Genomic DNA, 97,025 nt, shown 5'->3' on the forward strand with positions numbered 1-97,025 from the left:
AACGCGGGAGTAGCTCAGTTGGTAGAGCGCAACCTTGCCAAGGTTGAGGTCGAGAGTTCGAGACTCTTCTCCCGCTCCAATTCGAAAAGGGCAGCACTTAAAAATGCTGTCCTTTTTCATTGGTGATAGTTCACAAGCGATTCAGTAGAATCATCCTGTTGGTTCTGCTGGAAGCAGACAGATTACGGCGCGGTAACAAAGCGGTTATGTACCGGATTGCAAATCCGAGTAGGTCGGTTCGACTCCGGCCCGCGCCTCCATCCATGTTTTTTGCAGCCCCTTGCCAGGGGCTTTTTTGTTCGTCAGCATGTCCCCGGCCTGAGTGGTGAAATAGGTAGACACAGCGGACTTAAAATCCGCCGCTTCGTGAAAACGGGCGTACCGGTTCGATTCCGGTCTCAGGCACCAGCCAACGGATCAAGGTCTTACAGGTCCTGCCGGCGTGCTGGCGATGCCCATTTCAGACCGCAACTGGTTAAGATAGATTCCATGGCCCGCTACACCACCCCTCCTTTTGAAATACACGTCCACGGCGAAGTGCCGCTGCGTGAGGATGTCGGCTTTGAGCAGTTGCAGGAAGCCCTGAAACCGCTCTGGAAATACGCGGGCGCCAAGTCGCTGGCCGACGGTGCCGCCAGCACCTATGAGGAAGAGCCCGGCATACGCTTCGATGTCCACCAGCACCTGCTGCAACTGTGCTGGACGGTTCCCGGTGACGAGGATTTTCGTCAGGTGCTCGACGAGGTCTGCATGGCCCTGAACGAGTTGGCCGCCATCGGTGCTCCCATCGAAGTCACTTTCTACGATGCGGATTTTGACGAGGATGAGGAGTCCGACGGCGAAGAGGCCAGGGACGATTTCGCCATGTACTTTGTCGGCCCCACGCCGGCGGCCATCATGCAGGTCCAGCGCGATCTTCTGGTGCAGGACATGATCGGCCTGATGGAGCGTCACTTTGATGCCTCCGAACTCGGCGAGGTGGTGGCGGCTGTCGACAAGCTGTTCGAGCAGCGTTTTGATGCGCTGGTCAGCTCCATGCAGCTGGGCAGGCCTCCGCGCGGAATGGGAGGTCCCCAGGGGGGTTCGGGCCATGGCGGCGGCGGACGCAAGCCGCGGCATCTGCATTAAGCAGTTCTAGGACAGCGTCGCTCCGTCCTTGCCAGCGCCGGGAAACCCCAGCCCGCGCATGTAGACGTCCACCACCTCCTGCCCCAGGGACACGAGATCGAAATCGGCGCTTTCCAGCAACCAGTTCTGGATCAGACCATCGATGATGGCGTGCAGGCCTTGCGCCGCCGCAGCGGCCGGCACCGGCAGTTCCATCGCATGTTGCCGCGCTGCCGCCTGGAAACCACGTTCAACACGTCCCAGAAAGTCACTTCGGCTCTTGAGGTGACGCAGCCGCACCGCCTGCAGCTCGCCGACGTACTCCACCTTGTGGGTGGCAACTTCAAAGACACGGCGCGTCTGCGGGTCGCTGGCAATGCGCAGCAACGCTTCTCCCACGCCGCTGCGGATGCGTGCCAGCGGGTCGCTGTGCCCCTCCTGGCCCTCCCGACCCTCATGCCCGAGCTGGTCCTGGAAGGACTGCTCCAGCGGCAGGGTGACCCGTTCCATCATCGCGTTGAAGAGATCGGCTTTGTCCTTGAAGTGCCAGTAGACCGCGCCGCGGGTCGCCCCGGCCCGCCGGGCGATGTCCTGCAGGCTGGTGCGCGAGACGCCCTGCGCCTGGAACAGGTGCTCGGCTGCATCCAGCAGCTTGTGGCGGGTGGCCAGGGCTTCTTCTTTCGTTCGTCGGACCATGCTTCTCCTGAAAACACTGTTTTAAAGGGGCGGTGTTTATACATTCATAAATGTATGTAAACTATACCACTCGCAAAAACCCTTATTCTTTCGCCTTTCGTCCGATGGGGGCCGCGTGCCGATTTCCGTCAGGCCTGCCATCCAGGACCCACCTTTTGCGCTTCACACCAGAAAATTCGAGGATCAGCATGCCCATGTCCCGCGTCACTCATCCGCCCTTCGAGGCACGCCCCGCCAGCAACCCTCAGCGGCTGCTGGTCGTTGCGATCTTGTCGCTGTTTCTCGCCGGCTGCGGCAAGGGCGCCAGCCAGGCGCCAGCCGCCCCTCCGCCTGCGCAGGTGGGGGTGGTGACAGTGACCCAGGGCGACGTGGGTCTGGTGACCGAACTGCCTGGTCGGCTGGAGGCCTCCCGCGTGGCGCAGGTGCGGGCGCGCGCCGCCGGCATTTTGCAGAAACGGCTGTTCCGTGAGGGCAGCGACGTGAAAGCCGGGCAGCCGCTGTTCAGCATTGACGCTGCGCCCTATGCCGCCGCGGCGGCCAGCGCCAAAGCGGGCCAGGCCCGGGCCGAAGCCAATCTGGCTCAGGCCACGGCACTGGCGCAGCGCTACAAACCCCTGGTGGAGGCCAATGCCATCAGCAAGCAGGAGTACGCGAACGCCGTAGCGGCGCAGAAGCAGGCCGAGGCCGATGTGGCCGTGGGCAAGGCCAATGTGCAGACCGCCAGCATCAACCTCGGTTATGCCTCGGTGACCGCCCCGATCTCGGGCCGCATCGGACGCGCCCTGGTGACCGAAGGTGCGCTGGTCGGACAGGGTGACGCGACCCAGCTCGCGGTGATCCAGCAGATCAACCCGATGTACGTCAACTTCACCCAATCGGCTTCGGACGTGATGAAGCTGCGCGCTGCCATGGAGAGCGGCCAGTTCAAACGTGCCAGCGGCGGCGATGCAGCCAGCGTGCGCATCGTGCTTGAGGACGGCACGGAGTATGCACGTCCCGGCCGTTTGCTGTTTTCGGACCTGACGGTCGACGCCACCACGGGCCAGATCACCCTGCGCGCCGAGGTGCCCAACCCGAGCGGCCAGTTGCTGCCCGGGCTGTTTGTGCGGGTGCGCCTGGAGCAGGCGCAGGCCACCAATGCCATGACCCTGCCGCAGCAGGCCGTCACGCGTTCGGGCCAGGGCGACACGGTCATGGTGGTCGATGCCGAAGGCAAGGTCTCGACGCGGCCGGTGAAAATCGGTTCGGCCAAAGGCAACCAGTGGGTGATTCTCGAGGGGCTGAAAACCGGTGAGCAGGTCATGGTCGACGGGTTCCAGAAACTGCGCCCCGGCGCCAGCGTCAAGCCCGTGCCCTGGCAGCCTGCAGGCGCAGCGCCCGCAGGTGCGGCTTCAGCGCCGGCCTCCGCACCGGCGGCACCCACTGCACCAGCTGCAGCGTCCGCGGCGCCTGCTGCCTCCGCAGCCGCCAAATAAGGAGCGCTCTGCATGGCCAAGTTTTTCATTGATCGGCCTATCTTTGCCTGGGTGATCGCGCTTTTCATCATCGTGATGGGCAGCGTGGCCATCACGCAGTTGCCGATCTCCCAGTACCCGCCGGTCGCGCCTCCGTCCATTGTCATCAATGCCTCCTACCCCGGCGCCTCGGCGCAGACGCTGGAGGACAGCGTGCTGTCGGTGATCGAGCGCGAGATGAACGGATCGCCCGGCCTGATCTACATGGAGTCGGTGGCCCAGGCCAACGGCACCGGCAGCATCACCATCAGCTTCCAGCCCGGCACCAATGCCGACCTGGCCCAGGTGGACGTGCAGAACCGCCTGTCGCGTGCATCGCCGCGACTGCCGCAGGCGGTGACGCAGCAGGGCGTGCGTGTCGACAAGTCGCGCTCGAACTTCCTGATGTTCACCATGCTTTCGTCCACCAACCCGGCCTTCGATCCGATCGCGCTGGGCGACTACGCGTCGCGCAACGTGGTGCCGGAGCTGCAGCGCCTTCCCGGCATCGGCCAGGCCCAGTTGTTCGGCTCCGAACGCGCCATGCGCATCTGGATCGATCCGGCCAAGCTGTCGGGCTTCAACCTGTCGTCCGCCGAGGTCACCGCCGCCATCCGGGCGCAGAACGCGCAGGTGTCTTCAGGCACGATCGGTGACCTGCCCAACGTCGCGGGCCAGGGCATCGCCGCCACCGTGGTGGTCAACGGCCAGCTGTCCGATGTCGGGCAGTTCGGCAACATCATCCTGCGCGCCAACACCGACGGTTCGGCGGTGCGGCTCAAGGACGTGGCGCGTATCGAACTCGGCGGCCAGGCCTATGCGACCTCCGCGCGGCTCAATGGCAAGCCGGCGGTCGGTATCGGTCTGCAGCTGTCGCCCAGCGGCAATGCGCTGGCGTCGGCCAAGGCCGTGCGCGAGAAGATGGCCGACCTGGAACGGTATTTTCCGCAGGGCGTGAGCTGGACCATTCCTTACGACAGCTCGCGGTTTGTGCAGATCTCGATCTCCCAGGTCGCCGTGACCCTGCTCGAAGCGGTGGCGTTGGTGTTTCTCGTGATGTTCCTGTTCCTGCAGAACTGGCGTTACACCGTGATTCCGACCATCGTGGTGCCGATTGCGCTGCTGGGGACCTTTGGCACGTTGCTGGCCCTGGGTTTTTCGATCAACGTGCTGACCATGTTCGGCATGGTGCTGGTGATCGGCATCGTGGTCGATGACGCGATCGTGGTGGTCGAGAACGTCGAACGCATCATGAGCGAGGAGGGGTTGCCCCCGCTGGAAGCCACGCGCAAGGCGATGCGGCAGATCTCGGGCGCCATCATCGGCGTGACCGTGGTGCTGATCTCGGTGTTTGTGCCTCTCGCCTTTTTTGCCGGCTCGACCGGCAACATCTACCGCCAGTTCTCGGCGGTGATGGTGGCGTCCATTGGTTTTTCCGCCTTCATGGCGCTGTCCCTGACCCCCGCCCTGTGCGCGACGCTGCTCAAGCCGGTGGAAGCGGGTCACCACCACGAAAAGCGTGGCTTTTTCGGCTGGTTCAACCGCAGCTTTTCACGCACCGCCAAGGGCTATGAAAGCATCGTCGCCCGTGTGCTCAAGCGGGCCGCGCGTTACCTGGTCATCTACGTGGCCATCATCGCGGCGGTGGCGGTGGTCTACACCCGGCTGCCAACCTCCTTCCTGCCGGGTGAAGACCAGGGCACCATGCTGGTCAACGTGCAGTTGCCGCCCGGGGCGACCCAGGACCGGACGCTGGCGGTCATGCAGCAGGTCGAGGCCTACATCCTCAAGCAGCCCGAAGTGCAGAGCATGGTCGGGGTGCTGGGTTTCAGCTTCTCGGGCCAGGGCCAGAATGCGGCGCTGGCTTTTGTCACGCTCAAGGACTGGTCCGAGCGCGAAGGCCCTGGCCAGTCGGCCGAGGCGCTGGCGGGCCGGGCCTTCGGTGCCTTGTCCGGCATACGCGACGCGTTCATCTTTCCGCTGAGCCCGCCGCCCATTCCCGAGCTGGGAACGGCCAGCGGCTTCACCTTCCGCCTGCAGGACCGGGCCGGCGCCGGTCACGAGGCGCTGGTCAACGCCCGCAACCAGATGCTGGGCATGGCTGGCAAGAGCCCGGTGCTGGCGCAGGTGCGCCCGGACGGCCTGGAAGACGGTCCGCAATTGCAGATCGACATTGACCGCGACAAGGCCAATGCGCTGGGAGTTTCCTTTGATTCCATCAACACCACGCTGTCCACCGCGCTGGGCTCCAGTTATGTGAATGACTTTCCCAACCAGGGTCGCCTGCAGCGTGTGGTGGTGCAGGCCGATGCACCGGCCCGCATGCAGCCGGACGACCTGCTGCGCATCAATGCGAGCAACAGCCAGGGCCGGCCGGTGCCGCTGTCGGCCTTTGCCAGCACGCGCTGGGTGACCGGTGCGCAGCAGACGATTCGCTACAACGGTTATCCGGCGATGCGGATCTCGGGTTCTGCGGCGCCGGGCTACAGCTCGGGTGCGGCCATGGCCGAGATGGAAAAGCTGGCGGGCCAGCTGCCCGCCGGTTTTGGTTTCGAGTGGACCGGCCAGTCGCGCGAGGAAAAACTCGCCGGCTCGCAGGCGCTGATTCTTTACGGCTTTGCCATCCTTGCGGTGTTCCTGTGCCTGGCCGCACTTTATGAGAGCTGGACCATTCCGCTGGCGGTGATCATGGTGGTGCCGCTGGGGGTGCTCGGCGTGTTGCTGGCCACACTGCTGCGCGCCTACGCCAACGACGTGTATTTCCAGGTCGGGCTGATCACCATCATCGGCCTGTCCGCGAAAAACGCGATCCTGATCATCGAATTTGCAAAAGACCTTGAAGCGCAGGGCAAGAGTGCCATCGAGTCGGCGTTGGCCGCCGCCCACCTGCGGTTCCGTCCCATCGTGATGACCTCGCTGGCCTTCATGATGGGGGTGTTGCCGCTGGCGCTGGCCACCGGCGCCGGCTCGGCCAGCCAGCGCGCCATCGGCACCGGTGTGATCGGCGGCATGATCACGGGGACCGCGCTGGCGGTGATTTTTGTACCGGTCTTTTTTGTCGTGGTGCGTGGCCTGTTCAAGGGCAGTGACCGGCAGAGAAAAATGTATTCCGACCACGCCAGGGCGGCTGGTTTTGACGGAGATGGAAATGAAGGCAAAGCCCATGACTAAGATCCGGCTGACACAGGCGCTGGTGTTGAGCGCCGTCGCGCTGGCGGCGGGCTGCTCGATGGCGCCCAAATATGAACGCCCCGAGGCCCCGGTCGCGACCGACTGGCCGGGCCTGCGTCTCGCACGTTCACTGGCCGTCGTTCCGACCGGGGCCTCGACGGCCGTGCAGACCACCGCAGCGGCCGACATCGAGTGGCAGAGTTTTTTCAGCGACCCCAAACTGCGGCTGATGATCGAGGCGGCGCTGCGCAACAACCGCGACCTGCGCATCGCGGTGCTCAACATCGAGCAAGCGCGGGCGCAGTTCCAGATCCGGCGCGCCGACCAGTTCCCGACCGTGGGGGCAGCAGCCACCGGCTCGCGCCAGCCCGCGGCCGGAGGAAATATTTCCAGCGTCTACACCGCCGGTCTGGCCATGACCTCGTACGAGATTGATTTCTTCGGCCGCGTCGCCAGCCTGAAGGACGCCGCGCTGGCGCAATACCTGGCGACCGAGGAGGGCCGCAAGACCACCCAGATCAGCCTGATTGCGACGGTGGCCAACACCTGGCTGAGCCTGCTGGCCGACGAGGAGCTGCTGGCGATCACGCAGCAGACACTGGCCACGCGTGAAGAGTCCTTCAAGCTCAGCCAGCTTCGTTTTGACAACGGCGCCACCTCCGAGCTGGACCTGCGCCAGGCCGAGTCGCTGACCGAGGCTGCCCGCATCAACCTGGCGCAACTGCAACGCCAGCGCGCGCTCGATGAAAACCTGCTGACGCTGCTGCTGGGTCAGCCGCTGACCGGCGAACTGGCGGCGGCGCTGCCGGCCGGCCAGGCACTGGCCGATGCGCCGCTGATGGTGGACGTGCCCGCGGGCCTGCCCTCGGACCTGCTCACCAAACGCCCCGACATCCGCCAGGCCGAGCAACAACTGCTGGCGGCGAACGCCAATATCGGCGCGGCGCGTGCCGCGTTTTTCCCGCGCATCTCGCTGACGGCGTCCGCCGGCAGTGTCAGCAACCACCTGTCGGGGCTGTTCGAAAGCGGGACTTACGGCTGGACGCTGGCGCCGCAGCTGTTTCTGCCGCTGTTCGACGCCGGCCGCAACCGCGCCGGGCTGGATTCGGCCAACGTGAATCGCGACATTGCCGTGGCGCAGTATGAGAAGGCGATTCAGACCGCGTTCCGCGAGGTGGCCGACGCGCTGGCCGGCCGCGCCACGCTGGGGGAGCAACTGCGCGCGCAGCAGGCCCAGGCCAGCGCCGAAGCCACCCGGTTCAAGCTGTCGGACCTGCGGTACCAGAACGGCATATCCAGCCAGCTCGACCTGCTCGATGCCCAGCGCTCCCTGTTCGCCGCACGGCAGGCGGTGGTGCAGACCCGGCTGCTGCAGTTGCAGAACCAGGTCACGCTGTACAAGACGCTCGGTGGGGGCTGGAAAGAGCCGGTGACGGCTGCGGTAGCGACGGGCACCACCAGGCCTTGACCGTCTTATTGATTTTTTCCAACTACACGCAGTGACTTGGACTGCTCTCACCCTCTCCCCCTGGGAGAGGGCGGGGGTGAGGGCTGGCGGTCTGTCAGAGAGCTATCGCAAGTTGGGGCTTGCTGGCCCTCACCCCAACCCTCTCCCACAGGGCGAGGGGGCAAGAAAGGCACGCTGCATGCAGTGTCCTGAGTAGTTACAGGTTCTCGAGTGTTTCAGGGCTCCAGCCCTTGATACACCTGCGCTGGCTGCTCTTAAAAGTGTAGCGTTCCGACGGGACCATCCAGCTGCAGCCAGCGCTGCGCAGCCGCTCGCAGGTGAGTTGCCTGCCCGGTGCTGAACAGGCTGATCCGACCCGGCGCGCTGTCCGCTTCGCCTGTCGAAACGGCACTCGCCAGCCGCAGCCGGGTCTGCCGGGCCACCGCCTCGCCGGTGTCCACCAGTTGCACATCGGGCCCGATCAGATCACGCAGCACGGCAGCGGCAAACGGGTAATGCGTGCAGCCCAGCACCAGCGTGTCGATCTCCCCGTCTTTCAAGCCAAATTGGCCCAGGGCCCTTGTGTGACGTGCGCAGGCAGCTATTATTTCAGTAGCGGTTGGAGGGTTGGCCGTGTTGGCCACGCCGCGCTCGATCGCGTCGGCCAGGCCGTCGCAGGGCTGCAGCACAAACTCGGCTTGCGTCGCCAGGCTACCCAGCAAAGCCCGGAAGCGGCTGCTGCCCAGCGTGCTGCGTGTGGCCATGACGCCGATGCGCCGGGTCTTGCTGGTGGCTGCCGCGGGTTTGAGCGCCGGCTCCACCCCGATGATGGGCAACTGGGGGTGCTCTGAGCGCAACACATCGATGGCCGCCGCTGTAGCCGTGTTGCAGGCGATCACCAGCGCCTGCACGCCCTGGCCCAGCAAATGGGCGGTGAGGGCGCGCGAGCGGGCGATCACGTGGGCCTGGTCCCGCTCGCCATAAGGCGCGTGGCCGCTGTCGGCGATGTAGATGAAGTTGTCGTTCGGCAGTTCGGCGCGCAGCGCCCGCAGCACGCTCAGGCCACCGACGCCACTGTCAAAAACGCCGATCAAGACAGGCCCCCACGGTCGCGCACTGCGTGTCGCTCCCTGCCCCCCGAGGGGGCCGCTGCGCCTGCGGACTGGCAAAGCCAGCTCCGCGGCCCCGGCTTGATTGAAGAGCGTTCAGGCAGCAGCAACCGCAATGCCCTTGAACTCACCGGTGGCAATCTTCTTCTGCCACTCGGCCGGGCCGGTGATGTGGGCGCTGGTGCCGCCCGAATCCACCGCCACGGTCACCGGCATGTCGACCACGTCGAACTCGTAAATCGCTTCCATGCCGAGGTCGGCAAAACCGACGACGGTGGCGCTCTTGATCGCCTTGCTGACCAGGTAGGCGGCGCCGCCGACGGCCATCAGGTAGGCGCTTTTGTGTTTCTTGATGGCCTCGATCGCCACCGGGCCGCGTTCGGCCTTGCCGATCATGGAGATCAGGCCAGTCTGCGCCAGCATCATTTCGGTGAAACCGTCCATGCGGGTTGAGGTCGTCGGGCCGGCGGGGCCGACCGCCTCGCCGGCGACCGGGTCCACCGGGCCCACGTAATAAATCACGCGGTTGGTGAAGTCCACCGGCAGCTTCTCGCCCCTGGCCAGCATGTCGGCAATGCGCTTGTGCGCGGCGTCGCGGCCGGTCAGCATCTTGCCGGACAGCAGCAGTGTCTGGCCGGGCTTCCAGCTCGCGACCTCGGCCTGGGTCAGTGTGTCGAGGTTGACCTTCTGGCTCTTCACGTAGTCAGGCGTCCAGTTGACGTTGGGCCACAGGTCCAGACTCGGCGGGTCCAGATACACCGGGCCGCTACCATCCATCACGAAGTGCGCATGGCGCGTGGCGGCGCAGTTCGGGATCATGGCCACCGGCTTGCTGGCCGCGTGCGTCGGGTACATCTGGATCTTCACGTCGAGCACCGTGGTCAGGCCGCCCAGGCCCTGCGCGCCTATGCCCAGCGCGTTGACCTTGTCGAACAGCTCCAGGCGCAACGCCTCGACCTTGGTCAGGGCCGCACCCGAGGCCGCCTTGGCCTGCAGCTCGTACATGTCCAGGTCGTCCATCAGGCTTTCCTTGGCCATCAGCACGGCTTTTTCGGCGGTGCCGCCTATGCCTATGCCCAGCATGCCGGGCGGGCACCAGCCGGCGCCCATGGTCGGCACGGTCTTGAGTACCCAGTCGACGATGGAGTCGCCGGGGTTGAGCATGGCCAGCTTGCTTTTGTTTTCGCTGCCGCCGCCCTTGGCCGCCACGGTGACTTCCAGCGTGTTGCCGGGAACGATCTCGGTGAAGATCACTGCGGGCGTGTTGTCCTTGGTGTTCTTGCGGTCGAACTGCGGGTCGGCCACCACCGAGGCGCGCAGCGTGTTGTCGGGGTGGTTGTAGCCGCGCCGCACACCTTCGTTGATGGCGTCGTCAAGGCTGCCGGTGAAGCCGCCCCAGCGCACGTCCATGCCGACCTTGAGGAAGACGTTGACGATGCCGGTGTCCTGGCAGATCGGGCGGTGGCCGGTGGCGCTCATCTTGCTGTTGGTCAGGATCTGCGCAATGGCGTCCTTGGCCGCCGGACTCTGCTCGCGCTCATAGGCGCGCGCCAGGTGGGCAATGTAGTCGGCCGGGTGGTAGTAGCTGATGTACTGCAGGGCGGCGGCAACGGATTCGATCAGGTCGGCTTGTTGGATGGTGGTCATGGTCAGGGTGTTCGTGGGAGGAGGTCTGTTCACGTGGCTGCCCGTGTGATACGGTAAGCGCAACCCCCTATTTTGACAGGGTGCGAAAAGCCGCCTTTTCACATCAAGGAATGAGCATGACAACCCGCACTGAACACGACACCTTTGGCCCGATTGACGTACCGGCCGACCGGCTCTGGGGCGCGCAGACCCAGCGCTCGCTGCAGAACTTCGACATCTCCGGCGAGTTGCAGCCGCGCGAGATCATCCGCGCGCTGGCGCAGGTCAAGCGCGCTTCGGCCAGCGTCAACCTGGCCCTGGGCCTGCTCGACGGCAAAAAGGCGCTGGCCATCATGGCGGCAGCCGACGAGGTGATTGCCGGGCAGCACGCCGGTGAGTTTCCGCTGGTGGTGTGGCAGACCGGCTCGGGCACGCAGAGCAACATGAATGTCAACGAGGTGTTGGCCAATCGCGCCAGCGTGCTGCTGGGCGGCGAGCGCGGCGAAAACCGTCTCGTGCATCCGAACGACGAGGTCAACCGCAGCCAGTCGTCCAACGACGTGTTTCCGACCGCCATGCATGTGGCGGCGGTGGACGCCATCACGCACCGGCTGCTGCCGGCCATCGACAGGCTGCGCGTCACACTGGCACAGAAGGCGCACGATTTCGACGACATCGTCAAGATAGGCCGCACCCATCTGCAGGACGCCACGCCCTTGACACTCGGCCAGGAGTTCTCGGGCTACGTCGCCCAGCTCGCGCACGGGGAAAAACATGTGCGTGCCGCCTTGCCGCACCTGTGCGAGCTGGCGCTGGGCGGCACGGCCGTCGGCACCGGCCTGAACGCGCCCAAGGGGTATGCGGAGCAGGCGGCGGCCGAACTGGCGCGATTGACCGGCCTGCCTTTCGTGACGGCGCCGAACAAGTTCGAGGCCCTGGCCTCCTGCGACGCCCTGGTTCATGCGCATGGCGCCCTCAAGACGCTGGCCACCAGCATGATGAAAATAGCCAACGATGTGCGCTGGCTGGCCAGCGGGCCGCGCAGCGGCATCGGTGAGCTGTCGATTCCCGAGAATGAACCGGGCTCGTCCATCATGCCGGGCAAGGTCAACCCGACGCAGAGCGAAGCCGTGACCATGCTGTGCTGCCAGGTGTTCGGCAACGATGTGGCCATCAACCTGGGCGGCGCCTCGGGCAATTTCGAGCTCAATGTGTTCCGGCCCATGATCGCCCACAACTTCCTGCAGAGCGTTCGCCTGCTCGCCGACGGCATGGCCAGCTTCAACGACCACTGCGCCGCGGGCATTGAGCCGAACCGCGCGCGTATTGCCGAGCTGGTGGACCGCTCGCTGATGCTGGTTACGGCGCTCAACCCGCACATCGGTTACGACAAGGCCGCTTTCATCGCCAAGAAAGCGCACAAGGAAGGCAGCAGCCTGCGTGACGCGGCCATGGCTTCCGGCCATGTGACCGCTGCGCAGTTTGACGAATGGGTGATACCGGCCAACATGACCGGGCGTTGAGCCCCGTCCCGGCCTTTGAGACGCTATTCAATTAATAGCTGTTCGCGCAGGTGGGACAAGGGCTGAAGGCCATTTTGACATGAAAATCACAGACGCTGTGCGTTGTTCTGTCCGTGCGGCCTCAGGACCGGCGGCGCTCAGGCACCGCATCATCGGGCGGCGCGGCCTGGCCGGGCAGGCGCAGGTGCAAGGCGGCCTGCGCCATCAGGTTGGCCGAGACCGGTGCAGTGACAAAGACAAACAGCGTGATCAGCAGCTCGGCGAAACCGGCCCGGCCCTGGGCCGCCGCCAGGATCATGCTGGCCAGCAGCACGCCACCCACACCCAGCGTGGAGGCTTTGGTCGGCGCATGCAGGCGCATGAAAAAGTCAGGCAGGCGCACCAGGCCGATTGCGCCGACCAGCGAGAAGAAGGCCGCCATCAGCAAGAAGGCGGCGGCCAGCCATTCGGCAACAGGATGAAGTCCCATGGTCATGCCCTCCGTTTCATTCGATCACCTCGCCGCGCGTCAGGTAACGCGCCAGCGCCACGGTGGATACAAATCCGAGCATGGCCATGATCAGGGCTGCTTCAAACAGCACGTGCGTCTGCAGGCGGATGCCCAGCAGGACCACCAGCGCCACCGCATTGAGGTACAGCGTGTCGATGGCCAGCACGCGGTCTGTGATGTGAGGCCCGCGCATCAGACGCCACGCGCACAGCGCCATGGACAGGGAGACGGCACCGACGGCGATGTTGAGCGCCAGGATCAGGAGGGTCATGGGTTTGCTCCAGGGGCGTCTGGCTGGGGTTCAAAAATGGCCAGCAACAGGTTTTCGTAACGTGTCTTGATGTCGGCGGCCATCTGCGCCGGGTCGCTGCAATCGAGTGCGTGAACCAGGATGTGTTTGCGTTGCTCGTCGATCAGGCAGGACACTGTGCCCGGCGTGGTTGTGATGATGCTGGCCAGCAGGGCAATGGCGGTCGGGTGACTCAGTGCCAGCGGCACCGTCACCCAGGCGGGCTGGGGGCGCGACATGGGTCCCAGCACCAGCCGCGCCACCGTGATGTTGGACACCACGATGTCCCACAGCACGACCAGCAGCAGTCGCAGCACCGGCGCCAGACGCATGTTTTGTGTGGCTGGCAGGAAGTTGTGCAGCAGGCGGGGTACCAGCAGGCCAATCAGCAGGGCCGAAATCAGATGAAACGGTGCCAGTGTGTGTTGCAGCAGCAGCCAGCTGGTGGCCAGCAGCACCGACAGCCAGGGGTGGGCGAGCCAGCGGGGTTTTTCCATCATTGGCCTTTCGCCGCGGGTAGCCGCACTTCGCCCTCGCCGCCGCGATAGGGTCGCGTGGTGCTGGCCTCTGCCCCGCCGACCGGTCCCAGCACGGCCCTGGCGTAGGCGACGCGATCGGCCAGTTGCAAGGCCGCCGCATCGGTGTAGCGCTTGAGCGGAGACGCCGCCACCGCCAGCAGCAGGCTGAGCGCCAGCAGGCTCAGCGTCGCCAGCGTGAGGCGAGAGCTGGTGCCTGGCCGGACCGACAGGCCATCGGCCGGCAACACGCTCCAGAACAGGATGGAGCCGGCGCGCGCCAGACCGATCAGCGTCAGGAAGCTGACCACCAGCACCACCGTCCAGACCCACACATGGGCCGGCCCTGCGGCCGAGCTTTCAAGAATCATCAGTTTTCCCAGAAAACCGGGCAGGGGCGGCAGGCCGGCCACCGAGGCCGCACCCAGCAGCGTCATCAAGCCCAGCAGCACGGGTTGTTCCACCGGGGTGGCGGGCCGCAGCCGGTCACCGGCTTCGCCGCGCTGGGTGGCCACTAGTTCGACCAGCAGGAAAAGCGCCGCGATCACCAGTGTGCTGTGCACCATGTAATAAAGTGCGGCCGACATGGCTTGCGGGGTGAAGAGGCCAATACCGGCCAGGATGGTGCCGACAGACGCCACGGTGAGGTAGGACACCAGCCGCGTCAGGCTGTGTGCCGCCAGCGCCCCCAGCACGCCGAGTGCCATGGTGATCAACGCGACCGGCAGCAGCCAGGGCTCGGCAGCCAGCGCGGCGTGACCCGCACCTTCGCCCAGAATCACCGCATGAACGCGGATGATGCCGTAGACGCCGACCTTGGTCATGATGGCAAACATCGCAGCGACGGGGGCGCTGGCTGCGGCATAAGTGCCGGGCAGCCACAGGTAGAGCGGCACAATCGCCGCCTTGAGGCCGAACACGACCAGCAACACCATGGCGCCGGCCTTGAGCAAGGTGGCTTCCTGGGGCCCGAGTTGCGCCACACGCAGCGCCAGGTCGGCCATGTTGAGGGTGCCGGTCACGCCGTAGACGATGGCCAGACCCACCAGAAACAGCGCGGAGGCCACCAGGTTGAGTACAACGTAATGCACGCCCGCCCTGAAGCGCTCACGCCCCTGGCCATGCACCAGCAGCACATAGGAGGCGATCAGCAGGACTTCAAAAAAGACGAACAGGTTGAACAGGTCGCCCGTCACGAAGGCGCCCGACACCCCCATGAGCAGGAAGTGGATCATGGTGTGAAAGTGGCGCCCATGGGTGTCCCACCCGCCTGCGGCATACCAGAGCACCGGCACCGCGATGGTCCAGGTCAGGGCCAGCATCATGGCACTCAGGCGGTCAATGACCAGCACGATGCCGAAAGGCGCAGGCCAGCCACCCAGCGGGTACACGGTGAGGGCGCCTGTGGCCGCTTCAGTCATGAGGCGCCAGGACAGGATGGCACCCAACACGACCGAGACCATGCTGAGCAGGCGTCTGCGTTGCAGCAGCGGCCCGCCGTGGCTGGCTTCGCCGCCATGGTCGCCCATGAGCAGCAGTGCCACGGCCGTGAACAGGGGCAACAGCACCGGCAGCACCGGCAGGTGAGCAGAAAAAACGGCGTGCAGCAAGTCGCTCATGGCGCCTCGTCCCTGGCTTTGCCGGGGCCATGGCCGGGCTCATGTCCGTCCACATGGTCGCTCCCGGACTCGTGGCGGCTGCGCAGTGCCAGTTCAATCACAAAACCCGTCGTGGCAAAGCCGATCACGATGGCCGTCAGCACCAGTGCCTGGGGCAGCGGGTCGGCGACGCGCCCCGTGGCCGACAGAATGGGCGCGGCATCCTGCCAGAGGCGGCCCATGGCGAAGATGAACAGGTTGACGGCATAACCCAGCAGGCTCAGGCCCAGCACCACCGGCCAGGTGCGTCCGCGCAGGATCAGGTAAATACCCGTGGCCGTGACCATGCCGATGCCGCTGGCCACCAGAAACTCAAGACTCATGGTTGTACTCCCGTGCGCGGGGTGGGGCCCGGGCTGTGCCCGATTCGCGGCTCACCGAACCCAGTGTGGACAGCGCCAGCAGGGTGGATCCCACCACAGTGATGTACACGCCCAGGTCAAACAGCGCGGCGGTGGCCAGCGGCAGGTCGCCCAGCAACGGCACATGGGGATGGCCATGGGCACTGGTCAGGAAAGGTTGGCCGAAGAAAAAAGCACCCACCCCCGTGAGCCCCGCAATGCCCAGACCCAGGCCAATCCAGCGCACGAAACGGCTCCCGCCATCTGCCCGCAGCAAAGCCTCTGCGCGCGACTGGCCCATGGCCATGTATTGCAGTACCAGCGCCACGGCGCTGATGAGCCCGGCAATGAATCCTCCGCCAGGCTGGTTGTGGCCGCGCATGAAGATGTAGAGGGTGACCACCAGCGCCAGTGGGAGCAGCACACGTGCGGCCACACGCAGCAGCAAGGGCTGGGCGGCAAATGTCCAGGTCAGGCCCTGCTCGTCAGCGGCGGGGCGGCGGGTCCGCATTCCGTCCATCAGCGCCAGCACACCGATGGCCGCGATACCGAGCACGGTGATCTCGCCGAAGGTGTCGTAACCGCGGAAGTCCACAAGAATCACATTGACGACGTTGGTGCCGCCGCCGGCAATCGCCGACTGGTTCAGGAAATACCACGCAATCGAATCATGATCGCGCGTCAGCATGACCCAGGCCAGCCAGGCGATGCCCGCGCCGCCGCACAGCGCGAGTGCGGCGTCGCGCGTGCGGCGCCCGGTTGAAGACTCGTGCGGGGAGTGCCGCGGCAGCAGCGCCAGTCCCATGAGCAGCAGCACGGTGGAAACCACTTCCACGGTCAGTTGCGTGAGCGCCAGGTCGGGCGCCGAGAAGCTGACGAAGGCCAGCGCGGTCACCAGGCCCACCACGCCCACCACCACGACCGACTGGAAACGCTGGTGGTGGTGCAGGACCAGCCAGGCGCAGGCCAGCAGCAGCAGGCCCCAGACCACCAGCGCCGCAGGCGACACAGGCAATAAAACGCGTGAGCCGGTGCCGGGTGCATCCCCTGAAAGCAGCGCCGCAGCCGCCATTGCCACGGTGGCGATCAGCATCCAGGCGATGTAGCGCTGCAGCGAGGCTGTTTCCAGACTGCCGGTGAGGCGGCCGGCCAGGTTGAAGAGCCGGTCCGAGCCGCGGGTAAAGAGGTTCAGGCCGGTCAGCAGGCCGAACCAGCTCTCGGAACTCAGGCGATGCAGGCGGCAGCCTCGCGCCAGCAGGAAGTACAGGCCGACGCCACCGGCCAGCGCCAGCATGCTCAGCAACAGCGGCAGGTTCAGGCCGTGCCAGATGGCCAGCTGATAGTCCGGCGGCGCTGTACCCAGCATGGCGGTGGCGGCCACCAGCACCATGGGCCCGAGGAGCAGCGAAGGCAGGATACCGACTGCCACGCAGACCACGGCCAGCAGGATCACCGGGGCCTTCATGCCCGGGGGGGGCTCGTGCGGATGCGGATGGGGCAAATCGCCCGCGGGTCCGTTGAAAAAGACATCGTGCACCAGACGTACCGAGTAGGCCACGCTCAGCAGCGCGGCCAGCGTGGCCGCCGCGGGCACCGCCCAGCGCCAGCCGCCGGCCTGTGCAAAGGTCACGGCCTCGGTCAGGAACATTTCCTTGGACAGAAAACCGTTGAAAAGCGGCACCCCCGCCATGGCGGCGGCCGCCACCATGGCGAGCGTCGCGGTCCAGGGCATGAGGTGGCGCAGGCCGCCCAGCATTCGCATGTCTCGCGTCCCTGTCTCATGGTCCACGATGCCGGCAATCATGAACAATGCCGCCTTGAAGCTGGCATGGTTGAGGATGTGAAACATCGCGGCCACGGCCGCCAGCGGCGAGCCCAGCCCGATCAGGAAGGTGATCAGCCCCAGATGGCTGATGGTGGAGTACGCCAGCAAGGCCTTGAGATCGTGTTTGAAAATGGCGACGAAGGCCGCAAAGGCCATGGTCACCAGTCCGGTGGTGGAGACAATGCCGAAGAAAAGTTCGGTGCCGCCTATCACGGGGGTCAGTCGCGCCATCAGGAAGATCCCGGCCTTGACCATGGTGGCTGAGTGCAGGTAGGCCGACACCGGTGTGGGTGCTGCCATGGCCTGCGGTAGCCAGAAATGGAAAGGGAACTGCGCGCTTTTGGTGAAGCAGCCCAGCAAAATCAGGAGCAGCGCCGCGGGATAACGGCTGTCAGCCTGAATACGTGCGCCCTGGTCCAGCATCAGGCTGAGCTCGTAGGTGCCGGCCATCTGGCCCAGCAGCACAAAGCCGCCCAGCATGGCCAGACCGCCTCCTCCGGTGAGCGCCAGCGCCATGCGCGCACCTTCGCGGGATTCGGCGCGGTGGTTCCAGTAACCGATCAGCAGGAAAGAAGAAATGCTGGTGAGTTCCCAGAACACGATCAGCAGCAGCAGGTTGTCCGACAGCGCAATGCCCAGCATGGCCGCCATGAACAGCATCAGGGTGCTGAAAAACTTTCCGACCGGATCGGCCTTGCCCAGGTAGAAATGCGCGTAGAGGATGATCAGCAGGCCGATGCCGGTGATCAGCAGCGCAAACATCAGGGACAGGCCGTCCAGCCGCAGGCCGAGGTTCAGTCCGATCTCGGGAACCCAGGCAGTGAAGCTGGTTTGCGCCTGACCGCCCATGATCCCGGGCGCCTGCAGCAGCAGCAGGATGAAGCCGGCGGCAGTGACCGCGGCGGCCAGCCAGGCGGTGCGGCTGCGCTGGCTGGAAGTCGGCTGTGCGGCTGAGCCGGACCACGCGGTGAGCACGGCGCCAACAATCAGCGGAAGGAAAATGATCAGTAGCAGCAAGGTCTGGAAGTCCCGGGTGTTCATTCCATTCTAGGGGCGGCCTTCGCGCCGACTTCAGCGAAGTGGGAATGTCCCGGCCCCAGGCCCGTTTTTCGATGGATCCGGAGCGGGCGAGCGCGCCTGCTGCCTCGCGCGGTGCGAGCCCTTCAGAAGACGGGGCTCCTGGATGCCTCAGGGCGGGTTGTGTGCCTGCGGTACACGCCGGATCAGCACCACGATCAGCGTGATCACGGTGATGGGAATCACAAAACCCATGAGGGCCATGGAGTACAGGCCCAGCGCAGCGTGCTGCTGGCTGGCCAGCACCAGATAAACGACATAGGCGACGTAGTACAGGACGAACACGCCACCTTCCCAGCGCGCAATTTCGCGGCCGGTCAGAAACACGGGCAGACAGGCGAGGGCGACGGCCATCATGACCCAGAGGTCAAAGTTGAGCAGGGCGGTGGGGACGGCCAGCCCCAGGTCGCCCGAGAGCATGGCGGCCAGACCGATGCAGCCCAGGATGTTGAAGGTGCAGCTGCCCACCACGTTGCCAACGGCGATGTCGCGCTCCCCCTTGAGTGCGGCCATCAGCGATGTTGCCACCTCGGGCATGGACGTGCCCGCCGCGACGATGGTCAGGCCGATGACCAGGTCACTGATGCCCAGAGCCTTGGCAAAAATCACCGACGCGCTCACCAGCCATTCAGACCCCAGCACCAGCAACCCCAGCCCGACGACGATCAGCAGAAGCTGGACGGGAAGGCGGGCATCCCAGCCGCCGGGCCGCGCGGGCGGCAGCTCGGCCGCGTATTCGTCCTGCGCAGCCCGTGTCTCCTTGCGCGACTGGATGACCAGGAAGACGGTGTAGGCGATCAACAGCGCGAACAGGATGACGCCATCCATGAAGCCCAGCCTGTTGTCCTGGGCAAAGACCAGCAAGAGCAGACTGGCGCCTATCATGATGGGCACCTCCTGACGAATCAGCTGGATGTTGACCACCAGCGGGATGATCAGCGCCGACAGGCCCAGAATGAACAGCACGTTGAAGATGTTGCTGCCCACCACGTTGCCCAGGGCCAGGTTGGTCTGGCCGTTGAGGACCGCGCCCGCGGACACCGCCATCTCCGGTGCGCTGGTTCCGAAAGCCACAATGGTCAGTCCCACGACCAACGGTGAAATGCCAAAGGACAGCGCAAGTTTCGATGCGCCGCGTACCAGCAACTCGGCGCCAGCCACCAGACCAATCAGGCCGCCTATGAACAACAGGATGGTCATTTATGGCTTTCGTGGGGCGGCTTCAGTGGGCGGAAGGTCCGGCGGACCGGGTCAGTGTTTCTGCGAGCCGGAGCCCGACATCAGTTTGTCGGTGTAGGCAATCGCCAGGGCCGACAGCAGGAAGGTGATGTGGATGGCGGTTTGCGCAATCAACACCCGGTCGGTGTAGTTGTCCGCATTGATGAAGGTCTTGAGCAGGTGGATCGAGCTGATGCCGATGATGGCGGTGGCGAGCTTGACCTTGAGCACTGACGCATTGACGTGGCTCAGCCACTCGGGCTGGTCGCGGTGGCCTTCAAGGTTCATTCGGCTGACGAAGGTTTCGTAGCCGCCGACAATCACCATGATCAGCAGGTTCGAGATCATGACCACGTCAATCAGCGCCAGCACCACCAGCATGATGACCGTTTCGTTGAGCGTCACGATGGGTGCCGAGGTCTTGTAGCCTATGCTCGTGATCAGCGCCTGCAAGGCGGTCTGGCTGCCGAAGGCCGCCTCGATCAGATGCAGCAGCTCGACCAGAAAATGAAAGACATAGACGCCCTGCGCAGCGATCAGGCCCACATACAGCGGCAGCTGCAGCCAGCGGCTGGCGAAAATGAAGTTGGGAATCGGGCGCAGCGGTGAAACTTTGGCCGGGGTGTTCTTGGGTTCTGACATGGGGGGCGTGAGGGTTTGTACGGAATGGCCGGATTGTAGGCGCGCTGCCCCATCTGCCCGGATTCGGGTTAAATTTGCCAGCTCAATGCCAGTCAGTGGACTGTAAGTGCCGAATGTGACATTTGCACGCATTCGACTAAAACCCAGGAGACCATCACCATGAGCGCGCCTTCATCCTCTGCCATCGAGTCCACACTGGTTGAAAACCGGGTCTTTTTCCCCAACCCGGAGCTGGCCAAATCCGCCCGCATTTCCGGCATGGATGCCTACCAGGCGCTGTGCGCCGAAGCAGAAAAGGACTTCGAGGGATTCTGGGCCCGGCTGGCGCGCGAGAACCTGAGCTGGAAGAAGCCCTTCACCCAGACCCTGGACGAGTCGAACGCGCCGTTCTACCAATGGTTTGCCGACGGCGAGCTCAACGCCTCCTATAACTGCCTGGACCGCCACCTCGGCACCGCCACCGAGAACAAGAAGGCCATCATCTTCGAGAGCGACGACGGCAAGGTCACCAACGTCACCTACAAGGAACTGCACGGCAAGGTCTGCCAGTTCGCCAACGCGCTCAAGGCCATGGGCATCAAAAAGGGCGACCGCGTCATTATCTACATGCCGATGACGGTGGAGGGCGTTGTCGCCATGCAGGCCTGCGCGCGTATAGGCGCGACCCACTCGGTGGTGTTCGGCGGCTTTTCCGCCAAGAGTCTGCAGGAGCGCATCCAGGACGCCGGGGCGGTCGCCGTCATCACCGCCAACTACCAGCTGCGCGGCGGCAAGGAGTTGCCGCTCAAGGCGATTGTCGACGAGGGCATCGCCATGGGCGGCTGCGAGTCCATCAAGAACGTCATCGTCTACCAGCGCACCGCCACGGCCTGCACCATGGTCGCCGGGCGCGACAGCCTGATGCACGAGGTGACGGCCAAGCACTCGGCCACCTGCGAGCCGGAGTTCGTCGGCGCAGAACATCCGCTGTTCATCCTCTACACCTCCGGCTCGACCGGCAAACCCAAGGGCGTGCAGCACAGCACCGGCGGCTACCTGCTGTGGGCCAAGCTGACCATGGACTGGACCTTCGACATCCAGCCCACGGATGTGTTCTGGTGCACGGCCGACATCGGCTGGATCACCGGCCACACCTATGTGGCCTACGGCCCGCTGGCCGCCGGCGCGACGCAGGTGATTTTCGAAGGCATTCCCACCTACCCGAACGCCGGCCGCTTCTGGCAGATGATCGAAAAACACAAGGTCAGCATTTTCTACACCGCGCCGACCGCCATCCGCTCGCTGATCAAGGCGGCCGAAGCCGACGAAAAAATCCATCCGGCGCGCTCTGACCTGAGCAGCCTGCGCATTCTCGGCACCGTGGGCGAGCCCATCAACCCCGAAGCCTGGATGTGGTACTACAAAAACGTCGGTGGCGAGCGCTGCCCGGTGGTCGACACCTTCTGGCAGACCGAAACCGGCGGCCACATGATCACGCCGCTGCCTGGCGCGACGCCCCTCGTCCCCGGCAGCTGCACCCTGCCGCTGCCCGGCATCATGGCGGCCATCGTCGATGAACTCGGCAAGGACGTGCCCAACGGTTCCGGCGGCATGCTGGTGGTCAAGCGCCCCTGGCCGTCGATGATCCGCACCATCTGGAACGATCCCGAGCGTTTCAAGAAAAGTTATTTCCCCGAGGAAATGGGCGGTACCCTGTACCTGGCCGGCGATGGCGCGGTGCGCAGCATCGACCGCGGCTACTTCCGCATCACCGGCCGCATCGACGACGTGCTCAATGTTTCCGGTCACCGCATGGGCACGATGGAAATCGAGTCGGCGCTGGTCTCGCATTCTGCACTGGTGGCCGAGGCGGCCGTGGTGGGGCGACCCGACGACCTGACCGGCGAGGCAATCGTGGCCTTCGTGGTGCTCAAGCGCTCGCGGCCCACCGGTGACGAAGCCAAGGCGATTGCGAAAGAGCTGCGCGACTGGGTCGGCAAGGAGATCGGGCCGATTGCCAAGCCCAAGGACATCCGTTTCGGCGACAACCTGCCGAAAACCCGCAGCGGAAAAATCATGCGCCGCCTGTTGCGCGGCATTGCCAAGGGCGAAGCCATCACCCAGGACACCTCGACCCTTGAAAACCCGGCGATCCTTGATCAACTCTCCGAGAATCTTTGATCAAGGGCGGCCGAAAGGCCGCGCCAGCGAGCTGTGGCCGGGTGCGGGTGACACTCATATCGCGAAGCGATGTGGGGTGGCCACAAAACCCGGCGATCCTGGATCAACTTTCTGAAAATCTTTGAGCCGGGTTTCAGCGCAGGCTGACAATTGCCCGCAGGGCTTGTCACGCCGTAGCTAAACTCCCGCCATCCTCGATCAGCTTTCGGAAAATCTCTGATCGAGGGCGGCGCAAGCCGCGCCGCGCCATGAAAAAAGCCCGTTGATTCAACGGGCTTTTTTTGTACCGGAGGACCGGGCTTATTTTTGCGTCAGTACCCAAGCTGCCAGTTTTTTGGCTTCGTCGGCATTGACCTGGGCATTGGCTGGCATGGGCACAGGGCCCCAAACGCCTGCACCGCCCTTGACGATTTTCGCAGCGAGCTTGTCAACGGCGTCCTTTTGACCCGCGTATTTGGCCGCCACGTCCTTGTAGGAAGGGCCGACCAGCTTGGTCGCCACGGCATGGCAGGCCATGCAGTTTTTGGCGGTGGCCAGTTGCAGGTCCGCCAGGGCGGGGGTGGACACGGCAAAACCGGCGGCCAGGGAAGCAATCGCTAAGCAGAGACGTTTCATCGTTAACCTCGTGGGGGGAGTTATGGATTCGGATTCGGTTACAGTCGTTCAACGTCATTGTAGTGGGCCGGGTTGACCTCGCTTTCAAAGGGTTACCCCCGGTTTTTCAGGAGTCAGCCATGTTATTTCTGTTCTTGGGCATCGTCGGCATTGCCTTGAAGTACCTCGAGGTTGCGCCGGTGGCCGGCTGGCCCTGGTGGGTGGTGCTGGCGCCGTTCGGCCTGGCGGTGATCTGGTGGTGGTGGGCCGACAAGTCCGGACTCACCGAAAAAAATGCCATGGAGAAAATGGAAAAACGCAAGAAAGAGCGGATTGACCGGCAACGCGATGCCATGGGGATGCTCAAAAAAAGAAAGTAGAGCCCCCACGCTTGTCACTTCGTGTACTGCGCTGCCCCCCGAGGGGGCGCTGCGCCTGCGGGCCGGCGGAGCCGGACCCGCGGCCCCTGCTGGAAGGGGAACCTGCTTGCTTCGCTCGCTCCTCTTGCGGGTGATTCGATAAAAAAAAGCCCCTGCAGACCTGCAGGGGCTTTTTTAATGGACAGTGCGCTGTTGCGATTTCAATAATCGTCGAGCACGGCGCCCTTGCTGGCGCTGGAGGCGTTGAAGGCGAACTTGGCCTGCACGCCGCGGATATAACGCGGCAGGGGCGCTTTCCAGCCCTCCTTGCGTTTGGCCAGTTCGGCGTCGCTGATGTTCAGTTGCAGCAGCAGTTGTCTGGCGTCGATGGTGATCGAGTCGCCTTCGTTGATAAAGGCAATGTTGCCGCCGGCCGCCGCTTCCGGCGCGACGTGACCCACCACCATGCCCCAGGTGCCGCCCGAAAAGCGGCCGTCGGTGATCAGGCCCACGCTTTCGCCCAGGCCGGCGCCAATCAGCGCGCCGGTCGGTGCCAGCATTTCCGGCATGCCCGGGCCGCCTTTGGGGCCGAGGTAACGCAGCACCATCACGTCGCCCGCGACGATCTTGCCAGCCAGAATGGCTTCGAGCGCGGACTGCTCATCGTTGAAAACACGGGCCGGGCCGGTCATCACCGGGTTTTTCAGTCCGGTGATCTTGGCAACGCAGCCTTCGGGGGAGAGGTTGCCCTTGAGAATGGCCAGGTGACCCTGGGCGTACATGGGCTTGTCGATCGGGCGGATCACCTTCTGGTCGGCACGCGGGGTGTCGGGCACGTCTTTCAGCACTTCGGCAATCGTCTGGCCGGTGATGGTCAGGCAGTCGCCGTGCAGCAGACCGGCCTTGAGCAGCATCTTCATGACCTGCGGAATGCCGCCGGCCTGGTGCAAATCCACCGCGAGGTACTGGCCGCTGGGCTTGAGGTCGCAGAGCACAGGGGTTTTCTGGCGCACGCGTTCGAAGTCGTCGATGGTCCAGTCCACGTCGGCGGCGTGGGCGATGGCGAGGAAGTGCAGCACGGCGTTGGTCGAGCCGCCGGTCGCCATGATCACGGCGACGGCGTTTTCGATGGATTTGCGGGTCACGATGTCGCGCGGCTTGATGTTCTTGCGTATCGCTTCGACCAGCACCTTGGCCGATTCCTTCGCGGAATTGGCTTTCTCATCGTGGGGATTGGCCATGGTCGACGAGTAGGGCAGGGAGATACCCAGCGCCTCGAAGGCGGACGACATGGTGTTGGCGGTGTACATGCCGCCGCAGCTGCCGGTGCCGGGAATGGCACGGCGCTCGATCTGCAGCAGGTCCTCGTCGCTCATGCGGCCGGCCGCGTGTTCACCGACGGCCTCGAAGACGCTGACGATGTTCAGGTCCTTGCCCTTGTAGTGGCCCGGAAGAATGGTGCCGCCGTAGACGTAGATGGAGGGCACGTTGGCGCGCAGCATGCCCATCAGGCCGCCCGGCATGTTCTTGTCGCAGCCGCCGACCACCAGCACGCCGTCCATCCACTGGCCCTGCACGCAGGTCTCGATGCAGTCGGAGATCACCTCGCGGCTGACCAGCGAATACTTCATGCCCTCGGTGCCCATGGCCATGCCGTCGGAAATGGTCGGTGTGCCGAAGACCTGCGCATTGCCGCCGGCTTCCTCGATGCCGGCAATCGCCGCATCGGCGAGTTTTTGCAGGCCGCTGTTGCAGGGCGTGATGGTGCTGTGCCCGTTGGCCACGCCGACCATGGGCTTCTTGAAGTCCCCCGCCTCATAACCCATGGCGTAGTACATCGACCGGTTCGGTGCGCGCGAGGTGCCTTCGGTGATGTTTCTGCTGCGGCGGTTGATGGCGTCGCCGATGCTGTCTTTGTCCTGTTGTGTCATGGAGTGTCTCGGGGGTGGGGAAGATGGGAGCGGTGAGGCAAAAGCCAGAGTATGCGCCGCGCCATCAAGCGGTTCCAATATATTTTTACGGGTGTATTAATATGTACGGCGTATGACTACCCCGACCATAGAACTCCGGCTCTGGCGCCAGTTTGTGGCCGTGGCCGAAGAGCTGCATTTCGGTCGCGCCGCGGTACGCCTGCACATGACGCAGCCGCCGCTGACCCAGGCGATTGCCCATCTGGAAAAGCTGCTGGCGGTGCGGCTGTTCGATCGCACCAAACGCAGCGTCCACATGACCGCAGCGGGCGTGGCGCTGCTGCCGCAGGTGCTCGACCTGCTGGCGCGGGCGCAGGCCCTGCCCGGGCAGGCCAGGGCGGCGGCGGCTGGTGAAATCGGTCGTTTGCGCCTGGCGTTCATATCGACCGCGGGTTTTTCACTGCTGCCCGCCTGGGTGCGGGCGTTTCGTGAACATGAGCCGCAGGTGCAGCTGGAACTGCTCGAGGCCACCGGCGACATGCAGTTGCAGGCTTTTGAACGCCATGACATTGACGCGGGAATCATGCTGCATTCCCCGGGTTTTGCGCCGCCGGGCCTGACGCACCGGCTTATCGCCCGGGAAGCGCTGGTGCTGGCGCTGGCCGAGCAGCATCCGCTGGCTGCGAAGGCGTCCCTGGGGCTTGACGAGGTGCTGACGCAGCCGCTGGTGATTTTTCCGCGGCGCATCCTGCCTTCGCTGCACGACGCGATCTTCGGCATGTACCACGCCGCCGCGCAGCCGCCGCAGGTGGCGCAGGAAGCCATCCAGATGCAGACCATCGTGAACCTCGTGTCGGCCGGCCTGGGCGTCGCCTGGGTGCCCGACAGCGTGCGGCAGTTTCAGCGGCCCGGCGTGGTGTACCGCACCGTGGCGGGCAAAAAAGGTCGGCCCGTGCCGGTCTGCGAAACCAGCCTGTTCTGGCCCGTGGATGCTGTCAATCCCTGTCTTGAGCGCCTGGTGGCGTTTGCGCCGACGGCTCCGGCGTTGCCGGCCTGACGGCCCCGCACCTCGTCCGGCGCCGTTGCACGCTGGCACAATAAGCCGCATGCTGATTCACCCCACCATCGATCCTGTCGCCCTGCAGCTGGGGCCGCTGGCCATCCACTGGTATGGCCTGACCTACCTGGCTGCTTTCGGCCTGTTCCTGGTTCTCGGCCTGCGCCGCCTGCGCCATGAACCCTATGCGTCGATGACGGGCGTGGCCGCCTGGGGCCGCAAGGACATCGAGGACATCCTGTTTCTGGGTGTGATGGGGGTGGTGCTGGGCGGGCGCATCGGCTACTGCCTGTTCTACAAGCCCGGTTATTACCTGGCGCATCCGCTGGAAATTTTTTACGTCTGGCAGGGCGGCATGAGTTTTCACGGCGGCCTGATCGGCGTGTTGCTTTCGCAGGTGTGGTTCGCGCGCACGCGGAAAAAACCCTGGCTGCAGGTGATGGACCTGGTCGCGCCCTGCGTGCCCACCGGGCTGGCGGCGGGGCGGGTTGGCAACTTCATCAACGGCGAGTTGTGGGGCCGTTTCAGCAGCCCCGATCTGCCCTGGGGCATGGTGTTCAAACACAGCGGCTCCATGCTGCCGCGTCATCCCTCGCAGGTGTACCAGTTCCTGCTGGAAGGGCTGCTGCTTTTCGTGCTGCTGTGGCTTTATGCCCGCAAGCCGCGCAAGACCGGCCAGGTCTCGGCGGCGTTCCTTGTCGGTTACGGCGTGTTCCGTTTCATTGCCGAGTTTTTCCGCGAGCCGGATGACTTCCTGGGCGTGCTGGCGCTCGGCATGAGCATGGGCCAGTGGCTCTGCCTGCCTATGATCGCCGCCGGGGTCTGGCTCTGGCTGTGGGCTGAAAAAAGAGGCTGAAAAAAGCTGGAGCCCCTTGCGGGGCGGGCGGCAGCAGCTCTGATTTTTGTAGCGTTTCGCGTTCACCCTCGCTCGCACAGGCAGGCACTTTTCCTTTTCAGGACGACCGCAATCGCGGGTTTCCACCCGTTGTTCTGGCGCTCCAGCGTCTTGCGGATCACCGTCTTGCTGATCATAATTATGCGTAATTACAGGAAATTACGGTAAAAAAAACGAACAGGCAGGGCAGAGGACTGAGGACCGGGGGGAAAAGCCGGGCCCACGTCCAGCACTCACTGCCCCGCGCCAGGCCAGCCTGCACTTTGCCCGAGCCCAACGACCCACGGACACCCTCATGCGCCTCGTCCAGAATTCATTGCACCAGGAAGTGGCTGCCACCCTGCGTGAGCAGATTTTCGCCGGCACCTACGCGCCCGGCAGTTTTCTGGACGAGCTGGTCCTGTGCGAGCGGCTGCAGATTTCCCGCACGCCGCTGCGCGAGGCGCTCAAGGTGCTGACGGCAGAGGGGCTGCTGCGCCACGAGCCGCGGCGCGGCTGCTTCATCAGCGAAGTCACCGAGAAGGACCTGGACGACATCTTTCCGGTGATTGCCCTGCTGGAAGGCCGCTGCGCCTACGAGGCCGCACGCAATGCGAGCGACGCCGACCTGGCGGCGCTGACCACGCTGCATGAGCGGCTGGCCGCTCATGCCAGGGCTGGCCGCATCAACGAGTATTACGACACCAATTTCGCGATCCACGAAGCCATCATCACGCTGGCCGACAACCGCTGGCTGGCCACGGCGATTGCCGACCTGCGCAAGATCCTCAAGCTGGCGCGCGCGCAGCAGCTGCATGCGCCCGGCCGGCTGGCGCAGAGCCTGTCGGAGCACCAGGCGGTGTTTGCGGCGCTCAAGGCCCGCGACAGCGAAGGCGCCGATGCGGCCATGCGCACCCACCTGACGCGCCAGCGCGAAGCCCTGCGTGAGCTGGCCCGTCATCAGCGCACAAGGGTGGCCTCATGACCGCTGCCGACTGGATCAACCGCAGCGTGTCGCGTTTCTCCGGCGACAAAAAAACAGTATCGAAAACGGTTGAAGCCGCCGTGGCGGCGGCGCCGGACGCTTCCAAAAGAGTAGCGCCCGGCGCTCCATCGGAGACACCGTCGCCGGCCCGCTCCACCCGCGAACGCCTGAAGGCTACCTTGCGGCAAAAGGAAGAGGCGCTGTCGCCGCGTGTGTTGCGCCGCACGCTGGAGGAGCTCAAGGCCATCGTGGACCCGCAGGTCAGCGAAGTTGAAGGCGGCCGCCGCGCCAAGGGTGTGGCCGGCTGGTATGCCGGCGCTGCACTGAACGAGCGGCGCGACATGTGGCTGCTGATGAGTGAGCAATTTGTGGCCGATGCGCAGAAGGTCAAGCTCGCGCAGGCCCAGTTTGCCGCCGCCGTGGGCACACCCGACGAGGCGGTCGCCGAGGTGCGTTACCGCCGCGCCACCGTGTCGCCGCGCAGGCGGTTGTTGCAGCGCTTCAGCGCTTTTCCGGAAGGCATACGCTTTCTGGTCGACCTGCGCGCCGACATGCTGCCTTATCTCAAGGCGGACAGGCGGTTGCAGGCGCTCGATGTCGAGATGGAGTACATGTTCTCGACCTGGTTTGACGTGGGTTTTCTGGACCTGCGCCGCATCAGCTGGGACTCGCCGGCCTCGCTGATCGAAAAGCTGATCAAGTACGAGGCGGTGCACGACATCAAGAGCTGGGCCGATGTGAAAAACCGGCTCGACAGCGACCGCCGCTGTTACGGCTTTTTCCATCCCCGCATGCCCGATGAGCCGCTGATTTTTGTCGAGGTGGCGCTGATGGACGAGATGGCCGCCGGCATCACGCCGCTGCTCGACGAGTCGGCCGCACCGGCGGATCTGGCCAGGGCGACCACGGCAATTTTCTACTCCATCAGCAACACGCAGGCGGGCCTGCGCGGCGTGAGTTTCGGCGACTCGTTGATCAAGCGGGTGGTGGAAACGCTGCGTGCCGAATTTCCGCGGCTCAAACACTTTGCGACCCTTTCGCCGATTCCCGGATTTCGTCACTGGCTGGGGAAACACGCTGCTGCGATGCTGGCGCAGATCGACGACAAGGAGCGCGCCGCGCTGGGCAGGGCGATCGGGTTTGAACCCCCCACCGCGCAGCATTTCCTCAGCGCCACCGACCATGCGCCCCAGCTGGACGAGAAGTCGCCAGTGCGCCGCATGTTGCTGCGCTGCGCGGCGCATTACCTGGGGCGCGAACTCGACGATGGCAAACCTCTTGACGCCGTGGCGCGTTTCCACCTGGGCAACGGTGCGCGCATCGAGCGGCTCAACTGGATGGGCGATCCGTCAGCCAAGGGGCTCAGGCAGTCCGGCGGCCTGATGGTCAATTACCTCTACGACCTCAAACGCCTGGACAAGCACAGGGCACTGCTTTCGCAGGGGAAAATCCCCGTATCGGGTGACATCGAAGATTTGTATATTTCGTAAGCGCACTAACCAAACCGTATTTCAACAACGACAGGAGACAGACATGACATCGAGCTTTGACATCAACGCGTCCAGACGCAATGTGCTGCGTGCGGCGGCTGCCGGCGTTGCCGCGTTTTCACTGGGCAGCCATGCGCAATCGGGCTGGCCTGCCAAGCCGGTGACCATGATTGTTCCCTTTCCTGCAGGCGGTGGTACGGACGCCTTTGCGCGTCCCATGTCGGCGCAGTTTGCGCGCCTGACCGGCAAGCAACTGATCATCGACAACCGCGGTGGCGCCGGCGGTACCCTGGGCGCCAGCATCGCCGCCAAGGCCGCGCCGGATGGCTACACCCTGTTCATGGGCGCGGTGCACCACACCATTGCGCCCAGCATGTACCCCAAGCTCGACTACGACATCGAGAAAGACCTTGTGCCGTTGATCCTGGTGGCCAGCGTGCCGCAGGTCGTCGTGGTCAACCCGCAGAAACTCCCGGTGGCCAATTTCAAGGAATTCCTCGAATACACCCGCAAAAATCCTGCCAAGCTCAACTACGGTTCGGCCGGTGCCGGTACCTCCCACCATCTGGCCGGCGAACTGTTCAAGCAGCAGACCAAAACATTCATCACCCACATCCCCTACCGCGGTGCCGGCCCGGCCTTGCAGGGCCTGATTGCCGGCGATGTCGAGATGATGTTCGACGGCCTGGGCTCCTCGGCAAGCCATATTGCGGGCGGCCGCATCAAGGCCCTGATGGTGGCGGGCAACAAACGCAACCCCGCCATTCCGGACGTGCCGAGCGCCGCCGAGGTGGGCCTGCCCGACTACAACGTGACGACCTGGTACGGCGTCTGGGGCCCCAAGGGCATGCCGGCCGATGCGCAGGCCCGCGCGATCGAGGAAATCCGCAAGGCCTGCACCACCGACGAAGCCAAGGCCGTCTGGGCACGCCAGGGCGCGGAGTTTGCCGGCCTGAGCGGCCCGCAGTTCGGCAGCTTCGTCAGCGCCGAAGTCAAGAAGTGGACGCAGGTGGTGAAGGCGTCTGGCGCGAAGCTGGACTGAACTCAGGACTTGCATGACAGGAGAGGTTCTGCTGGCCACGGACGGCCCCATCGCCAGGGTCACCCTGTCCCACCCGGGCAAGCTCAACGCCATGTCGCGCGCCATGTGGCAGCAGCTGCGCGAGGTGTTCACCGGCCTGCAGCAGCGCGGCGACGTGCGCTGCGTGCTGCTGCGCGGGGAGGGCGCCAGTTTCTGCGCGGGCGGTGACATCGCCGAGTACCCGGACTTCCGTTTTGACGAAGCCGTCCTGCGCGGCTTCCATGAAAACGAGGTCTGGGGCGGCCTGCAGGCCATGCTCGACTGCGACGTTCCCATCGTGGCGCAGATCGAAGGCGCCTGCATGGGCGCAGGCATGGAGATCGCCAGCTGCTGCGACATGCGGCTGGCCGGCGTGTCGGCCACCTTTGGCGCACCGATTGGCAAGCTCGGTTTTCCGATGGCGCCGCGTGAGGCTGCGCTGGTGATGCGCGCCGCGGGCGAGTTGACGGCGCGCGAGATGCTGCTGGCAGCGGCGGTGCTCGATGCCGCCACCCTGCTGCAGCGCGGCTTTCTGAACCACGTGCTGCCGGACAGCGAGGTGGGGGCGCAGGCCCTGGCGACGGCCGGCCGTGTGACCCGGCTGGCACCCGCGGCGGCACGCCTGAACAAACAGGCTTTTCGGGCTCTGGCCCAGGAAGGGCGGGCGCAGCCCGCTACTGATCTGATAGCAACGGCGTATGCCTATGCCGACTCCGCCGAACACCGGGAAGGTGTGTCGGCCTTTGTTGAAAAGCGCCCCCCGCATTTCCGGGTGGGCAGCGAGCTCTGACTTTTTTCGATTTCCAGGTAACCACGCGATGAAAAACAACAACCTGTTTGCCGCCCTGCGCGCAGCCTTTCCCAAAGACCTCGATGCGGTGGCGGTGGAAACCGACACCGGCCTGAACTACTCCTGGCGCGACCTCGATCGATCCACCGCCATGATCGCCAACCTGCTGCAGTCGCTGGACCTGCCGCCAGGCGCGCGCATCGCCGTGCAGGTTGAAAAATCGGTCGAGGCCATGATGCTCTATCTGGCCACACTGCGGGCCGGTTATGTGTTCCTGCCGCTCAACACCGCCTACCAGAGCGCCGAGATCGAGTATTTCATAAGCAACGCCGAGCCCTCGGTGGTGGTGTGCAGCAAAAAGAACTTCGGCTGGGTCAGCAAGATCGCCTTCAAGGCCGGCACACAGAACGTCTTCACCCTGGACGACGACCGCAGCGGTTCGCTGTTGGAACGCGCCGCCCATTGCAGCGACCGGCATGAGGTGGCCCGGCGCGGCGCGGACGACCTGGCGGCCATTCTCTATACCAGCGGCACCACCGGACGCAGCAAGGGCGCCATGCTCTCGCACGGCAACATGTTGAGCAATGCGCTGGTGCTCAAGGACTACTGGGCCTGGACGCCGGGCGACGTGTTGATCCATGCGTTGCCGATCTTCCACGTGCATGGCCTGTTTGTGGCCATCCACGGCGCGCTGATCAATGGCAGCAAGATGATCTGGCTGGCCAGGTTCGACCCGAAACTGGTGGTGCAGAAGCTGCCCGAGGCCACCGTGTTCATGGGTGTGCCCACGCTGTATGTGCGCCTGCTGGCCGAGCCCGGCCTGAACCGCGAGGCCTGCCGCCACATGCGCCTTTTCATCGCGGGTTCGGCGCCGCTCCTGATTGAAACTTTCACCGAATGGCAGGAGCGCACCGGCCACACGATTCTCGAGCGTTACGGCATGAGCGAGACCGCCATGCTGACGTCGAACCCCTACGAGGGCGAGCGGCGCGGCGGCACCGTCGGCTTTGCCTTGCCCGGCGTGAGCCTGCGTGTACAGGATGATGCCGGCCAGCCGCTGCCCACGGGCGAGATCGGCGGCATCCAGGTGAAGGGGCCGAATGTCTTCAAGGGTTACTGGCGCATGCCCGAGAAGACGAAGGAAGAGTTCACCGCCGACGGCTATTTCAAGACCGGCGATGTCGGCAAGATCGACGAACGCGGCTACATCACCATCGTCGGGCGCAGCAAGGACCTGATCATCAGCGGCGGCTACAACGTCTACCCGGCCGAGATCGAGGGCTACATCAACGACATGCCGGGCGTGGCCGAAAGCGCGGTGATCGGCGTGCCGCACCCGGACTTCGGCGAGGTTGGCGTGGCCATCGTGATCGCCAAGCCCGGCGCGACGCTGGACGCCGAACAGATCATTGCGCAGCTCAAGGCGCAGCTGGCCAACTTCAAGATTCCCAAGCGCTGCTTCATCGTCGGCGAGTTGCCGCGCAACACCATGGGCAAGGTCCAGAAAAACGTTTTGCGCGAGCAGCACAAGGCCCTGTTTGCCTGAAGCCTGACGGCCCGGCGATTGGCCGTCCTGATTTCAGGGGCGTGTTTTTTCCGGCAGCGTGGCCAGCGCCACACCTGCCAGCGCGAGTGCAAAAGCGCCCAGCTGCGCCGCACCCACGGATTCCCCGAGCACGCCCACGCCGACCAGCGCCGCGCTGACCGGCAGCATCACGGTGAAGACCCCGGCCTGGCTGGCGGGCACGCCTTTGAGGCCCGTCATCCACAGCCACACGGTCCAGACGCTGGCGGCCAGCGCATAAAACAGCAGCAGCAGCCAGCTGCCGGGCGCCACCGCGGCAAAGTCGAAACCCCAGGCCATCCACAGGCCCAGTGGCGTGACCAGTGCAAAGCCCCACAGGTTGATCAGTGCGGTGATGCGTTTGGGGCCGAGCGCACCGGTGAGTTTTTTGCCGATCACCGCATAAGCGGCTTCGCAGAGCACGGCGCCGACCAGCAGCAGGTGGCCCAGCCACGCCCGGCTGGATGCCAAATTGGCCTCCAGCCCTTTCTGGTCCTGCGCAGGCAGCTCTGTTTTTGATAGCGAAACAAGCATGATGCCGAAGACCGCGCAGGCGATGGCCAGCGCGACCCGGGGACGGATGCGCTCGCCGAGAAAGACCCGGCTCAGCACCGCCACCGCGGCCGGGATGGCCGCCATGATGACGCCGGCCGCCACCGCGCTGCTCAGGCTCACACCGAACAGCATGCAGATCGAAAACAGGAAATTGCCGAGGAAGGATTCGAGGAACACCAGCTGCCGGGTCTGCCGCGTCATCGGGGCTTCCCCGGCCGGTTTTTTGAGCCAGTGCAGCATGGCTGCCCCGCCGATGCCAAAACGCAGCCAGGCCAGCAGAAAAACCGGGAAAACCGCGACCAGCGGTTTGGACAGCGCGACATAACTGCCGACCAGGGACATGCTGAGCGCCAGGCAGGCGTAGGCCACAATGCGGTTCATTCCACCGGGTTTTCCGTAAAGGGTGAGCGGCCGCTGCGGCTGCCGTCAGCGCGTCGGCTGCCGGGGCGGCGCAGAGTCCAGGATGCTTGTTCTTTCAGCTTGCTTGTTCTTCTTGCCCGAAATCATGCCTTACTTTCATGCCTGAACCGACACCACCCCCCGCCAGCCGCCATGTTTTTGTCTACGGTACGCTGCGCCGCGGCGATGTACGCGACATCACGCGGCTGCGTCCGGCGCCACAGTTTGTCGGCATGGCCGGCGTGGCCGGTGTGCTTTACGACCTGGGGCCTTACCCGGGCGTGGTGCTGGGCGGTTCGGCACGCGTGACCGGCGAGGTTTACGCCATCAGCGCCGAGCTCGAGCGCCAGCTCGATGTCATCGAGGAAGTCTGGCCGCAGCAGACCGGCGAGTACCGCAAGCAGACGGTGGGGGTGCAGCTGGACCGGCCGCTGGCCTCGTCCGGGGCGGTAGCGCTGGACTGCCTGGTTTATGAAATCAACCCGGCTCGTACAGCAGGCAAGCCGCTCATCATGGGCGGCGACTGGCTCGAACACCTTGGGCAGCGTTCCTGAAACAGTCGATGGCGGGAGAGGGGGGGACGGACCCGGACCAGCCCCGTTTTCCGCTGGCCTGGCCGTCCTTTGTCCACAGCGATGAATGGGATGAACGCCCAGTCCTTGATTTCATGATCCGGTAAAAGATTTCCGTATTATGAAATTTAAAAATGCTGCAGCGCAGTAATATTTCTCAATACAAGAAAATACTTTTCATATATTGAAATATTGTGAAAAGACCGATGATTTCATTAAGAATAAATTTTATCTTATATAAGACATAAGAGCTTCACAAAGTCTTGTAGAAGACTTAAAGTTGATTCCAGAGCAAACAGCAAGGGCATGGATAGTGCATGGCTGCTTGCCCCGCCATTTTTTCAACTTCCGGAGTGACCTCATGCCACAGACCCTCACTGAACAACTGAGCCGCGAACAGCAAATCGCCGCCCTCGAAAAAGACTGGGCGACCAATCCCCGCTGGAAAGGCATCAAGCGCGGTTACAGCGCTGCCGACGTGATCCGCCTGCGCGGTTCCTTCCCGATCGAGTACACGCTGGCGCGCCGCGGTGCCGAAAAGCTCTGGGACCTGGTCAACACCGAGCCCTACGTCAACTGCCTGGGCGCGCTGACGGGCGGCCAGGCCATGCAGCAGGTAAAAGCCGGCGTGAAAGCCATCTATCTGTCGGGCTGGCAAGTCGCTGCTGACAACAACAGCTACTCGTCCATGTACCCCGACCAGTCGCTGTACCCGGTCGACTCCGTGCCACAGGTGGTTGAGCGCATCAACAACACCTTCCGCCGTGCCGACGAAATCCAGCACTCCAAGGGCATCGATGCCGGCGACAAGGGCTACATCGACAACTTCGCGCCCATCGTGGCCGATGCAGAAGCCGGCTTCGGCGGCGTGCTCAACGCGTTCGAACTGATGAAGGCCATGATCAAGTCCGGCGCTGCCGGCGTGCACTGGGAAGACCAGCTGGCCTCCGTGAAGAAATGCGGCCACATGGGCGGCAAGGTGCTGGTGCCGACGGTGGAAGCCAACCAGAAACTGATCGCCGCGCGCATGGCTGCCGACGTCTGCGGCGTGCCCACCCTGGTGATTGCCCGCACCGATGCGGAAGCCGCCGACCTGCTGACCAGCGACTACGACGAGAACGACAAGCCTTTCCTGACCGGCGAGCGCACCTCCGAAGGCTTCTACAAGACCAAAAAGGGCATCGACCAGGCGATCAGCCGCGCGATTGCCTACGCCCACTACGCCGACCTGGTGTGGTGCGAAACCGGCACGCCTGACCTGGCGTTTGCCAAGAAGTTTGCCGATGCCGTGCACAAGGTGCACCCCGGCAAGATGCTGGCCTACAACTGCTCGCCCTCGTTCAACTGGAAGAAAAACCTGGACGATGCAACCATCGCCAAGTTCCAGAAAGAGCTGGGCGCCATGGGTTACAAGTACCAGTTCATCACGCTCGCCGGCATCCATTCCATGTGGTACAACATGTTCGATCTGGCCCAGGACTACGTCAAGCGCGGCATGTCGGCCTATGTCGAGAAGGTGCAGGAGCCCGAGTTCGCAGCACGCGAGCGCGGCTACACCTTTGTGTCGCACCAGCAGGAAGTGGGCACCGGCTACTTCGACGAAGTGACCACCGTGATCCAGGGCGGCAAGTCCAGCGTGACCGCGCTGACCGGCTCGACCGAAGAAGAGCAGTTCCACTGAACTGACCATTCCTGAACACCGCCGCTTCCAGGCGGCTGCGGCCCGGCCGGCGCCCTGTGCGCCAGCCGGGTTTTTTTATGGGCTCGGGCCTGGCGTGGTCTGTCCCGGTCCTGCCGGCCGAAGCTGCCGTAAAATAACCCCATGCAATCAATCAAACTGGAAACAGGAAGGATAGTCCGGGTTATGACACCGCGAACTACGATCACGCCTCCAGTTTGGAGTCAACCCGGGCGCTAGCCGCATCCCCTGGTGATTTTTAGCTACTCAATAGATAGCAACCCTCCATCCCCATCCATTTCCAAGCGCGGCAGTTTCCGCGCTTTTTTGTTTTTCAGAGCCTGCCCACCATGATCAAAATTACGCTGCCAGACGCTTCGATCCGCGAATTTCCCGAACCCGTGACGGTGGCCGAGGTCGCTGCCTCCATCGGCGCCGGCCTGGCCAAGGCCGCGCTGGGCGGCAAGGTCAACGGCAAGGTGGTGGACACCAGCTACCTGATTTCTGCAGACAGCCCGCTGGCCATCATCACCGCCAAGGACCCGGAAGGCCTGGAGGTGATCCGCCACTCGACCGCCCACCTGCTGGCCTACGCCGTCAAGGAGCTGTTTCCGGATGCCCAGGTCACCATCGGTCCGGTGATCGAAAACGGCTTTTTCTATGACTTTTCGTACAAGCGCCCCTTCACGCCTGAAGACCTGACGGCCATCGAAAAGAAGATGACCGAGCTGGCGGCCAGGGACGAGCCAGTGACACGCCGCGTGCTGCCGCGCGACGAGGCCGTGGCTTATTTCAAGGAGCAGGGCGAGCACTACAAGGCAGAGATCGTTGCCAGCATCCCGGCCAACGAAGACGTGTCGCTGTACCGCGAGGGCAAGTTCGAAGACCTGTGCCGCGGCCCGCACGTGCCGAGCACCGGCAAGCTGAAGTTTTTCAAGCTCATGAAGCTGGCCGGTGCCTACTGGCGCGGCGACCACCACAACGAGATGCTGCAGCGCATCTACGGCACGGCTTGGGCGACCAAGGACGAGTTGCAGCAATATCTGCTGATGCTGGAAGAAGCGGAAAAACGCGACCACCGCAAGCTGGGCCGTGAGCTCGACCTGTTTCACATCGACGACCATGCGCCCGGCCTGGTGTTCTGGCACCCCAAGGGCTGGACGGTGTGGCAGGGCGTCGAGCAGTACATGCGCAAGGTCTACCAGGACAACGGCTACCTGGAAGTCAAGGGCCCGCAGGTCATCGACAAGACGCTGTGGGAAAAGACCGGACACTGGGACAAGTACCGCGACAACATGTTCACGACGGAGAGCGAAAAACGCGAATACGCGCTCAAGCCGATGAACTGTCCCGGCCACATCCTGATTTTCAAGCAGGGCATCAAGAGCTACCGCGACCTGCCGCTGCGTTACGGCGAGTTCGGCCAGTGCCACCGCAATGAGCCTTCGGGCGGCCTGCACGGCATCATGCGCGTGCGCGGCTTCACGCAGGATGACGGTCACATTTTCTGCACCGAAGAGCAGATCCTCAAGGAATGCGTCGACTACACGACCTTGCTGCAGAAGGTCTACACCGACTTCGGCTTCAAGAACATCATCTACAAGGTGGCTACGCGGCCCGAGGCGCGCATTGGTTCCGACGAAAGCTGGGACAAGGCCGAACACGCGCTGATGGAAAGCCTGCGCGCCTCCGGGTGCGAGTTCGAGATCGCGCCCGGCGACGGCGCTTTTTACGGCCCGAAGATCGAATACACGCTGAAAGACGCGATTGGCCGCCAGTGGCAGTGCGGCACCATGCAGGTTGATTTTTCGATGCCGGAGCGGCTCGATGCCGAATACGTGGGCGAGGACGGCGCCCGGCACCGGCCGGTGATGCTGCACCGGGCCATCGTTGGCAGCCTGGAGCGTTTTATCGGGATTTTGATCGAGGAACATGCCGGTGCATTGCCCACCTGGCTCGCGCCGGTGCAGGTTTCGGTGCTCAATATCACCGATGCGCAGGCCGATTACTGTCGTGAAATAGCTAAAAGGCTTCAAAATCAAGGGCTTAGGGTCAATCTTGATCTGCGCAACGAGAAAATTACGTATAAAATACGCGAGCACTCGATGCAAAAGCTGCCTTACATCCTTGTCGTAGGCGACAAGGAGAAGGAAGCCGGCGCAGTTGCCGTGCGCGCCCGGGGTAACAAAGACCTTGGCGTCATGTCACTCGAAGCCTTTGCCCAAACAATTGCTTCTGACATTACCCAAAAAGCCTGATTTCTGCCACATTTGTGAATGATTTTGGCCTGCCGTCCTTGCTGGGTGGGCGCAAGCCGCTATAGCTTTTATAGCAAACGTTAAAGGATTAGAACCATCGCTACTGAATTTCGTGACCGCCGCCACCGCGAAGAACGCAAGCATCGCTTGAACCGTGAAATCATGGCCCCCGAAGTACGTCTGACCGGGCCGGACAACGAGCCTCTGGGTGTTGTCAGCATTACGGAAGCCTTGCGTCTCGCCGGTGAATATGACGTGGATCTGGTTGAGATCTCTCCCACGGCGGTACCGCCGGTGTGCAGATTGATGGACTACGGCAAATTCAAGTACGCCGAGCAGAAAAAGGCCGCGGACGCGAAATCCAAGCAGAAGGTGATCGAGGTCAAGGAAATCAAGTTCCGGCCCGGCACCGACGATGGTGACTACAACATCAAATTGCGCAACATCAAGCGCTTTTTGGAAGAAGGCGACAAGTGCAAGATCACCTTGCGCTTTCGCGGTCGCGAAATAACGCACCAGGAACTGGGTCTGGCCCTGCTGGCGCGGATCCGCGACGAGTTGGCGGATTTGATTCTGGTGGAGCAGTTTCCCAAGCTCGAAGGCCGGCAGATGGTCATGATGATCGCGCCGGGCAAGAAGAAGGTGGCTGCCAAGCCCGCAGCGGCGCCCGCGGAAGCGGCGCCGGCTGCATCGACAGGCGCCTGAGGGCGGCTGTCGCCGACAAGGAGTTCAACCTGCGGGTGGTTTCACCGGCGGGTTTTTCGGGGGTGTGAAAGCATCTCCGGTGAAGGCAGGGAAATCCTGCCTTTGCAAAGGTGGCAGGCGTCAAACCCCGCCACCAACAAGCGGCGAATTAAACACTCGCCACTACAAGTGGCTCGGGGCCATCAAGTCTGCGGAAGGTTCGCAGCGCCTCACGAGCACAAATGAAAAGGAGCATTTACATGCCCAAAATGAAGACCAAGAGCAGCGCGAAGAAACGTTTTCGCGTTCGTCCAGGTGGTACCGTCAAGCGCGGCCAAGCCTTCAAACGTCACATCCTGACCAAGAAGACCACCAAGAACAAACGCCACCTGCGTGGTGCAGTTGCTGTCCATGAGACCAATATGGGTCACATGGCACAGATGCTGCCCGGCATGGGCATTTAATTAACGACGAACAAGGAGTACTCACATGCCTCGCGTCAAACGTGGTGTAACGGCTCGCGCCCGCCACAAAAAAGTTCTCGCCCTTGCAAAAGGTTTCCGCGGCCGCCGCGGCAATGTCTATCGGATCGCCAAAGAAGCGGTGATGAAGGCCGGGCAATATGCCTACCGTGACCGCCGTAACAAAAAGCGCGTGTTCCGCCAGTTGTGGATTGCGCGTATCAACGCTGCCAGCCGCTCATTCGGCATGACCTACAGCCAGTTTGCCAACGGTCTGAAAAAAGCCGGTATCGAGATCGACCGCAAGGTTCTCTCCGATATGGCGATTCACGACAGCGCTGCTTTTGGCGCCATCGTGGAGCAGGTCAAGGCCAAGCTTGCTGCTTGATTTTTGAGGGGCATTCAGCTATTGAATTGATAGCTGGTTGCGCACAAAAGACGGGGGCCAGAGCTTGAAAAGGCTCTGGCCCTTTTTCTTTGTCCGGGCGGCTGGCGAAGGCAGCGTCCGGACTGGTTTGTCAATCACAAGAAATATATGAACGAACTCGATGTCCTGGTGGATTCGGCCAAAACCAGCTTTGCGCAGGCCGTCACGCCCGCCGATCTGGAAAATGCCAAGGCGCAGTTCCTCGGCAAATCCGGCCGCATCACGGAGCTGATGAAGGGCCTGGCAGCGCTGCCCGTGGAAGAGAAAAAATCACGCGGCGCCGCCATCAACCTGGCCAAGCAGGCTATCGAAGCCGCGCTGACCGCGCGCCGGCAGGCACTGGCAGACGCCGAACTGCAGGTGCAGCTCAAGGCCGAGGCGCTGGACGTCTCGCTGCCGGGCCGCCAGCGGCCCAGCGGCGGCCTGCATCCGGTGTCGCTCACGCTCGAGCGCATCGAGGCGATCTTTGGCTCCATGGGTTTCGATGTGGCCGAGGGCCCGGAAATTGAAACCGACTGGTTCAACTTCACCGCTCTGAACACGCCCGAAGACCATCCGGCGCGTTCCATGCACGACACGTTTTATGTGGAAGGCGGCACCGAAGCCGCGCCCAACCTGCTGCGCACACACACCAGCCCGATGCAGATCCGTTACGCGGTGCAGCATGTCAAGAAACACCGCGCGCTGATTGACGCCGGCGGCGTGATGCCCGAGATCCGCGTGATCGCGCCGGGCCGCACTTACCGGGTGGACAGCGACGCCACGCACTCGCCGATGTTTCACCAGTGCGAGGGCCTGTGGATAGGCCAGAACGTCAGCTTCAAGGACCTGAAGGTGGTTTTCACCGACTTCTGTCGCACCTACTTTGAGTCCAACGATCTGGTGCTGCGCTTTCGCCCCAGCTTTTTCCCCTTCACCGAGCCCAGCGCCGAGATCGACATCCAGTTCCAGACCGGTCCGCTGGCGGGTCGCTGGCTGGAAGTCGCCGGTTCCGGCCAGGTGCACCCGACGGTGGTGCGCAACATGGGGCTGGACCCCGAACACTACATCGGTTTTGCTTTCGGCATGGGGCCAGACCGGCTGACCATGCTGCGTTACGGCGTCAACGACTTGCGGCTGTTCTTCGACGGTGATCTGCGTTTCCTGTCGCAATTCCAGTAACCCATCAGGCTTTATAAAAATGCAATTCCCCGAATCCTGGTTGCGCGAATTCTGCAATCCGCCCTTGAGTACCGAGCAGCTGGCCGAGACCCTGACCATGGCTGGTCTGGAAGTGGAAGACCTCAAGCCGGTCGCACCTCCCTTCAGCAAGATCGTCGTCGGCGAAATCAGGGAAGCGGTGCAGCATCCCGATGCCGACCGCCTGCGTGTCTGCCAGGTCGATGTGGGGCAGGACTCCCTGCTCAACATCGTCTGCGGCGCACCCAATGCCCGTGTCGGCATCAAGGTGCCCTGCGCGCTGGTCGGTGCCGAGCTGCCGCCCGGCGACGATGGCAAACCTTTCCTGATCAAGGTCGGCAAGTTGCGCGGCGTGGAAAGCCAGGGCATGCTTTGCTCGGCCCGGGAACTCAAGCTGTCCGACGACCATGGCGGACTGCTGGAGCTGGCGTCGGACGCGGCCGTGGGGCAGGACATTCGCGAGCACCTGAAACTCGATGACACGCTGTTCACCCTCAAGCTCACGCCCAATCTGGCGCATTGCCTGAGCGTCTATGGGATTGCCCGTGAAGTGGCTGCGCTGACCGGCGCGCCGTTGGTGAGCCCGTCCTTTCCGACGGTCGCGGTGGCCGGTGCGGACAAGCTGCCGGTCCGGATCAGTGCCCCTGATCTGTGCGGCCGTTTTTCCGGTCGCATCGTGCGCAAGGTCAATACGAAAGCGGTCACCCCGCCGTGGATGGTGGACCGGCTCGCGCGATGCGGCCAGCGCAGCGTCACCGCGCTGGTGGATATTTCGAACTACGTGATGTTCGAGCTGGGTCGGCCTTCGCATATTTTCGACCTGGACAGGATCCATGGCGGACTCGACGTGCGTTGGGGCCACGCCGGCGAGACGCTCAAACTGCTCAACGGCAGCACCGTGACGGTGGACGACAAAGTCGGCGTGATTGCCGACGACAGCCAGGTCGAGTCGCTGGCCGGCATCATGGGCGGCGATGCCACTGCGGTGTCGGACGAGACAGAAAACATTTATGTCGAGGCTGCCTTCTGGTGGCCCAAGGCGATTGCCGGGCGGTCGCGCCGCTACAACTTCTCCACCGATGCCGGCCACCGTTTCGAGCGTGGTGTCGATCCCGGCCAGACGGTCGAGCATATTGAACGTATCACCCAGCTGATTCTCGAAATTTGCGGCACGGCGGACACCGTGTGCGGCCCGATCGACGATGTTCGGGTCAATATGCCGGAGGCGGCTCCCGTCACCTTGCGGGTCGCTCGGGCCATCAAGGTCATCGGCATGCCCCTGACGCAGACCCAGTGCGCTGACGCGCTGCGCCGCCTGGGCTTGCCTGTGGCTGAAGGGGAGGGCACGCTGACGGTCACGCCGCCCAGCTACCGCTTCGACCTGCAGATCGAGGAAGACCTGATCGAGGAAGTGGTGCGCATGGTGGGTTACCAGCAACTGCCGGCCACGCCTCCGCTGGCGCCCATCACCGCACGTATCCGTCCAGAGGCGCGGCGCAGTGCATTTGCCGTGCGCCGCGCGCTGGCGGCCCTGGGCTACCAGGAAACCATCAACTTCAGTTTTGTCGAAGAACGCTGGGAGCATGAGCTTGCCGGCAACCCCCATCCCATCAAGCTGCTCAACCCGATTGCCAGCCAGATGAGCGTGATGCGTTCGTCGCTGATCGGCTCTTTGTTGCAGGTTCTCAAGTTCAATCTCGACCGCAAAGCCGGTCGCGTCAACGTGTTTGAGCTGGGGCGTGTCTTTCTGCGCGACGCGCGCAGCCAGAACACCGACACCACCGTTGCCGGTTTTGACCAGCCCATGCGGGTCGCCGGTTTAGCCTACGGGCCGCGCGACACCCTGCAATGGGGCCGGTCGGACAAGGGCGTGGATTTCTTCGACGTCAAGGGCGACCTACAGGCCCTGCTGGCGCCGTTACAGGCGGTGTTTGCCCCTGCGGCCCACCCCGCCATGCACCCGGGCCGCTGCGCCAGTGTTGTCATAGACGGCGTGGCGGCGGGCTTTGTCGGCGAGCTGCATCCGCAGTGGCGCCAGGGCTACGAGCTGGCGCAGGCGCCGATTGTTTTTGAACTGGCGCTCGATGTCGTGCTGCAGCGTCCCGTGCCCGCCTTCCAGCCGGTGAGCAAACTCCAGCCGGTCGAGCGTGACATTGCGGTGATTGTTGCCGAAGCAGTGACCCATTCGGCGCTGCTGGCGGCGATCCACGGTGCGGACACGCGAGGTCTGCTCAAGTCGGCGACGCTGTTTGACATCTACCGGCCGCAACAGGCCAATGCCGCGATGCAGCTCGGCGAAAAAAGCCTGGCGGTGCGCTTGGTGCTTGGCAGCGACGACGCTACACTGACCGAGGAGCAGATTGACGCGGCGATCAAGGCCGTGCTCGACAATCTGGGCAGTAGCCTGCAGGCACGTTTGCGTGCATAGGGCAGGGAACACAACAACAGTGAACAGCGAGGAGCGCGTCGTGGAATTTTCCGTTGAAAGTCTTGAGAGCCCGGCGCTGACCAAAGCTCATCTCGCGGAGTTGCTGTTTGAACAGATCGGCCTGAACAAGCGCGAATCCAAGGACATGATCGACGCGTTTTTCGACCTGATCTCCGACAGCCTGGTCGACGGCAACGATGTGAAGATTTCCGGTTTCGGCAATTTCCAGATCCGCACCAAGGCACCGCGCCCGGGGCGCAACCCGCGTACCGGCGAATCCATTCCCATTCAGGCACGTCGGGTGGTGACTTTTCACGCCAGTCACAAACTCAAAGAGCAGATCCAGAGCCAGACTGGACCCGGTTGAAAGGCACCCGCCCCGCCAGCCAAGGTCAGTTCTGTCCCCGTCAGGCCGCGCCATCGCCTTGCAGGAAGCTTTTGTGTGTGGAAACATCACTTTTTGGCTGGAGCAATTGCAGTACCGCTTGTTGCTTAAACAACACATCAAATTTTGTTGTTTGTAACTATTTGCACTAAGGTTCCTGTTAGAGTAAATTTGTAGCTTCATCTCATAGCGTATTGATTTAATTGGAGAAAACTCTCCCCCCCATTCCCGCCAAACGTTACTTCACCATCGGTGAAGTCAGCGATCTCTGCGGAGTCAAACCTCATGTGCTCCGTTATTGGGAGCAAGAGTTCACGCAGTTGCGCCCGATGAAGAGGCGAGGCAACCGCCGCTACTACCAGCACCACGAGGTGTTGATGATCCGGCGCATTCGCGACCTGCTCTACGACCAGGGTTTCACCATCAGCGGTGCGCGCAACAAGCTGCAGGAGATCGTGCAGACCGAACGTGACAAGCGCCGCAACGGTGAAGTCATGCTCGACGGCGTGGATGTCGTTGAAGCGGGCGATTCGATTCTTGACGACTTTGGCGACTCGGTGGATTTTGAAGACAGTGCGTCCGATATGGCGCCCTTGCCTGATGGCAGTGCGGCCCAGCAAAGGCTGCAGCTGCTACGCCGGGAATTGTTCGAAATTCGCGATTTGCTCAGTGCCACTTACTGAAACAGCCCGAACAAGCACGCTATAATTTGAAGCTTGACGGTGTGTGGCGCAGCCTGGTAGCGCACTTGCATGGGGTGCAAGGGGTCGAAGGTTCGAATCCTTTCACACCGACCATAAGTAATGTCAAAAGCCTCCTAACAGTGATGTTAGGAGGCTTTTTTCATGGGCGAATCCATCGCTTGCGCTGGACAGGAACATCCAGTCTCAACGCGGCAGTCAGGGCCGGGCACAAAAATCGGGACAAGGCTCTCTAAAACGTTGGGCATTGGTGCGTCACGCGCTAAACTGACCGAAAGCACCGCGGGATACCCGGGTGCCCGACCTTGTTGGCGCGGTGTCCGGCGTGCATGAAGGTGCTCTCCGCAATTCAGAAGGCGACCCATGAAAGAGCTGACATATGACGGTGGTCCATCGGAATATTTCCCGGGCGCAATCCGGGGCCACCACGGATGACGGCCTGGGCAGGTCGTTTGCTGTGGGACATCGCCGGCCAAGTGTCCGGATGAGTTTCAGCACGTGAGCGAAACACAATTTCGCCTGTTGACCGACGCGATGTCCCAGATTGTCTGGGTGATGCGGGCCGATGGCGCCTACACCTGGTTCAATCAACGCTGGCTGGATTACACCGGTTTGTCCCTGGAAGAGAGCCTTGATCACGGCTTTTCCGGCCAGATTCATCCCGATGACGAACTGCGTGCCTCCGGGCTTCTGGAGCAGGCGCTCGCGAGCGGCGATCCCTGTGAGATCGAATACCGGCTGCGCCGCGCAGACGGTGTTTATCGCTGGATGTTGTGCCGCGCACTCCCGCAGAGCGACGCCGCGGGGCAGACGACTCAATGGCTCGGCACCCTGACTGACATCGATGCGCTGAAACAGGCATCGGAACTCCTGGAGAAGGATATCTTCATGACCCGTATTGCCGGTCGGGTCGCGCGCCTGGGCGGATGGACGATCGACCTGCCGGAGCGCGTGTTGACCTGGTCGGTCGAAAACTGCCTGATCCACGACGTACCACCGGGTTACACGCCGACACTGGAAGAGGGGATTGGCTACTTTCTGCCGGAGCACCGGCACATCGTCATCCAGCATGTGGAGGCTTGCGCGCAGCACGGTACGCCCTATGAATTTGTACTTCCCAAGATGACTGCCAAAGGCAGGCGCATCTGGGTGCGCTCACTTGGCGAGGCGGTGAGGGATGCTTCCGGAAAAATTGTCCGCATTCAAGGGGCGTTCCAGGACATCTCGGAGCAGAAGGCTGCGGAGGCCCATACACGCGACCTTGAGACACAGCTTGCCACCACGCTGGAAAGCATCACGGACGGTTTTTGCCTGATCAACACCGACTGGAAGTTCACCTTTCTCAATAGTCAGGCCGAGCGAATGCTCCAGCGCCACCGGGACGATTTGCTGGGCAAACTCCTCTGGGAGGAGTTCCCCAAGGCCATGGGCGGGGTGATAGAGCGTGAAGCCCGGCAGGCCGTTGAACACCAGCGCACGACCCGCTTTGAAACCTTTTACGAACCGCTGGAAACCTGGTTTGATATCCATGTCTATCCCACGAAAGCGGGCATCGCTGTGTACTTTCAGGACATCACGCAGAGACGCCAGGAACATGCGCAATTGCGGCTGCTTGAAACGGCGGTGGCCCGCCTGAACGACATGGTGGTCATCACGGAGGCAGAGGCTTTCGACGATGCGGGGCCGCGCATTGTTTTTGTCAACGACGCCTTTGAGCGCCACACCGGTTACAGCCGCCACGAGGTGATCGGAAATACCTCCAGGCTCCTGTGGGGACCCAAGACCCAGCATGCCGAGCTGGACCGTATTCGCACCGCCATGCAAAAGTGGGAGCGCGTGCGTTCGGAGATCGTCGTCTACACCAAGGCAGGCAGGGAGCTCTGGCTGGAAATCGATATCACGCCCATCACCGACAAGGCCGGCAAGCACACCCATTGGGTGGCCGTGGAGCGCGACGTCTCCGAGCGCAGGCGGCAGCAGCAGGAAATTCTCAGTCTCAACAGCGACCTGGAGGACCGCGTCCTGCTGCGCACGGCCCAGCTGGCAACGGCGAACAAGGAGCTGGAGTCCTTTGCCTACTCTGTGTCCCATGACCTGCGCTCGCCACTCAATACCATCCACGGGTTCAGCCAGTTGCTGGCAAAAATAGATGCGGAACACATCAGCGAAAAAGGCAAACACTACCTGAACCGGATAGGCGTCGGCGTCATGCAGATGGGCGAGTTGATCGAGGGCCTGCTGACGCTTGCCCATCTGTCCCGCGAGCAGCTGAAGTCGGAACGTGTCGACCTGTCGGCCCTGGCGCGGCGGATCGAAAACGACTGCCGGGAGAGAGAGCCCGAACGCCAGGTTCAGGTGAACATCCACGATGGACTGATCGCGCATGGCGACCCCCGATTGCTGTCATCCGTGCTGCAGAATCTGCTGGCCAATGCCTGGAAATTCAGCGCCAAGGAGCCGCTGGCGTGCATTGAGGTTGGCAGCGAGCGCGGAGCCGAAGGCGGCACCGTCTTTTTTGTGAAGGACAACGGTGCGGGGTTTGACATGGCTTTCACTCACAAGCTGTTCGGCACCTTCGAACGCCTTCATTCGCCCGGGGACTTTCCCGGCACCGGCATCGGGCTGGCCACGGTGAAGCGGGTGATTGAGCGTCACGGTGGCCGCGTATGGGCAGAAGGCAAACCGAATGGCGGCGCCACCTTCTTTTTCACGCTGGGGCGTTCAAACTGATCTTCTCCCGCCTGCAGCAAGGCCTGGTTTGGTAGCGCCTGTCCGGTGGGCGGTTTTCCTTCAGGCGATGGCGGGATCGGGTACCGTCTGCGGCGCCTGCGCAGCGCCCGGGGGCGTGGCGGCCGCATCGTGCGCCAGCTCGCCGCCCAGTGCTTCCAGCAGGTCCGGAATCAGGGCTGACAGTTCACCCGTCACGATGGCGGCATCGGCATCGAAGCCGTCATCGTCCTTGCCCCTGTCCTGGACTCCGTCCAGCACCACGTCAAGCAGCTTGAGTTTTCTGATCTGGGCCAAGTCAGTCAGCACGAAGGACACGCGGTCGTTCCAGGTCATGGCCAGCTGTGTCGGCACCTTGCCCGCGGCGATGTGTTCTGCAACTTCGTCGATCTCCAGCGTGTGGCGCGAATAACGGACCGTTGATTTCTGGTCGTCGGGCATCTTGAGTTCGCAGTCCCGGTCTATGGTGAAGCCGACGGGAGCCTCCCGGCTGGCAAGCCAGTGCGCCATGGCGATCGCGGCCGACATGGTGGTCTGCACAGGTCGTGCCATGAGGCCTGTGCCCGATCCCGGTACCCCGCTGAGCGCTTCCAGCAACTGGCTCACCACCTTGTCAGCACCGGTGAGGCTGCCCGAGTCCACGACCAGCAACTTGTGGACCGGATCCACCCACAAGGTGGTGGTCGAGCGTTTGGTGAAGGCGCGCGGCAGCAGGTCGAGAATGACTTCTTCCTTGAACTCTTTCTTGATCCTGGCGCCCACGCGCTCATGGCCGGTTTCCTGTTTGTATTTTTCAATCCGTTGATCGACAGCGTCCTTGATGGCCGAGGCGGGCAGAGGCCGGCGTTCCGTGCACAGGCGCAGGATAAGCTGCGGACCGACACTTTCAGCCAGCACCGTGCTCTTGTTGCCGCGCGGGGGCACCCATCCGCTGGACTCCGCCTGCGTCGCGCCGCAGGGTACGAATCGGGTCGCCTGAAGCACTTCTTCCAGTGCTTCAAGGGGCGGCAGAGTGAAGTCGTCGGCAATGCGGAAAAAGGAAGCGGCTTTGAACATGAAATTCCGGTGTGGGGTGTCAGGGGGGGGCGGCCAGCAGGCCGGTCAGAAAGCGCGGCGGAGTGCGCGTGGCTGCCGAAATTCTAAGTGACACTCAGGACGAATGAGGCACTTGCTTACCTTGAGGGTGCGAAACGCAGCATCGCGAACGCGAACTCATGCGACATCGATCACGTGGATGCCGTACGCGCCCTGGCGCCGGTCTGAAAAATAGCAGGCCAGCGTTTCTTTCACGGTCCTGAAAGCCAGGTCGTCCCAGGGGATTTCTGCTTCGGTGAACAGCCTGGCCTCGATCGTTTCGTGGCCAGGATGGAACTGCTCACTGAGCAGCCGCGCGCGGTAGTAGAGATGGACCTGGCCCACACGTTCCACATTCATCACACTGAACAGGTCTTCCATTTCAAACTGTGCGCCGGCCTCCTCATCGGTTTCGCGTGCCGCGCCCTGCGCCGTGGTTTCGTTGAGTTCCATGAAGCCCGCAGGCAGGGTCCACTTGCCCCAGCGCGGTTCGATGTTGCGTTTGCAAAGCAGCACCTTGTCGCCCCAATGCGGCACAGTGCCGACAACATTGAGCGGGTTTTCGTAATGGATGGTGCCGCAGGCCGGGCAGACAGCCCGCTCCCGCGTGTCTCCGTCATCTGGTACGCGGTAAGTCACCGCGGCGCCGCAGTTTCTGCAATGTTTGATGGGACTACGGTACATGGAAGCCAGTTTAGTTTGAAACCAAAAAGGGCTCCCGAGGGAGCCCTTTGTGCCAGGCGTCTGCGCTCAGGCTTTGGTGGTTTTGGTGTGTTTCTCGATCAGGCTGCGGGCCGTGCCCAGCAATTTCTTGCCGTCGAACCCGCGCTTGTTCATGTCCTCGACCCACTCGACCTCCACCGTGCGTGACTTGCGGCGGAACTCCTGGGCTTCTGCCGGGCTGACGGTGTAGATCGTGTTGCCGCGGTCGCTGGCGGTCTTGCGGCCCGGAACGTCATTGCCCTGCTGCACCTTGCCCAGCCATGCCGAGGTGGCCATGCCGGAGTTGTTGTCGATGACCTTTTTCAGGTCAGGGGCCAGCGAGTTGTACTTGGCTTTGTTCATGGCCATCACGAAAGTGGTGGTGTACAGGCTACCGCCGGCTGGATCGAACTCGGCATGGAACTTGGTGAGCTCGTTGACCTTGACCGACGGCACCACTTCCCAGGGAATCACGCAGCCATTGATGGTGCCCTTGCTCAGTGCATCGGTGATGGCCGGCAGGGGCATGCCGACCGGAATGGCGCCCAGCATACCCATCAGCTTGGTGACCTGGCGGGTGGGTGCGCGCATTTTGAGTCCACGCATGTCGGCGATGGACCGGACGGGTTTGTCGACGGTATGGATCACGCCGGGACCATGCACCTGAAGCGCGATGACCTGCGTGTCCTTGAATTCGTCCGGTGCCATGGTCTGCACGTATTCCCAGTAGGCCTTGGAAGTTGCTTCAGCGTTGGACATCATGAAGGGCAGCTCAAACACCTCGACGCGCGGGAAGCGTCCAGCCGTATTCCCAGGCAAGGTCCAGACCACATCCACGACACCGTCCTTGGCCTGGTCATACAGCTGCACCGGAGTACCGCCCAGTTGCATGGCAGGGTAAGCCTCGAACTTGATGCGGCCGCCCGACTCCTTCTCGACCTTGTCCATCCAGGGCTTGTGCATGCCCAGCCAGACGTTGGACGCTGGCGACATGAAGGTGTGAAATTTCAGGGTGACCGCCTGCTGGGCCAGGCCCGACAGGGCGGGCGCTCCCAGCGCAGCCGCTGCGCCGGTTTTGAGAAGAGTACGTCGCTGAATCATGTGTTGTCTCCGGTAAGGGTGGTTGTAAATTAATGCAGGAAAAACAGTTTGTGAACCCGTGATTGCCCTGATGGGGCCGCTAGTTGATGAACTTTACAAGCCACAGCGAGATGCCGGGGAAGAACAGCAGCAGGGTGGTGCGCAGGGTGTCGCTGATCAGGAAGGGCAGCACGCCGCGATAGCTCTCGCTGATGGGCACATCCTTGGCCATGCTGTTGACGACGTAGACGTTCAGGCCCACCGGGGGCGCCAGCAGGCCAAAACCCACGGTCATCAGCACCATGATTCCAAACCAGATGGCCACAGACTCGCGGGGCATGCCGAAATCGAGCGCCATGACCATGGGGAAAAAGATGGGGATGGTCAGCAGCAGCATGGACAGCTCGTCCATGACCGCACCGAGCACCACATAAAACAGCAGGATGGCCGTCACCACCATCAGCGGAGACAGCCCCCATCCGCCAACGACTGCTGCGAGCTGGTTGGGCACCTGCGTCAGAGCCAGCGCCGAGTTCATCAGGTCTGCACCGATAAAAATCAGGAAGATCATGGCCGAACTTTCTGCCGTTGCATAAAAGCAGCGGATAAATTTCGCCCAGGTCAGTTCCCGTTTGAACAATGCGGCGACAAAGGTCGCCGCAGCTCCGACGGCCGCTCCCTCTGTTGGCGTGAAGTAGCCGCCATAAATGCCGCCGAAGACCAGCAGGAAGATGAGCACGATGGGCATGACCGCGAACACCGAGCGCAGGGTGACGCCCTCGCTATCGGTATCCACTTCGGGTGCGTGGCCCGGGACGAGGCGCACATAGATGGCGATCGCCACCATGTAGCCCAGCATCGCAATCAGGCCGGGGACCATGGCCGCTGCAAACAGCTTGGCAATATTCTGCTCCGTCAGAATGGCGTAGATCACCAGTGGAACCGACGGTGGAATGAGGATGCCCAGCGTTCCTCCGGCAGCCAGTGTCGCCGTGGACAGTCGTCCCGAATACCCGTGCCGTTTCATTTCAGGCAATGCCACACTGGTGATCGTGGCCGCTGTCGCGACCGATGATCCGCATATGGCGCCAAAGGCCGCGCTGGCCAGCACGGCTGCCATCGCCAGACCGCCCTTGAAGTGACGCATGATGCTGGCGGCAAACTGGAAGAGCGCCCTGCTGATGCCCCCCTGGGTCGCGAAATGGCCCATCAGGATGAACAGCGGAATCACGGACAGGTCATAGCTGGCAAAGCGGGCAAAGGCCTGGGTATTGAGGAAGCTGGAAAAAGGTGACCAGCCTGTCTGGGACACGTAGCCGATGGCGCCGGCAGTGAACATGGCCACCGCGATGGGCACCCGGACGGCCATCAGGCCCAGCATGATGCCGAAGATCAGCAGGGTTTCGGTGATGGAGCTCATGCGTGCGCCTCTGTGCCTTCGCCGAAGCCGAACAGGCTCTGGTGGATGCCGATCATCGCCGTCAGCACAAAGGGTGGCACCATGGCCGCGTAAGTTGTCCATTCGGGAAAGCCGAGGATTTGCGTTTCGGAATGGGTAGACCAGGAATTGAGTCCTCCCAGCGACGTGCGCCAGGCAAGGATCGCAAAGAGAACCGCCAGCAACAGGGCGCCCAGGCGGTCCAGGCCGCCATTGACCTGCGGGCTGAATCTTGAGGAGAAGAAATCCACAATGATGTTGCCGCGCTGAATCTGGCAGTAGGGCATGAACAGCGCGATCGCCGCGCCGGTGGCAATACCGGTGAGTTCAAAATCGCCGACCAGGGTTGTGCCGGTGGTGTTGCGGCCTATCAGGCTGATGCAGGTCATCAGGGTGATGCCGGTCAGCAGCAGGCCCGCCAGGATGGCGCAAAGCTTTGCCAGGTTTTGCAGGATTTTCAACGGGGTCTCCAGGGATGGGACAGGGGGACGGAGGGTGCGCCGGAAGGCCCGGCTCCTCAATGGTGAGGATTATCCGGGGCCGCGGTCGGACGGGTCAGGCGGGATACCCGCAAGGCGCCGGGTATTTGCGCGATGATCGGAGCACTTGCGCGAAAGGCGCGCAAGCGTCCGGAAGGGCATCAGGCCACCTTGACAGTCAAGGTGCCCAGTCCCCTGACTTCGCCGACCATGGTGTCGCCCGACACCACCGCCGCCACACCCTCGGGGGTTCCCGTGTAGATGAGGTCGCCGGGTTGAAGCTCCCAGGCAGCGGACAGGTGTTCAATGGTTTCGGCAACGTTCCAGATGAGCTTGGACACATTGCTGCGCTGACGGTCCTTGCCGCCGACCTGCACGTACAGCTCGGCATTGGCGACGTCGCCAGCCTGGGCGGCCGGCGTGATCGGGCCGATCGGTGCGGAATGGTCATAGGCCTTGCCGATACACCAGGGGCGCCCCTGTTTCTTCATTTCGCCCTGCAGGTCGCGGCGTGTCATGTCCAGGCCCACGGCATAGCCGAAGATGTGTTTGTGCGCATCGGCCGCCTTGATGTTCTTGCCGCCCGTGCCAATGGCCACCACGAGTTCGATTTCATGGTGCAGGTTGTTGGTGAGGCTGGGGTAGGGGATGGTGCCGGTCTGGCCGGCTTCCACCACCACCACCGCGTCGGCAGGCTTCATGAAGAAAAACGGCGGCTCGCGGCCGGTAAAGCCCATCTCCTTGGCATGTTCTTCGTAGTTGCGGCCCACGCAATAGATGCGGTGCACAGGAAAACGCTCGGTGGTGCCGACGACGGGGACGGACACGACTGGTGGCGGGGTAAAAACAAAGCTCATGACAACCTTTCTTCTCTGTGTATGCCCAGTGCCTGATGCACCGGGCGGTCTGAAAAACTGAACAACACACAGCCCTGCGCCGAGCGCAGCCGGGCGGTGTGCCACGACGGGATCACAAAATGGTCGCGGGGACCGAACTCGAAGGCCTGTTCCTGGCCGGCCGGGCCGATCAGCACCGAGCCGTGGCCTTCGACGACGCTGAACACCGCGCCGTCGGTTTGCCGCCAGGGCAGGCCGGAAAAACCGGCCGGCAGGCGCTGCATGAAGGTGCCCATGGTCGGCATCGGCGAGCCGCCGGTCGCCGGATTCACGTAACGCAGCTTCACCCCGTCCCAGGCGTCGACCGGTGCCTGTTGTTCCAGGGTGTGCAGGGCCTCACGCGTACGTTCATAAGGATAGCTGAAGATCGGCGAAGTCTGGCCGAACGGGGCGTCGTAATGCACCGGCAGCATGTTGGCGCCGTAACGCTGGTAACTGGTGCCTTCGGCCCGGGTCACGGTCTGCGCACGCTCGGTGTGGTTCTCGGCAAAACCGGCGTCGAAAAAACGCAGCATGGGAATGTCCAGCCCGTCGAGCCAGACCACCGGCTCGCCGCCTTCCAGCGCTGCCTGGTTGCCGTGGTCGTGCCAGGTCCAGCTGGGTGTGATGATGAAGTCACCGGGCGCCATGGTGGTGCGTTCTCCGTCCACCGCGGTGTAGGCGCCGCGGCCTTCGACGACAAAACGCAGCGCACTCTGGGTATGGCGGTGGCTGGGCGCGATTTCGCCGGGCAGGATCAGCTGCAGGCCGGCATACAGCGATTGCGTGATGCACGACTGGCCCGGCAGCGCGGGGTTTTCCAGGATCAGCACGCGGCGCACGGCTTCTTCGGCGGTGATCAGTTCGCCGGACTGCATCAGGTAAGGGCGGACCTTGTTCCAGGCCCAGAAGGCCGGCACGCAGGGGGTGGTCGGCTGCTGGGGCACCAGTGCATGCAGCACCTCCCACAAGGGTGTCATGTGCTGTGCGCGGATTGCTTCATAAAAGGCCTGGCGTGTCGTGCCGGCGGGGAGCGTCATGTCCATGGTCTGTTCCCGTTTCGCAGTTTCTGCATTTTCAGAGGTCGAAATAGACGCCGTCGTCCCGCAACACCTGCTGCAGGCGGGCGACATCGGTGGCGGCAAAGGCCGCGCCATCGTCGAGCCGTGCGGCGGCGGTGCCGGCCGCCTGGCCCATCACAAAGCAGCCACCGCTGGCGCGCGCGGCCGACTGGCCTTCGTGGGCCATGGAGGCGCAGCGGCCGGCGACCAGCAGGTTGTCCACCTCGCGCGTGACCAGCATGCGCCAGGGCAGGTCGTTGTAGGCCCGGTTTTCATCTCGCGGAAAGCGCCAGCTGATGGCGCCGTCCACATGCATCTCCATGGGCCATGCGTTGATGCCGATCACGTCGGCAAAACGGGCCGAGGACAGGATGTCCTCGCCGGTGAGCATGTAGGCCCCGCAGATGCGGCGCGACTCGCGGATGCCGACCTGGGGCGCGATGTCGATGATGGCCGAGTCTGCAAATCCGGGCACCTCGTTCTTGAGAAAACGGAAATATTCGGTGATCTGGCGTCGCCCCTCGAGTTCACCCTCGCTGAGCTGGCGCGCGTCGGTGGCATCCATCGCGTTGCCGGCCGCGTTGCGGATCTGCGTGACATTGGCGCGCCACTCGGCGGGATTTTTCTGCGGACGCAGGATGGCGCCCTTGCGCGGGAATTTGTAGCGCCCCGGCTGGCGGGTTTCACTTTCCTCCATCAGCTCGTTGATGGCCTTGAACTCACCCACGGCCGCCAGCGCCGGCCCGGCATCCACATGGCCGACACGAAACATGGTGGAGGGAAACAGGGCGCTGCCGTGGCCGTCACCAAGCTCAAAAGGCACGCCGGCGAAATGCGCCACGTCGGCGTCGCCGGAGCAGTCGATGAAGCGGCGCGCCCGGATCGCCCGGCGCCCGGATTTGGTCTCGACCACGAGGGCCGTGATGGTCTGGTCGTCCATCAGGACCGCAGCCGCCCACGCATGAAACAGCAGATGCACACCACCGGCCACCAGCATCTGGTCGGCGGCGCACTTGTAGGCCGAGACATCGTAGGAGCGCACACGGATGCGGCCGCCCATGCCGTCCTGCGGCTGGTTCAGGCCGCCCAGCGCATCCATGCGTGCCAGCAGATCGTCCACCACACCATGCACGAGCTGCTGCATCTCGCCGTTTTTGCGGCCATAGAGCCCCGCAAAATTGGTGACCCCTCCGGCCGTGCCCATGCCGCCCAGAAAGCCATAACGCTCGACCAGCAGGGTGCGCGCGCCATGTCTGGCGGCACTCACGCTGGCCGCCAGGCCGGCCGGCCCGCCGCCGATGACGACCACATCGAACTCGCCATACACCGGCAGGGTGCGAGCTGGTTCGGTGACAAAGGAGGGGGAGGGCATGGCCACGTTATCCCGCCCCGCCGCTGGCGGTGCCGCCGACCCGGTCGCAGGATTGAAGGTGTTTTGGGGCGATGGTCGGCATGGGCAGTGCGGTGTCAGCTATTAAAAAGAGAGCAACTGGAGGGGTTTGCACAGTGTCGCGCAGGTTCTGACAGGTTCTATTGGAACAGTTTTGAAGGCTCGATGCCGTCATACATCCACTTCAGTCCTGCAAATCCCGCGCTTTCCTGGCCGCCCTGGAACAGCTGGTTGCGCAGCTCGCGTTGCACGCCGGCGGCATGGTAAATGTCGCCGTAGAAACGCGCGGTCAGCTGCACCCTGCCGGTACGCAGGTAACGGGCCTGCTGGTATTTCTGGAAGGCCAGCGGCACATCGCCACGCGCAAAGCGCAGGGCTTCGCGCAGCACCACCGCGTCTTCGATCGCCTGCCCCGCGCCCTGGGCCAGGTACTGCAGCATCGGGTGGGCCGCGTCGCCGAGCAGCGTCACCCGCCGGTCAGTCCAGTTCTTCACCGGCTCCCGGTCGCACAGCACCCACATTTTCCAGGTCTCGATCTTGCCCAGCAGCTCCCGGACCTGCGGACAGGCATCGCGGAAACGCTCCGTCAGCTCGGCCGGGTCGCCGAAAGTGTTCCAGCCTTCGTCGTACTTGCTGCTGTGGAACACCGCGACCAGGTTGAACAGTTCGCCCCGGCGCAGCGGGTAGTGCACCAGATGCGTTTTTTCACCGCCCCAGAGCAACACGTCATCGCTCCAAAGATGGGGGGGGACGTCCTCGCGCTTGAGCACCGCGCGGTAGGCGATGTGACCGGACACCCGGGGCTTGCCGTCGCCGACCACCGCTTCGCGCACCTTGCTCCACAGGCCGTCTGCCCCGATCAGCGCCACGCCCGGCAGGGTTTCGCCATTGGCGAGGCGAACGCGCACGCTGTCCGCGGTCTGCTCAAAGGACTCGAGTTTGGCGTCGGTGCGCAGCGTGATGTTGGGCAGTTCCCGACAGGCGTCGAGAAACACCTGGTGCAGGTCGGCGCGGTAGATCACGCCATAGGGAAAACCGTAGGTGGCGCGGGACACGTCGCCCAGCGGCACACGCACCACTTTTTCTCCGGTGCGCACATCGTTCATGCCCAGGCCGGGCGGAAAAAACGACACCTTGCTGACCACATCGCTCAGGCCGAGCCAGGCAAACATCTTGAAAATATTGGGACCGAGCTGGATGCCGGCACCGATTTCGCCGAAGCTGGCGGCCTGTTCCAGAACCGTCACGGCGTGGCCGTCACGCGCCAGGACGAGGGCCGTCGCCAGGCCGCCTATGCCGCCGCCGGCGATGAGGATGGGGTGGGGAGATGTCACGGTCAATCCAGTGTCTTGAGGGGAGGCTGTCGCAAAGGGGTGGATAGATGATAAGTATGCTTATTATAAATCCGTACGGTGCTTACCCTGAGCCTGGGGACCTGTTCAGCGCTCCCTTAAACTCGCGTCATGTCAAAAAGCTTTAACTTCGGCGAAGCCCCGGGGCACCAGATCCGGCGCGCCCACCAGCTGTCGATCGCCCTTTTCATGGACGAAACAGCCGGTTTTGACGTGACGCCGGTGCAGTTCGCGATTCTCAATGCCCTGATGGACGACCCCGGCGAAGACCAGGTCACGCTGGCGGGGCGGGTGGCTTTTGATGCCGCCACCTCGGGGTCGGTGATAGGCCGGCTCGAGGCCAAGGGATGGGTGCGGCGCGAGGCCGATCCGGCCGACAGGCGGCGCAAGCTGCTCTGGGTCACACCGGAAGGCGAAAAAGTCGCGTTGCAGATGAAGCGGGCCGTCAGCCGGGTTCAGACGCGCCTGCTGGGGCCCCTGAGTGCTGCCGAGCGCAAGCAGTTCGGCGCGCTGCTTGGCAAGCTGATTGCCGGCCACGAAGACATGGCCTGAAGCTGACCCGGGCCCTTCAGTCCCCTGATTTGGCCAGCAGCGTGAAATGTTCGACCACCGGCGGGCCGGCAAAAAACGGCCCGACGATGGCGCGCCACTCGGCGAAAGCCGGGGATTCGCGGAAGCCGACGGTGTGGTCTTCCAGCGTGTCCCAGAAAATCTGCAGCACGTAACGCTCGGGGCTTTCAATGCCCTTGTTGACCTTGAAGCCCTGGAAACCTTTGGCGCCGGCGATGACGGTTCGCAGGCCGCGCTGGATGGCTTCGTCAAAAGCGGCCTGCTGGCCGGGCTGGATGCGGATGTCGGCGAGTTCGAGAATCATGAGGGCGTCCTGTGCAGGGCTGGGTGGGGTTGTAGAGGGCTATGCGGGGTTAGTACTGGCTGGCAGGCAACTCTACCGTCAAACCGTCGAGTGCGGGGCTCAGGCGGATCTGGCAACTGAGCCGGCTGGCGGGCGTGGCCGGTACCGCTGTGAAAGCCAGCATGGCCCGTTCCTCGCCGTCGGCCGGTGGCAACTGGCTGGCAAACGGTTCGTGCACCATCACATGGCAGGTCGCGCAGGTCAGGGTGCCGCCACAGTCGGCCGCGATGCCGGTGATGCCGCCAGCCACGGCTGCCTCCATCAGGCTTTGGCTGATTTTGGCTCGGACCGTTGTGGATATCGCGTCAGCAGCTATGAAATGAATAGTAATCATGGGTGATTTGAATATCAGATGCGGCTGAAATATTCACGCCGCTGCCAGTCGTCCTTGTCCTCGGCCTGTTCGTGGCGCGCGATTTCCGACTGCTTGATGCGCGTGAAGTAGTGGATGAAGCTCTCGCCAAAGGCCTGCACCAGCAGCGGGTCGGCCTGCAGGGCCTCCAGCGCCTCACCCAGGCTGGTCGGGATGCGGGTGCCGGCGTCGCCATAGGGTGCATTGGTGGCCACCGGCGCCCTGAGCCCGCGGCGGATGCCGTCCAGCCCGGCGTGAATCTGCGACGCCAGGTACAGATACGGGTTGGCGGCCGGTTCGCCAATGCGGTTTTCGATGCGTGTGGCCTTGTCCTGGCACTGGCCCACCACACGCAGCATGGCGCCGCGGTTGTCGCGGCCCCACAGCACCGACTGCGGCGCCAGCGCGTTGGGCCTGAAGCGGCCAAAACCGTTGATGGTCGGTGTGCAGAACACCGTCATGCCGCGCGCGTGCTCCAGCAGGCCGGCCAGGTAGTGCTCCCCGAGTTGTGAGAGCGTGTACTGCGCGTCGGTGGCCTGTGTGCCCTCGGCCGGCGCCTCGCGCTGGAACAGGTTGGCACCGGTCTGCAGGTTCACCAGCGACTGGTGCAAATGCCAGCCGCTGGACATGATGTTCGGAAAGGGTGGGCGGCACATGAAGGTGGCGTGGTAACCGGCGCGGCGCAGCGCCTGCTTCACGGCGCTGCGGAACAGCACCATGTTGTCGGCAGCGGTCAAGGCGTCGGTGGCCTCGAACACCGCTTCGACCTGGCTGGGGCCGAGTTCGATTTCGAGCGAATGCAGGGGCAGGCCCAGCGCCTGCGCCGTGTGCTGCACGATGCGCAGCGGCTCGTCGGCCATGTCCACGCAGTTCTCGGCCAGCAGGTTGTAGCCGGGGTGGATCATCGCGACCCGGGGCGGCAGGCCGGGCCAGGCCGCCTGTTCGGGGTCGAGCTGGTCGCTGGCCCCGTCGTCGGTGATGCGGTAGATGTGAAACTCGATTTCCAGCCCGCATTTCATGCCGTAACCGGCTTTGGCCAGTTGCGCCAGCGCGCGCTGCAAGATGCGCCGCGTGTCCAGCTCGACGGCCGTGCCGTCCTGCATCCAGGGCTGGGCCTGGACCCAGCCGGAGGCCGGTGCCCAGGGCAGTGGCCGAAAGCTCGCGGGGTCGGCCAGCAGCAGCAGGTTGCTGGCGAACTCGAAGCCCGGCAGCCCGGCCGTGCCGCCGGCCTCGAAGACCTTGAAGGCGGTGCGGTCCGAGCTGTCCTTGAGCAGCAGGGTACTGACCATGCCCACGCCGTCCCGCATGGCTGCGGCGGCGGCGCCGGCTACCAGGGTCTTGCCGCGCAGCATGCCGTGCAGGTCGCACCAGGCAAAACGCACGAGTTCGATACCGCTGGCGTCAATCAGCTGCGCGGTGTGCGCCAGCGCGCGCTGCCGGGCGGCATCGTGGATGCCGCATTGTTCGGCAAAGCTGCTCATGCGTTGACAGCCTGCTGAGTGTCTTTTTCCTTCCAGGGCGCGTTGGCCTGCTTGGCCCGGGCCTGCTCCTGCCACCAGCTCGGCCAGGCGCCGGCCGGTGCAATGCCGTCCACCGTGTCCGGCCCGCGCATCAGTTCGGCCTGGCTGGCATCGGCGATGCCCGGCGCGACGCCGCCTTCCTGCACCGTCGCAATCGCCTTGATCAGCACGCGGCGGTTGGCCATGATGACTTTGTCGGAGGTGCCTAGGTGTTCGCGGGTGCGGTCCTGGATGGGGCCCATGCTTTCGACCGCCCACTGGTCGTGCACATTGATGTCTTCCTCCCCCATGCCCAGGTAGGTCTGCGTGCGCTGTTCCTCGGGGTTGAAACCCCAGTTGTTGTGGCGCCCGGCGTTCGGGATGTAGTCGGGCAGCGCGATGAACTGCTGGCGCTGCGCGCGCATGCTCTCCTTGTCCAGCGGGCCGGCAAAACTCGTGAAGAAGGAGTACCAGTAGGTGTGGGTGTCGTCCACCGGCACATGCATCTGCGTGATGGTCATGGTCTCCGACAGCGGGATCACAAAGGTGGCCGGGAAAACCGCGTTGGTCACGCGCACATGCGTGAGCTTGTCGTTCATGGGCCGCAGCGCTGTCAGTTGCATGCCCCAGGGCTTGTTCTCCACGCTGATCTCGGGCTGGGCAAACTCGCGCATGATGCGCGTCATCGGCCACTGCTCGCCGTCGATCACGCCCGCGCTGGCGCTGCGAAACTGCTTGCCCGCCGCATTCTGGCCGATGTCCGCCAGCGCCTCGTCCTGCAGGAAGCGGTGCAGAAACGAAGGGTGGGCCGGGTCGATGCCGACCTCGAAGGCCTGCAGCCAGTTGGCGTTCCACAGGCCCTTGAAGGCAAAGCTGTGGGTCGCCGGGGCGGTGAAGCAGTCGAACGCGGGCAGGGGTGGCGGGGTCGAGCCTTCCGGTCCCATCCAGGCAAACAGCACACCGCTTTGTTCACGCACCGGGTAGCTGCGTTGTTTCACGCGTTCGCACAGCTTGCTCCCGGCGGGTTCAGCCGGGGTGTCCAGGCACTGGCCCGACACGTCGAACTTCCAGCCGTGGAAGGGGCAACGCAGGCCATCGCCCTCGGCACGGCCGAAGGACAGGTCGGCGCCCCGATGCGGGCAGTCGCGGTCCAGCAGGCCGTAGTCACCCTTGTCGTCGCGGAACAGCACCAGGTCCTGGCCCATCAGGCGCACCGCCTTGACCGGGCGTTTGTCCATGCGCGGGTCCAGCGCCGGGTTGAATTCATCGACCAGCGCCGCCGGCTGCCAGTAGCTGCGCAACAGGGCGCCGCAAGGCGTGCCGGGGCCGACACGGGTGATCAAGTCGTTCTGTTCTGCGTTCATGGTTAGCCTTTGCCTGAAACGGTATACCGAAATTTGATTTCAGTGTACATTCCGGTTCATGAACTTGCAAGAGACGGTGTTGATCCAGCTGCGCGACCTGATCCTGCGCGGCGAATTCGGGCCCGGCCAGCGTCTGGCCGAGCAGCAACTTGCCGAACGCCTCGGCGCTTCGCGCACGCCCGTGCGCGCCGCGCTGGTGACGCTGGAGCAGGAGGGCCTGGTCGAGGCCAATGAGACCGGCAAGTTCCTGGTGCGCCAGTTCACGCCGCGCGAGGTGGCCGACGCGATTGCCGTGCGCGGGCATCTGGAGGGCATGGCGGCGCGCCTGGTGGCCGAACACGGCGTGCCGCGCCAGCTGCAGCTGGACCTGCAGGCCTGCCTGGACGAGGGGGACAGCGTCCTGACGGCGAACCCGCTGAGCTACGAAAGTTATGCCGATTACGCCGCCATGAACGACCGCTTCCATGCGCTGGTGCTGGAGGCCTGCGGCAACCGTGCCTTGCAGCGCGCGGTGGCGCTCAACGACAAGTTGCCGTTTGCACCGGCCTCGGCCATGCTGCCCATGCAGGGCACGGTCACGCTGGACCGCGACTGGATGCTGTACGCGCATCGCCAGCACCACATGCTGTTCGCCGCGCTCAAGGCCGGCGAGGGCGCACGTGCGCAGGCGCTGGCCATTGAACACACCGAAGTCGCGCAGATGAACATGCGCATGGCGCTGGAGCGCCGGGCCGAGACCGAGCAGGTGTTGCCGGCCATCCGCCTGGTGGTGGGGCGTTGACGAAGGACGCGGTCAGTTTCACCGCCGCCGGCGTACGCCGCGGCTTCTTCGCCGCCCAGGTGCTGGCGCCCGGCGTCACGCTGTACGCCATGGTTTTCGGCGTGCTCGCCAGCGAGCGTGGCATGAGCTGGCTGCAGGCCATGCTGATGAGCGCCGCCGTCTATTCAGGCAGCGCGCAACTGGCCGCCCTGCAGGGCTGGACGGCGACGGCCGCGGTCACGCCGGTCATCGTCACCATCCTGGTCATGAACGCGCGGTATGTGCTGTACGGTGCGGCCATCCAGCCCTGGCTGGCCGGGCTGCCGCACCACCAGAGCTGGGGCGCGCTGTTTTTTCTCGGCGACGGCAGCTGGGCCATGGCCATGCGCGAGTACGACACCGGCTACCGCGATGCGGGGTATGTGTTCGGATCCGGTGTGGCGATGTTTGTGCCCTGGATCGGCGGCACGCTGCTCGGCCACCTGCTGGCCGGCAATGTGCCGAACCCGGCAGCCTTCGGGCTGGACTTCATGCTGGTGGCGTTTGCCGCGGCCATCGGCATGGTGCTGTGGCGCGGCAAGTCCGACCTGTGGCCGGTGGCGGCAGCAGGGCTGGTGGCGCTGGTGCTACACCGGCTGCTGCCGGGCGCCTGGTACATCGTGGGTGCGGGCCTCGCGGGCGGGCTGATGGGAGCATGGCGCCATGGCCGTTGAGTCGACCTTTCTGCTGGCGCTGGTGGGCATGGCGGTCGCTTCCTTCGCCTGCCGCATCAGCGGCTTCCTGCTGATGGGTTATGTGCGCATCACGCCGCGCGTCGAGGCAGCGCTCAAGGCGATTCCGCTGTCGGTGATGGTCGGCATCGTGACGCCGGCCGCCACCTCGGGGAAATTGCCGGAGTTGCTCGGCTTGCTGGCCGTGGGACTGGCGATGAAGCTGGTGCGCAACGACCTGGCGGCCGCCGTGGCGGGGGCTGTCACGGTGGCCGTCGCGCGCTGGGCCATGAGTTGAACCGGATTATTCCTTCGCGACCCGCAGCACCAGCTTGCCGAAATTCTCGCCGTTGAACAGCTTGAGCAGGGTTTCCGGGAAATTCTCAATCCCGTCGACCACGTCTTCCTTGCTCTTCATTTTTCCGTCTTTGAGGTAGCCGGCCATCTCGGCAATCGCCAGCGGGTAGCGCTCGGCGTAGTCGAACACCACGATGCCTTCCATGCGTGCGCGGTTCACCAGCAGCGACAGGTAGTTGGCCGGGCCCTTGACCGGTGTGGTGTTGTTGTACTGGCTGATGGCGCCGCAGATGATGATGCGGGCGCCGCGCGTGATGCGGGTCAGCACAGCGTCGAGGATGTCGCCGCCGACGTTGTCGAAGTAGATGTCCACGCCTTTCGGGCAGTACTCCTTGAGGCCGGCCTTGACGTCGCCGGCCTTGTAGTCGATGCAGGCGTCGAAGCCCAGCTCCTGGACCACCCAGTCGCACTTGGCCTTGCCGCCGGCAATGCCGACCACGCGGCAACCCTTGAGCTTGGCGATCTGGCCGACGGTCTGCCCGACGGCACCCGCCGCACCGGACACAACCACAGTCTCGCCGGCCTTGGGCTGGCCCACGTCCATCAGGCCGAAGTAGCCGGTCATGCCGGGCATGCCCAGCACGTTGAGCCAGGAGGTCAGGCCCATGCGCGGGTCGATCTTGAACATGCCGCTGCGCTTGATCTGGGCTTCCGGGATCAGGCAGTACTCCTGCACGTCCAGCCCGGCGTTGACATGGTCGCCCACGGCAAAGGCCGGGTTGTTGGAGGCGATCACCTTGCCGACGCCGCCGGCACGCATGACCGCACCGATTTCCACCGGCGGGATGTAGCTTTTGCCCTCGTTCATCCAGCCTCGCATGGCCGGGTCCAGGGAAAGGTAAAGGGTTTTGACCAGCACGCCGCCGGGGCCCGGCTCGGCCACCGGCTCGGTGGTGAAGCTCCAGTTGTCGCGGGTCGGCAGGCCGACCGGGCGGCTGGCCAGGCGGACCTGGTGGTTGCTCAGGGTGGTGATGGTGCTCATGGGGTGACTCCGCTGCAATCAAAAAAAAAGAGGGTGCTTGCCGGATGGTAGTGGCGCCTGGCTGGCGGGGCAGTCGCGCAGGCGATTGCGAACCCCGCGCCCAACCAGCGCAGTTGGACGTAACACCCAGTGCGCGGCGGTGGGGATGTATTCAAGCAAGCCAGGGCCGCGGAACCGGCTTTGCCGGGCCGCAGGCGCAGCGGCCCCCCTCGGGGGCAGGGAGCGACACGAAGTGCGCGACCGTGGGGGCCATGGTTTATGCTTTCAGCCATGAAACTCCACAACTACTTCCGCTCTTCCGCGTCCTTTCGCGTGCGTATTGCGCTTGAACTCAAGGGTTTGCGCTACGAGTACATCCCGGTCCACATTGCCCGGGGGGACCACAAAAAAGAGGCTTACGCCGCGCTGTCGGCCGACACCCTGGTGCCGCTGCTGGAAGTGGATGGCGAAAAACTCTCGCAGTCCATGGCCATCATCGAATACCTCGATGAGAAACACCCGGCGCCCGCGCTGCTGCCGGCCGATGCGCTGGGCCGCGCCAGGGTGCGTGCGCTGGCGCAGTCGATTGCCTGCGAGATCCACCCGATCAACAACCTGCGTGTGCTCAAGTACCTGACGCGTGAACTCAAGGTCGATGAAGAGGCCAAAAACGCCTGGTACCGCCACTGGTGCCGCGAAGGACTGGAAGCCTTCGAGCGCCAGCTGGACCGCTTGCCGGCTTCGACCTATTGTTATGGCGAAACGCCCACCCTGGCCGACTGCTGCCTGGTGCCGCAGATCTTCAACGCGAAGCGTTTCAACGTGAACCTGGAAGGCCTGAACCGCACCATGGCCGCGTTTGACGCCTGCATGGCGCTGCCGGCTTTCCAGAAGGCCCAGCCTTCGGCCTGTCCGGATAACGAGCCTTGATCGCGAGCTATCTTGCACCCTGACTGGCTGACGCCCGACTGGCCCGCGCCGCCCGGCGTGCGCGCGGTATTCACCACCCGGCAGGGCGGTGTGTCCGTCGCACCCTGGGGCAGCATGAACTTCGGCGACCACGTCGGCGATGCGCCCGCGCACGTGGCCGCCAACCGCGCCCGGCTGGGTCAGACCATGGGTGCGAAGCCGGTGTTCCTGCAGCAGGTGCATGGCTCGGCGGTGCTTCGGCTGGACGGTGAAACACCACAGGGCCTGGCAGCCGACGCTGCCATGAGCTCGCAGCGCGGCCTCGCATGCACCATCATGGTGGCCGACTGCCTGCCTGTGCTGTTTGCCCATTCCGATGGTTCGGCGGTGGCCGCCGCCCATGCTGGCTGGCGCGGACTGGCCGGTCAGCAGGGAAAGGGTGTTCTTGAACAAACTTATGAGGATTTTAGGGCTCTAGCCCAATCGGAGCGGGCGCAAGCAGCTATCAATACCATAGCGTGGCTGGGCCCCTGCATTGGCCCGACCGCGTTCGAGGTGGGGGCGGAGGTGAGGGCGAGGTTTGTCGAGGGTGATCCGCTGGCCACCGCTTGCTTCAAGGCGCTGGCAACGGGCAAATACCTTGCCGATCTGGCTGGTCTGGCCCGCCTGCGTCTGCAGGCTTTGGGCGTCACGCGGGTTTACGGCAATGACAGCTCACCACCCTGGTGCACGGTGGGCAACGCCTCAAGGTTCTTTTCGCACCGGCGCGACGCCGGCGTCCCCGGCAATGGCTTCGGCACCACGGGACGCATGGCTGCCTGCATCTGGCGTGACTGATTCCGTCGCGGACGAGTCGGTCGCCATCGCGCCGGCTTCAGCCGCTTCGCGCGCCTTGATGGCCTTGCGCCTGGCCGGCGCACGCATCAGGTAAACCACCAATGCCACCGGCCCTACACCGTAGAGTACAAAGGTGACGAGTGCGCCCAGCAGCGTGCCGGTGGAATGGGTGGCTTCGGCGACGCTCATCATGAGCACCACGTAGATCCAGGCGATGACGATTAAATACATAAAACTTTGTGGTGGATCAGGAGCAGGGAAAGGTTTTCCACGATACTAGTACTGCAACCCGAAAATATCGAAACATGAAAGCGCGCCTTCGCACCCATGGCGGCGTTGCAACCCTTGCGAAGGCGCACAGTCTTCGCTGCGGCTTGCGCCTTGCCCTGGGCACGAAGTCATCACTTTCATTTTGTTTCGCTACTTCCGTGCTGCAGTACTAGAGACGACCCGCCGTGGGCCCAACAGCTCGGTAAAGAGCGCACAACAAGAACCGGTCGGCAGATCGGTGAGACAAGCATGAATTCTGACGCAAACCTCGCGCAAGCCGCCCAGCAGATGCAAGAGACCTTTGCCCAGGGACTGCAGCAGGTCATGGGCGCCATGGCCGGCGCCGGCCTGGGGGCTGCGCCCGGCTTTGTTCCCCTGGGCATGACGGACAAGCTGGCGGCGCCGCCGCCCTTGCAGTTTGATCCGGCCAAATTGCACAAACTCCAGCAGACCTACCTCAACGACATCAGCGCCCTGTGGAACAGCGGGCTCCAGACCGGCGCCACGGCGGGCGCGCAGGCCGACCGCCGCTTTTCCGCCGAGGCCTGGCGCAGCAACCCCGTGGCAGAATTTTCTGCGTCGGCCTACCTGCTCAATGCGCGCACGCTGATGGGCCTGGCCGACGCGGTGGAGGGCGACGAAAAAACCCGGGCCCGCGTGCGTTTTGCCGTTGAGCAGGCCATGGCGGCATCGGCCCCCAGCAACTTTCTGGCGCTGAACGCTGAGGCGCAGAAGAAAGCCATTGAAACCCAGGGCGAGAGCATTGCCAGGGGTCTGGCAAACATGCTTCATGACATGAAGCAGGGCCATGTGTCCATGACCGACGAAAGTGTCTTCGAAGTCGGCAAAAATGTCGCCACCACCGAGGGTGCGGTGGTATTCGAAAACGAATTTTTCCAGCTGCTGGAATACAAGCCGCTGACCGCCACGGTGCACGAGCGCCCGTTTCTGCTGGTGCCGCCCTGCATCAACAAGTTCTACATCCTCGACCTGCAACCCGAGAACTCGCTGATCCGTTATGCCGTGGCGCAGGGCCACCGCACCTTTGTCGTCAGCTGGCGCAATCCCGACGAGTCCATGGCCAGCAAAACCTGGGACGACTACATCGAACACGCGGCCATCCAGGCGATCGAGGTGGTGCAGGACATCACCGGCGCCAAAACCATCAATGCGCTGGGCTTTTGTGTGGGCGGCACCATTCTTGCCACGGCACTGGCGGTGCTTGCCGCACGCGGTGAAAAGCCGGTGGCCAGCGCCACCTTTCTCACCTCGCTGCTGGACTTCAGCGACACCGGCATCCTGGACATCTTCATTGACGAACAGTCGGTCCAGTACCGCGAGATGGAAATGGGCAAGGGCGGCTTGCTCAAGGGCCAGGATCTGGCCTCGACCTTCAGCTTCCTGCGCCCCAACGACCTGGTGTGGAATTACGTGGTCGGCAACTACCTCAAGGGCGAAACGCCGCCGCCGTTTGACCTGCTTTACTGGAACAGCGACTCGACCAATCTCCCGGGGCCGTTTTACGCCTGGTACCTGCGCAACACCTACCTCGAGAACAAGCTGGCCCAACCCGGCAAGCTCACCGTGTGCGGCCAGAAGGTGGACCTCGGCAAGCTGGACATGCCGGTCTACATCTACGGTTCGCGCGAAGACCACATCGTGCCGATCGGCGGGGCCTACGCCTCGACGCAGGTGCTACCGGGCAAGAAGCGTTTTGTCATGGGTGCTTCGGGTCATATCGCCGGCGTGATCAACCCGCCCGCCAAGAAAAAACGCAGCTACTGGACCAACAACAAGCTGCCGCAAGGCAAATTTCCGGTGGCTCAGGCCGACTGGCTCCAGGGCGCGACGGAACACCCCGGCAGCTGGTGGACCGACTGGTCGGACTGGCTCCAGGGTCACGCCGGCAAGCAGATCGCCGCTCCGAAAGCCTATGGCAGCCGCACCTACAAGGTTATCGAACCGGCGCCGGGCCGTTATGTCAAGGTCAAGGCCTGACGCGCAACACGTGTTGAACCCCATTCACTGGAGAAAGTAAATCATGGAAGACATCGTCATCGTTTCAGCGGCCCGCACCGCCGTCGGCAAGTTCGGCGGCAGCCTGGCCAAAATCCCCGCGACCGAACTCGGCGCGGCCGTCATCAAGGCGGTGGCCGAGCGCGCCGGCCTGTCGGTCGACCTCATCGGCGAAGTCATCATGGGCCAGGTGCTGGCAGCCGGCGTGGGCCAGAACCCGGCGCGGCAAAGCGTGGTGAAAGCGGGTTTTCCGCACGCCATCCCCGGCCTGACCATCAACGCGGTCTGCGGCTCCGGCCTGAAAGCCGTGATGCTGGCCGCCCAGGCTGTGGCCACCGGCGACAGCGAGATCGTGATTGCCGGGGGCCAGGAGAACATGAGCGCCGCGCCGCACGTGCTCAACGGCTCGCGCGAAGGCCAGCGCATGGGCGACTGGAAAATGATCGACTCCATGATCGTCGACGGCCTGTGGGACGTCTACAACCAGTACCACATGGGCATCACCGCAGAAAACGTGGCAAAGAAATACAGCATCAGCCGCGAGATGCAGGACGAACTCGCGCTGGCCAGCCAGACCAAGGCCATGGCGGCGCAGGACGCCGGCAAGTTCAAGGACGAAATCGTGCCGTTTTCCATCCCGCAGAAAAAAGGCGACGCCGTCGTATTTGCGGCGGACGAATTCATCAACCGCAAGAGCAGCGCCGAAGGCCTGGCCGGCTTGCGCCCTGCCTTTGACAAGGCCGGCGGCGTGACCGCCGGCAATGCCTCGGGCATCAACGACGGCGCGGCCGCTGTCATGGTGATGACGGCCAAAAAGGCAGCGGCGCTGGGCCTCAAGCCCCTGGCCCGCATCGCGAGTTACGCCACCAGCGGGCTCGATCCGGCTTTCATGGGCATGGGCCCGGTGCCGGCATCGACCAAGGCCTTGCAGCGCGCCGGCTGGAAAGCGCAGGACCTGGACCTGCTGGAGATCAACGAAGCCTTTGCTGCGCAGGCCTGCGCCGTCAACAAGGAAATGGGCTGGGACACCAGCAAGGTCAATGTCAACGGCGGTGCCATCGCCATCGGTCACCCGATTGGTGCATCCGGTTGCCGAATTCTGGTCACGCTGATTCACGAGATGATCCGGCGTGATGCCAAAAAAGGCATTGCCAGCCTGTGTATCGGCGGCGGCATGGGGGTTGCCCTCACACTGGAACGGTAAATATGAGGTAAAAGAGCTTGTGGCCCTTGCAGAATGTGCGCGACCAGCTATTTATTTGATAGCAAGTCGCAGTCGTCGGCAAGGTCACCCAAGCTTCTTTTCAACGACTTTCAGAACCAATAAATACAGGAGCAAGACATGGCAAAACGAATTGCATACGTGACAGGCGGCATGGGGGGCATCGGAACCGCCATCTGCCAGCGCCTGCACAAGGACGGCTTCACCGTGGTGGCCGGTTGCGGCCCCACGCGTGACTTCACCAAATGGATTGACGAGCAGAAAGCGCTGGGCTACACCTTCTACACCTCGGTCGGCAACGTCGGCGACTGGGACTCCACGGTTGCGGCCTTCGACAAGGTCAAGGCCGACCACGGCCCGGTCAGCGTGCTGGTCAACAACGCCGGCATCACGCGCGACGGCCAGTTCCGCAAGATGAGCAAGGCCGACTGGGACGCCGTCATTTCCACCAACCTCGACAGCATGTTCAACGTCACCAAACAGGTGATCGAAGGCATGATCGAAGGCGGCTACGGACGCATCATCAACATCTCGTCGGTCAACGGCCAGAAGGGCCAGTTCGGCCAGGTCAACTACTCCACCGCCAAGGCCGGCCTGCACGGCTTCACCATGGCGCTGGCGCAGGAAGTGGCCAGCAAGGGCGTGACCGTCAACACCGTGAGCCCCGGCTACATCGGCACCGACATGGTCAAGGCCATCCGCCCCGACGTGCTCGAGAAAATCGTCTCCGGCGTGCCCGCCAAACGGCTGGGCACCCCGGAAGAAATCGCCTCCATCATTTCGTGGATTGCTTCGGACGAAGGCGGCTACGCCACCGGCGCGGACTTCTCGCTCAATGGTGGTTTGCACATGGGTTGAGGCTCGCGGCCCTATGACCCTCCAAAGGAAAACCCGCTTCGGCGGGTTTTTTGCTTTCTGTTTTTATAATGAACTTGGCTGGGAAGCCTTCAGTCTCCATACGTTCTGCGGCAGGCGCCTGTTTTTGGCAAGTGCTCACGCAGGTTCCCTCCACCGTCTTGCCGAAGGAACCCGTCCCGCATGCCGCACAGCGTCTCCCTCATCAGCACCATTGCCGCCGGTCTGGGCCTGGCCCTGATCTTCGGTTTTATCGCTGCGCGCATGAAGCTCCCCTCGCTGGTGGGGTACCTGTTTGCGGGTGTGCTGATCGGACCCTTCACGCCCGGCTTTGTGGCCGACGCCGCGATCGCCAGCCAGCTCGCCGAGATCGGCGTGATGCTGCTGATGTTTGGTGTGGGCCTGCATTTCTCGCTGGACGACCTGCTGGCGGTGCGCAAGATCGCCGTGCCTGGTGCCGTCGTGCAGATGACGGTGGCGACCGCTCTGGGCATGGGCCTGGCGCACTGGTGGGGCTGGAACCTGGGCGGGGCGCTGGTGTTCGGCCTGTCGCTGTCGGTGGCCAGCACCGTCGTGCTGCTGCGCGCGCTGGAAACGCGCGGCGTGCTCGATTCTGCCAACGGCCGCATCGCCGTCGGCTGGCTGGTGGTCGAGGACCTGGCCATGGTACTGGTGCTGGTGTTGTTGCCGCCCTTGGGCGGCTGGCTGTCCGGCCAGGGCGAGGCTGATGCCAACACATTGTGGAAAACGCTGGGCATCACCCTGCTGCAGGTCGGCGGCTTCGTCGCGCTGATGCTGGTGGTGGGCCGGCGCTTTTTCCCCTGGGTGCTCTGGCAGGTACAGCGCACCGGCTCGCGCGAGCTGTTCACCCTGTGTGTGGTATCGGCGGCCGTCGGCATTGCCTTTGGCGCGACGGCACTGTTTGGTGTGTCGTTTGCACTCGGTGCGTTTTTTGCCGGCATGGTGATGCGCGAGTCCGAGTTCAGCCACCGCGCCGCGGAAGAATCCTTGCCGCTGCGTGATGCGTTTGCCGTGCTGTTTTTTGTCTCGGTCGGCATGTTGTTCGACCCCTGGGTTCTTGTCGAGCGGCCCTTGCAGGTGCTGGCGGTGGTCGCCATCATCGTCGTGGGCAAGTCGCTGGCTGCAGCGGTGCTGGTGATGGCCTTTCGTTACCCGCTCAACACCGCGCTGACAGTTTCCGCCAGCCTGGCGCAGATCGGCGAGTTTTCCTTCATCCTGGTGGCCTTGGGCGCCTCGCTGGGCCTGCTGCCGCCCGAAGGCCAGAGCCTGGTGCTGTCCGGCGCCCTGATCTCGATTGCACTGAACCAGCTGGTGTTCAAGTCGGTCGAGCCGCTGCAGCGCTGGATACTGGCGCGATCTGCGCTGGCCCGCAAACTCGAGGCGCGTGATGATCCCACGGCCGAGCTGCCCGCCAGCACCGAAGAAAAATACCTGTCGCGCCAGGTGGTGCTGGTTGGCTACGGCCGGGTCGGGCAGCGTATTGCGCAGGCGCTGATGGCGAACCAGCTTCCCTTTGTGGTGGTTGAACAGAACCGCGAAGTCGTCGAAAGGCTGCGCGAGCAGGGGTTGATGGCGGTGTCGGGCGACGCGGCGGAACCGGTGGTGCTGGTGCAGGCCCATATCGCCAACGCCCGCATGCTGGTGATTGCCACGCCTGACACCCTGAACGTGCGGCAAATGATCAACATCGCCCGCACACTCAACCCCGAGATCGAAATCGTGGTGCGCACCCACAACGAGGCCGAGGCGAAATTGCTGGAGAGCGAAAATGCCGGCAGGATATTCCTGGGTGAGGAAGAACTGGCGCAGTCCATGACGCGCCATGTGCTCGAGCGCTCGGCCATCGAGCAAACTCCCACGTGATCCTCCCCTGGACGATTTACGCCGACGGCAGCGCGGTGCCCAACCCTGGTCGCATGGGCCTCGGTGCCGTGCTGGTCGCGCCTGACGGTACGCGGCACCTGCTTTCGATGGCGACGGATGCGCGGGGCTGCAACAACGAGGCGGAGGCGAGGGCGCTGATGGCGGCGCTGCGCGATGCGCAGGCGCGCGGGGCGACGGCACTGCAGATTTACAGCGACAGCAGCTTGTTGGTGGCGCAACTGGGCGCCCGGGACGAGCCGCCCGTGTTGCGGCTGGCCGCGCTGTATGAGGAGGCGCAGGCCTTGCTGGCGACTTTCGCCCAAACCTCGCTGCACTGGATACCGCGCCACAAGAACGGCGAGGCCGATGCGCTGGCCCGTGCTGCGCTGGGTCTCCTGCCAAAGAGGCTGGCCATGTCAACGAAGAAGAGGCGGCGCTAGGTCCCGGCCGCCAGGCCGGGCGAGCCCCTGCGCCGGCGTCAGAGCACCTCGCTGGCGAAATCAGCCAGACGTGAACGCTCCCCACGCGCCAGCGTGATGTGCCCGCCGTGCGGCCAGCCCTTGAAGCGATCCACGGCGTAGGTCATGCCGGACGAACCTTCGGTGAGGTAGGGCGTGTCGATCTGCGCCAGGTTTCCCATGCAGATGATCTTGGTGCCGGGGCCGGCGCGGGTGATCAGCGTTTTCATCTGCTTGGGCGTCAGGTTTTGCGCCTCGTCGATGATCACGTACTTGTTCAGGAAAGTGCGGCCGCGCATGAAGTTCATGCTCTTGACCTTGATGCGCGAACGGATCAGTTCGTTGGTGGCCGCGCGGCCCCATTCGCCGGAGCCGCTGTCGTTTTTGCCCAGCACTTCCAGGTTGTCGTCGAGTGCGCCCATCCACGGGCCCATTTTTTCTTCTTCGGTGCCTGGCAGGAAACCGATGTCTTCACCGACGGAAACCGTCGCGCGGGTCATGATGATTTCGGTGTAGCGGCGGTCGTCCAGCACCTGGGTCAGGCCGCTGGCCAGGGCCATCAGCGTCTTGCCGGTGCCGGCCGTGCCGGCCAGCGTGACGAAGTCGACTTCCGGGTCCATCAGCAGGTTCATCGCAAAGTTCTGCTCGCGGTTGCGGGTGGTGATGCCCCACACCGCGTTTTTCAGGTGGGTGTAGTCCTTCAGCGTCTTGAGCACGGCCGTCTTGGCGCGGATCTCAGTCACGCGCGCGTACAGCGGTGGCTCGCCGGGTGCCTCGAAAAACACGAACTGGTTGATCAGCAGGCTGCCGACGATGGGGCCGGTGATGCGGTAGAAGGTGTGGCTGCCCTGCTGCCAGCTTTCGATGGTTTTGCTCTGGCGCGTCCAGAAGTCGGCCGGCAGGGCGAGCGAGCCGGCGTACAACATGTCGCCGTCTTCCAGGGTTTTGTCGTTCTGGTAGTCATCTGTGGCCAGGCCAAGGGCGCGAGCCTTGACGCGCATGTTGATGTCCTTGGACACCAGCACCACTTCGCGCGGCGCGTATTCCTTGCGCAGCGCTTCGACCACGCCGAGGATCTGGTTGTCGGCCTTGCCCTGCGGCAGGCTCATGGGCAGCGAGTAGTCCAGCGGCTTGGTCTGGAAAAACAGGCAGCCCCCGGCTTCCTTGTGCCCGGTGGTGTCGAGCTTGAGGCCCTTGGCGATGTCGGCGCCGCTGGTGCCGGCCAGCGCGTCCAGCGTGCGGCTGGTCTGGCGGGCATTGCGCGCGACTTCGGTCATGCCTTTTTTGTGGCCGTCGAGCTCTTCAAGCACGATCATGGGCAAAAAGATGTCGTGTTCCTCAAAGCGGAAGAGGCACATCGGGTCATGCATCAGCACATTGGTGTCGAGCACAAACAGCTTGGACGGTCCCGTGTGCCGTGTTTTTTTCGCCTTGGCCACAGGCTCCGGACGGACGGCAGCCTGCGGTTCCTTGTGGTAACTGACGGTCTCTTTCGCCTGGCGCGCGGGCTCCTTGGGCAGATAGGCGGCCGGTTGCCTGGCCTCGCCACCGCCGGAGCGGCTGTCAAACAGGTCCAGTGCCGCCGCTTTGTGGGCCGGCCCGGGATGCTCCGTCTTTCGCGTCGTCTTGGCGTGGGCGCGGACCGGCGTTTCCAGGGCGTCGGCAGAGAGCAAGGCGGCACGTTTGGTCGGGGCGGGTGGCAGGGGCATGGTGCTTGAAGCTCACAGTGTTAAGGAGACGTCTGTCAATCCGGGTCCCGGGCGCATGGCAGCGTTGCGCGTTGCGCGGAATCCTCATGCACCCAAGTGCATTCCGGTTCCTGCGCTCCGTGCGCCTCATCCTGCATCCCGACAACCGAATTTCAAGAGGCCTCCCAAGGTTCAAAAAGCGAAAAAGCCGCCTGGAGGCCAGGGCGGCTTTTTCGGTGGGCGCAGTCGCTAAGGTCAACAGCATGAAGTCATTATGCACGACTCGCGTGACAGGACGGACGGCTTCTGACGGCGCGGCGAAAAGGGCTTTTCAGGCCGCTTTTTTCAGTGCCTTGACGGCCTTGAGCACGTCGTCCACATGACCGGGCACTTTCAGCCCGCGCCATTCTTCCTTGAGCATGCCGTCGGCGCCCACGAGGAAGGTGCTGCGCTCAATGCCTTTGACCTTCTTGCCGTACATGATCTTGTTCTTGACCACGCCGAACATGTGGCACATTTTTTCTTCGGTGTCGGCAATCAGCTCAAAGGGAAGCTCGAGCTTGGCCTTGAATTCGTCGTGCGATTTCATGTTGTCGCGCGAGACGCCGAACACGGTGGCGCCGGCCTTGACGAAATCCTTGTAGCGATCGCGGAACTGCATCGCCTCGGTGGTGCAGCCTGGGGTATTGTCCTTGGGGTAAAAATACAGGACCACCACGTGACCCAGATGGGTTTGGTTGGAGACTTTGACGCCGCTTGTGGCGTTGGCTTCAAATTCCGGGAGTGGTTTGTTGACGACGACTGCCATACTGCGTAGACCCCTGAAAAGTAATTGTGATAGGTCGTTGGCTTTGACTGCAAAAATTGAGCCAAACCCCCGACGTTGCACCAAATGCAACCCTAGATTTTACCCTGAAAGCAGGCGGCTCACCCGCGGGAGCGATCCGGCGTCTCAATCAGCAGGGCGGTCAGCACGATCCGGCCTTCGCCTGCGAGGATGTTGTAAGTGCGGCAGGCCGCCAGCGTGTCCATGGTTTCGATGCCGATGCGCGCGGCCATCAGGCTGCGCAAAAAGGCGGGCGGCGCAAAGCGCAGGCGGCTGCCGCTGCCGAAAATCACCAGCTCGGGCCGGGTCTCGGCCAGGCGCTCGAAGTGCGCTGGCGTGAGGTCTTCGAAACGCGCGCAGTCCCAGGCGAACTTCTCACCGCGTGAGCCGATCACGATGCTCTGCTCGATTTTCTCGGCCACCCCCTGGTTGCCCAGGCCTATCCATCCGGGGCCGTAGCCAAGAATGGATTGAACGTCGAGGCGGTCGGGCTGTAATTTCATGCGGTGTTCAAGAGGGGTGGTGGGGGCGGCCGGCCAGGGAAATTGCGGTTTTATGTGGTCAAATTATAGATTCCGTCCCAATTTCCGCTCATCCCTGCGTCCCTTGCGCCTTTGCGGGCTTTGCGTTTTCTGAAGAACGACCACAGACCATGAAATTGATCACCAAATCGGCCAAGCTGGCCAATGTGCTTTACGACATCCGAGGCCCCATCATGGATGCCGCCAAGCAGATGGAGGAAGAAGGGCAAAAGCTCATCAAGCTCAACATCGGCAATCTCGCGGTGTTCGGTTTTGATGCGCCTGAAGAGGTCCAGCAGGACATGATCCGCAACCTGCCGGCCTCGGCGGGGTATTCGGACAGCAAGGGCATTTTTGCGGCGCGCAAGGCCGTCATGCACGAGACGCAGCGGCAGGGCATCAAGGGCGTGACGCTGGACGACATCTACCTGGGCAACGGCGCGAGCGAGCTGATTTCCATGGCGACCAACGCCTTGCTGGACTACGGCGACGAGCTGTTGCTGCCGTCCCCCGATTACCCCCTGTGGACGGCCTCCACCAGCCTGGCAGGGGGCACGCCGGTGCATTACCTGTGCGACGAGAACAACGGCTGGATGCCCAACCTCGATGACATTCGTGCCAGGATCACGCCGAAGACCAAGGCCATCGTGGTCATCAACCCGAACAACCCGACCGGTGTGCTGTATTCCGATGAACTGCTGCGCGGCATCATCGAGATCGCGCGCGAACACGGCCTGGTGATTCTGGCCGACGAGGTCTACGACAAGGTGCTGTACGACGGTGTCAAGCACACCGCGATCGCCAGCCTGTCCACCGATGTGCTGACGCTGACCTTCAACTCCCTGTCCAAGAGTTACCGCTCCTGCGGTTACCGCGCCGGCTGGCTGGTGGTGTCCGGTCCGAAAAAGCAGGCGCAGGACTACATCGAGGGCCTGAACATGCTGGCCAACATGAAGCTGTGCTCCAACGTGCCGGGCCAGTGGGCCATCCAGACCGCGCTGGGCGGCTACCAGAGCATCAACGACCTGACCGGCGAGGGCGGCCGCCTGCGCCGCCAGCGCGATCTGGCCTACGAGCTGATCACGGCGATTCCCGGCGTGAGCTGCGTCAAGCCGAGTGCGGCGCTCTACATGTTCCCCCGGCTGGATCCCAAGGTCTACCCGATCACCGACGACCGGCAGTTTTTCCTGGAGCTGCTCAAGGAAACCAAGGTGATGCTGGTGCAGGGCACCGGTTTCAACTGGGCGGCGCCGGACCACTTCCGCATCGTCTTTTTGCCGCATGAGGAAGACCTGCGCGAGGCGATTGGCCGGATTGCCAAATTCCTGGAAAGCCGCAGGAAGAACATGCAGCCGGCCAGCGTGCCGGTAGCTGAATCCCTTCTGAAATGACCCGAACGACATGACATCAACGAATCTGAAACCGATCAAGGTAGGCCTGCTGGGCATGGGCACCGTGGGCAGCGGTGTGTTCACCGTTTTGAAGCGCAACCAGGAAGAAATTTTCCGCCGCGCCGGCCGCAGCATCGAGATCGCCATGGTGGCCGACCTCGACACGGCACGCGCGCAGGCGGCCGCCGGTGCCGGCGTGACGGTGGTGGCCGATGCCCGGGCCGTGATTGCCAATCCCGAGATCGACATCATCATCGAGCTGATCGGCGGCTACGGCATCGCCCGGCAACTGGTGCTGGAAGCGATCGCCGCGGGCAAACATGTGGTCACCGCCAACAAGGCCCTGCTGGCCGTGCACGGCACCGAGATTTTTGCGGCCGCGCACCAGCACGGCGTGATGGTGGCGTTCGAAGCCGCCGTCGCCGGTGGCATTCCCATCATCAAGGCGCTGCGCGAAGGCCTGACGGCCAACCGCATCGAGTGGATTGCCGGCATCATCAACGGCACGACCAATTTCATCCTCAGCGAGATGCGCGACAAGGGTCTGGACTTCGACGTCGTGCTCAAGGAAGCGCAGCGCCTGGGTTACGCCGAAGCCGACCCGACCTTCGACATCGAGGGTGTGGACGCGGCGCACAAGGCCACGCTGATGTCGGCGATTGCCTTTGGCATCCCGGTGCAGTTCGACAAGGCCTACGTAGAGGGAATCACGAAGCTGGGCGCGCAGGACATCAAATACGCCGAGCAGCTGGGCTACCGCATCAAGTTGCTGGGCATCACCAAGCGCACGGCCAGGGGTGTCGAGCTGCGGGTGCACCCCAGCCTGGTACCGGCCAGGCGCCTGATCGCCAATGTCGAGGGCGCGATGAACGCGGTGATGGTGCAGGGCGATGCCGTCGGCACCACGCTGTATTACGGCAAGGGCGCGGGCAGCGAGCCGACCGCCAGCGCGGTGATTGCCGACCTGGTGGACATCGCGCGCCTGCACGGCGCCGAGGCCGCGCAGCGCGTGCCGCACCTGGCCTTCCAGCCGCAGTCGATGAGCGACATGCCGGTGTTGCCCATGAGCGAGGTGGTCACGAGTTATTATCTGCGCCTGAACGTGGCCGACGAAGCCGGCGTGCTGGCCAAAGTCACCGGCATCCTGGCCGAAGCAGGCATCAGCATTGACGCGATGCTGCAGCGCGAGGCCGACGAGGTCGGCGGCGAAGGCTCGACCCACACCGACCTGATCATCCTGACGCACGATTGTGTCGAGGCGAAGATGAACGGAGCCATGGCGCAAATGCAGGCGTTGCCTACGGTCCTGTCGCCCATCACGCGCATCCGCAAGGAAGAACTCGCCTGATGAGATATCTCTCGACCCGCGGCCACGCGGACCGCAAACAGTTCTGCGAAATATTGCTCGAGGGCCTGGCGCCCGACGGCGGGCTCTACCTGCCCGAAACCTATCCGCAGGTTGACGCCGCCACGCTGGAGAAGTGGCGCGCGGTTTACCGCGACTCGGGTTATGCCGACCTGGCTTTCGAGGTGCTGTCGCTTTACATCGACGACATCCCGGCCGCCGACCTCAAAACCCTCTGCCGCAAAACCTATACCGAGCAAGTGTTCGGCACCCCAGAGATTGTTCCGCTGCGCCAGCTCGAGCCCGGCCTGTATCTGGAGGCTCTGTCCAATGGCCCGACGCTGGCCTTCAAGGACATGGCGATGCAGTTGCTGGGCAACCTGTTCGAGTACGAACTGGCGCGCCGCGGCGAAGAGCTCAACATTCTGGGCGCCACCAGCGGCGACACCGGCAGCGCCGCTGAATACGCCATGCGCGGCAAGAAAGGCGTGCGCGTCTTCATGACCTCACCGCAGGGCCGCATGAGCCCCTTCCAGCAGGCCCAGATGTTCAGCCTGCAGGACGCCAACATCCACAACATCGCGATCGAAGGCGTGTTTGACGACTGCCAGGACATCGTCAAGGCCGTGTCCAACGACCTGGACTTCAAGCGCAAGTACAAGATCGGCACCGTCAACTCGATCAACTGGGCGCGGCTGCTGGCGCAAGTCGTCTACTACTTCGCCGGTTACTTTCAGGCGACCACGACAGGTGATCAGCGGGTCAGCTTCACCGTGCCCTCGGGCAACTTTGGCAACGTCTGCGCCGGCCATGTCGCGCGCATGATGGGGTTGCCGATTGAAAAGCTGGTGGTCGCCACCAACGAAAACGACGTGCTCGACGAGTTCTTCCGCACCGGCGTGTACCGCGTGCGCGCCAGCGCCGACACGCATGAAACCTCCAGCCCGTCGATGGATATTTCCAAGGCATCGAACTTCGAACGTTTTGTGTTCGACCTGCTCGGCCGCGATGCGGCACGTCTCGCCGACCTGTTCGGCGCGCAGCTGTCCACGCAGGGCCGATTCGATCTGAGCGGCGACACGACCTTCCAGGCGGCGGCCCGGCACTACGGCTTTGCCAGCGGCAAAAGCACCCACGCTGACAGGCTGCAGACGATTCGCGACACCTTTGCGCGTTTCGGCACCATGATCGACACCCACACGGCGGACGGCCTGAAGGTCGCGCGCGAACACCTCTCGGCCGGCGTGCCCATGGTCGTGCTGGAGACCGCCTTGCCGATCAAGTTTGCCGCCACCATCGAGGAGGCGCTGGGCCAGTCGCCGCCGCGGCCCGCCCGCTTTGAAGGCATCGAGGCCCTGCCCAAACGGGTGCGGCTCATGCCGGCCGATGCGGCGCTGGTGCAGGCCTACATCGCCAGCCATGTGGATTGAATTGGCCTGCAGCCCTTTCCCATTGTGCGTGAGCAGCTATAGTGTTGATAGCAAATCAGGATCGGCCGAAGACAGTTTATGAACGTTGTTGCATTTGCCGGTTATTCCGGGTCGGGAAAAACCACCCTGGTGGAAAGCCTGATTCCCGCGCTCAGGCTGCGCGGTTTGCGGGTTTCGGTCGTCAAACACGCCCACCACAGCTTCGACATCGACCAGCCGGGCAAGGACACGTACCGGCACCGGCAGGCCGGCGCCTTTGAGGTGGTCGTGGCCTCGGACAACCGGCTGGCGCTGATGCGCGAGTTCGAGCAGCCCCGGGCGCTTTCGGTGCACCACCTGATCGCCGAGCTGTACGAGGGTGTGGACTGGGTGCTGGTGGAAGGTTTCAAGAGCAGTGACCTGCTCAAGGTCGAGGTCTGGCGCGCCGACTCCGGCAAACCGGCGCGTTACCCGGACGACGATTTTGTGGTCGCGATTGCCACCGACTCGCCGGACCGCCTGCCCGAAACCACCCTCAGGCCGGTGCTGGATTTGAACGACCCCGATGCTGTCGCGGGCTGGTTGATCGAGAATCAGGAACGATTTGTCTACTGCGCCGAGTTGTATGCATGAACGCTTCCGCCGCCTCCTCCGAAAAACCTGCGACGCGCCCGCCGCTTAAGGCCCTCGACGCGGCACTGGCCGAGCTGCTCGGCCGCGCCGAACCACTGGCCGGCAGCGACACGGTGTTCACCTTCGACGCTGACGGCCGGGTGCTGGCCGAGGACGTGGTTTCGGCGCTGCAGGTACCGCCTGACGACAACAGCGCCATGGACGGTTACGCGGTGCGCAGCACCGAGATGGCCGACGAGGGGGTGGTGCTGCGTGTGTCGCAACGCATTGCAGCCGGCAGCAGCGGCAGTGCGCTGGAACCCGGCACGGTGGCCCGCATTTTTACCGGCGCGCCGATTCCTGCCGGGGCCGACGCGGTGGTGATGCAGGAAGACTGCGTGCCGCTCCCCGACCGCGAAGGTCATGTCAGCGTCCGCCAGCTTCCCCGGCCCGGCCAGTGGATACGCCGCGCCGGCGAAGACGTCACGCGCGGGGCTACCGTGCTCTCAAAAGGGGAGCGCCTCACGCCCGCTGGTCTTGGGCTGGCGGCCAGTATTGGCATGGACCGGCTGCAGGTGGCGCGGCGCCCGCGGGTGGCGCTGTTTTCCACCGGCGACGAACTCGTGATGCCCGGCGAGGTGGCGCCCGCGCAGATGCGGCCCGGCGCCATCTACAACTCCAACCGTTTCTTCCTGCGTGCCTTGCTGCTGCGGCTGGGCTGCGAGGTCAGCGACCTGGGCATCGTGCCGGATAAGCGCGATGCCACGCTGGACGCGCTGCGCAGCGCCAGCCAGGCCCATGACCTCATCCTGACCAGTGGCGGGGTGTCCGTCGGGGAAGAGGACCACATCAAGCCGGCCGTGCAGCAGCTCGGCTCGCTTGACCTCTGGCAGATTGCCATGAAGCCGGGCAAGCCTTTTGCCTATGGCCGCGTCGGTGCGGCGCATTTCATGGGACTGCCGGGCAACCCGGTTTCCAGTTTTCTGACCTTTCTGCTGCTGGTGCAGCCCTTCCTGCTCAGGCTCCAGGGGGTGATTGACGTTGCTCCAAAATCGATAGCGGCTACCGCCCATTTCACCTGGCCGCGGGCCGATAAGCGCCGTGAATTCCTGCGGGTGCGGCGCAATGCGGCCGGCGGGCTGGACCTGTTTCCCAACCAGAGTTCGGGTGTGCTGACCTCGGCCGTCTGGGGCGACGGCGTGGTGGACAACCCGTCGGGCCAGACCATCGCGCACGGCGACACCGTGCGCTTCATCGCTTTTTCGCAGTGGCTGGCATGAACCTGGATTCCTCAGTTGAACGCGCCCGAGTGGGTCCTTGGCGGCGCGTCTGGCAAGGCGTGACAACGCGGCAGGCTACTGCCTGCAAGGCGGAGCAACGCAGTCGGGCGTGGCGTCAAGCGCTCAATCGGGTGCGTAGCGCTACCGCCCAAATGGTGACGGTGTTCGTGTCTGAGGAAGTGAGTGTTTATGCGGCTTGCCCAGCGATTACAAGCGGTCAACTGAGGAATCCAGGTTGAAGATCACCATCAGGTATTTTGCGTCCGTGCGTGAAGCCGTCGGGCGGGGCAGCGAGCAGATCGACACCGCAGCCGCCAGCCTGGCCGCCCTGCGCGACGAGTTGATGACGCGCGGCCCGGCCTACGCCGAGGCGCTGGCGCGCGGCAAGTCGGTGCGCATGGCGCTCAACCAGGTCATGAGCGACGAGTCGGCGGCGCTGACGGACGGCTGCGAGGTTGCGTTTTTCCCGCCGGTGACCGGGGGCTGAGATGGCTGATCGCGTGAGCATCCAGACCGGCGACTTCCATCTCGGCGACGAGGTTGCCGCCCTGCGCGCAAACGACAAACGCGTCGGCGCCGTGTGCACCTTCACGGGCACCGTACGTGACCGCAATGACGGCCTGAATGTCAGCAGCATGGAGCTCGAGCACTACCCGGGCATGACCGAAAAAGCCATCGAGGCCATGATTGACGAGGCCATGGTGCGCTTCGATATTTTCGGCGCCCGCGTGATTCACCGGGTCGGGCTGCTGCAGCCGCTGGACCAGGTGGTGATGGTGGCGGTGACCTCAGCGCACCGCGGTGAGAGTTTCCGGGCCTGCGAGTTCCTGATGGACTACCTCAAGACCCAGGCACCGTTCTGGAAAAAAGAGCAGACGCCGGAGGGCGCGCGCTGGGTCGATGCACGGGTCAGCGACGACGCAGCGCTGGCCAGGTGGGGCATCCAGGCCTCCAACGTCTAGGCGCCTGTCGGGCCTGGGAGTAATCGGCTGCGAATCGGCTGCAAATCGGCCGCAGCGGACCCGGGGGCGATTTCGCTGTCGACGCACCGCGACTGACAGGCTCCCGGGCTCAGGCTTCGGTGCGGGCTTTCTGGTCCGGCGGCACAAAGGCGGCGCGGGCGTCGTTTTCCAGCCCCTTGGCCAGCAGTTGCAACAGCTCCACCAGTTGAGCCTGCTGGGCCTTGCTCAGTGGTGCCATCAGGCGGTCGTACGCCCGGTCGGCGGGTTCCTGTGCCTGCTTGAGCAGCGCCAGCCCTTCGGCCGACAGCGACACCGCCAGATTGCGCCGGCTCGCTGGCGCCGGTGCGCGCTCTATCAGGCCCCGCGTTTCGAGGCCGCGCAGCACCCGCAGCACCGTCACCTTGTCGAAGCCGAGCGCGCGTGCCAGCGTGGACTGGTCCAGCCCCGGGGTAGCGCGCAGCACGCTGAGCACGCCGAACTGTGCCGGCGTCAGCCCCACGCTGCGGCATTCGTCTTCGAAAACCGCGGTCGATATCTGATGCGCCCGGCGCAGCAGGAAACCGGGACGCGCGTAGAGTTGGGTCAGCTTGTGGAAGGCGGGCACGGCAGTAAAAAGTTCTCGTCAGCAGGTTGATCTAAGGGAATTCATGGATTGTGCCTTGTCGCTGCAAGCCAATAATGGTTAGCATGCAAACCTAAAAGGATGTTTGATGCAGATCAGTATTTCTCCACGCCGTCGGCTCGCCGTCAAGCTCGGTCTCCTGTTGGCGGCTGTCGGCGCAGGGGCAGGGGCCCTGGCCCAGGGCGCCCCGGTGCCGGTTTTGCCGCAGGCGCCGATTCGCCTGATCGTGCCTTTCACGCCGGGCACCGGCATTGACCTGATTGCCCGCACCGTGGGCCCGCGGCTGTCCGAGCGCCTGGGGCGGCCGGTGGTGGTGGACAACCGTGCCGGTGCGTCCGGCAACATCGGCACCGAGGCCGTGGTGCGTGCCGCGCCCAACGGCAGCACACTGCTGGTGACGGTCAACACGCTGGTGATGAACGCCAGCCTCTACCCGCAGCTGACTTTCGATCCGGTGAAGGACCTGACGCCGGTGACGCTGACCAGCTGGGGCCAGCTGCTGCTGGTGGCCAACCCCAAGACCGGTTTTAAAAGCGCCTCGGACCTGGTGGCGGCCGCCCGCAAAACCCCGGGCCGCATCAACTACGGCTCGCCCGGTGTTGGCACGCCGCACCACCTGGCGATGGAGCTGTTCAAGACCACGGCGGGTGTGTTTGTCACGCACATCCCATACCGGGGCACGGGTCCGGCTCTGACCGACTTGCTCGGCGGCCAGATCGAAACCATGTTCCTGCCCATCCACGTGGCCCTGCCGCATGTGAAGTCCGGCCGGCTGGTGGCGCTGGGGATCGGCAGCGACAAGCGCCACGCGCTGCTGCCCGACGTGCCGACGCTGGTGGAGGCCAGAGCCGGCAAGGTCAATGTGGACATGTGGTACGGCATTTTTGCGCCACCGGGCACCTCGCCCGAACTGGTTGCCCTGTACAACCGGGAGATCCGCGAGATCCTGCTGAGCGACGAGGTCAAGAAGGCATTCCAGACCCAGGGCATGGACCCGACTGGAAGCACGCCGGGCGAGTTCAAAAGCCTGGTCGAGATGGATGCGAAGCGCTGGGCCGGGCTGATCCAGGCCCAGGGCATCACCGCCAACTGAGCTGCTCCTGAATACATAGCTGGCGGCGCCCGCCGGTCAAGGGCTGGCGGCCATTTTTATCCATACATCGGGGAAACCCACAGGAACACCATGAAGATAGCCATCGTCGGCGGCGGCATAGGCGGGCTGAGCCTGGCGCTCGCGCTGCATCAACGCGGCATCCGCAGCGAGGTTTTTGAAACCGTGCCGGAGGTCAGGGAACTCGGCGTCGGCATCACGCTGCTGCCGCACGCCATGCGCGAGCTGGCGGCGCTCGGCCTGCAGGGCCAGATCGAAGGTGTCGGCATCGAAAACGAGGAAAGCGTGTTTTTCAACCGCTTCGGCCAGTTCATCTACAGGGAGCCGCGCGGCCGCCACGCCGGCTACGCCTTGCCCGAGATAGGCCTTCCGCGCGGCAAGCTGCACCGGCTGCTCTACGAAGCGGCGCTGGAGCGCCTGAGCCCCGACGCTGTCCACACCAACCGCCGCTGCGTGCAGGTGGAGCAGGACGATAGCGGCGCCACCCTGCATTTCACGCAGACCTCCAGCGGCACGCGACTGCCGCCGGTGACAGCCGACGTGGTGATCGCCTGCGACGGCGTCAACTCCACGCTGCGGCGCCAGTTCTATCCCGACGAAAAAGTCGCGTTTGCAGGTATCAACACCTGGCGCGGCGTGACGCGGCACCAACCCATTCTGACCGGCCGCAGCTACATGCGTGTGGGTTCCATCGATACCGGCAAGATGGTGATCTACCCCATCGTCGACAAGCTCGACGAGGAGGGCCACCAGCTGATCAACTGGGTGGCCGAGATCCAGCGGGACAACGCCGCCATGAACGACTGGAACCAGAAGGGCGACCTGAAGGATTTCCTCGGCATCTTCAAGGACTGGCGTTTCCCCTGGCTGGATGTGTCGGCGCTGATCGCCAACGCCGAGCAGATCCTCGAGTACCCCATGGTCGACAAGGACCCGGTGCCGCAGTGGACCTTCGGCCGCGTGACCTTGCTGGGTGATGCTGCCCACCCGATGTACCCGCGCGGCTCCAACGGCTCGGCCCAGGCCCTGATCGACGCGCGTGTGCTGGCCGAACAGCTGGCGCTGCAGGCCGGAGGCGATGCCCGCGCCGCGCTGCAGGCTTACGAGCAGTTGCGGCTGGCCCCGACCGCGAACATCGTGCTGACCAATCGCTCGGTGCCGCCCGATTTCATCAACATCAAGGTGGACGAGCTGAGCGGCGGCAAGCCTTTTGCGGACATCGACGCGCTGATCAGCCAGCAGGAGTTGCGCGCGATATCGGACCACTACAAGCAGGTGGCTGGCTTCTCACTCGAAGCGGGCAGGAAGTAGGGCGGGCCAGGGGCCGGCGCAAACGCCGGCCTCCATCCGCAAGCCCAGGCTTTCAGTTCAGGTATTTGGGCCGGGACAGTTCAACGGACAGGTCGGCAGGCTCGGTGTCGGGCACTGCGTCCTGCACCACGACGTCGTTTGGCGCGGCCGCCGCGGCTGCCGGCACGGTGAGCCACTGCGAGTGCTTCACGGCCTGGTGCAGCAGGTGCAGCAAGCCGTTGCTCAGTTGCGCATCCATCATCACCTGGAAATCGCGCACCGTGGCCTGCCCGGGAAATTTTTCAAACAGCTGCAGGCGCAGCTGGCCATTGCCCATCAGGGTGACCTTGACCTCGGTCAGCAGCAAGGGTTCGGGGCCCACCGCCACGTCGGCGGGCGGGCCGGGCTGGTCGCGGTAAGGGGTTTCAAAATCCCCGCTGCGCAGCGTCGCTTCTTTCTGGAAGGTTGTCAGCAACTGGCCGCGCTGCTCGTCCAGGCTGGTGGCCGCCTCCTGCGGGGCCGCCACCTTGCGGGTCTGGTCGGCCGCGGTTTTATCAAGCACGGGCAGCAGCGCCAGCGCCAGGCGCCGGGTGAGCCAGGCGCGCAACTCGCCGCCGTCCCGTCCGTTGATGCGGATCATCAGGCGGTCCTGCTCCTGGACGTAACTGACCGACACCTGGTGAATGTTCATGGTTTCATTTTAGTCCGCCGCCTGTTCCCCGGGGGCTTGATCTCCGTCAAGCCGCACCCGGGCCAGGCTGTGCATAAAGGGAAGCGGCGAACAAGGACTATTGAAAAGCCCCGGGTCCAGCCCCAGATCTTCAACAATCAAATTCACCAAGGGACGCCATGCGCCAGGACAAACTCACCACCAAATTCCAGGAAGCGCTCAGTGACGCACAGTCGCTTGCACTGGGCAACGACAACGCCTACATCGAGCCGGTGCACCTGCTGGCCGCCATGCTGGGCCAGGAAGACGGCCCCAAAGCGCTGCTGCAGCGTGCCGGTGTCAACGTGTCGGCCTTGCAGGCCGCCGCTGACGCCGCTGTCAAAAAGCTGCCGACGGTGTCGGGCCAGGAGCAGATCCAGGTTGGCCCCGAGCTTGGCAAGCTGCTGCAGGCCACCGAAAAGGAATCCATCAAGCGCGGTGACCAGTTCATCGCCGGCGAGCTGTTTTTGCTGGCCGTGGCCGACAGCAAGGCCGAGGTCGGCAAGCTCGCCAAAGAGGCCGGCCTGACACGCAAGGCGCTGGAGGCGGCCATCGATGCCGTGCGCGGCGGCGAGAAGATGGACAGCCCCGAAGCCGAAGGCCAGCGCGAAGCCCTCAAGAAATACACCATGGACCTGACCGAGCGCGCCCGCATGGGCAAGCTCGACCCGGTGATTGGCCGTGATGACGAGATCCGCCGCGCCATCCAAGTGCTGCAGCGCCGCACCAAGAACAACCCGGTGCTGATCGGCGAGCCCGGCGTCGGCAAGACCGCGATTGTGGAAGGCCTGGCCCAGCGCATTGTTGCGGGCGAGGTACCGGATTCGCTCAAGGGCAAACGCGTGCTGAGCCTGGACATGGCCGCACTGCTGGCCGGCGCCAAGTTCCGCGGCGAGTTCGAGGAGCGCCTGAAAACCGTGTTGAAGGAACTGGCCAAGGACGAAGGCCAGACCATTGTTTTCATCGACGAGCTGCACACCATGGTGGGCGCCGGCAAGGCCGAAGGCGCGATGGACGCCGGCAACATGCTCAAGCCCGCACTGGCGCGCGGCGAGCTGCATTGCGTGGGCGCGACCACACTCGACGAATACCGCAAGTACATCGAAAAAGACGCCGCCCTTGAGCGCCGCTTCCAGAAGATTCTGGTGGGCGAGCCGACCGTGGAAGCGACGATTGCCATCCTGCGCGGCCTTCAGGAAAAGTACGAGGTGCACCATGGCGTCCAGATCACCGACCCGGCCATCGTGGCCGCCGCCGAGCTGAGCCACCGCTACATCACCGACCGCTTCCTGCCCGACAAGGCGATCGACCTGATCGACGAGGCCGCGGCCAAGATCAAGATCGAGATGGACTCCAAGCCCGAGGTCATGGACAAACTCGACCGCCGGCTGATCCAGCTCCAGATCGAGCGCGAGGCCGTGCGCCGCGAAAAGGACGAGTCCTCGCAGAAACGTTTCGGCCTGATCGAGGAAGAAATCGCCAAGCTGCAGAAGGAAATCTCCGACCTCGACGAAATCTGGCAGGCGGAAAAAGCGCAGGCCCTGGGTTCCAAGGACGTGATGGAAGAAATCGACCGCATCCGCTTCCAGATCGAGGAGTTCACCCGCAAGGGTGACTTCAACAAGGTCGCCGAGCTGCAATACGGCAAGCTGCCCGAGCTGGAAAAGCGCCTGAAGGAAGCGCAGGACACCGAAGACAAGAAGGGCGCCACCAGCGCGCCCACCTTGCTGCGCACCCAGGTCGGCGCCGAAGAGATCGCCGAGGTCGTGGCGCGCGCCACCGGCATCCCGGTCAGCAAACTGATGCAGGGCGAACGCGACAAGCTGCTGCTGATGGAAGGCAAGCTGCACGAACGTGTGGTCGGCCAGGACGAAGCCATTGGTGCGGTCGCCAACGCGATCCGCCGCTCACGCTCGGGCCTGAGTGACCCGAACCGCCCGACCGGCTCTTTCCTGTTCCTGGGCCCCACCGGCGTTGGCAAGACCGAGTTGTGCAAGGCGCTGGCCGGCTTTCTGTTCGACAGCGAAGACCACCTGATCCGCGTCGACATGAGCGAGTTCATGGAAAAACACTCGGTGGCCCGCCTGATTGGCGCGCCTCCGGGTTATGTGGGTTACGAAGAGGGCGGCTACCTGACCGAAGCCGTGCGGCGCAAGCCCTACAGCGTGCTGCTGCTCGACGAGGTGGAAAAAGCCCACCCCGATGTGTTCAACGTGCTGCTGCAGGTGCTCGACGACGGCCGCCTGACCGACGGCCAGGGCCGCACCGTGGACTTCAAGAACACCGTGATCGTGATGACCAGCAACATCGGCTCACCCATCATCCAGTCCATGGTCGGCCAGCCGTATGAAGACGTCAAGGAAGCGGTGGAGGGCGAGCTGAAGAACTACTTCCGCCCCGAGTTTTTGAACCGCATCGACGAAACCGTGGTGTTCCACTCGCTCGACGCGAAAAACATCGAGTCCATCGCACGCATCCAGCTCAAGGTGCTCATGGAGCGCCTGCAGAAGATGGACCTCACGATGGAGGTGTCGGAAGCGGCGATTGCCGAACTCGCCAAGGTCGGCTTCGACCCGGTGTTCGGTGCCCGGCCGCTCAAGCGGGCGATCCAGCAGCGGATTGAAAACCCGCTGTCCAAGCTGCTGCTCGAAGGGCGTTTCCTGCCCAAGAGCACGATCCCGGTGGATGTGGACCCGGTGCGCGAACCCGGCGTGTTCAAGTTCGACCGCGCCACAAGCTGAGCCCTCACTGAGCCCCGGAGGTGGCGCAGATTGCTATTTAATCAGTAGCTGCCTGCGCCCGCTGTATAAGGGCTAGGAGTCTGCGCGGCAGAAGGACCGTCGGCTGCAAAGCGACCGCAGCGGTCCATTTTTCACCGGCTTATTGCCCCATAGCGACGGCTATGGGGCTGAAAATCCGGCAAAAACTGTCCTCGCTGGGGCCGCTTTTCGCTTCGACGCCTTCTGCCGCGCAGACTCCTAGCGGCCTGTTTGATACATGAAAACCTGAAAACCCGCTCTTGCGAAGGCAAAAGCGGGTTTTTTTTGAGGACGCATACTGAGGTACTAAGTGGCATAATTTGAAAATGAAGCGAGTGTTCAAAACCCGTCATTTCAGCCGCTGGATGCGTAAAACAGAATTGACCAATAGCGCCTTGTGCGCTGCAGTGACGGAAATGGCGCAGGGTTTGATTGATGCCGAATTAGGTGGCAGTGTGGTCAAGAAGCGCATCGGGATAGCGGGCCGCGGCAAGCGCGGGGGTGTCAGAACGCTTATCGCGACCAATAAAGGCGATCGATGGTTTTTCGTTTTCGGTTTTGAAAAAAATGACCGAGCGAATATTGCAGACGACGAACTTGAGGCCTTGCAGGGTATTGCCGAGCAGTTGCTAGCCAGATCAGGCCCGGAGCTCGATCAAGCCGTTATAGATGCATCGTTAGAGGAAATTTGCCATGACCCCAAAAAATCAGACCCCAGTTAAAGCCCGAAGTACCAAGGCCAAAAGCCCGATATTTGACGCTGTGCACGAAACGGCTCGCGATTTTCATCGCCTCGGGTTTATCAGCAAGCGCAACATGCATCAATTCGATGCGTTGTGCATGGAGTCCGTCCCTGACTATGACAGCGAGAAAATCCGTGCTCTGCGCGATCACCTTCAGCTTAGCCAGGCTGTGCTCGCCGCCGTTTTGAATACCAGCCTGTCAACCGTGCGCAAATGGGAGGGTGGAGAAAAGCACCCGAGTGGCCCATCTCTCAAATTGCTAAGTCTTCTTGACCGCAAAGGATTGGAAGCGGTTCTTTGACGGATTTTTTGCCGGGTGGGAAGAGGGCGGAAGGTCAGGCTGAGCGATTAGATGCTATTAAATAAGTAGCTGCTTGCGCCCGACGAATAAGGGCTTACGGCCTGTTTGATGCATGAAAACCTCAAGCCACGGCTCTTGCACAGGCAAAAGCGGGCCTGGCGTGCCGGCGCCTGTAAAGTCACATCGTGGCCCGCGGTGTCAGTCCGCACTTTGCGGGATATATCGAAGGCGTCTAAAAAATGTTCACCGATCCCTGGCTCAATCGATGGCTTTCCCTTGTGCTTGAACGGGCAGACTCCGGCCCCGTGCTGGAGATCGGATGTGGCCACGGAGACGACACGGCTGTTCTTGCCGGTGCCGGGTTGAAGGTTCACGCCTTCGATCTTTCCAGCGTATCAGCCGGCATCACGAAGCTTCGTGTACCGGCGGCAGTGGTGGAGTGCCGAGACGTGCGAGAACCCTTCCCCGAAGTGGCAAGTGAGCTGGGGGTTATCGTCGCCAGCCTGTCACTTCACTATTTTTCCTGGTCTGAGACGCAGGCTCTGGTCGGGCGCATCCGTTCAGCCTTGCGCCCCGGCGGCGTCTTTCTTTGCCGCCTCAACTCCGACCAGGACCACCACTTCGGCGCCAGCGGCCACCCTGAAATCGAGCCCAACTTTTTCATGGTCAAGGGTGAACCCAAGCGCTTTTTCAATGAAGCCGCGATCACGTCACTTTTTGCAGAAGGCTGGAACAGGCTTTCGCTTGAGCACTTTGTCACCAAAAAGTACGTCAGGTCCAAAGCCCTTTGGGAAGTGGTGCTTGAGCGCACGGAGGCCTGAGTTTTCGCAGATGACGGCCACGTCCCCTGGGAGCCGAGTAACAAATTTACCCGGAGACGCCACTGATCGTTGCATGACGCCGTTGCCCGCAAACAGTCATCGTGCCGTGTTGCGGTGGATCTGCGGCGAACATGCAGAGGCCGCGCATGAAACCGGCTTTGCCATGTCAGCGTACGAGACGAACGTAGCCCGGCGTCGCGCGCGATGTCGCCCGCGCCGCGCCCAAAGCCAGATTCAATACCCTGGCCGATGTAGGGTTCGCGGGATGTGCTTCGGAGGTCCAGTAGAAGAATGGGGTGGGTGTATTGGGAAACCACGCCGAGTCAAGCATTGGCGGCGCTGCGTTGCCGAAATTCACCAGATCATGCAGTTCGGCCATTGATGGCAAACGCCAGTCAGAATATCCGCATAGCTTCGCCGCATTCACAGCTTTGACGTAAGTCAGAGCATTGGTTGCTGCCGTTAGCTGATCCGGTGAAGGACGCGACGGCACATTGGAAACCATCACTTGCGTCTTGTCCTGATTGTCGAAGTTGGTGTACCTGTTGGCTTTATCCCTGAAACTTCCATCCGAAGGCTTGCCTTCCCACGTCAATCCTGTGACGGCGTCGAGAACGCATTCGGTGCGGGCATAGGGTTGACCGTCGGGGCCCGCTATCGTTTTAAAACTGACACCTCTGTCATTCGGAGACTTTGCGCTGTTGGTCAGCGAGGGCGCAAAACGAACCATCCGCACGTGGTTGGTTGCGGTTCGCAGGTCTGGTAATGTCGTCGCCCAGCCCAGATCGACACCCCAGGCCGTAAATTGAGGCGTAGCTGCGCGTGGCGTCGATGCCCAGAAGACCAAGCCGGTGTTTTCTGACGGGCGATTCGCCTCGGGCACTAGCCCTGTTTCGTCCGTCCTTGCGATGCTGAAGAGTTCTTTGATTGCGGGAAGGCGCCAGCCCGAAGAATTGGCTGTCGCGACCAGTGCTTCATCAAACGTGAGCTTGCTGGCAGAGCCCACACACGCTGATCCGTTCCAGCCCTGGCCCTCGGCGCACCTTTTCCAGACCAGGTTCGTTTGGCGGTCAAGCACCTGATGCCCATCTGCGGAAACTTCGAAGCGACTCTGGGCGATGCCCGTCAGCGGCAAGGCGAGAGCCACCGCTAACAAGTACGGCGATAGGTTCAAGGGCAGTCTCCTGAGCAAATTCTTCGATGGGCAAACGATTCCAGTTTGGCTGATGGCCCTGTGTATTTGTTGCAGGGGCTCTCTGTCCATTGCTTGAACTCAGGCATCCATCTCAGGCACTTCAAAAATCATCGGTACGCTAGATTTAAATGCTTTGCCCGCGGCAATTGCCTGCCTAAACTTCAATCTGGGAAGAGTCACAACGACTTCCTGGCCAAAATAATTTGCCAAAAATTCGCTGCTCGTTTTATCAAATTCTTGAAATGACACAATCGTATTGCATTGCGTTAGGATCGTTTTTGATACATTAGCCGTCCTTTGCGCAATGACCAAAAGACCGACGTTGTATTTTCGACCTTGCAAGGCAATCTGGGCAATGCTGTTCAACAATGGTTGCGACACTTTGTCAGAGACCCCGGAAAAATTCCATTCTGGAACGATTGTGTGAGCTTCTTCCAACACAAGACTAATTCGCCGACCAAAATTCTTATGCTTCTTGGCAATGTGAAACAGGATGCGAAAAAACGTCTTCGTGTAGGTCAATACACCAGAGGTATTTTCTACCTCAGGGAGTTCAAAAATCGCTAGCTTATCGTCGCTCTTCAGGAAGGCCTCTAACTCAGCAAAAATGCTCTCGGATATCTCCTTCTTTGCAACAATTGTTTTGTCAGTGTCTTTGCCATAGTTGTCTGCCATAGCGCGCTCAATGGCATCAATTTTTTTAAACAACTGAGCAGAGACTTCCTGCGATATGATGCTGCGCGCGTTCAAGTCCTCAAACTTTCCCACGTACTCGCCAGTGAAATCAATACAGATGCATTTCGTATCAGCGACATTCAAAAACTGCCGGATTAAATTGCGGGAGAAAACAGATTTTCCCGTGCCCGTTACTCCAATGACCGCCATATGGTGAGACATTGCCAACGATTTGTTTAACGTGACCGGGTAGTTCGTATTTGGTATTCGCCCGATTACATACTCGTCGTTGGCGGTAGGTGGCTCTTCAATATTTCTAGCCAGAAATACGGGCGAGTTGATTGTTGGCACCCAACCAAGCTGTTCAAACTGTAGTTTTTCCGAATTCCACGTACCCAACTGAAAGGCTTCTCCAATGATGAGTCCCGTTTGATTCTTTTGTTCCAGAGTTTCTATTCGGGTCACGCCCTCCACTATTTGATAGAGAACGTTTCGACCGTTAACAACAATCTCAACTAGTTGACCCTCTTCGATGTGTGTCTTCGAATTGTAGATAAATTTGACATTGTCAATCCGGCTGTTTTCAGTTACTACGCCAACTAGTCGTTCAACAACATCATTCATCGGAACATCGCCGACTAAGTAGATGACATCTGCCGATCTAGGGTCACTTACCTGAACGCCAAGAAAAATTTTCTCAATTTCCGAATTCGACAATACTTTGATCCATTGTTCTCGATCTAGCATATAAACATCAATGATCAAACCATGTCTGAGTTTCTCCTCTGAGGAGTAATAAAACTCCACAAAGCTAAAGAGCCGAGCCATTTGCTTTCGTCTCGACGAATCGAGAAGTTTGACCAAAAAAGTATTCTTCGACTGCACGCCAAAAATCTGGCCAAGTGCAGCGTCGCTCCTATCAGTAGTTTTATCAAACAGAAGTTCTTCAATTGTTTTCGCAACACTCGGAATATTAAGCACGGCGAATACGACCCAAAACAAGAACAGCGCATTGAATTGGTCAGAATTACTACCGAATTGCTTAAAAGCTCCCCACAGGAAAAAAGCTGAAAAAAGCGTTTCAGGCTTACCGAGTTCTCGATTCAGGCGACTCACGAATCTAATGAGCCTCAATTCACCGGCCAGCGGGCGCTCGCGGAACCAAAGCAACAGGTAGCTCGAAATCAACAAATAGACAGTTGCGGAAAAAAAGCACCAGTACAGAAAATCCCTATCCCCGCTGGTGACCAACAATAGCGACATAGCAGCCGTCGCAGCATTTACAAATATGTTTGCGTCTTTTGAAAAATGTGGCTGATCAATTAATGAAAGTAGCACCAGCAGCAGCAATCCTGATGCGAACCAAAACTGACTCGCAAAAGAAAAACTGCCTGTAGCAAAGTAGCTTACGCAGATCAGCGTGAAGATCGCCATTGCAATCAATGACAGACGGTACGCTTTACTCATTCGCGTCACCAAGTATGGTTAGCTTCATGGTCATTTGTTCTCTCCCTGGTACTAATTGAACACATATCCCGATAGGCAGCCGTGACAGGGTACAAAGAAACCATGCCGGACACATCCTTCAAATGGAGGATATATGCAGCTGTTTATGTGATTAAGGAGAACTGCAACGAACGATGCCGCATCGAGTGCCGCACTTGCAGCGCACCATTGGCAGGAGGATACTCGCGGGCGTCAAAAACGCACCAGGAGTCAAACATGGCGCTCGCGCCGACACCCAACTTCACCATCCAGCACATCGACCACATCGTGCTTCGTGTCGCAAGCCATGAACGCGCCATCTCTTTTTACTGCAATGTGCTGGGCTGCAAAGTCGCCAGAAGGCGAGATGACCTTGGCCTCATCCATCTGTCAGCCGGCAGCTCCATGATTGACCTGGTCGCGCTCGACGGCAAGCTCGGGCAGCGGGGTGGCGCTGGCCCGGCGAAGGAGGGCCGTAATGTCGATCATCTGTGCCTTCGGGTTGAACCCTTTGATGAAGCGGCTCTGACGCAGCACCTTGCCGCGTACAACATACCCACCCATGGGCCGGCTGCCGTGAACTTCGGGGCGGAGGGGGAGGGCCTGTCGCTTTACCTCTCTGACCCCGACGGCAATACGGTGGAGTTGAAGGGCCCTGCGCGCGCCTGAAGCCTCTGGGGGGTGCGCGGATTGCTATGGAATCAGTAGCTTCTCGCGCCCGAATCCATTGGGCTACAGCACGTTTTGATGCGTCATTTGCAGCCGGATTGGCTAAAAACTCACGCTTCTGGATCTGTCGCACGCCCCAGTGCAGCCACCAGGTCAGGCTGGGTGCTCAGCCGACCAGCCGCTCGCCGCTGCCAATGATTGGAATAGGGGGTGCCCGGTGCTGGAAAACAGGGGAAGCAGGAAGCCACTTACTTGTAAAACGACTCGACTTTGCCCTTGAGCTTGATCATCAGCGGCTGGCCCTTGCGGTCCAGCGCCTTGCCGGCGGGCACCTTGATCCAGCGCTCGCTGATGCAGTACTCCTCGACGTCGGTGCGCTCTTTGTCGTTGAAGCGGATACCGATGTCGTGTTCAAACACGGCGGCAACGTGGTGCGGGCTGCGCGGGTCTGCGGACAGGTGGTCGGGCAGAGGGGGGCGTTCAAGGGTGTCGGTCATGGATGTTTTTTGGGTTAGCGCGAATCGTCAGCCATTTTCCCTGATTTGGGCCGGGCACCCGCTTCAACCCCCCAGGCCCGCAAACACATTTTGCACATCGTCGTTGCCGTCGATGGCGGCCAGGAAGGCTTCCACTTCTTCCAGGTCCGCGGCGCTCAGGCTGGCCGGGTCGACAGGGTTTTTGGCCTTGTAGCCGAGCTTGGCCGACAGCACGGTAAAGCCATGGGCCGGCAGCGCGCGGCTGACGATGTCGAGGTCGGTCGCATCGGTCAGAAACATCGTGGTGCCGTCTTCATCGCCGGGCTCGAAGTCCTGGGCGCCGGCTTCAATCGCGGCCAGCTCGGGGTCGGCGCCCGCTGCCGCGGGTTCAGCCTCGATCATGCCGACATGGTCGAAATCCCAGGACACGGAGCCGGAGGTGCCCAGCTGCCCCTTGCGGAACAACACGCGCATTTCAGGGGCGGTGCGGTTCAGGTTGTCGGTCAGGCATTCGACCATGACGGGCACACGGTGCGGTGCGAAACCTTCGTAAATCACGTGTTCGTAATGAACCACATCTCCCGTGAGGCCGGCGCCTTTCTTGATGGCGCGCTCCAGGGTGTCCTTGGGCATGGAGACCTTGCGGGCCTGCTCGACCACCAGCCGCAGGCGTGCGTTCGACGCCGGGTCGGCGCCGTTGCGTGCCGCGATCATGATGTCCTTGGCCAGTCGGCCAAACAGCTTGCCCTTGGCATTGGCTGCCAGTTCCTTGCCTTTTGCTTTCCACTGCGCGCCCATGCTTGAAATTCCTTGGTGTTGCGGCGCTTGCATGCGCCTGGCTGGTTCGGGGGAGGGGGTCATGCGCGCTGTCTGAAACACCGAAGCACATCACCCAAGGGTTCCGGTTATACACCCATCCCCGGTCGATTCCGGCCGCCTGCCGAAGGTCAGGCGCGCACGCAACCCTGTCCCGGGCTGGTCGAACGCTGACTCGTCTACCATCAGGAAACGGGAGCCGTGCCGTATGGCCGCCACTCGCCCAACCCCTGATCTAAAAAAAATGGCCACACCCCCTCCAGCGTCTCCCCGGCCCCAGCCCCCCAGTGCAATGCCCGCGGCAGCCGCCCGCCAGGGCCTGAGCGCCAGCGAGGCGACACGCCGCTTCGCCGAGCAGGGCCCCAACCTGCTGCCCGGCAGCGAACCCAAGTCCACCGCTGCCATCGTGCGCGAAGTGGTCACCGAACCGATGTTCCTGATGCTGCTGGCCGCCGGTGGCATCTACCTGGCGCTGGGCGACCGGGGCGAGGCGCTGTTCCTGCTGAGTTTTGTGTTCGTGGTCATCGCCATCACGCTGGTGCAGGAGCGCAAGACGCAGCGTGCGCTGGAGTCGCTGCGTGACCTGTCGGCTCCGCGCGCCCTGGTGATTCGGGACGGCCTGGAGCAGCGCATTGCCGGACGCGAGGTGGTGCTGGGTGACCTGCTGGTGCTGCACGAGGGCGACCGTATTGCCGCCGATGCGCTGCTGGTGGACGGTCAGCTGGAGGTTGATGAATCGCTGCTCACGGGTGAGGCCGTGCCCGTGACCAAGCTGCCCCTGGCACCGGGGGCCGGCGATGCCCCCGCCCCCGTGCCGGGCGGCGACGGCACGCCGGCCTCGGCCGCCAGCGCCGGGCCGCCCCAAGCAAGGCCAGCCCCCTCGGGGGGCAGCGCAGCACACGAAGTGGCAAGCGTGGGGGCATCGGCCGCCAGCGCCGGGCCGCCCCAAGCAAGGCCAGCCCCCTCGGGGGGCAGCG

At 63.1% G+C, this 97,025-nt stretch carries 89 protein-coding genes and 4 tRNA genes; 55 read left to right on the top strand and 38 right to left on the bottom strand.

From position 1 onward, the window contains the following. Nucleotides 1-3 precede the first annotated feature (3 nt). The 4 genes from PSV26_RS07970 (at nt 4) to PSV26_RS07985 (ending at nt 1,128) form a co-directional block, all read left to right on the top strand. Nucleotides 4-79: transfer RNA gene (locus tag PSV26_RS07970), tRNA-Gly, on the top strand. A 107-nt stretch (nt 80-186) separates the two neighbouring features. After that, nucleotides 187-260, top strand: a tRNA-Cys gene (locus tag PSV26_RS07975). Between the two features lie 56 nt (nt 261-316). Then, nucleotides 317-408, top strand: a tRNA-Leu gene (locus PSV26_RS07980). Between the two features lie 81 nt (nt 409-489). After that, nucleotides 490-1,128, top strand: coding sequence for a DUF6806 family protein (locus PSV26_RS07985; protein WP_300512689.1), 639 nt, complete (start codon nt 490-492; stop codon nt 1,126-1,128). 6 nt (nt 1,129-1,134) lie between these two features. Here the strand turns inward: PSV26_RS07985 and PSV26_RS07990 are convergent, their stop codons facing one another. Then, the gene (locus PSV26_RS07990; RefSeq protein WP_300569629.1) at nt 1,135-1,803 is read right to left on the bottom strand and encodes a TetR family transcriptional regulator; all 669 of its coding nucleotides are present in this window, start codon (nt 1,801-1,803) and stop codon (nt 1,135-1,137) included. Between the two features lie 188 nt (nt 1,804-1,991). On the opposite strand from PSV26_RS07990, the gene PSV26_RS07995 reads away from it, so the two are divergent. From PSV26_RS07995 to PSV26_RS08005, 3 genes are read left to right on the top strand one after another with little or no spacing between them, the layout of a single operon-like run. Continuing rightward, nucleotides 1,992-3,278: an efflux RND transporter periplasmic adaptor subunit gene (locus PSV26_RS07995; RefSeq protein WP_300512685.1), complete on the top strand. Its 1,287-nt coding sequence runs from the start codon at nt 1,992-1,994 to the stop codon at nt 3,276-3,278. A 12-nt stretch (nt 3,279-3,290) separates the two neighbouring features. Further along, nucleotides 3,291-6,467, top strand: coding sequence for an efflux RND transporter permease subunit (locus tag PSV26_RS08000; RefSeq protein ID WP_300569631.1), 3,177 nt, complete (start codon nt 3,291-3,293; stop codon nt 6,465-6,467). Beyond that, on the top strand, nt 6,460-7,935 hold the full coding sequence (locus tag PSV26_RS08005; protein ID WP_300512681.1) for an efflux transporter outer membrane subunit: 1,476 nt from the start codon (nt 6,460-6,462) through the stop codon (nt 7,933-7,935). Before PSV26_RS08000 ends, PSV26_RS08005 begins: the two co-directional genes overlap by 8 nt. A 254-nt stretch (nt 7,936-8,189) precedes the next feature. On the opposite strand, the gene murI is transcribed toward PSV26_RS08005, so the two are convergent. Continuing rightward, nucleotides 8,190-9,008 (bottom strand): glutamate racemase, encoded by an 819-nt coding sequence (gene murI, locus PSV26_RS08010; RefSeq protein WP_300569633.1) that lies wholly within the window; start codon nt 9,006-9,008, stop codon nt 8,190-8,192. Nucleotides 9,009-9,119: 111 nt separating this feature from the next. Next, nucleotides 9,120-10,670 carry a fumarate hydratase gene (locus PSV26_RS08015; RefSeq protein ID WP_300569635.1) on the bottom strand — a complete coding sequence of 517 codons (1,551 nt, stop codon included), beginning with the start codon at nt 10,668-10,670 and terminating at the stop codon, nt 9,120-9,122. A gap of 116 nt (nt 10,671-10,786) precedes the next feature. Here PSV26_RS08015 and fumC point away from each other — a divergent pair, with 116 nt between their 5' ends. Next, nucleotides 10,787-12,172, top strand: a complete 1,386-nt coding sequence (fumC, locus tag PSV26_RS08020) for a class II fumarate hydratase (protein ID WP_300569637.1) — start codon at nt 10,787-10,789, stop codon at nt 12,170-12,172. Nucleotides 12,173-12,293: 121 nt separating this feature from the next. On the opposite strand, the gene PSV26_RS08025 is transcribed toward fumC, so the two are convergent. The 8 genes from PSV26_RS08025 to PSV26_RS08060 form a co-directional block, all read right to left on the bottom strand. Continuing rightward, nucleotides 12,294-12,647 carry a Na+/H+ antiporter subunit G gene (locus PSV26_RS08025; protein ID WP_300512673.1) on the bottom strand — a complete coding sequence of 118 codons (354 nt, stop codon included), beginning with the start codon at nt 12,645-12,647 and terminating at the stop codon, nt 12,294-12,296. A 10-nt stretch (nt 12,648-12,657) separates the two neighbouring features. Further along, entirely contained in the window at nt 12,658-12,933 is a 276-nt protein-coding gene (locus PSV26_RS08030; protein WP_300512671.1) for a K+/H+ antiporter subunit F, read from the bottom strand. Then, the gene (locus PSV26_RS08035; protein ID WP_300569639.1) at nt 12,930-13,448 is read right to left on the bottom strand and encodes a Na+/H+ antiporter subunit E; all 519 of its coding nucleotides are present in this window, start codon (nt 13,446-13,448) and stop codon (nt 12,930-12,932) included. The genes PSV26_RS08030 and PSV26_RS08035 overlap by 4 nt, the downstream gene beginning before the upstream one ends. Continuing rightward, nucleotides 13,448-15,085, bottom strand: coding sequence for a monovalent cation/H+ antiporter subunit D (locus tag PSV26_RS08040; RefSeq protein ID WP_300569641.1), 1,638 nt, complete (start codon nt 15,083-15,085; stop codon nt 13,448-13,450). Before PSV26_RS08040 ends, PSV26_RS08035 begins: the two co-directional genes overlap by 1 nt. Continuing rightward, the gene (locus tag PSV26_RS08045; RefSeq protein ID WP_300512665.1) at nt 15,082-15,447 is read right to left on the bottom strand and encodes a Na+/H+ antiporter subunit C; all 366 of its coding nucleotides are present in this window, start codon (nt 15,445-15,447) and stop codon (nt 15,082-15,084) included. Before PSV26_RS08045 ends, PSV26_RS08040 begins: the two co-directional genes overlap by 4 nt. Further along, nucleotides 15,437-18,331 carry a monovalent cation/H+ antiporter subunit A gene (locus PSV26_RS08050; protein WP_300569643.1) on the bottom strand — a complete coding sequence of 965 codons (2,895 nt, stop codon included), beginning with the start codon at nt 18,329-18,331 and terminating at the stop codon, nt 15,437-15,439. Before PSV26_RS08050 ends, PSV26_RS08045 begins: the two co-directional genes overlap by 11 nt. A 147-nt stretch (nt 18,332-18,478) precedes the next feature. After that, a complete protein-coding gene (locus PSV26_RS08055; protein WP_300512660.1) occupies nt 18,479-19,567 on the bottom strand; it encodes a calcium/sodium antiporter in 1,089 nt (362 codons plus the stop codon). Nucleotides 19,568-19,618: 51 nt separating this feature from the next. Then, on the bottom strand, nt 19,619-20,227 hold the full coding sequence (locus PSV26_RS08060; protein ID WP_300512657.1) for a YqhA family protein: 609 nt from the start codon (nt 20,225-20,227) through the stop codon (nt 19,619-19,621). A 159-nt stretch (nt 20,228-20,386) separates the two neighbouring features. On the opposite strand from PSV26_RS08060, the gene acs reads away from it, so the two are divergent. Further along, entirely contained in the window at nt 20,387-22,387 is a 2,001-nt protein-coding gene (acs, locus tag PSV26_RS08065; RefSeq protein WP_300569645.1) for an acetate--CoA ligase, read from the top strand. Between the two features lie 300 nt (nt 22,388-22,687). Here the strand turns inward: acs and PSV26_RS08070 are convergent, their stop codons facing one another. Continuing rightward, nucleotides 22,688-23,002, bottom strand: a complete 315-nt coding sequence (locus tag PSV26_RS08070; protein WP_300512653.1) for a c-type cytochrome — start codon at nt 23,000-23,002, stop codon at nt 22,688-22,690. 119 nt (nt 23,003-23,121) lie between these two features. Here PSV26_RS08070 and PSV26_RS08075 point away from each other — a divergent pair, with 119 nt between their 5' ends. Continuing rightward, nucleotides 23,122-23,361, top strand: a complete 240-nt coding sequence (locus PSV26_RS08075) for a TIGR04438 family Trp-rich protein (RefSeq protein ID WP_300512651.1) — start codon at nt 23,122-23,124, stop codon at nt 23,359-23,361. 200 nt (nt 23,362-23,561) lie between these two features. On the opposite strand, the gene ilvD is transcribed toward PSV26_RS08075, so the two are convergent. After that, nucleotides 23,562-25,271, bottom strand: coding sequence for a dihydroxy-acid dehydratase (gene ilvD, locus PSV26_RS08080; protein ID WP_300569646.1), 1,710 nt, complete (start codon nt 25,269-25,271; stop codon nt 23,562-23,564). 112 nt (nt 25,272-25,383) lie between these two features. Between ilvD and PSV26_RS08085 the strand changes: the two genes are divergently transcribed. The 7 genes from PSV26_RS08085 (at nt 25,384) to PSV26_RS08115 (ending at nt 33,052) form a co-directional block, all read left to right on the top strand. Further along, the gene (locus PSV26_RS08085) at nt 25,384-26,307 is read left to right on the top strand and encodes a LysR family transcriptional regulator (RefSeq protein WP_300569649.1); all 924 of its coding nucleotides are present in this window, start codon (nt 25,384-25,386) and stop codon (nt 26,305-26,307) included. Nucleotides 26,308-26,356: 49 nt separating this feature from the next. Beyond that, complete coding sequence (lgt, locus tag PSV26_RS08090) at nt 26,357-27,163, top strand: prolipoprotein diacylglyceryl transferase (RefSeq protein ID WP_300512645.1); 807 nt, start codon at nt 26,357-26,359, stop codon at nt 27,161-27,163. 334 nt (nt 27,164-27,497) lie between these two features. Continuing rightward, the gene (locus tag PSV26_RS08095) at nt 27,498-28,166 is read left to right on the top strand and encodes a GntR family transcriptional regulator (RefSeq protein WP_300512642.1); all 669 of its coding nucleotides are present in this window, start codon (nt 27,498-27,500) and stop codon (nt 28,164-28,166) included. After that, on the top strand, nt 28,163-29,656 hold the full coding sequence (locus PSV26_RS08100) for a malonyl-CoA decarboxylase (protein ID WP_300569653.1): 1,494 nt from the start codon (nt 28,163-28,165) through the stop codon (nt 29,654-29,656). The genes PSV26_RS08095 and PSV26_RS08100 overlap by 4 nt, the downstream gene beginning before the upstream one ends. A 43-nt stretch (nt 29,657-29,699) precedes the next feature. Beyond that, nucleotides 29,700-30,698, top strand: coding sequence for a tripartite tricarboxylate transporter substrate binding protein (locus tag PSV26_RS08105; RefSeq protein WP_300512636.1), 999 nt, complete (start codon nt 29,700-29,702; stop codon nt 30,696-30,698). Between the two features lie 13 nt (nt 30,699-30,711). Next, entirely contained in the window at nt 30,712-31,506 is a 795-nt protein-coding gene (locus tag PSV26_RS08110) for an enoyl-CoA hydratase-related protein (protein ID WP_300569656.1), read from the top strand. A gap of 28 nt (nt 31,507-31,534) precedes the next feature. Beyond that, nucleotides 31,535-33,052 carry a malonyl-CoA synthase gene (locus PSV26_RS08115; RefSeq protein ID WP_300569658.1) on the top strand — a complete coding sequence of 506 codons (1,518 nt, stop codon included), beginning with the start codon at nt 31,535-31,537 and terminating at the stop codon, nt 33,050-33,052. Nucleotides 33,053-33,085: 33 nt separating this feature from the next. Here the strand turns inward: PSV26_RS08115 and PSV26_RS08120 are convergent, their stop codons facing one another. After that, nucleotides 33,086-34,006 carry a DMT family transporter gene (locus tag PSV26_RS08120; RefSeq protein ID WP_300569660.1) on the bottom strand — a complete coding sequence of 307 codons (921 nt, stop codon included), beginning with the start codon at nt 34,004-34,006 and terminating at the stop codon, nt 33,086-33,088. Nucleotides 34,007-34,143: 137 nt separating this feature from the next. Here PSV26_RS08120 and PSV26_RS08125 point away from each other — a divergent pair, with 137 nt between their 5' ends. The 12 genes from PSV26_RS08125 (at nt 34,144) to PSV26_RS08180 (ending at nt 47,527) form a co-directional block, all read left to right on the top strand. Then, on the top strand, nt 34,144-34,578 hold the full coding sequence (locus PSV26_RS08125; protein ID WP_300569662.1) for a gamma-glutamylcyclotransferase: 435 nt from the start codon (nt 34,144-34,146) through the stop codon (nt 34,576-34,578). A 379-nt stretch (nt 34,579-34,957) separates the two neighbouring features. Further along, nucleotides 34,958-36,277: an isocitrate lyase gene (aceA, locus tag PSV26_RS08130; protein ID WP_300512622.1), complete on the top strand. Its 1,320-nt coding sequence runs from the start codon at nt 34,958-34,960 to the stop codon at nt 36,275-36,277. A 347-nt stretch (nt 36,278-36,624) separates the two neighbouring features. Then, nucleotides 36,625-38,532: a threonine--tRNA ligase gene (gene thrS, locus PSV26_RS08135; protein ID WP_300569665.1), complete on the top strand. Its 1,908-nt coding sequence runs from the start codon at nt 36,625-36,627 to the stop codon at nt 38,530-38,532. A gap of 87 nt (nt 38,533-38,619) precedes the next feature. After that, complete coding sequence (gene infC, locus PSV26_RS08140) at nt 38,620-39,237, top strand: translation initiation factor IF-3 (protein WP_300514563.1); 618 nt, start codon at nt 38,620-38,622, stop codon at nt 39,235-39,237. A 239-nt stretch (nt 39,238-39,476) separates the two neighbouring features. Then, on the top strand, nt 39,477-39,680 hold the full coding sequence (gene rpmI, locus PSV26_RS08145; protein WP_077595745.1) for a 50S ribosomal protein L35: 204 nt from the start codon (nt 39,477-39,479) through the stop codon (nt 39,678-39,680). Between the two features lie 25 nt (nt 39,681-39,705). Continuing rightward, nucleotides 39,706-40,065, top strand: a complete 360-nt coding sequence (rplT, locus tag PSV26_RS08150; RefSeq protein ID WP_096668383.1) for a 50S ribosomal protein L20 — start codon at nt 39,706-39,708, stop codon at nt 40,063-40,065. A gap of 147 nt (nt 40,066-40,212) precedes the next feature. After that, a complete protein-coding gene (gene pheS, locus PSV26_RS08155; RefSeq protein ID WP_300512616.1) occupies nt 40,213-41,265 on the top strand; it encodes a phenylalanine--tRNA ligase subunit alpha in 1,053 nt (350 codons plus the stop codon). A 19-nt stretch (nt 41,266-41,284) separates the two neighbouring features. Next, the gene (gene pheT, locus PSV26_RS08160) at nt 41,285-43,711 is read left to right on the top strand and encodes a phenylalanine--tRNA ligase subunit beta (protein ID WP_300569668.1); all 2,427 of its coding nucleotides are present in this window, start codon (nt 41,285-41,287) and stop codon (nt 43,709-43,711) included. 40 nt (nt 43,712-43,751) lie between these two features. Further along, nucleotides 43,752-44,078, top strand: a complete 327-nt coding sequence (locus tag PSV26_RS08165; RefSeq protein WP_300512613.1) for an integration host factor subunit alpha — start codon at nt 43,752-43,754, stop codon at nt 44,076-44,078. A 221-nt stretch (nt 44,079-44,299) separates the two neighbouring features. Continuing rightward, on the top strand, nt 44,300-44,779 hold the full coding sequence (locus tag PSV26_RS08170; RefSeq protein WP_300512611.1) for a MerR family transcriptional regulator: 480 nt from the start codon (nt 44,300-44,302) through the stop codon (nt 44,777-44,779). A 37-nt stretch (nt 44,780-44,816) separates the two neighbouring features. After that, nucleotides 44,817-44,893, top strand: a tRNA-Pro gene (locus tag PSV26_RS08175). Between the two features lie 402 nt (nt 44,894-45,295). Further along, entirely contained in the window at nt 45,296-47,527 is a 2,232-nt protein-coding gene (locus PSV26_RS08180) for a PAS domain S-box protein (RefSeq protein ID WP_300512608.1), read from the top strand. 60 nt (nt 47,528-47,587) lie between these two features. On the opposite strand, the gene PSV26_RS08185 is transcribed toward PSV26_RS08180, so the two are convergent. The 9 genes from PSV26_RS08185 to PSV26_RS08225 all read right to left on the bottom strand — a co-directional run bounded on the left by PSV26_RS08185 (nt 47,588) and on the right by PSV26_RS08225 (nt 56,957). Further along, the gene (locus tag PSV26_RS08185; protein WP_300569671.1) at nt 47,588-48,580 is read right to left on the bottom strand and encodes a recombination-associated protein RdgC; all 993 of its coding nucleotides are present in this window, start codon (nt 48,578-48,580) and stop codon (nt 47,588-47,590) included. A gap of 156 nt (nt 48,581-48,736) precedes the next feature. Further along, nucleotides 48,737-49,282: an NUDIX hydrolase gene (locus PSV26_RS08190; protein ID WP_300569675.1), complete on the bottom strand. Its 546-nt coding sequence runs from the start codon at nt 49,280-49,282 to the stop codon at nt 48,737-48,739. 66 nt (nt 49,283-49,348) lie between these two features. Continuing rightward, entirely contained in the window at nt 49,349-50,401 is a 1,053-nt protein-coding gene (locus tag PSV26_RS08195) for a TRAP transporter substrate-binding protein (protein WP_300569678.1), read from the bottom strand. Between the two features lie 79 nt (nt 50,402-50,480). Beyond that, a complete protein-coding gene (locus PSV26_RS08200; RefSeq protein ID WP_300569680.1) occupies nt 50,481-51,800 on the bottom strand; it encodes a TRAP transporter large permease in 1,320 nt (439 codons plus the stop codon). After that, nucleotides 51,797-52,279, bottom strand: coding sequence for a TRAP transporter small permease (locus PSV26_RS08205; protein ID WP_300569683.1), 483 nt, complete (start codon nt 52,277-52,279; stop codon nt 51,797-51,799). The genes PSV26_RS08200 and PSV26_RS08205 overlap by 4 nt, the downstream gene beginning before the upstream one ends. Nucleotides 52,280-52,458: 179 nt before the next feature. Beyond that, on the bottom strand, nt 52,459-53,154 hold the full coding sequence (locus PSV26_RS08210; RefSeq protein WP_300512597.1) for a fumarylacetoacetate hydrolase family protein: 696 nt from the start codon (nt 53,152-53,154) through the stop codon (nt 52,459-52,461). Continuing rightward, nucleotides 53,151-54,218, bottom strand: coding sequence for a gentisate 1,2-dioxygenase (gene gtdA, locus PSV26_RS08215; protein WP_300512596.1), 1,068 nt, complete (start codon nt 54,216-54,218; stop codon nt 53,151-53,153). Before gtdA ends, PSV26_RS08210 begins: the two co-directional genes overlap by 4 nt. 31 nt (nt 54,219-54,249) lie before the next feature. After that, nucleotides 54,250-55,605, bottom strand: a complete 1,356-nt coding sequence (locus PSV26_RS08220) for an FAD-dependent oxidoreductase (RefSeq protein ID WP_300569686.1) — start codon at nt 55,603-55,605, stop codon at nt 54,250-54,252. 158 nt (nt 55,606-55,763) lie between these two features. After that, nucleotides 55,764-56,957, bottom strand: coding sequence for a 3-hydroxybenzoate 6-monooxygenase (locus PSV26_RS08225; protein ID WP_300569689.1), 1,194 nt, complete (start codon nt 56,955-56,957; stop codon nt 55,764-55,766). A 129-nt stretch (nt 56,958-57,086) separates the two neighbouring features. On the opposite strand from PSV26_RS08225, the gene PSV26_RS08230 reads away from it, so the two are divergent. Further along, nucleotides 57,087-57,527: a MarR family winged helix-turn-helix transcriptional regulator gene (locus tag PSV26_RS08230; RefSeq protein ID WP_300512593.1), complete on the top strand. Its 441-nt coding sequence runs from the start codon at nt 57,087-57,089 to the stop codon at nt 57,525-57,527. 16 nt (nt 57,528-57,543) lie between these two features. On the opposite strand, the gene PSV26_RS08235 is transcribed toward PSV26_RS08230, so the two are convergent. Genes PSV26_RS08235 through PSV26_RS08250 form a run of 4 tightly spaced genes read right to left on the bottom strand, consistent with a single transcriptional unit; the run spans nt 57,544 to nt 61,103 of the window. Beyond that, nucleotides 57,544-57,849 (bottom strand): antibiotic biosynthesis monooxygenase, encoded by a 306-nt coding sequence (locus PSV26_RS08235; RefSeq protein WP_300569692.1) that lies wholly within the window; start codon nt 57,847-57,849, stop codon nt 57,544-57,546. 49 nt (nt 57,850-57,898) lie between these two features. After that, entirely contained in the window at nt 57,899-58,222 is a 324-nt protein-coding gene (locus PSV26_RS08240) for a 2Fe-2S iron-sulfur cluster-binding protein (protein ID WP_300512590.1), read from the bottom strand. A gap of 14 nt (nt 58,223-58,236) precedes the next feature. Then, a complete protein-coding gene (locus PSV26_RS08245) occupies nt 58,237-59,721 on the bottom strand; it encodes a glutamine synthetase family protein (RefSeq protein WP_300569695.1) in 1,485 nt (494 codons plus the stop codon). Further along, a complete protein-coding gene (locus tag PSV26_RS08250; protein ID WP_300569698.1) occupies nt 59,718-61,103 on the bottom strand; it encodes a Rieske 2Fe-2S domain-containing protein in 1,386 nt (461 codons plus the stop codon). Before PSV26_RS08250 ends, PSV26_RS08245 begins: the two co-directional genes overlap by 4 nt. Before the next feature lie 58 nt (nt 61,104-61,161). On the opposite strand from PSV26_RS08250, the gene PSV26_RS08255 reads away from it, so the two are divergent. Genes PSV26_RS08255 through PSV26_RS08265 form a run of 3 tightly spaced genes read left to right on the top strand, consistent with a single transcriptional unit; the run spans nt 61,162 to nt 62,871 of the window. Beyond that, on the top strand, nt 61,162-61,884 hold the full coding sequence (locus PSV26_RS08255; RefSeq protein ID WP_300569701.1) for a GntR family transcriptional regulator: 723 nt from the start codon (nt 61,162-61,164) through the stop codon (nt 61,882-61,884). Continuing rightward, nucleotides 61,881-62,576 carry an AzlC family ABC transporter permease gene (locus tag PSV26_RS08260; RefSeq protein WP_300569704.1) on the top strand — a complete coding sequence of 232 codons (696 nt, stop codon included), beginning with the start codon at nt 61,881-61,883 and terminating at the stop codon, nt 62,574-62,576. The genes PSV26_RS08255 and PSV26_RS08260 overlap by 4 nt, the downstream gene beginning before the upstream one ends. Beyond that, nucleotides 62,566-62,871, top strand: a complete 306-nt coding sequence (locus PSV26_RS08265) for an AzlD domain-containing protein (RefSeq protein WP_300569707.1) — start codon at nt 62,566-62,568, stop codon at nt 62,869-62,871. The genes PSV26_RS08260 and PSV26_RS08265 overlap by 11 nt, the downstream gene beginning before the upstream one ends. Before the next feature lie 6 nt (nt 62,872-62,877). On the opposite strand, the gene PSV26_RS08270 is transcribed toward PSV26_RS08265, so the two are convergent. Further along, nucleotides 62,878-63,912: an NADP-dependent oxidoreductase gene (locus PSV26_RS08270; protein ID WP_300569710.1), complete on the bottom strand. Its 1,035-nt coding sequence runs from the start codon at nt 63,910-63,912 to the stop codon at nt 62,878-62,880. 270 nt (nt 63,913-64,182) lie between these two features. On the opposite strand from PSV26_RS08270, the gene maiA reads away from it, so the two are divergent. Further along, on the top strand, nt 64,183-64,821 hold the full coding sequence (maiA, locus tag PSV26_RS08275) for a maleylacetoacetate isomerase (RefSeq protein ID WP_300512581.1): 639 nt from the start codon (nt 64,183-64,185) through the stop codon (nt 64,819-64,821). Between the two features lie 12 nt (nt 64,822-64,833). Next, nucleotides 64,834-65,637 carry a peptidoglycan editing factor PgeF gene (gene pgeF, locus PSV26_RS08280; RefSeq protein ID WP_300569713.1) on the top strand — a complete coding sequence of 268 codons (804 nt, stop codon included), beginning with the start codon at nt 64,834-64,836 and terminating at the stop codon, nt 65,635-65,637. Here the strand turns inward: pgeF and PSV26_RS08285 are convergent. Next, on the bottom strand, nt 65,545-65,868 hold the full coding sequence (locus PSV26_RS08285; RefSeq protein ID WP_300569716.1) for a hypothetical protein: 324 nt from the start codon (nt 65,866-65,868) through the stop codon (nt 65,545-65,547). The genes pgeF and PSV26_RS08285 overlap by 93 nt on opposite strands. Before the next feature lie 288 nt (nt 65,869-66,156). Between PSV26_RS08285 and phaC the strand changes: the two genes are divergently transcribed. The 5 genes from phaC (at nt 66,157) to PSV26_RS08310 (ending at nt 72,324) form a co-directional block, all read left to right on the top strand. Continuing rightward, the gene (phaC, locus tag PSV26_RS08290) at nt 66,157-67,905 is read left to right on the top strand and encodes a class I poly(R)-hydroxyalkanoic acid synthase (protein WP_300569719.1); all 1,749 of its coding nucleotides are present in this window, start codon (nt 66,157-66,159) and stop codon (nt 67,903-67,905) included. Between the two features lie 43 nt (nt 67,906-67,948). Further along, a complete protein-coding gene (locus tag PSV26_RS08295; protein ID WP_300512575.1) occupies nt 67,949-69,127 on the top strand; it encodes an acetyl-CoA C-acetyltransferase in 1,179 nt (392 codons plus the stop codon). A 138-nt stretch (nt 69,128-69,265) separates the two neighbouring features. Then, nucleotides 69,266-70,003, top strand: coding sequence for an acetoacetyl-CoA reductase (gene phbB, locus PSV26_RS08300; protein WP_300512573.1), 738 nt, complete (start codon nt 69,266-69,268; stop codon nt 70,001-70,003). 180 nt (nt 70,004-70,183) lie between these two features. Continuing rightward, nucleotides 70,184-71,884: a YbaL family putative K(+) efflux transporter gene (gene ybaL / locus PSV26_RS08305; RefSeq protein WP_300569722.1), complete on the top strand. Its 1,701-nt coding sequence runs from the start codon at nt 70,184-70,186 to the stop codon at nt 71,882-71,884. Further along, on the top strand, nt 71,881-72,324 hold the full coding sequence (locus tag PSV26_RS08310) for a ribonuclease HI family protein (RefSeq protein ID WP_300569724.1): 444 nt from the start codon (nt 71,881-71,883) through the stop codon (nt 72,322-72,324). The genes ybaL and PSV26_RS08310 overlap by 4 nt, the downstream gene beginning before the upstream one ends. 38 nt (nt 72,325-72,362) lie before the next feature. On the opposite strand, the gene PSV26_RS08315 is transcribed toward PSV26_RS08310, so the two are convergent. From PSV26_RS08315 to PSV26_RS08325, 3 genes are all read right to left on the bottom strand, one after another. Beyond that, nucleotides 72,363-74,051 (bottom strand): PhoH family protein, encoded by a 1,689-nt coding sequence (locus tag PSV26_RS08315; RefSeq protein ID WP_300569727.1) that lies wholly within the window; start codon nt 74,049-74,051, stop codon nt 72,363-72,365. A 310-nt stretch (nt 74,052-74,361) separates the two neighbouring features. Continuing rightward, nucleotides 74,362-74,838: a peroxiredoxin gene (locus PSV26_RS08320; RefSeq protein ID WP_096668322.1), complete on the bottom strand. Its 477-nt coding sequence runs from the start codon at nt 74,836-74,838 to the stop codon at nt 74,362-74,364. 119 nt (nt 74,839-74,957) lie between these two features. Next, on the bottom strand, nt 74,958-75,359 hold the full coding sequence (locus PSV26_RS08325; protein ID WP_300512568.1) for an Mth938-like domain-containing protein: 402 nt from the start codon (nt 75,357-75,359) through the stop codon (nt 74,958-74,960). A gap of 149 nt (nt 75,360-75,508) precedes the next feature. Here PSV26_RS08325 and PSV26_RS08330 point away from each other — a divergent pair, with 149 nt between their 5' ends. The 7 genes from PSV26_RS08330 to moaE all read left to right on the top strand — a co-directional run bounded on the left by PSV26_RS08330 (nt 75,509) and on the right by moaE (nt 82,376). Then, on the top strand, nt 75,509-76,768 hold the full coding sequence (locus PSV26_RS08330) for a pyridoxal phosphate-dependent aminotransferase (RefSeq protein WP_300512566.1): 1,260 nt from the start codon (nt 75,509-75,511) through the stop codon (nt 76,766-76,768). Between the two features lie 25 nt (nt 76,769-76,793). Next, nucleotides 76,794-78,116, top strand: a complete 1,323-nt coding sequence (locus PSV26_RS08335) for a homoserine dehydrogenase (protein ID WP_300514560.1) — start codon at nt 76,794-76,796, stop codon at nt 78,114-78,116. Then, entirely contained in the window at nt 78,116-79,543 is a 1,428-nt protein-coding gene (thrC, locus tag PSV26_RS08340; RefSeq protein ID WP_300569731.1) for a threonine synthase, read from the top strand. Before PSV26_RS08335 ends, thrC begins: the two co-directional genes overlap by 1 nt. A gap of 78 nt (nt 79,544-79,621) precedes the next feature. After that, entirely contained in the window at nt 79,622-80,155 is a 534-nt protein-coding gene (gene mobB, locus PSV26_RS08345) for a molybdopterin-guanine dinucleotide biosynthesis protein B (RefSeq protein WP_300562450.1), read from the top strand. Then, nucleotides 80,152-81,414 (top strand): gephyrin-like molybdotransferase Glp, encoded by a 1,263-nt coding sequence (gene glp, locus PSV26_RS08350; RefSeq protein WP_300569734.1) that lies wholly within the window; start codon nt 80,152-80,154, stop codon nt 81,412-81,414. Before mobB ends, glp begins: the two co-directional genes overlap by 4 nt. A gap of 235 nt (nt 81,415-81,649) precedes the next feature. Then, a complete protein-coding gene (gene moaD / locus PSV26_RS08355) occupies nt 81,650-81,901 on the top strand; it encodes a molybdopterin converting factor subunit 1 (protein WP_300512559.1) in 252 nt (83 codons plus the stop codon). A gap of 1 nt (nt 81,902) precedes the next feature. Then, nucleotides 81,903-82,376, top strand: coding sequence for a molybdopterin synthase catalytic subunit MoaE (gene moaE, locus PSV26_RS08360; protein ID WP_300512557.1), 474 nt, complete (start codon nt 81,903-81,905; stop codon nt 82,374-82,376). A 109-nt stretch (nt 82,377-82,485) separates the two neighbouring features. Here the strand turns inward: moaE and PSV26_RS08365 are convergent, their stop codons facing one another. Continuing rightward, nucleotides 82,486-82,980 (bottom strand): MarR family transcriptional regulator, encoded by a 495-nt coding sequence (locus PSV26_RS08365; protein ID WP_300512556.1) that lies wholly within the window; start codon nt 82,978-82,980, stop codon nt 82,486-82,488. Nucleotides 82,981-83,086: 106 nt separating this feature from the next. Here PSV26_RS08365 and PSV26_RS08370 point away from each other — a divergent pair, with 106 nt between their 5' ends. Then, nucleotides 83,087-84,091 carry a tripartite tricarboxylate transporter substrate binding protein gene (locus tag PSV26_RS08370; protein ID WP_300512554.1) on the top strand — a complete coding sequence of 335 codons (1,005 nt, stop codon included), beginning with the start codon at nt 83,087-83,089 and terminating at the stop codon, nt 84,089-84,091. 90 nt (nt 84,092-84,181) lie between these two features. Then, the gene (locus tag PSV26_RS08375; RefSeq protein WP_300569737.1) at nt 84,182-85,420 is read left to right on the top strand and encodes a flavin-dependent oxidoreductase; all 1,239 of its coding nucleotides are present in this window, start codon (nt 84,182-84,184) and stop codon (nt 85,418-85,420) included. A gap of 52 nt (nt 85,421-85,472) precedes the next feature. On the opposite strand, the gene PSV26_RS08380 is transcribed toward PSV26_RS08375, so the two are convergent. Beyond that, the gene (locus tag PSV26_RS08380; protein ID WP_300512552.1) at nt 85,473-86,090 is read right to left on the bottom strand and encodes a hypothetical protein; all 618 of its coding nucleotides are present in this window, start codon (nt 86,088-86,090) and stop codon (nt 85,473-85,475) included. A 158-nt stretch (nt 86,091-86,248) separates the two neighbouring features. On the opposite strand from PSV26_RS08380, the gene clpB reads away from it, so the two are divergent. The 4 genes from clpB (at nt 86,249) to PSV26_RS08400 (ending at nt 90,732) form a co-directional block, all read left to right on the top strand. Then, complete coding sequence (gene clpB, locus PSV26_RS08385; RefSeq protein WP_300569740.1) at nt 86,249-88,849, top strand: ATP-dependent chaperone ClpB; 2,601 nt, start codon at nt 86,249-86,251, stop codon at nt 88,847-88,849. A 344-nt stretch (nt 88,850-89,193) separates the two neighbouring features. Further along, nucleotides 89,194-89,589, top strand: a complete 396-nt coding sequence (locus PSV26_RS08390; protein WP_096696366.1) for a type II toxin-antitoxin system RelE/ParE family toxin — start codon at nt 89,194-89,196, stop codon at nt 89,587-89,589. After that, the gene (locus PSV26_RS08395; protein WP_300569743.1) at nt 89,561-89,911 is read left to right on the top strand and encodes a DNA-binding transcriptional regulator; all 351 of its coding nucleotides are present in this window, start codon (nt 89,561-89,563) and stop codon (nt 89,909-89,911) included. Before PSV26_RS08390 ends, PSV26_RS08395 begins: the two co-directional genes overlap by 29 nt. A 239-nt stretch (nt 89,912-90,150) precedes the next feature. Beyond that, nucleotides 90,151-90,732, top strand: a complete 582-nt coding sequence (locus tag PSV26_RS08400) for a trans-aconitate 2-methyltransferase (protein WP_300569745.1) — start codon at nt 90,151-90,153, stop codon at nt 90,730-90,732. Nucleotides 90,733-90,898: 166 nt separating this feature from the next. Here PSV26_RS08400 and PSV26_RS08405 read toward each other — a convergent pair whose 3' ends face one another. Further along, nucleotides 90,899-91,906 (bottom strand): DUF1566 domain-containing protein, encoded by a 1,008-nt coding sequence (locus PSV26_RS08405; RefSeq protein ID WP_300569747.1) that lies wholly within the window; start codon nt 91,904-91,906, stop codon nt 90,899-90,901. Nucleotides 91,907-92,005: 99 nt separating this feature from the next. After that, nucleotides 92,006-94,069 (bottom strand): DUF87 domain-containing protein, encoded by a 2,064-nt coding sequence (locus PSV26_RS08410; protein WP_300569749.1) that lies wholly within the window; start codon nt 94,067-94,069, stop codon nt 92,006-92,008. 255 nt (nt 94,070-94,324) lie between these two features. On the opposite strand from PSV26_RS08410, the gene PSV26_RS08415 reads away from it, so the two are divergent. Continuing rightward, nucleotides 94,325-94,756, top strand: coding sequence for a VOC family protein (locus PSV26_RS08415; RefSeq protein ID WP_300569752.1), 432 nt, complete (start codon nt 94,325-94,327; stop codon nt 94,754-94,756). Between the two features lie 248 nt (nt 94,757-95,004). On the opposite strand, the gene PSV26_RS08420 is transcribed toward PSV26_RS08415, so the two are convergent. Together PSV26_RS08420 and PSV26_RS08425 are read right to left on the bottom strand one after the other, a co-directional pair. Next, the gene (locus tag PSV26_RS08420) at nt 95,005-95,253 is read right to left on the bottom strand and encodes a DUF3297 family protein (RefSeq protein ID WP_300569755.1); all 249 of its coding nucleotides are present in this window, start codon (nt 95,251-95,253) and stop codon (nt 95,005-95,007) included. A 63-nt stretch (nt 95,254-95,316) separates the two neighbouring features. Then, entirely contained in the window at nt 95,317-96,030 is a 714-nt protein-coding gene (locus tag PSV26_RS08425; protein ID WP_300514554.1) for a YebC/PmpR family DNA-binding transcriptional regulator, read from the bottom strand. A gap of 310 nt (nt 96,031-96,340) precedes the next feature. Here PSV26_RS08425 and PSV26_RS08430 point away from each other — a divergent pair. After that, nucleotides 96,341-97,025: HAD-IC family P-type ATPase (locus tag PSV26_RS08430; protein WP_300569880.1), on the top strand; the 685-nt coding region annotated here is incomplete at its 3' end.

This window comes from Polaromonas sp., from assembly GCF_029945685.1.
Lineage (GTDB): Bacteria > Pseudomonadota > Gammaproteobacteria > Burkholderiales > Burkholderiaceae_C > Polaromonas.

Bases quoted from the DNA above. Each gene is read 5' to 3' on its own strand.
- PSV26_RS07985 (WP_300512689.1), top strand. From the start codon at position 490: ATGGCCCGCTACACCACCCCTCCTTTTGAAATACACGTCCACGGCGAA.
- PSV26_RS07990 (WP_300569629.1), bottom strand. From the start codon at position 1,803: ATGGTCCGACGAACGAAAGAAGAAGCCCTGGCCACCCGCCACAAGCTG.
- PSV26_RS07995 (WP_300512685.1), top strand. From the start codon at position 1,992: ATGCCCATGTCCCGCGTCACTCATCCGCCCTTCGAGGCACGCCCCGCC.
- PSV26_RS08000 (WP_300569631.1), top strand. From the start codon at position 3,291: ATGGCCAAGTTTTTCATTGATCGGCCTATCTTTGCCTGGGTGATCGCG.
- PSV26_RS08005 (WP_300512681.1), top strand. From the start codon at position 6,460: ATGACTAAGATCCGGCTGACACAGGCGCTGGTGTTGAGCGCCGTCGCG.
- PSV26_RS08015 (WP_300569635.1), bottom strand. From the start codon at position 10,670: ATGACCACCATCCAACAAGCCGACCTGATCGAATCCGTTGCCGCCGCC.
- fumC (WP_300569637.1), top strand. From the start codon at position 10,787: ATGACAACCCGCACTGAACACGACACCTTTGGCCCGATTGACGTACCG.
- PSV26_RS08025 (WP_300512673.1), bottom strand. From the start codon at position 12,647: ATGACCATGGGACTTCATCCTGTTGCCGAATGGCTGGCCGCCGCCTTC.
- PSV26_RS08030 (WP_300512671.1), bottom strand. From the start codon at position 12,933: ATGACCCTCCTGATCCTGGCGCTCAACATCGCCGTCGGTGCCGTCTCC.
- PSV26_RS08035 (WP_300569639.1), bottom strand. From the start codon at position 13,448: ATGGAAAAACCCCGCTGGCTCGCCCACCCCTGGCTGTCGGTGCTGCTG.
- PSV26_RS08040 (WP_300569641.1), bottom strand. From the start codon at position 15,085: ATGAGCGACTTGCTGCACGCCGTTTTTTCTGCTCACCTGCCGGTGCTG.
- PSV26_RS08045 (WP_300512665.1), bottom strand. From the start codon at position 15,447: ATGAGTCTTGAGTTTCTGGTGGCCAGCGGCATCGGCATGGTCACGGCC.
- PSV26_RS08050 (WP_300569643.1), bottom strand. From the start codon at position 18,331: ATGAACACCCGGGACTTCCAGACCTTGCTGCTACTGATCATTTTCCTT.
- PSV26_RS08055 (WP_300512660.1), bottom strand. From the start codon at position 19,567: ATGACCATCCTGTTGTTCATAGGCGGCCTGATTGGTCTGGTGGCTGGC.
- PSV26_RS08060 (WP_300512657.1), bottom strand. From the start codon at position 20,227: ATGTCAGAACCCAAGAACACCCCGGCCAAAGTTTCACCGCTGCGCCCG.
- acs (WP_300569645.1), top strand. From the start codon at position 20,387: ATGAGCGCGCCTTCATCCTCTGCCATCGAGTCCACACTGGTTGAAAAC.
- PSV26_RS08070 (WP_300512653.1), bottom strand. From the start codon at position 23,002: ATGAAACGTCTCTGCTTAGCGATTGCTTCCCTGGCCGCCGGTTTTGCC.
- PSV26_RS08075 (WP_300512651.1), top strand. From the start codon at position 23,122: ATGTTATTTCTGTTCTTGGGCATCGTCGGCATTGCCTTGAAGTACCTC.
- ilvD (WP_300569646.1), bottom strand. From the start codon at position 25,271: ATGACACAACAGGACAAAGACAGCATCGGCGACGCCATCAACCGCCGC.
- PSV26_RS08085 (WP_300569649.1), top strand. From the start codon at position 25,384: ATGACTACCCCGACCATAGAACTCCGGCTCTGGCGCCAGTTTGTGGCC.
- lgt (WP_300512645.1), top strand. From the start codon at position 26,357: ATGCTGATTCACCCCACCATCGATCCTGTCGCCCTGCAGCTGGGGCCG.
- PSV26_RS08095 (WP_300512642.1), top strand. From the start codon at position 27,498: ATGCGCCTCGTCCAGAATTCATTGCACCAGGAAGTGGCTGCCACCCTG.
- PSV26_RS08100 (WP_300569653.1), top strand. From the start codon at position 28,163: ATGACCGCTGCCGACTGGATCAACCGCAGCGTGTCGCGTTTCTCCGGC.
- PSV26_RS08105 (WP_300512636.1), top strand. From the start codon at position 29,700: ATGACATCGAGCTTTGACATCAACGCGTCCAGACGCAATGTGCTGCGT.
- PSV26_RS08110 (WP_300569656.1), top strand. From the start codon at position 30,712: ATGACAGGAGAGGTTCTGCTGGCCACGGACGGCCCCATCGCCAGGGTC.
- PSV26_RS08115 (WP_300569658.1), top strand. From the start codon at position 31,535: ATGAAAAACAACAACCTGTTTGCCGCCCTGCGCGCAGCCTTTCCCAAA.
- PSV26_RS08120 (WP_300569660.1), bottom strand. From the start codon at position 34,006: ATGAACCGCATTGTGGCCTACGCCTGCCTGGCGCTCAGCATGTCCCTG.
- PSV26_RS08125 (WP_300569662.1), top strand. From the start codon at position 34,144: ATGCCTGAACCGACACCACCCCCCGCCAGCCGCCATGTTTTTGTCTAC.
- aceA (WP_300512622.1), top strand. From the start codon at position 34,958: ATGCCACAGACCCTCACTGAACAACTGAGCCGCGAACAGCAAATCGCC.
- thrS (WP_300569665.1), top strand. From the start codon at position 36,625: ATGATCAAAATTACGCTGCCAGACGCTTCGATCCGCGAATTTCCCGAA.
- rpmI (WP_077595745.1), top strand. From the start codon at position 39,477: ATGCCCAAAATGAAGACCAAGAGCAGCGCGAAGAAACGTTTTCGCGTT.
- rplT (WP_096668383.1), top strand. From the start codon at position 39,706: ATGCCTCGCGTCAAACGTGGTGTAACGGCTCGCGCCCGCCACAAAAAA.
- pheS (WP_300512616.1), top strand. From the start codon at position 40,213: ATGAACGAACTCGATGTCCTGGTGGATTCGGCCAAAACCAGCTTTGCG.
- pheT (WP_300569668.1), top strand. From the start codon at position 41,285: ATGCAATTCCCCGAATCCTGGTTGCGCGAATTCTGCAATCCGCCCTTG.
- PSV26_RS08185 (WP_300569671.1), bottom strand. From the start codon at position 48,580: ATGTTCAAAGCCGCTTCCTTTTTCCGCATTGCCGACGACTTCACTCTG.
- PSV26_RS08190 (WP_300569675.1), bottom strand. From the start codon at position 49,282: ATGTACCGTAGTCCCATCAAACATTGCAGAAACTGCGGCGCCGCGGTG.
- PSV26_RS08195 (WP_300569678.1), bottom strand. From the start codon at position 50,401: ATGATTCAGCGACGTACTCTTCTCAAAACCGGCGCAGCGGCTGCGCTG.
- PSV26_RS08200 (WP_300569680.1), bottom strand. From the start codon at position 51,800: ATGAGCTCCATCACCGAAACCCTGCTGATCTTCGGCATCATGCTGGGC.
- PSV26_RS08210 (WP_300512597.1), bottom strand. From the start codon at position 53,154: ATGAGCTTTGTTTTTACCCCGCCACCAGTCGTGTCCGTCCCCGTCGTC.
- gtdA (WP_300512596.1), bottom strand. From the start codon at position 54,218: ATGGACATGACGCTCCCCGCCGGCACGACACGCCAGGCCTTTTATGAA.
- PSV26_RS08220 (WP_300569686.1), bottom strand. From the start codon at position 55,605: ATGCCCTCCCCCTCCTTTGTCACCGAACCAGCTCGCACCCTGCCGGTG.
- PSV26_RS08230 (WP_300512593.1), top strand. From the start codon at position 57,087: ATGTCAAAAAGCTTTAACTTCGGCGAAGCCCCGGGGCACCAGATCCGG.
- PSV26_RS08235 (WP_300569692.1), bottom strand. From the start codon at position 57,849: ATGATTCTCGAACTCGCCGACATCCGCATCCAGCCCGGCCAGCAGGCC.
- PSV26_RS08240 (WP_300512590.1), bottom strand. From the start codon at position 58,222: ATGATTACTATTCATTTCATAGCTGCTGACGCGATATCCACAACGGTC.
- PSV26_RS08245 (WP_300569695.1), bottom strand. From the start codon at position 59,721: ATGAGCAGCTTTGCCGAACAATGCGGCATCCACGATGCCGCCCGGCAG.
- PSV26_RS08250 (WP_300569698.1), bottom strand. From the start codon at position 61,103: ATGAACGCAGAACAGAACGACTTGATCACCCGTGTCGGCCCCGGCACG.
- PSV26_RS08255 (WP_300569701.1), top strand. From the start codon at position 61,162: ATGAACTTGCAAGAGACGGTGTTGATCCAGCTGCGCGACCTGATCCTG.
- PSV26_RS08265 (WP_300569707.1), top strand. From the start codon at position 62,566: ATGGCCGTTGAGTCGACCTTTCTGCTGGCGCTGGTGGGCATGGCGGTC.
- PSV26_RS08270 (WP_300569710.1), bottom strand. From the start codon at position 63,912: ATGAGCACCATCACCACCCTGAGCAACCACCAGGTCCGCCTGGCCAGC.
- maiA (WP_300512581.1), top strand. From the start codon at position 64,183: ATGAAACTCCACAACTACTTCCGCTCTTCCGCGTCCTTTCGCGTGCGT.
- PSV26_RS08285 (WP_300569716.1), bottom strand. From the start codon at position 65,868: ATGTATTTAATCGTCATCGCCTGGATCTACGTGGTGCTCATGATGAGC.
- phaC (WP_300569719.1), top strand. From the start codon at position 66,157: ATGAATTCTGACGCAAACCTCGCGCAAGCCGCCCAGCAGATGCAAGAG.
- PSV26_RS08295 (WP_300512575.1), top strand. From the start codon at position 67,949: ATGGAAGACATCGTCATCGTTTCAGCGGCCCGCACCGCCGTCGGCAAG.
- phbB (WP_300512573.1), top strand. From the start codon at position 69,266: ATGGCAAAACGAATTGCATACGTGACAGGCGGCATGGGGGGCATCGGA.
- ybaL (WP_300569722.1), top strand. From the start codon at position 70,184: ATGCCGCACAGCGTCTCCCTCATCAGCACCATTGCCGCCGGTCTGGGC.
- PSV26_RS08315 (WP_300569727.1), bottom strand. From the start codon at position 74,051: ATGCCCCTGCCACCCGCCCCGACCAAACGTGCCGCCTTGCTCTCTGCC.
- PSV26_RS08320 (WP_096668322.1), bottom strand. From the start codon at position 74,838: ATGGCAGTCGTCGTCAACAAACCACTCCCGGAATTTGAAGCCAACGCC.
- PSV26_RS08325 (WP_300512568.1), bottom strand. From the start codon at position 75,359: ATGAAATTACAGCCCGACCGCCTCGACGTTCAATCCATTCTTGGCTAC.
- PSV26_RS08330 (WP_300512566.1), top strand. From the start codon at position 75,509: ATGAAATTGATCACCAAATCGGCCAAGCTGGCCAATGTGCTTTACGAC.
- thrC (WP_300569731.1), top strand. From the start codon at position 78,116: ATGAGATATCTCTCGACCCGCGGCCACGCGGACCGCAAACAGTTCTGC.
- mobB (WP_300562450.1), top strand. From the start codon at position 79,622: ATGAACGTTGTTGCATTTGCCGGTTATTCCGGGTCGGGAAAAACCACC.
- glp (WP_300569734.1), top strand. From the start codon at position 80,152: ATGAACGCTTCCGCCGCCTCCTCCGAAAAACCTGCGACGCGCCCGCCG.
- moaE (WP_300512557.1), top strand. From the start codon at position 81,903: ATGGCTGATCGCGTGAGCATCCAGACCGGCGACTTCCATCTCGGCGAC.
- PSV26_RS08370 (WP_300512554.1), top strand. From the start codon at position 83,087: ATGCAGATCAGTATTTCTCCACGCCGTCGGCTCGCCGTCAAGCTCGGT.
- PSV26_RS08375 (WP_300569737.1), top strand. From the start codon at position 84,182: ATGAAGATAGCCATCGTCGGCGGCGGCATAGGCGGGCTGAGCCTGGCG.
- PSV26_RS08380 (WP_300512552.1), bottom strand. From the start codon at position 86,090: ATGAACATTCACCAGGTGTCGGTCAGTTACGTCCAGGAGCAGGACCGC.
- clpB (WP_300569740.1), top strand. From the start codon at position 86,249: ATGCGCCAGGACAAACTCACCACCAAATTCCAGGAAGCGCTCAGTGAC.
- PSV26_RS08390 (WP_096696366.1), top strand. From the start codon at position 89,194: ATGAAGCGAGTGTTCAAAACCCGTCATTTCAGCCGCTGGATGCGTAAA.
- PSV26_RS08395 (WP_300569743.1), top strand. From the start codon at position 89,561: ATGACCCCAAAAAATCAGACCCCAGTTAAAGCCCGAAGTACCAAGGCC.
- PSV26_RS08400 (WP_300569745.1), top strand. From the start codon at position 90,151: ATGTTCACCGATCCCTGGCTCAATCGATGGCTTTCCCTTGTGCTTGAA.
- PSV26_RS08410 (WP_300569749.1), bottom strand. From the start codon at position 94,069: ATGAGTAAAGCGTACCGTCTGTCATTGATTGCAATGGCGATCTTCACG.
- PSV26_RS08415 (WP_300569752.1), top strand. From the start codon at position 94,325: ATGGCGCTCGCGCCGACACCCAACTTCACCATCCAGCACATCGACCAC.
- PSV26_RS08420 (WP_300569755.1), bottom strand. From the start codon at position 95,253: ATGACCGACACCCTTGAACGCCCCCCTCTGCCCGACCACCTGTCCGCA.
- PSV26_RS08425 (WP_300514554.1), bottom strand. From the start codon at position 96,030: ATGGGCGCGCAGTGGAAAGCAAAAGGCAAGGAACTGGCAGCCAATGCC.